Consider the following 114,929-nt stretch of genomic DNA (forward strand, 5'->3'; position numbering starts at 1 on the left):
GAAATACAAAACGCCCGATGCGGTGCATCGGGCGTTTTGAGGTCTGGAGGTTAGCCTGAAAGGTGTAAACCTATTTCAGGACTAGACACTGAGGATTGGCAGGTTCGTGCGGTTGCCGGGGTCCGCACTAGCGGGTGCTTCCCTAACCCCCGGCTCCTCTCCCCTCTTTGGAGAGAGGACCGCGTCAGACCATCACCCCCGATACTGCGCCACCACCTCGTTCACCGCCCGCTGGATGTCATTGCGCACATACCCTAACAGGGCGGCTTCGGCGGTATCCGGCTCGTAGCTGACGGTATTGCCACCCCCGGTGTAGAGCGCCACGTCTGGCAGCAGTGGATACTCCTGGTCCAGCGACGGCACCTCGGCGTCGTTGCCGACGGCGCGCAGGAAGGTCTCGAAGTATTCGGCGTAGCTGAGGCTCTCGTCCCCCACCAGATAGGCCTTGCCCGGCGCGAACTTGCCCTCGGCGTAACGGGTATAGGCTTCGAACATGTCGACGTTCAGCCCCGCCACCGCACCAACTACGAAGGGCGCATTGACGCTGCACACGCGGAAGTCCGGCGTGGACAGCGCACGTACGCCTTGATCCGACAGATGGCGCGACCGCACGTAGGGAATGCTCTCGATCAGTTCCGGCGCCACCTGGGGATAGCCGCACCGTGGCTTTCCTGGTCAGCGACCATGCCCGCTACCTGACCGGCGCAACCATCCCCCTGGACGGTGGCCAGGCGTACTGGGGCTGATGGATGGAACGAAAAAGGGGCGCTACCAAGCGCCCCTTTTTCCTTTGGCTCAGATCACCCGTGCCGGATGTTGCAGGCGCGGGCTGCCAAGCATCTCGCGGTAGGACGGCGGCTGCCGGCCTTCGGCTTCGCTGATGCCATAACCCTGCGCCAGCTCCGCCGTCACCAGGGTTTGCCCGGAGAGGCTGGAAAGCTGCGGGTCGTTCAGCAAGGCATGGATCACCCGGCCGTTGAACTCCGGGGTTTCCGCCACGGCCAGGAAGGCTTCGTACTGGTCAGCGCGTTCGGCCCCGGCAATGGCGGTGCGCTCTGTGCGTTGCGGCCCGAGCCATAGCGACACCGCACCCACGCCCGTGCCTTCCAGGTCCACCGCCATGTCCGCAGCGAACTTGTCCACACCCGCCTTCTGCGCGCCATAGGCCGGACCGTGCATGTAGCAGCCGGCGCCGTAGGACGAGACGAAGGCGATCAGACCGTGGCCGTTCTTCACCAGCAAGGGCGCCGCATGGTAGCTGGCGATGTAGGCCGAGCGCAGACCGACGTCGAGGATGTCCACCAGCTCCAGCGGCTTTTCCCAGAACGGACCGGGGTCGATCAGGTTTTCGTGGAGAAACGCGGCATTGTTCACCAGCAGATCGAGACGGCCTTGCTCCCGTTCGATACGGGCGAAAAGTTCACGCACTTGCTCGTCGTCCCGATGGTCGCAGGGCACGGCTATGCCCTGGCCGCCGGCACGGGTCACCGCTTCGGCGGTTTCCGCCAGACTGCCGGGCAGCAACTGGCCACGCAGGCGGCTAGCGCTTTCGGTACTGGAACGGCCGCTGAGGTAGACGGTCATGCCGGCGGCGCCGAGGGCAATGGCAATGCCCTTGCCGACGCCACGGCTGGCGCCGGTGACCAGGGCGATTTGAGGTTTGCTTGCGGTCATGGGTTTCTCCCGGATGGGTAGGGTGCGCCATGCGCACCAAAAGCCCCGCACGAATGTTTTCGGTGCGCACGGCGCACCCTACGGGGCGTAGTTGGCTTCACTCTTCCCGGACTCAGGAGGACAGGCCTTCGGCCTGTTTCGCGAATGAATTCGCTCCCACAGGTTCAGTGTCGGCGCTATGGATATGGCTGGCTGCCAGGAAGCCGAACACCATGGCCGGGCCGATGGTGGAGCCGGCGCCGGGATAGGTGCGGCCCATCATCGAAGCGGCGGTGTTGCCGATGGCATAGAGCCCGGCGATGGGGCTGCCATCTTCCCGCAGCACTCGGGCGTGCACATCGGTGAGCAGGCCGCCCTTGGTGCCGATGTCGCCGGCGTCCACCTTCACGGCGTAGTAAGGCGCCTGCAGCAGCGGTGCGAGGCAGGGGTTCGGCTGCGCGGTGGGGTCGCCGTAATAGCGATCGAACAGCGATTCGCCCTTGTGGAAATCTTCATCCCGGCCCGCTTCGGCCATGGGGTTGAAGCGTTCGACGGTGCGCAACAGCCCGGTCGGATCGACGCCGATCTGGCCGGCCAGTTCCACCAGGCTGTCGGCCTTGTGGAAGTAACCCTGCAAGTGCTTCGGCAGCCGGCTGTCGGGCATCGCGTAACCCGGTAACAGCGCACCGCAGGGGTACTTGCGGCGGAACTCGGCATCGAACACCAGCCAGCACGGCACACTGCGTGCGCCTTCGCTGTCGTGCTGGTACATCGCGTAGACGATGTCGGTGTAGGGGGCCGCCTCGTTGACGAAACGCTGGCCGGCGGAATCGACCATGATGCAGCCCGGCAAGGTGCGTTCGACAAACAGCGCGCGCTGTTTTTCCTCGCCCTCAACAAAGGTGGTCGGTGCCCACCAGCTGTGGTCCATCAACGCGGTAGCCGCGCCCAGGTCCTGGCCGGCGCGAATGGCGTCGCCGGTGTTATAGGGCGGCGTGGCGCTCCAGGTGCTGCGGGACGGCTGCGGATGATACTGGCCGCGCATGTCCTGGTTGCGCTCGAAACCACCAGCGCCGAGCACCACCCCACGGCGGGCACGGATCAGCAGGCGTCGGCCATCACGAGTCACTTCGGCGCCCAGCACCCGGCCGTCCTCCTCGATCAGGCGTTCGAGCCGGCAGTTGAGCCACAGCGGCACCTCGCGGTCCAGCAGGGAGCGGCGCAAGGCGGCGATAAGGGCGTTGCCGAGGGTCAGGAAGCGGTCGCGCTTCGAGCGCAGGCGCCCCGGCAGGTCGCGCCAGTAACGCCAAAGAATCTTCAGGGTCAGGCCGAACCAGCCGGGACCACGGCACAGCAGCACCTGCGCCTCCTTCATGGTCATGGTCATGCGGCCCATCATCAGGGTGCCGGGAGAAGGCTCACGCATGCGGGCGAACTCGTCCCCCAGCAGGCGGGCATCGAACGGCAGCGGGTCCATGGAGCGGTAGCCGGGCTTACCGCCGGGCACTTCCGGGTAGTAGTCGGAGTAGCGCGGCTGGGCTTCGAAACGCACACGTGAATTGGCCTCGAGATAACGCACCACCTGGTGCCCCTGCTCCACGTAGGCCTCGATACGACCGTCATCGATCTCGCCATGGGTCACGGCACGGATGTAGGCGATAGCTTCCTCCGCCGAATCCTCGCCGCCGAGGGCTTCGATGCGGTGGTTGCAGGGTATCCAGATACCGCCACCGGACACCGCCGAGGTACCGCCATAGCGGTCGCTTTTTTCCACCACCAGCACCGTCGAACCGAGGTCTCGAGCCCGGAGCGCAGCGGTCATGGCGCCGGCTCCCGACCCCACCACCAGTACGTCGTAACTCTCGTCCCACTTCAGGCTGTTCGCGCTCATCGGGTTACTCCCTTGTTGTTCTGTATGCGCAATCCAGCCGGATTCTCGACAGCCCTCCTCGCAGCAACATCGTCCGTTGGGACTAGCGGCAAGCACCTGATGCCGGGCCATTCCGCTTAGTCTTTTTGGACGATGTTGCGCCCTCTCGGTGACCACATAGTCAGCCCCGCCACACTCAACTCAATCTTGGGCCTGGCGGAACGAGCTGTGCCCAGACACGCCGAGAGCGACATCATGATAAGAACAAGAAAGGGGCATCCCCTTGCGCCGCTTCACTCCGCGATCCGCTTCGCCTGCTTGGGGCTGGCCCTCGGTCATGCCGGACAGAGCCATGCCCTGGCCTTCCAGCCTAACGAAGACCTGAAGATTTCCTGGGACACGACCCTCACCTACGCCCTCGCCTGGCGTACCGAGTCCCGCGATCACGCGTTGTCCAACGGCTTCCCTAACCCGGCCATCGCCAACATCGATGACGGCAACAACGCCTTCGACAAGGGCAGCCTGATCAACAACCGCGCCAGCTTCCTCACCGAGGCGAACTTCAACTGGCGTCAGGACTTCGGCCTGTTCATGCGTGCCAGCGGCTTCTACGACGACGTCTACAACCGCAGCAACGACAACGGTACCGGCACCTCCAACTGCCTCGCCGGCGGTGGCTGCTCCAAGGCCAACCACTTCCCCCACGACACCATCGACCAGCACGGCAAAGACGTGCGCATGCTCGATTCCTACGTCTACGGTGCCTGGGACATGGGCGGTCACGACCTCAACCTGCGCCTCGGCGACCAGGTTGTGAGCTGGGGTGAAAGCCTGTTCATCAGCAACGGCATCTCCTCTGCCATGAGCCCCGCCGACGGCACCAAGGCCAACACGCCGGGTGTCGAGATCAAGGAAATCTTCCTGCCGGTCGGCCAGCTCTTCGGCCAGATAAGCGTCACCGACAACCTCGGCCTGCAGGCTTACTACCAGTACGACTGGGACAAGACCGAAATCGACGGCGTCGGCAGCTACTTCTCGGTCACCGACCAGATGGACAAGGGCGGCTTCACCGACGCCTTCGGCCTGACCCGCCGGATCGACGACGAAAAGCCCAGCGACAGCGGCCAGTACGGCGTGGCCATGACCTACGTGGCCGAGTCGCTGAACAACACCGAGTTCGGCCTCTATTACATCCGCTTCCACGACAAGGCGCCGACCCTGGACTTCCTCACCAACTGGAACTCCGCCCAGTACCAGGTGCGCTACTTCGACAACATCGACCTCTACGGTGCGAGCTTCTCCACCGTGCTTGGCGAAACCAACGTCAGCGGTGAAGTGAGCTATCGCGATGGCCAGCCGGTGCTGGTGGATACCGGCCTGACACCCCACGCGGTGCGCGCCGAGACCCTGCAGGCGCAGGTGTCCTTCATCCATTCCTTCGGTGACCAGCCCTTTGCCGACAACACCACCCTGACTGGCGAGGTTGGCTACAACGAGGTGCTCAACAACGACCGCGCGCCCAGTTTCAACGTCTTCGTCCCGGACGGTTTCGGCGGTGCGGTGCCCATCACCACCAACAACACCGACGAGCTCTACAACGACAAGAGGGCATGGGGTTACACCCTCAACCTGTCGCTGGATTACCTGAACATCTTCGAAGGCTGGGACCTGACCATTCCGCTGATCTACAGCCAGTCCCTCGGTGGCGACTCCTCCATGGCCGGCAGCTTCGGGATGGGTGAAGGCGACGACCGCCTCGGCATCGGCACCACCTGGCGCTACCTCAACAACTTCGCCATCGAGGCCCGCTACAACGCCTTCCTCGGCGACGCCGGCGACACCCCGCTGGCCGACCGCGACAACTTCGGCCTCAGCGCCAAGTACAGCTTCTGATCCACCGCAGCAGGAGAGACGAGATGCAAGCGCACAACAAGAAACCGCTCCTCATCGCCCTCTTCGCCGCCAGCCTGGCCAGCACTCCTGTGCTGGCCAAGGTCAGCCCCGAAGAAGCCGCCCGACTTGGCAAGGACCTGACGCCCATGGGCGCCGAGATGGCCGGCAATGCCGATGGCAGCATTCCCGCATGGAGCGGCAAGTGGGTGGGCGTGCCAGCCCATGTGAAATTCGACGGTACCGGCAAAAAGCGCCCCGATCCCTATGCGGGCGAAAAACCGCTGTTCACCATCACCGCGGCCAACGTGGAGCAATACAAGGACAAGCTGTCCGACGGACAACTGGCCCTCTTCAAACGTTACCCGGACACCTACCGGATCGTGGTCTACCCCACCCACCGCGACTTCCGCTTCTCACCCGTGGTGGAAGCCAACATCAAGCAGAACGCGCTCAGCGCCGAACTGGTCAACGACGGCAACGGCGTGGCCAACGCCTTCGGCGGTTCGCCCTTCCCCATCCCGAAGAACGGCTACGAGCTGATGTGGAACCAGAACCTTCCGGCGCGAGCCTGGAAGGAAGAAGCCACCTACAACATGTCCCTGGTGCTGGCCAACAACAGCCGTGTGAACGAGAAGGTCGGCTACCAGATCCTCTCGCTCTGGGATGACCCCAGGGGCTCCGTCCAGGGCTTCGACGGCACCCAGGCGTGCGCGATGATCAGCACCCAGGAACCGGCTCGCAAGAAAGGCGAGATCATCCTCAGCTGCGACTTCACCGATCCGCTGGCCAAGCCGCGCCAGGCCTGGCAGTACCTGCCTGGCAACCGCCGCGTGCGTCGCGCGCCCACCATCGGCTACGACACGCCGTACGGTGCCGGCGGCTTCCGCGTGATGGACGAGGACCGCCTGTTCAACGGCGCCCCGGACCGTTATGACTGGAAGCTGGTGGGCAAGAAGGAGATGTACATCCCCTACAACAACTACGCCCTGGACGATCCGGACCTGCCCGCCAGTGAACTCACCAGCGCCACCGGCCACATCAACCCCGACTACGTGCGCTTCGAGCTGCACCGCGTCTGGGTGCTGGAAGCCACCCTCAAGCCGGGCAAGCGCCATGTCTACGGCAAGCGCGTGTTCTATCTCGACGAAGACAGCTGGGCCGCCGCGCTGGGCGACAACTACGACGGCAAGGGCCAGCTCTGGCGCACCAACACCCAGACCTCGGTGTACGCCTATGAGATCCAGGCCTTCCATGCCCGAGTGGCGGTGTACCAGGACCTGATCGCCGGTTCCTACCTGGTCGACCGCCTGGTCAACGGTCTGACCCCGGCAAAGCTGAACGACGCGGCCTTCGACGCCAGCTACTTCACCGCCGCCAACCTGCGCAAGCTCGGCAAATAAGCCGAGCGCCTCCCTGGCACCCTGCCGCGCAAGACGGCGGGGCCAGGGCTTCCCCGCAACCCTCACGGAAGCCATGCACATGTTCATGAGAAACCCTGCGCCTCTGTTGGGCGCCTTGCTCGTTGCCGGCATCGCCAGTACCCCCGCCCTGGCCAAGGTCAGCCCCGAAGAAGCCGCTCGTCTGGGCCAGGAACTGACCCCCACCGGAGCCGAGAAAGCCGGCAACGCCGACGGCAGTATTCCGGCCTGGAGCGGCAAGTGGCGCGGCGCCCCATCCCAGGTGCAATTTGGCGGCAGCGGCAACAAGCACCCCGATCCCTACGCGGGCGAACAACCGCTGTTCACCATCACCGCCGCGAACATGGCGCAGTATGCAGACCAGCTCTCCGACGGACAGAAGGCACTGTTCCAGCGCTATCCAAAGAGCTTCACGATGCCCGTCTACCCGAGCCACCGGGACTTCCGCTATGCCCAGTGGGTCGAGGACGCGATCAAGCAGAACGCCCTGAACGCCGAGCTGGTCAACGATGGCAACGGCGTGACCAGCGCCTATGGCGGCGCGCCCTTCCCCATTCCGCAGAACGGCTACGAGCTGATGTGGAACCACAACCTCCACACCGTGGCCTGGAAGGAAGACGCCACCTACAAGATGGCCCTGACCCTGGCCAACGGTAATCGCCAGTTCGAGTTGGTGAACTACAAGATCCTCTCGCCGTGGACTGATCCCGAGGGCAACGCCGGCGCCTTCAACGGCATCCAGGCGCACTTCATGATCACCACCATGGAACCCACCCGGAAACGGGGCGAGATCTTCCTCGGCAACGAGTTCACCGACCCGCTGGCCCAGCCGCGCCAGAGCTGGCAATACCTGCCCGGCAACCGTCGCGTGCGCCGTGCGCCCACTGTCGCCTACGACACCCCGTACGGCGCCGGCGGTTTCCGCGTGATGGACGAGGACCGCCTGTTCAACGGTGCCCCCGACCGCTACGACTGGAAACTGGTGGGCAAGAAAGAGCTGTACATCCCCTACAACAACTACCGGCTCGACGACCCGACGGTGAAGCTCGACCAGCTGCTGTCCACCAACGGTCACATCAATCCGGAATACATGCGCTACGAGAAGCACCGCGTCTGGGTGCTGGAAGCCACCCTCAAACCCGGCAAACGCCACGTCTACGGCAAGCGCGTGATGTACCTGGACGAAGACACCTGGGCTGCCGCCCTGGCCGACAACTACGACGGCAAGGGCCAACTCTGGCGCACCAACATGCAAGCCTCGATCTACGCCTATGAGCTGCAGGGCTTCCATGCCCGCGTCGCGGTCTATCACGACCTGATCGCCGGCTCCTACCTGGCCGACCGCCTGATCAACGACCAGGACGCGCCGAAGCTCAACGCCAGCGACTTCGACGCCAGTAACTTCACCGTCGCGAGCCTGCGCAAGCAGGGTCGCTGATCCCGGGCATGTCGGGAGGCGATTCCGCAATGGAGTCGCCACCCGGCAGCAGTTGCAACAGCACCCTCGAAAGCCTGTAACAAATCGACCCTAGGGTCAGCTTTTTCCAAACAGCCCCACCTCACGAGGAAACAACAATGAAAACGCTGTTGAGCGCCGGCATCTGCCTGGCCGCCCTTGGCCTGTCCGCGCAGGCCAGTGCCCTGAACATCCTCCTGACCAACGACGACGGCTGCCGCGCCCCCGGTATCGACGCCGTCTACCAGGCGCTGGTCGCCGCCGGCCACCAGGTGACCCTGGTCGGGCCGCAGAACGACAGCAGCGGCATCGGCGCCGCCAGCGTCGTGGTGCCCGGCCAAGCCGTCGCCATTACCCAGCTCGCCCAGGACAAGTACTGCGTCGGCGCCCCGGCGGGCTATACGCCGCCGGCTGGCAAGACCTCGGCCATCGGTACTCCGGTGGACGCGGTGAACGTGGGCCTCGACCTGCTGCTCAAGGACAATCGCCCGGACCTGGTGGTCTCCGGCACCAACTTCGGCGACAACGTCGGCCCGCTGACGCAGATGTCCGGCACCGTCAACGCAGCCGTCCGCGCCATGTTCAAGGGCGTGCCGGCAGTGGCCGTGTCCACCGCCATCGACCTGCAACTGATCGCCCAGAACCCGCAGGCCGGCTACCAGAAAACCCTCAACGCCATGGACGACACCGCGCGCTTCGCCGTTCGCGTGATCAACCGCGCGGCCGCCATCGGGGCCGAGGCGAAACGCATCTGCGACAAGAGCCGTGGCAAGGCCAAGCCTTACTGCGAGACCAACGTGATCGGCCTGCCGGGCAACACCGGTCTGAACATCAACTACCCGGCGCTGGAGTCGGGCGAAGTGACCGGCGTGACCTTCGCGCCGATCAGCGACTGGGGCAACGTGGTCTTCCAGCCGCAGCAGGGCGCTGACGGCGTGGTACGCGTGAACCTCGTCCCTCCGCCCGCCCCCACCGCCGAGCAGAAGCAGGGTGACTCCTACCAGCTGTCCCTCGGCAAGGCGGTGATCACCCCCATCGACGGCAACTACACCGCCTCGCCGCTGGTCCAGGCGCAGGCGAAGCTGATGCTGGGTGGAGTGAAGCCTTGAGGCTTGGTTGAGGAAAGAAGAAGCCCCGCTGATGCGGGGCTTTTTCATTTGCGGGATCGGCTTCTACGCTACGTCGAATCACCGGTGCGCGCGGCGCACCCTACGACTGCCTCCGACGCTCGATTCCGCCAACGGTAGGGTGTGCCATGCGCACCAACTAGAGCGCGTAGGGTGGATGTCGCTCTTCACATCCACCAGCGGAGTTCGGGTGAACCCCACGCCTTATGCGTCAGACCCCGTAGCCCCCATCCACCGCCAGTATTTGCCCGGTGGTGTAACCGGCGCGATTAGAAGCGAGGAAAGCCACCGCTTCGGCCACTTCCTCCGCCATGCCCCAGCGCTTGATGCAGAGCTTGCCCTGCACCGCGTCCTTCCACTGCTCGTCGAAGGTGCCGTCGGCCCAGAGGCGGTGGAAGATCCCGGCGTCGATCACGCCGATGGCCACGCTGTTGGCGCGGATGCCATGGCGGCCCTCTTCCTTGGCGATCCCCTGGATCAGCGATTCGATGGCCGCCTTGGGTGCCACGGACAACACGTCGCCCTCGGGCCAGCGGAACAGCCCGGCGGAGCTGATATGCACGATCGAGCCGCCACCCTGCTCGCGCATATGCGGCAACAGGCACAGCACCAGGTTGAGGAATCCATTGAGGTCGGCGTCGATCACCCGCTTCCACTGCGCAAGGTCGAGATCGCCGATGCGCGGCTGGCTGATGTCCGAACCGGAGGCGATCACCAGGGTATGAATGCGCCGGCCAGCGGTGAGCTGCTGCAACGTCGCGGCAACGCCCCCTTCATCGCCCAGGGTCAGTTGCACCGCCTCGGCACAACGACCGCGTTCCATCACCGCACCCACCACGGACTGCGCACGTTCGGCATTGCGGTGATAGGTGAGTACGACATCGCTGCCAGCTTCGGCCAGGCGCTCGCAGATCACCTGGCCCATGCCACCACTGCCGCCCACTACCAGGGCGACGCCGTCGGGGAATGCTTCACGAGTCATGGGGGTTCCTTGTTGGTTCGGAGATCGATTGGAGGCGGAACTCTTGTAGGGGCGAATTCATTCGCCAAGGGATGCGAAGCGTCCCCCGGGAACTACCAGGCCGATCCTGCGGACCGGTTGGCGAATGAATTCGCCCCTACAGGAATGTCGAGCGTCGAATCAGGCAAACACCGACGGCTGGTTGAGCACGCAACGAATCCCACCCGGCAACCCCATGCTGGCCACGCACTGGTTGCAGTGGGTGCAGGCGCTGCGCCAGGTCGAGCCTTCGTGCTGCAGGCGTTGCGGAAGGTGCGGGTCATTGAGCAGGGCGCGGCCGAGCGCGAGGAAATCGAAGCCTTCCTCCGCTGCCTTCACCATGCCTTCGCCGCTGGCCACGCCGCCGAGGTACACCAGCGGCATGCTCACGGCACGCCGCATCTGCCGGGCGAGTTCGAGGAAGTACAGCTCCTCGAATGGCAGGCTGGGGAAGCTGGCGCCACCGAACCATTTCATGGCGGTGCGCTGCAACGGGTTCTTCTCCAACGGCACCATCTGCGCCAGCGGGCTGTCGCCGCGGAAGAGGAACATCGGCGTGCGGCTGACCAGCCCGCCGCTCATGACGATGGCGTCCAGCCCCGCCTCTTCCAACAAGCGCGCGGCCTCGCAGGCTTCTTCGATCTGCAGGCCACCGGCAAAGCCATCGCTGAGATTGAGCTTGGCCAGAATGGGGAAATCGCGCCCCACCGCTCCACGCACGGCTGCCAGCACCTGCAGCGGCAGGCGCATGCGGTTCTCCAGTGCGCCGCCGTAGGAATCGCGGCGCTTGTTCAGGGCCGGCGAAATGAACTGGCTGAGCAGGTAGCCGTGCCCCATGTGAATTTCGATGGCATCGAAGCCCGCATCGCGGACCAGGCTGGCCGCTGCTGCGTACTCAGCAACGGTGCGACCGATGTCGGCGATGCCCATGGCACCGCCGAAGGGAATGCCGGAGAACAGGCCGTACTGGTTGATGCAGGCACTCGGGCCGCGAGGACGTGGAATGTTCAGCGGGCGGTTGCGGCTGAAGTAGCCGCAGTGGGCCAGCTGGGCGGAAATGGCGCCACCCTCGGCGTGCACGGCCGCCGTCAGGCGTTGCAGCTGCGGGAAGATGCCGGCGTGCATCCACATTTGGTCGGGGAAGGTCAGGCCGTCGGGCGAGACGCCACAATAGGCCACGGTGGTCAGGCCGACGCCGCCGCGAGCCATGCTCGCGTGATGGTTGATCAGGTCGTCGCCGGGAATTCCGCCGGGGCACATGCCCTCGAAGGTGGCCGTCTTGATCAGCCGATTGCGCAGCTGAAGTCCGGCCAGTCGAGCCGGTTGCAGCAAACTGTCGAGGTGCTGGTTCATGCCTGCTCCCGATCGAAGGGGACAAATTCGGCGACTTCCAGCTCGAAGCCGGACACCGCCTTGAAGTTCACCGGGAAGCTCAGCAGGCGCATCTTGCGAACGCCCACGTCCCGCAGGATCTGCGCACCAATCCCCAGCGTGCGCTGCGGAAAGCTCGGCGGTCGGGGCTTGTGCTCACCCTGCTGGAGTTGTTCGATCAGCGCGGCCGGCGTTTCCTGATGGGCCAGCAGGACCACGACGCCAGCACCCTCCTCCGCCACCTTTGCCAGTGAGCGGTCGAGGTTCCACTGCCCGGGGTGGCTGTCGAGCAGGTCCCGCAGGGTTTCCGCCGCCTGCACCCGTACCAGCGCTGGCCGGTCGCGGCGGACTTCGCCACGTACCAGGGCCAGGTGCAGTTGTCCCTCGTAGTCGTCCAGGTAAGTGATGACGCGGAACTCGCCGTGACGGGTCTGGATCGGATATTCGCCCGAACGACGAATGGTGCCTTCATGGAGAATGCGGTAGTGGATCAGGTCGGCCACGCTGCCCAGCGGCAGGCCGTGCCGTTGCGCGAAGTCGCGCAGGGCCTGGCCGCGCGCAGGTTCGCCGTCTTCGTCGAGAATGCTCACCAGCACGGCGGCGGGCATGAGACCGGCGAGACGCGCCAGGTCACACGCGGCCTCGACATGCCCGGCACGCTGCATCACGCCACCCGGCTGGGCACGCAGGGGGAAGATGTGGCCGGGCTGCACCAGGTCGATCGCGCTGCTCGCCGGGTCCACCGCGACCGCTACCGTGCGTGCGCGGTCGGCCGCGGAGATGCCGGTGGAAACCCCGGTGCGCGCCTCGATGGACAGGGTGAACCCCATGCCGTGACGGGCCCGCGAGTTGGGCACCATGAGTTCCAGGCCGAGGGCATTGCAACGTTCCTCGGTGAGCGCCAGGCAAATCAGCCCGCGTGCTTCGCGGGCCATGAAGTTGATGGCGGCGGCATCGGCCCGGCCGGCGGCGATCACCAGCGAGCCTTCGCCTTCGTCTTCGTCGGTCACCACCAGCATCGCGCCGCTGGCCATGGCCTCGATCAGTTGCTGCGGGCTGTCCATGGGCACTCCTTTCAGTTCAATGCGCGGCGCAGGTCGGCACAGGCGGATTCGAGCGCTGCCTGGGCCCGACTGACGAACGCGGACATGCTGATGAATCCGTGGATCATGCCTTCGCAACGCTCCAGACGGACCTGCACCCCAGCCTTTTGCAGGCGCTGGGCAAAGGCTTCGCCTTCATCGCGCAAGGGGTCGTATTCGGCGCTGATCAGGGTGGTGGGCGGCAGACCGGCCAGGTCCTCGGCGCGCACGGGGGATGCCAGGGCGTCGTCGACCAGTTCGGTGCGCGGCAGGTATTGGCTCCAGAACCAGCGCATCTGTTCGCGGGTGAGGAAGTAGCCCTCGGCAAAGGCTTGATGGGATGCGCTGTCGCAACGGGCATCGGTGGCCGGATAGAACAGGCACTGCCAGGCTATGCGCGGGCCCTTGCGAATGTGTGCCAGTCGGCTCACGGCAATGGCGAGGTTGCCCCCGGCACTGTCTCCGGCCAGGGCCAGGCGGCTGGCGTCGAAGCCCAGTTCACGAGCCCGTTCCACCAGGTCGCAGGTGGCGCGGTAGCAGTCGTGGGGAGCCGCGGGGAAGCGGCTTTCCGGCGCCAGGCGGTAGGCCACCGACACCACCACGGCGCTGCACAGCCGCGCGAGGGATCGGCAGAGGTTGTCGTGAGTCTCGAGGTTGCCGATGACGAAGCCACCGCCGTGGAAGAACACCAGCAGCGGCAGGTCGTTGCGATCCTCCGGGCGGTAGAGGCGCGCATCCAGCGCGCCGTCCGCGCCGGCGAGCTTGAGGTTACGCACCTCGAACAGGCGCTCACCGGGAATCGGCGGCATCAGGTTGTCGCAGAACTGCCGGTACTGCACGGGGTCGAGCTGGCTGTAGTCCGGTTGCGGCATGCCGCTGAATTGCTGGAGCACGGCGGCGATCTGGGGATCGAGGGACATGGTGGCGGTCCTTAGGCTTCGGCCATCTGGAAGACCGGGTTGGTCTCGTCGAGGATGCTGGTGAGGCGCCGTTCCAGCGCCGGTTTGAAATTCTTGTGGGGCAGCAGCCAGAAGCGTCCGGCCTCGATGCCGGCGAAGACTTCGCGAGCAAGGTCACGCGGGTCCATGCCTTGGCGAATGCTGCTGTCGAGGAGCGCGTCGAGCTGGCCGGTGGCAGCCCCAGCGACCCGGTTGGACGTCATGATGTCGCTGGCCACGGGTCCCGGGCAGAGCACCGCCACACCGACCTGGGACTGCAACACGGCCAGTTCGTAGTGGAGGGTTTCCGACAGCGCCACCACCGCCTGCTTGCTGACGGTGTAGGGACCGAGCATGGGGCTGCAGACCAGTCCGGCCAGGGACGCGGTGTTGACCACCTGTGCCGGGCGTTGCTGGGCGAGCAACAGCGGGACGAAGCTGCGGATGCCGTTGATCACGCCACCCAGGTTGATATCCAGCAGGCGCTGCCAGCGGCTGGCCTCGATCTCCCAACTGAAGCCGGTCTGCATGATGCCGGCATTGTTGAACAGCAGGTCGACGCCGCCGAAGCGTTCGACGGCGAGATCGCGCAAGGCATCCACCTGGGCCGCTTCGCCCACGTCGGCTACGCGGCTGACCACTTCGACACCCTGCTCCTGAAGCTGCGCGGTAAGGGCCGCCAGGCGCTGCGGGTCCACATCGCTCAGCACCAGACGCAGACCACGTGCGCCCCCTTCTTCCGCCAGGCCGCGACCTATGCCGCCGGCCGCACCGGTGATCACCGCCACCTGGCCCTGTTCGATTTGCATGGCTGACGCCCCTTGCTCTTGTTGTCGGAGCCAGTAGAGCCGCTTCGGCTGGCCAATCCATCGTCCGAGCGGACGAGGGCGTGACTTACTCGGCGACCTGCAGGACCTGCTTGCGCCGCACGCGGCCCTGCTGGAGGCGTTCGTGGGCACTGGCCACCTCGGCCAGCGGCAGCAGGTCGAGGGCTGGTGGGCGCACTCGGCCAGCGGCCAGCAGGCTGGCGATGCGTCCCAGCATTTCGCCGCTGGGCATGCGGCTGTAGGCCACTGCCGTGCGCAATCCACGCCGAGCCGCTTCGGCATGGTCGGGACCGGCATCGCCCGGTGCCAAGGTAAGGATGGCGACGAGAGCACCACCGGGGCGCAGCAGGTCGAGACCGTTCGGCAGACTGCCGCCCCCGATGCAGTCGAGCACCAGGTCCACACCTTCCGGCGCCCATTGCCCAAGTGCCTTGTGGATATCTTCGGATCGATAGTCGATGGCGAGCTCGGCACCCAGTACGCATGCCTGGCTGGCGTTGGCGGCGCTGCACGTGGTCGCGATCCGCGCCCCGGCACAGCGGGCGAACTGGATGGCGAAGCCGCCTACCGCGCTGCCGCCACCATGAATCAGGACGGTCTGGCCAGGACGCAGCGCGCCCTCTTCGAGCAGGCCGGTCCAGGCCGCCAGTGCCGGGGTCGGCACGGCCGCAGCAGCAGCGAAATTGAGGTTGTCCGGCATGGGTACCAGGGAATCGCGGGATACGCAGGCGTACTCGGCGTAGGCCCCCCATTTGCCGGCGCCGACATCGCTCTGGGCGAAGACCCGGCTACCGAGAGTCAGGTCGGCCACGCCCTCACCCAGTTCAGCGACGGTGCCAGCGAGGTCGAAGCCGAGAATGAAAGGGAAGCGATAGTCGAGGAAGCCGCCCAGGTAACCCTCGCGACACTTCCAGTCCGCCGGGTTGACCCCGGCGCAGACCACCCGCACCAGCACCTCACCGGGGCCGGGTCGGGGGCGTTCGACTTCCGTCAGTTGCAGTACCTCGGCTCCACCAAGGCGTTCGATGACCACTGCGCGCATGCGAGTCTCCGAGTCAGTTGTCTGGATAAGCGGCGGCCCTGCCAAGCAGGCTCGCCTGGAAGGGACAGAAAGCATGGGCGATGGCGTCCACCGCCCAGTCCGGGCAATCCGGGTCAAACCAGCGGTCCACCCAGGCCCAGTGATAGGGATGGCTGAGGTACTCCCCCAGCAGATCGTCGACCCGGGCGAATTCCTGTTGCCAGACATGGGTCCAGGGGCCCGGGGACGACACCCGCGCCAGTTGCCAGTTTCGAATGCCGGGCATGTACGCAGGCATGCGCAGCAGGTCCTGCTCCAGCGCGTCGCGTTGTTGCAGGGTTGCCTGCAGACGGACTCGCAGCAGCAGCGTGCGCCAGATGCCGCCCGTCATGGCCGGGGCCCTGAGCCCGCCGCCGATCCGCTGGTAGGCAACGCGCTGGGCGCCGGCAAGGCCGGGAATACGGCTGAGGATGTCGTCAAGGGAAGTGGGAGCCGAGTCGGCGAACAGCAGGTCGAGGGTGCAATCGGCGGCGCCCCAGCTACCGGGCAGGTTCGCGCCAAAGCCCAGATGCAGCAGGCCGGGCAATGCCTGGAGGCACTCGCGCAGGTGGTACTCGACGGCGGCCGGATCAGCGCCCTGGGCCAGCGTCAATTGCAGGGTCTCACTCCACATGGGGCGCCTCCAGGGAATTCCCGGCCGGGCCGAGTACGTGGCGACGACGCCCATCGCAGTCAGCCTCCACCAGGTCCCAGAAGGCCCGGACCTCGTCGCCCGCCGTGCTGCGCATGGCGTAGTAGGCCCAGACATCGGCCACCTGCCAGAGCAGCCAGAGCGTGTTGCTCTGCCCCGGCACCGCGACCGGTGGCGAGACCCAGCGCTGTTCCAGGGTCAGGCCGCGTGCCGCACAGGCCGGCAGGTAGAGACGTTCAAGCGCCTCCAGCACCGGCGCGAGCCGCGCAGGGGCCAGCGGTATTTCATCGAGTATGTGGATCACCCTCGGGCACTCCTGGTCGTGGCTTCCGCCCGCAGTAAAACCGCGACGCCGACCAGGGCCATCGTCCGATCAGACGATGCCGGGAAATGCTGGCTCCGCAGAATCCGTTCAGTGCATCCGCTGCGCCGGTCTGCCTGAGCCGCAAGCAGCCCTCGAGAACCCCGATGGGAGAACAAGAACATGAGTACCCTGCACCGAATCGAAGCCAAGCAACTGGAACCCCGCTTCGCGCGAGGCTGGCATTGCCTGGGACTGGCCGCGCAGTACCGCGACGGCAAGGCGCACCGCCTGGATGTGTTCGGCACCCGCCTGGTGGCCTTCGCCGGGGAAGACGGTCAGATCCGCATCCTTGACGGTTTCTGCCCGCACATGGGCGCGGACCTGAGCCAGGGCTGCGTCGAAGGCGACGCAATCCGCTGTCCCTTCCACGAATGGCGCTGGCGCGCCGACGGCGTGTGCGATGACATTCCCTACGCCAAGCGCATCCCCCCACGGGCGAAGATCAAATCCTGGCCGGTGTCGGAGCAGAACAATCTGCTGTTCGTCTGGAACGATCCGGAAGGCAATGGGCCGATCGAGGAGCAAGCGATCCCGCGCATCGACGCCTCCTTCAGCGATGAGTGGGCCGACTGGGAAGTGGCGGAACTGAAGATCGACACCAACTGCCGCGAGTTGATCGACAACATCTCCGACATGGCTCACTTCGACGCCGTGCACGGCACCGACCTCAACCACTTCAGCAACACCTTCGAGCGCCACATGGCGGTGCAGGTGATGCGCGGCTGCAGCGCGCGCCTGTCCGGCGACAGTGTGCTGACCACGGTGGCGACCTACTACGGCCCGGCCTACCAGATCACCGAAATGACCGGGGCCATGGACGGTGTGCCGATCCATTCGATCCTGCTCAACTGCCACGTCCCCATCGACCTGAACAGCTTCACCCTGCGCTACGGCGTACTGGTGAAGAAGGTGCCCGGCCTGACCGACGAGCAGAACCGCGAAATGGCCAAGGCCTATGTGCAGCAGGCCCAGAACGCCTTCTATGAAGACGTGGCCATCTGGCACAGCAAGACCCGTGTGGACAACCCGCTGCTGTGCGATGGCGACGGCCCGGTCTACCAGTTGCGCAAGTGGTACGACCAGTTCTACACCGACATCGCCGAGCTGCCCGCAAGCCTCGCCGAGCCACGCTCCTTCGTTGTACTGGACATCACCGAGACCGCCTGAGTCCGTTAGGGATCGATCGTTTCCCGATCAGTGGGAGACGATCAGCCTTGATGAACGGTCCCTATAGTCTGTAAGAAGCTCCCTACAAAAATAAAATGCGGTTCAGATATGGCACACAATCTCACGCTCGATGAGTTCAGCGGGATGCTCGGCAACCTCTATCAGGGACCGCTGGAAGACATTCCCTGGGCAACCTTTCTCAATCAGTTGAACCAGTACCTGCAGAGCAAGTACGTCACGTTCATCCTGCGGCCGCCGAGCGAGCATGCCGAGGGCCTGATGGTCAACACCACGGGCAGTTCGTCGGAAGTCACGGCGTCCTACAACAAGCATTTCTTCGCCCTGGACCCCTTCGTCGACCTGCCCAACCGACAAGTGGTGACCAACAGCGAGTTCCTTTCCCGCACGGATTGGGAAGAGTCGGAGTTCTTCAAGAGTTTCCTGGAGCCGGTGGGGGTATTCCATATCCTCGGCGCGGATATCCGCACCAGCGACGGCGCGCAATGCCGCATCCGCGTTAGCCGGGGCCGCGAGGACGCGGAGTTCACCGAAGACGACAAGGCGCTGGTGGCGCAGTTCATCCCGCACCTGGAACGCTCGATCAAGATCCACATGCAGCTCAACCGCATCGAGACCGAGCGCAACCTGTACGCCGGCGCGGTGGACCAGCTCGCCGTGGGCACCATCATCCTCGACGAGGACGGCAAGGTGCTGCAGACCAACCGCGTGGCCGAACGCCTGCTGCATGACAAGGACGGCCTCAAGCTGGTCAACGATGGCTTGCAGGTGGGCAACCCACGGGATACCCAGGAGTTTCGCCGCCTGGTGAAGCAGGCCCTGCAATCGCAGAAGAACAACCTGCCCTCGGTGGTGGAGGCCCTGCGCGTGCAACGGCCGTCCGGCAAGGCGGACCTCGGCATCATCGTGCGCTCGGTGCCGCTGTCGGCCTGGAACGAAGGCAAACAGTGCCCGTCGGTGGTGATCTTCATCAGCGACCCGGAGCAGGAATCCAGCGCGCCCCAGGAAATCGTCAAGGCGCTGTTCGACCTGACGCCCGCCGAAGCCCAGCTGGCCATGCTGCTGGCCAACGGCCTGACCCTGGACGAGGCGTCCGACGCCCTGGGGATCAGCCGCAACACTGCACGGGCGCACTTGCGCTCCACCTTCTCCAAGACCGGCGTGACCCGCCAGACCATGCTGGTGCGCTTGATCCTGCGCAGCGTGGCGACGCTGGGCTAAGCGGTCTGTCCGACGTCCTTCCGCAGGAGCGAGCTTGATCGCGAACACCCCTCGCGCGCGGCCGTTCGCCAGCAAGCTGGCTCCTACAGCGTCACCCGCAGCCCCTGCTCTCACCGCTGACAGGCGTAGGGTGGATGTCGCCTTTTACATCCACCAGCGGAGTCCAGATCAGCCGCGAACGGTGGGTCGATGAAGCGTGACCCACCCTACAAAAGCCCCGACTCAGCCCATGGCGTAGGGTGGATGTCGCCTTCTACATCCACCAGCGGAGTCCGGATCAGCCGCGAACGGTGGGTCGATGAAGCGTGACCCACCCTACAAAAGCCCCGACTCAGCCCATGGCGTAGGGTGGATGTCGCTTTTTACATCCACCAGCGGAGTCCGGATCAGCCGCGAACGGTGGGTCGGTGAAGCGTGACCCACCCTACAAAAGCCCCGACTCAGCCCATGGCGTAGGGTGGATGTCGCCTTCTACATCCACCAGCGGAGTCCGGGTGAACCACCCGGTGGGGCGCGACCCAGCCTCTGAATACCCTCCACGGCGCTCCTTTAGTCCATCCAGACGATGCCCTCGCCGCCGATGCGCGCGACCCTCTTGCGGAACCGCCACGGGAGCCCGCCATGCGCAGCCTGCCCACCATCCTCAAGACCGAACTGCGCGCCAGGAGCGACTGGTTCCAGATCGAAGCCCTGCACCTGGAATTCGCCAACGGCCAGCAGCGGGTTTACGAGCGTCTGCGGGGCTCCGGCTATGAATCGGTGCTCGTCGTGGCGCTGGCCGATCCACAGCACGTGCTGCTGGTGCGTGAGTACGCCGTCGGCGTGGAGCAGCGCGTGCTGGGCCTGCCCAAGGGCGGGGTCGAACCCGGGGAAACCACGCTGCAGGCGGCCAATCGCGAACTGATGGAGGAAGTCGGCCTGCGCGCCGGGTACCTCCGTGAACTGGGCGTGCTGACCCTGGCACCCGGACACCTGTGCCATAGCTGCCGCGTGGTGCTGGCCGAAGACCTGCAGCCTTGCGCTGCCATGGGTGACGAGCCGGAACCCCTGGAGGTCATGCAGGTTCCCCTGTCACAACTGCCGACCCTGGTGGCGTCGGGCGAGTTGCAGGAAGCACGCGCCATTGCCGCACTGTTCATGGCACTCAGCAGGTCGCCCCGAATCTAGTCCATTCGGACGAGGCGGCTTGTCGCAGCAGTTCCTAGTCTTGCTTCACAACAAGATGTCCCTCCATGCAGAGGAATGACCATGACAACAAGAAGAAAGCTGTGCCTCGCCGTCGTCATCTGCGCCTTCGGTGCTGCCTACGCTGCCGTGTTGACGCGCCCCCTGCCGCAGCCGCTGGCCGCGACCCAGTACTGTCCTCCCGCCTACCCCACCTGCATCATGCCGGTTGCCACCATAGGGTCGATGTTGCGCTGATCACTGTACTGCGGCACCCCGCGACCGGATGCCGCACAGCTGCCATGGATTAAACTGCTAGGTGCCCACGCCACGCGTGTTGCGGCTTGGCGCCCCATCACGGCTCATCTGATATGGTTTTTACCGGCTGATCTGAATCTGTTTTGCCGATCAGTGCATTCCTATAGTCCGTCTCGCCGTAACAGCCTGATGGGCACTGATCATGAGCGAGAGAATTCCAGCGCAGGTAATAGAGGTCACCCCCAGCCTGCCGCCGATTGCAAGCAAACCCCTTTCCGCCTCCAACGGACCTGTCCACACCCGTAGCTTCACCGGTTTCTATCGTGACCTGCGCCGCGTCGGCGCGGGTCTGCTGTGCCTGTTGTTCTTCGGCACGCTCTGGCTCGACTGGGGCGGTCGCCAAGCGGTGCTGTGGAGCCTGGAAGACAGCAAGTTCTATATCTTCGGCGCCACGTTCTGGCCCCAGGACTTCATCCTGTTGTCGGGGCTGCTGATCATCTGCGCCTTCGGCCTGTTCTTCATCACGGTGTTCGCCGGCCGCGTCTGGTGCGGCTACACCTGCCCGCAGAGCGTCTGGACCTGGATGTTCATGTGGTGCGAGCAGGTCACCGAAGGCGACCGCAACCAGCGCATGAAGCTCGCCGCCGCCTCCTGGAGCGCAAGCAAGTTGCTGCGCCGCTCCGCCAAGCACGGCCTATGGCTCGCCATCAGCCTGGCAACCGCCATCACCTTCGTCGGTTACTTCACGCCAGTGCGCGATCTGGTGGCAAACCTGGCCACCTGGGAAGTCGGCGGCACCGCGCTGTTCTGGGTGATCTTCTTCACCTTCGCCACCTATATAAATGCAGGCTGGATGCGCGAGCAGGTGTGCATCCACATGTGCCCCTACGCCCGCTTCCAGAGCGTGATGTTCGACAAGGACACGCTGATCGTTTCCTACGACGCCACCCGCGGCGAATCCCGTGGCCCGCGCAAGAAAGGTAGCGACCCGAAGGCCCAGGGCCTGGGGGACTGCATCGATTGCCAGATGTGCGTGCAGGTCTGCCCCACCGGCATCGACATTCGCGACGGCCTGCAGATCGCCTGTATCGGCTGCGCCGCCTGCATCGACGCCTGCGACTCGATCATGGATCGCATGGGTTATGCCCGCGGGCTGGTGGGCTACAGCTCGGAGCGTGCGCTGGAAGGTGGCAAGACCCACCTGCTGCGGCCACGACTGATTGGCTATGCCATTGCCCTGGTGCTGATGATCGTCGCCCTCTTCTGGCTGGGAGCCACTCGCCCGCAGCTGTCGGTGGACGTGATCAAGGACCGTGGCATGTTCCGCGAGAACGCCGCCGGCGAGATCGAGAACATCTACAACCTCAAGCTGATCAACAAGACCCAGCGGGAACAGCGCTACGTGGTGGAGCTGGAAGATGTCCCCGGCTTCCGCCTGCAGGGCGAGCACGAGGTCAGCATCGGCGCCGGCGAGATTCTTTCCCTGCCGGTTTCCGTGGCGCACACCGACGACAGCGGCCCGGCCGGTTCCCGCCCGCTGCGCTTCGTGGTGCGGAGCCTGGACGACCCGACGACCGAGGCCAGCGCCAACAGTACCTTCGTCAGCCCGAGGCGCTGACGCATGGCCCGGGATCATGGCGGCGCACGCGCCGAGCGCTTAGAGTTGGGCACCGCATTGCCGCTGCCCAACCAGGAAAAGATGAAGCGCTACGAGAAATTCGCCGACGAAATCGCCGAACTGATCCGCACCGGGGTGCTGGCCCCAGGGCAGAAGGTGCCTTCGGTGCGCCACGCCAGCCGCACCTACGGCGTGAGCGCTTCCACCGTGTTCCAGGCCTACTACCTGCTGGAGAGCCGCGGGCTGATCATGGCCCGTGCGCGCTCGGGCTACTTCGTCTGCGAGCATGTGCGCCGGCCGCTGCCGGAACCCCAGCCCGGACCGAGGGAAGCCGCGACCACCGAGGTGGACGTCAGCGAACTGGTGTTCTCGGTGCTCAGCTCCATCAAGGACCCGGACACCGTGCCTTTCGGCTCGGCTTTCCCCAGCCCGGAACTGTTCCCCCTGCCGCGCCTGGCCCGCTCCATGGCCCATGCGGTGCGGGAGATGGACCCGCGCTCGACGGTGGCCGACATGACGCCGGGCAACCATGCCCTGCGCCGGCAGATCGCCCTGCGCTACATGGTCGGTGGCCTGCCGCTGCCCATCGAGGAACTGGTGATCTGCAACGGCGCGCTGGAGGCGCTGAACCTCTGCCTGCAGGTGGTGGCCCGTCCCGGTGACCTCGTCGCCATCGAAGCGCCGGCCTTCTATGCCAGCCTCCAGGTACTCGAGCGGCTGAAACTGAAAGCAGTGGAAATCCCCGTGCACCCGCGCGATGGCATCGACCTGCAAGTACTGGAAGACAGCCTGGAGCGGCTACCGATCAAGGCCTGCTGGTTCATGAGCAACTTCCAGAATCCGCTGGGCGCCAGCCTTTCCGAAGACAAGAAACGCCAACTGGCGGCGATGCTGGCCAAGCACCAGGTGCCGATGATCGAGGACGACGTCTACGCCGAGCTGTACTTCGGCCAGCATGCACCCAAACCGGTCAAGGCCTTCGACACCGAAGGCCTGGTGATGCATTGCAGCTCCTTCTCCAAGAGCCTGGCGCCCGGCTACCGGGTGGGCTGGGTTTCAGGTGGACGCTTCGCTGGGCAGATCGAGCGGCTGAAGCTGATGACCAGCATCTCCGCATCGGTGCCGGCCCAAGCCGCGATCGCCGACTACCTGCAACATGGCGGCTATGACCGCCACCTGCGCAAATTGCGCTACGCCCTGGAAAGCCAGCGCAATGCGATGCTCGCAGCAGTGGCACGGCACTTCCCCGAAGAGACCCGCGTCAGCCGCCCGGAAGGGGGCTACTTCCTCTGGCTCGAATTCCCCGAGCAGGTGGACTCGCTACGCCTGTTCCAACTCGCCCTGGCCCAGGGCATCAGCATCGCGCCGGGGCCGATTTTTTCGGCAACACGGCGTTTCGGCCATTGCGCTCGCCTCAACTATGGCCATCCCTGGAGCAACTCCAGTGAACAGGCAATGGAAACTCTCGGCAGGATAATCCGGTCTCTCCTGGGTAACTCCTGATACTGCAAGTGCAGCTATCCGTCACATGAATGGGAAGCTCCAACAATGGAGCTTTCCCATTTGCTTGTTATACTCGGGACTGTTCCATATGGGCTCTTACAGAAATCAACATCTAATCCCGGAATATTCGCAGGGACTTTCCGTAGTACGCGGTTAAGTCCCCAGTAGTTGCGAGTAACGAACATTGTCCTACAAGAAGGTCGCATCGACGGCCTCTACCGGGTGACCGACGCCAAGGAGGCTGAAGCCTCTAGATCACTCGCTGCAGCTGAAGACCATTAATCAGAGAGATGGATTAACCACGTGACGAAAGACGAACTGCGCGCCGAACTCGAGCGCCAGGCGCAACGTTACAAGGATGTATACGGTGGCGAAGTAACCACCTACGCTGCGCAAAGGGACCCCGAGCGCAAGCCCTGGCGTAAGAAACCCAGCCTGCTCGACAAGAGCTTTGAAAGAGAGCTGGAAAAGATCGAGAAAGAGTTGCGAGAGGAACCCTGACAGATTGTCGCACCCCGCCCGCCGGGAGAATCGCTCGTATTGATTTGCGACAACTTCAGTAGGGAACCTCGGAAGCCGCTCGGCGTCAGGGACTGGGCGACGACCGGTTTTCTGGCATAATCGCGGCCCCTTCATGACCTCAGTCACAAAACCTTCATGTTCGATCTCTTCAGCGGGCTAGATGCCTGGCTGGTGCTGAGCCTCTGTCTCGCCCTGGCATTCGTCCTGACCTTCGAGTTCATCAACGGTTTCCATGACACCGCCAACGCGGTGGCCACAGTCATCTACACCAAGGCCATGTCGCCCTACCGGGCGGTGTTCCTTTCGGGAGTCTTCAACTTCCTCGGTGTGTTGCTGGGCGGCGTCGGCGTGGCCTATGCCATCGTCCACCTGCTGCCCGTGGAACTGCTGATCAATGTCAACACCGGCCATGGCCTGGCCATGGTGTTCAGCCTGCTCACCGCGGCCATCGCCTGGAACCTGGGCACCTGGTACTTCGGTATTCCGGCTTCCAGCTCCCACACCCTGATCGGTTCGATCCTCGGTGTCGGCCTGGCCAACGCCGTCCTGACCGACGTTCCTCTCGCCGAAGGCGTGAACTGGGGCAAGGCCATCGATATCGGCCTGTCGCTGATCTTCTCGCCGGCAGCCGGTTTCCTGGTCGCTGCCCTGGTGCTGCTCAGCCTGAAGTGGCTGTATCCGCTGTCGAAGATGCACAAGACGCCGGAAACCCGTAAGGAACTGGACGAGAAGAAGCACCCGCCCTTCTGGAACCGCCTGGTGCTGGTGCTTTCCGCCATGGCCGTGAGCTTCGTGCACGGTTCCAACGACGGCCAGAAAGGCATCGGCCTGATCATGCTGGTGCTGATCGGTATCGTGCCGGCCAAGTTCGTGCTGGACCTGAACAGCACCACTTACCAGATCGAGCGTACCCGCGACGCGGCGACCCACCTGAGCCAGTTCTACCAGCGTCATACCGACACCCTCGGCGAGATGCTGGCGCTAGGCAAGAGCAATGGCAGCGAGATGCCGCAGCTTTATCGCTGCGATCCCAAGCAGACCGAGCCGACCATCGCCGCCCTGCTCAACAGCCTCAACGGCGTGGCCAACTACCGTGACCTGAGTGACGAAACCCGCGTGGAAGTCCGCCGCTACCTGCTCTGCCTGGACGACACCGCGAAGAAGGTAGGCAAGCTCTCCGAACTGCCGGCCCGCGAAAAGGCCGACCTGGAGAAGCTGCGCAAGGACCTCACCGCCACCACCGAATATGCGCCGTTCTGGGTGATCCTGGCCGTGGCTCTGGCCCTTGGCATCGGCACCATGGTGGGTTGGAAGCGCGTGGTGCGGACCGTCGGCGAGAAGATCGGCAAGCACGGCATGACCTACGCACAGGGTATGAGCGCGCAGATCACCGCGGCCTGCGCCATTGGTCTCGCCAACGTCTACAGCCTGCCGGTGTCCACCACACACGTGCTGTCTTCCGGCGTCGCCGGCACCATGGTCGCCAACAAGAGCGGCCTGCAAGGTGGCACCGTGCGCAACATCCTGATGGCCTGGGTGCTCACCCTGCCGACCACGATCGTGTTGTCCGCCGCCCTCTTCTGGCTGGCCATCACCTTCATCGTCTGATTCGGACGAGCATGAAAAAGGGCGCCTTGTGGCGCCCTTTTTCATTTCTGTGGGAGCGAATTCATTCGCGAATGAATTCGCTCCCACAATCAGGTCCGTTCAACGGCGCTTGCTGCCACCCAACAACGATCCCATCAGGCCACGCACGAGTTGCCGGCCGAGCTGGTTGGCCGCCTGGCGCACCGCGGTCTTCATCGCCTGACTGGCGAAGGAGCCCAGCAACTCACCGGCAAGATCTCCCATACCAGGTGGGCTGGCCTGCGCCTTGCTGCCCTTCTGTGTCGGCTCTTCGGCGGGTGCCTGGGCCGCACGGGCGGTGAGCATTTCATAGGCGGACTCACGATCGATCGGCTTGTCGTAACGACCGGCCTGGGGCGAACTTCGCACAAGCGCGGCGCGTTCGCTGTCATTCAGTGGGCCGATGCGTGACTGAGGCGGTGCGATGGCTACACGCTGGACCATGGCCGGGGTGCCCTTCTCTTCCAGGGTCCCCACCAACGCCTCGCCGATGCCCAGCTCAGTGAGCACGCTCAATGCGTCGAACGCGGGATTCGGGCGGAAACCATCGGCCACTGCGCGCAGCGACTTCTGTTCCTTGGCGGTGAATGCGCGCAGGCCATGCTGGATGCGCAAACCGAGTTGCGCGAGTACGTCATCCGGCAGGTCGCTGGGAGATTGGGTGACGAAATACACGCCAACACCCTTGGAACGGATCAGCCGCACCACTTGCTCCAGGCGCTCCTGCAGGGCCTTCGGGGTACCGGCGAAGAGCAGGTGCGCTTCATCGAAGAACAGCGCCAGCACGGGTTTGTCGGCATCGCCACGCTCCGGCAATTGCTCGAAGAGTTCGGCCAGCAGCCAGAGCAGGAAGGTGGCATAGACCTTGGGCGCCTCATGGACGAGACGACTGGCGTCCAGCAGATGGATGCGCCCACGGCCGTCGCGGTCCGGCTGGAGGATGTCCTCCAGTTGCAGTGCCGGCTCGCCGAACAGCGCCTCGGCGCCCTGCTGTTCCAGGGTGGCCAGGCGTCGCAGGAGCGCCTGGGCGGAGGCGCCAGCGAACAGGGCCCGGTCCTCTCCCAGCAGTTCCGGGTGATCCTTGAGATGGTTGAGCAGCGCCTTGAGGTCCTTCAGGTCGAGCAGCAGCAGGCCTTCGCGGTCGGCGACCTGGAAGGCGGCATACAGCGCGGCCTGCTGGCTGTCGGTCAGCTCCAGCAGATTGCCCAGCAATAGCGGGCCCATCTCGCTGAGGGTGGTGCGTAGCGGATGGCCGGACTGCCCGGCAACATCCCATAGGGTTACCGGGTAAGCCTGGGGCCGATGACCAAGCCAGGGCATGGAGGCGATGCGCTCGGCCACCTTGCCCTGGGGATTACCCATTGCACCAAGGCCGCAGAGATCGCCTTTGATATCCGCCGCGAACACTGCCACACCGGCATCGCTGAAGACTTCGGCCAGGCGCTGCAGGGTCACCGTTTTACCGGTGCCGGTGGCGCCAGCGATCAGTCCGTGGCGATTGGCCAGCTTCATGGCCTGTGAGACGGCATTGCCCTGGGGGTCAGCGCCGAGAATCAGGGAGTTTTGATCGGGCATTTCGCCTTCCTCGGTTAAAGCTTTCATTGATTCCCGCCGATATATAAACCGACGTTTCTACTCAGTTTTTCAGCACTCACGTGCCATGAAGACTGGTGCCTGACCCAACCGGACGCAAGCAAACATGATCAAAAACCTCAGGTTCAGCCACAAGATTCTGCTCGCCGCCTCGCTGGTGGTCATTGCAGCCTTCTCGCTGTTCACCCTGTACAACGATTACTTGCAAAGGAATGCGCTCCGAGACGATCTGGAAAACTATCTGCAGGAAATGGGCGATGTCACCGCCAGCAATATCCAGAACTGGCTTTCGGGCCGGATTCTGCTGGTGGAAAGTGTGGCCGAATCCCTTGCAGCCAACCCTTCAGCCGATGCCGTACCTTCACTGCTGCAACAGCGGGCACTGAGCTCGACTTTCGCGTTCACCTACTTCGGCACGCAAGACGGGCAGTTCACCATGCGCCCGAATAGCGCCATGCCCGAGGGCTACGACCCGCGCACCCGCCCCTGGTACCAGGGCGCCAAGAGCGCCGGCGGCACCACCCTCACCGAACCCTACGTGGATGCGGCAACCGGTCAATTGATCATGACCATCGCCACGCCGGTGCAGTCCCTCGGCGTCGCGGGCGGCGACCTGAGCCTGCAGACACTGGTGCAGATCATCAATGCGCTGGACTTCGACGGCATGGGCTACGCCTTCCTGGTCAGCGCCGACGGCAAGGTCCTGGTGCATCCGAACAAGGACCTGGTGATGAAGAGCCTGCGGGACATCTATCCGCAGAACACGCCCGCCATCAGCACCGGCTTCAGCGAAGTCGAAGTGGACGGCACCACGCGCATCCTCACCTTCGCCCCGGTTAAAGGTCTGCCCTCGGTGAACTGGTACATCGGCGTCTCGGTGGACAAGGACAAGGCCTACAGCATGCTCAATGAGTTCCGCGCGTCGGCCATCATCGCCACCGTGATCGCCGTGGTGATCATCATGATCCTGCTCGGCATGCTGATCCGCGTGCTGATGCAACCCCTGCACATCATGGGTCGCGCCATGCAGGACATCGCCCAGGGTGAAGGCGACCTGACCCGCCGCCTGGCGATTCACACCCAGGATGAGTTCGGCGAGCTGGCCAGCGCCTTCAACCGTTTCCTCGAGCGTATCCACAGTTCGATCCGCGAAGTGTCTTCGGCCACGAATCAGGTCAATCAGGTCGCCAAACTGGTGCTCAACGCCTCCAACTCGTCCATGAGCAACTCCGACGAGCAGGCCAACCGCACCAACAGCGTCGCCGCCGCGATCAACGAGCTCGGCGCCGCCGCCCAGGAAATCGCCCGCAACGCCGCCGACGCCTCGAATCAGGCGTCCTCCGCGCGCACCCTCGCCGAAGATGGCCGCCAGGTGGTGGAGCGCACCATCTCCGCGATGAACGAGCTGTCCGGAAAGATTCGTGCCTCCTGCGGCAACATCGAGACGCTGAACAGCAAGACGGTGAACATCGGCCAGATCCTCGAAGTCATCAAAGGCATCTCCGAACAGACCAACCTGCTGGCGCTCAACGCCGCCATCGAAGCCGCCCGCGCCGGTGAAGCCGGTCGTGGCTTCGCCGTGGTGGCCGACGAGGTGCGCAACCTGGCCCATCGCACCCAGGAGTCGGCGCAGGAAATCCAGCAGATGATCGAGGAATTGCAGGTCGGTGCGCGCGAGGCGGTCACCACCATGACCGAGAGCCAGCGCTACAGCGAGCAGAGCGTGGAAATCGCCAACCAGGCCGGCGAGCGCCTGGGCAGCGTGACCCATCGCATCGGCGAGATCGACGGTATGAACCAGTCGGTGGCCACCGCCACCGAGGAACAGACCGCCGTGGTCGACTCGCTGAACATGGACATCACCGAGATCAACACCCTCAACCAGGAAGGCGTGGAAAACCTCCAGGCGACCCTGCGCGCCTGTGCCGACCTGGACCAGCAGGCCGCGCGCCTGCAGCAGCTGGTGGGGAGTTTCCGGATCTGACGCCGGACCGGAGCCAGAGAAAGAGACAGGCCTGCGTAGGGTGGACCACGCTTTTCCGGTCCACCAATCGTCGTTCGGCATGACGCCGATGGTGGATAAAAAGAGCGTTATCCACCCTACGGAACCAGGTCGACTCCCTGCCATTCCGGCGCCCCTCACCCCAGCCCTCTCCCAGAGGGAGCAGATCGTGCAGGATGGCGAGAGGGGAATCCCACTAGCACCAAAGCCAAGAAAGGCGCCCTAGGGCGCCTTCTTCGTTTCTTCCTCTTCCTGCGTCTTTCGCCACAACTCCGCCGCACCGGGGAACTCGGTGCCGTTCTCCTCGCTCAGCTCATCGGGGTCATAGCGTCGTACGCAGCCTTCGCCAAGGGTGGGCGGCGGGCTGGAGGTGGCTCGGTCACGCGGGTCAGCCATGGGGTAATCCTCAGACTTCCGGGGGTTGTTCAGGGTCATGCCGGGCAAAGCCTTTCACGGCAAGCAACACATCGCGACGACTGACCTGGCCGATCAGCACCCCTTCTTCGACGACTGGGAAACGCTGTCGCTTATCGCGCAGGAAACGCTGGCAGACATCGACGATGTCAGCGTCGGGAGAGACGGTCTCCAGTTGGGCGGACATGCATCCGCTGACACTGCCAATCGCAGCCTCGTCATGGGTGCAGGAAAGGATGCCGCGCAAGCAGTCGCCTTCCGAAAGCATGCCGATCAGATGGCCCTGGGAGTCCACCACGGGAGCACCGGATATCCGGTGCTCCAGCAGCCGCTCGATGGCGAGGAGAAGATCGGTGTCGGACCTGAAGGTCACCAGGTGGCGCGTCATGCAGTCGCGCACCTTGATCGACTTGAGCATGGGCGGGCTCCGCTTCCGGTTGACCGGAGCGGATGCCCGCCAAGGTCGTCAGTTGAACACGACGGTCTTGTTGTCGTGCACCAGCACCCGGTCTTCAAGGTGATAGCGTAGCCCACGGGACAGCACCATCTTTTCCACGTCCTTGCCGAAGCGAACCATGTCTTCGACGCTGTCGCGATGGGTCACGCGCACCACGTCCTGCTCGATGATCGGACCGGCGTCCAGCTCTTCGGTGACGTAGTGGCAGGTGGCGCCGATCAGCTTCACGCCCCTCAGCGATGCCTGATGGTAAGGCTTGGCGCCCACGAAGGACGGCAGGAAGCTGTGATGGATGTTGATCACCTGGTGGGCGTAACGCTGGCAGAGCTCCGGCGGGAGGATCTGCATATAGCGGGCAAGCACGACGGTATCGGCGTTGTGCTCTTCCACCAGGCGCGAAACCTCATCGAAGGCCGGCTGCTTGTTCTTCGGGTCCACCGGCACGTGGAAGTAAGGGATACCGTGCCATTCCACCATGCTGCGCAGGTCGTCGTGGTTGGCGATCACGCAGGGGATCTCGCAATCCAGTTCGCCGCTGTGCCAACGGTGCAGCAGGTCGGCCAGGCAGTGGGACTCGCGACTGGCCATCAGCACGACGCGCTTCTTCACCTCGGAGTCAGTCACCCGCCAGTCCATGGCGAACTCACGAGCGATGGGCGCGAACGCCTGGCGGAAACCATCCAGATCGAAAGGCAGGGAATCGGCACGGATTTCATGGCGCATGAAGAACCAGCCGCTCTGATTATCCGAATGATGGCTGGCCTCGGTAATCCAGCCGTTGTAGGTAGCCAGGAAGTTACTGACCTTGGCTACGATGCCGACGCCGTCCGGACAGGCAATCACCAGACGAAATGTGCGCATTTGGGAACACTCCAGAGACTTCACGAAGGCGGCCATTCTAGCCAGTACGCACAAAAACTTCAGTAACCACGTGGCTTCCAGCGGATTGCCCGCCATCGGGAAGAAAACCCAACGCACAACTAAGGGGCGAAAGCCGACATCGATATAGCGAGTGTACGAAGCGCAATTACGCACTTGAACGACCAGCGGACTAGTATGAAAGAAGAAGTCACCGACAATGCGTACAAAAGTTTTCCTGCTTATTTACTTGCAGATAATCGCTGTCTATTATTGATGACACTTCGCAATCGCAAGTCAACGTAGATTCCAACAAGGGACGCCGACATGTCGCTGATCAACGAATACCGGGCAACGGAAGAAGCCATCAAGGAGCTCCAGGAGCGCCTGAAGAACCTGTCCCAGGACGACAAGCTGAAAAAAGAACTTGAGTTCGAAGGCAAACTGCGCACCCTGATGGGCGAATATCAGAAATCCCTGCGCGACATCATTGCCCTGCTCGACCCCGATGCCCGCTCCGCCAAGGCTCCCCGCGCCGCCAAGGCCGCTGGTGGCGGCAGCAAGCGCGCCCGCAAGGTCAAGCAGTACAAGAACCCGAACACCGGTGAAGTCATCGAAACCAAAGGCGGCAACCACAAGACTCTGAAAGAGTGGAAAGCCAAGTGGGGCGCCGACGCCGTTGAAAGCTGGGCCACCATCCTGGGCTAAGCCTTCAGCAATAAAGAACGCCAGCATCTGCTGGCGTTTTTTATTGGCGCGAGTAAACCCCGGAAATACCCGGGGTATTTTCACAACTGATAGCGATTCCTCAGTTCCGTGGCATATCGACGCCACTCCAGCAACACCGCCTGTTGTGCGGGCTCGGCATTGAGCTGGAACTCATCCAGTGCCTTGAAAAAACTCTCCAGGGTATTAGGCGCCCCGTATTCCGGGCTATTCAGCCGATTCCTGCAAAACGCCTCCCATCGCGAGCGGTCGGAATCCGACAAAGTTTCAGGGAAGTTTCTGGCGCGGTAACGGAACAGCAACTCCGGCAGGCGCGGGTCGTCGAATGGCCAATTCTCGCGGGACAAACGTTGCGGATCGGCGCGCCGCACTTGTTCGCACAGTCGACGATCCCGGTCACCGAGGAATCCGTCATACAACTGCTGCTCCGGATCATCCACCGACGCGAATTCTTCTTCCGCGTAAATAACCGGCAACTTCTCTTGCCAGATGGCGGCCTGCGTGGCGAGCAACTCGGCACGACGCTGGCAGAGTTCCAGATCAACGCCGAGGCGCTGCCGATCAGCTTCGCGCAGCACCGCAAGGGGCGCGACTACCGGACAACGATTGATATGCAGCAACTTCAGCGGCACCGGCAGCTCACCTTCAGCCAGGTCATCGCGCCGGGTATAGAGGCGCTGGCGCAGGACTTCCGCATCCAGTTCGAGCAGCGGGCCCGGCTCCGACTGCAGGTCCAGCACGATCAGTGCATTGCGATTGCGCGGATGCCAGGCAAGGGGTAGCACCACCCCCAGGTAGTGACGTTCACCGGAAAAGCGCCCGGAGATGTGCACCAGAGGTTGCAGCAGGCGCACCTGCTCCTGGACCTTGTGCTTGCTACGCAGCTGATAGAGATAGTCGAACAGCTTCGGCTGACGCTCGCGCAGCAGGCGCGCCAGGGCGATGGTCGCGCGGACGTCGGAAAGCGCATCGTGGGCCTGGCCATGGTCGATGCCGTTGGCCGCAGTCAGCAGTTCCAGGCGCAAACTGACGCGCCCGTCCTGTTGCGGCCACTCGATGCCCTCCGGCCGCAGCGCGTATGCGGTGCGCACCAGGTCGATCAGGTCCCAGCGGCTGTTCCCGCCCTGCCATTCGCGGGCGTAAGGGTCATGGAAGTTTCGATAGAGGCTGTAGCGGGTGACTTCATCATCGAAGCGCAGGGAGTTGTAGCCGGCGCCACAGGTGCCCGGCAGGGCGAGCTCGGCATGTACGCGGTGCATGAATTCGGCCTCACCCAGTCCTTTCGCTTCCAGGGTACCGGGCAGGATCCCGGTGACCAGGCAGGCGGCCGGATGGGGCAGGATGTCGTCGCTGGGCTTGCAGTAGAGGTTGATCGGCTCGCCGATTTCGTTGAGCGCCTCGTCGGTCCGAATGCCGGCTACCTGCAGCGGACGGTCGCAGCGCGGGTTGATGCCGGTGGTTTCGTAGTCGTGCCAGAAAATGCTGGATGTCACGGCGTCCCCCTTTTTCATGAGCTGGGCAGTCTATCACCGGCGGGTAGGCGGCAACGGCGCTGAACAGACGGGGAAACTTCGCCATTGACCGCCTTGCTGGGTGGTTTGCGGCGTGCCTAGAATCGCCGCCACTGGACGACCGCCCCGCCAAGGACTGCCCCATGCCCGCGCCTTTCGCACTTCGCGCACGCACCCGCGCGCCATGCGCCCTGTCGAAAACTCCACATCTTTCACAGCATGCGGGCTGAGTCCTCGCCGCCAGGTTGCCTGGATACCGGCCGCTCGCTAGCATCGGGCTTTCCCCTTGGCGCCCAGCCGATGCCCGCAATCCGAGCCAGTTCCCCACCTGTCGATTCCCAGGCCCAACCGCTGGACACCCGCTACCAGGTGGAAACACCGGAAGGCATCGACCTGGTCCTGCGACCGGCCGGCCTGCTGCCACGTGCCCTTGCCTATGCCATCGACCTGGCCATCCGCGGCGCTATCATGCTGGTGCTGTTCATCGCCCTGGCCCTGCTCGGCCAGCTCGGTTTCGGTCTCGGCCTGATCCTCATGTTCCTGCTCAACTGGTGGTACATGGTGCTGTTCGAAGTGCTCAACCAGGGCCGCTCTCCCGGTAAACAGGTCATGGGCCTGCGGGTCGTGCATGACGATGGCACCCCCGTCGGCTGGTCGGCCTCGCTAGTGCGCAACCTGCTGCGCTTCGTCGACCTGCTGCCCTTCGCCTACACCCTGGGCGCCCTCAGCTGCCTCCTGCACCCTACCTTCAAGCGCCTGGGCGACATTGCCGCCGGCAGCCTGGTGGTCTATCGCGACGAGCAGACCCAACGTCCCGAACTGCCGGAGGCCGCGCCCGAGCGCGCCCCCTTCGACCTGACCCTCGCCGACCAGCGTGCCCTGCTGGGCTTCGCCGAACGCCAGTCCGACCTGTCGCCGGCCCGACGTGCAGAGCTCGCAGGCATCCTCGCCGCGCCGCTGAACGTATCGGCGGAACAGGCCCAGGCTCGCATCAACGGCATCGCCCGGGGCCTGCTGGGACCGAGTTCGCCATGAAACAGAATCTCTTCGAACGCCAGCACCAGACAGACTGGAAAGCCTTCGCCGACCTGCTTGACCGCCTCGAACGTGGCAAGGCCGATGCCCGTGCCTGCGAAAGCTTTTCCGCCGACTACCGACAGGTCTGCCAGCAACTGGCGCTGGCCCAGGAGCGCGGCTACAGCAGCCACCTGGTGGAGCATCTGCAACAGCTCGCGATGCGCGGCCACCAGCAGTTCTACCGCCACCGCAGCCACCTCGGCGCGCGCCTGCTGGGCTTCCTCCTGGGTGGATTCCCGCGTCTGGTGCGCAGCCAGTGGCGCAGCATCGCCGCCGCCAGCCTGCTGTTCTACGGCAGCCTGCTGTTGATGGGTCTGCTGGTACACAACTGGCCGGACCTGGTCTACAGCGTGCTGGATCCGGAGCAGGTGTCGTCGATGGAGTCCATGTACGACCCGGATGCGCGGCGTATCGGCCCCATGAGCGAGCGGGACTCGGGGGACGACTGGATGATGTTCGGCCACTACATCATGAACAACATCGGCATCGCTTTTCAGACCTATGCCGGCGGCCTGCTCTTCGGCGTTGGCAGCCTGTTCTTCCTGTTGTTCAACGGCCTGCACATCGGCGCTGTGGCTGGGCACCTGACCCAGGTCGGTTTCGGTGAAACCTTCTGGTCCTTCGTCATTGGCCATGGTGCCTTCGAACTCACCGCCATCGCCTTCGCCGGTGCCGCCGGGTTGCAACTGGGCTGGGCCCTGCTCGCTCCAGGCCGCCTGCCGCGTGGCGAAGCGCTGCGCCTAGCCGGCGCACGCAGCGTGCAACTGGTCGCTGGCGTGATACTGCTGCTGGTGATCGCAGCGTTCGTCGAGGCCTATTGGTCGTCGATGACCCTGGTGACGCCTCAGGTGAAGTACAGGGTGGGTGCGGGCCTCTGGCTGCTGGTCGCACTCTATTTCGGGCTGGTGGGCAGGAGGACTCATGCGCCTGACTGACGCCAGCGTCGCGATCCGCCCCCGCAGTGCCTGGGAGGCCATGGACCTCGGCGTACTGCTGGCGCGCCGTCACGCCGGCCTGCTGATGGCCAGCTGGGCGCTGGTAACCCTACCGGTGTTCGCTCTGCTCACGCTGGTCTGCTGGAACTACCCCGGACTGGCGGTCTTCCTCTTCTGGCTGCTGAAGCCCGCCTACGAACGACTGCCGCTGTACATCCTCTCCCGCGCCCTGTTCGGCGACACGCCGACCCTCGGCGAAGCACTGCGCGCGTATCCGCGACTACTGAAGCCGCAGTTGCTCGCCAGCCTCACCTGGCGGCGCCTCAGCACCACTCGCAGTTTCGACCTGCCGGTACTTCAGCTGGAAGGCCTTTCCGGACAGGCGCGCAGCCAGCGCCTGGTCGTGCTGGGGCAGCGCAACGCAGGCGGTGCCACCTGGCTGACGGTGATCGGCATCCACCTGGAATCCGCCCTCTGGTTTGGCCTCGTCACCCTGCTCTACCTGATGCTGCCTCAGCAGGTGGCGATCGACTGGGACTGGCAGAAGCTCCTGGAAATGGCCTCCGGCGAATGGCTCTGGCTGGAACACCTGTCCAACAGCCTCTACGTCCTGGTGCTGATGATCTGGGGGCCGGTGTACGTCGCCTGCGGCTTCACCCTGTACCTGAACCGCCGCACGTCCCTCGAAGGTTGGGACATCGAACTCCAGTTCCGTCGCATGCGTCAGCGCCTGACCGGCACTGCCTACGCGTTGCTGCTGGGGCTCGGCCTGCTGCTCAGCCAGCTGCCGCAACCGGCCATGGCGGACGACGCGCCGGCCCTTTGCCTGGCGCCCCAGGCCTTCCTCGAAGGCCCCGATGCCGAACGCCTCACCCACCAGGCGCTGACCGGCAAGACCGCAAAGGAACACATCAGTGCCCTGCTGGACAGCCCGCCCTTCCAAAACCGGGAAACCGTCACTCGCTGGCGCCTGGGCGAAGAAGCCGCTGACAAGGATCCCAAGCCCGAAGACGTCGAAGGCTGGGCCGAATTCATCCGCAACCTGTTCAAGCTGGCCGAGTACGCCAAGAGCCTGGACACCCTCGCCCTGGTCATCAAGGTGCTGCTCTGGGGTGCGCTGATCAGCCTCGTTGCGTTGCTGCTCTGGCGCTATCGTGACTGGATCAGCACCTTCGCCGGCCGCCTGGGTCTGCCCCAACGCCGCACGCGTGAAGCGCCTTCAGTGCTGTTCGGACTGGAGCTGGCGCCGGAGAGTCTGCCTGACGATGTCGCTGCGGAAGCCGAACGCCTCTGGGCCAGCCAGCCCCGCGAAGCCCTCGGCCTGCTCTACCGCGCCCTGCTGAGCCGCCTGCTGCATGACTTCCGCCTGCCACTCAGGCAATCCCATACCGAAGGTGAAGTGCTGCAACTGGTGCGCCGCCTGGACAACATCGAACTGGAAGGTTTCAGCCAGGCGCTCACCGGGCACTGGCAGAACCTCGCCTACGGCCACCGCCTGCCCGCCGCCGAATTGCGCCAGGGTCTCTGCGATGGCTGGCGTCGCCTGTTCGCCGCCGGAGCCGCAACATGAAACCGCGCCTGCGCTTTCTCATTGGCGCCGGCCTGGCCCTGCTGCTGGGCCTGTTGGCGATCCAGATCGGCGGGCGTTTGCAGCCCTATCAGGACACCGTCGAACACGGCCCGGCGCCCGAAGTGCTGGGCAATCCGTACCTCGCGGCCGAACACTTCCTGCGCAAACAGGGCCTGCAAGTGGCGCGGGCGGACGGTCTGGAAGTACTCGACAACCTGCCCAGCGCAGGCCACAGCCTGCTGCTGCTCGGCGGCCGCTCGCGCATGACGCCGCGCCAGGCCGATCGCCTGCTGGAGTGGACGAGCAAGGGCGGGCATCTGCTGTTCATCGCCGAGCGAATCTACGACGAAGACGACGGCAAGAGCGGCGATCTACTGGCGGACCGACTGGGCATCCAGCAGCACGAAGCCAAGGACCTGAAAGAAGATACGGCTACTGAACCCGAGACGCCTGACGACACTCACACCGACGAGCCGGCCGAGACTGCCGCCTCTTCCCAGGACGAACAGGAGCCCGCCGAGGAAGACCCCTTCCCGGAGTTGACCAAGCTCTATCTGGAAAATGAACAAGCGCCGGCCTACGCCAGCTTCGACCCCGAGTTCCACCTCTACGACAGCCAGAACCGCGCCCACGCCTGGGCCAACAGCGCCAAGGCCACGCACATGCTGCAACTGGACCACGGCGACGGCCTGGTCACCGTGCTCACCGACGGCTGGATCTGGCAGAACCGCGATATCGACGAGTACGACAACGCCTGGCTGCTCTGGTATCTCACCCAGGACAGCACCGTCACCCTGCTTTACCGCGCAGAACGCGACAGCCTGGCCACGCTGCTCGGGCAGAACTTCCCCGAAGCACTGGTGGCCCTGGCCCTGCTCATCGTCCTGCTGCTCTGGCACGTTGGCCAACGCCAGGGGCCGCTGCAGGCCCCGGCTAACCGTGCACGCCGGCAATTGGAAGAACACCTGCGCGGTAGCGCTGACTTCCTGCTTCGCCGCAGCGGCCAGGCCAGCCTGTTGCAAGGCCTGCAACGTGATATCCAGCGCCGCGCCCGCCATCGCCACCCCGGATTCGAACGACTGCCCGTGGCCGAGCAGTGGCAGGTGCTGGGCCGCCTGACCCGCCTGCCGCCCAGCGCAGTCAGCCAGGCCATGCGGCCGCTGCCCAAGCAACGGCTCACCGCCACCGACTTCACCCGCCAGGTCGCCCACCTGCAAACACTCAGGAATGCCCTATGAGCGAACAGATTTCCGACCCGTCGCAAACCGAAGCAGGCAGCGCTTCCGCCCCCTCGGCCGCCGTCCAGCGCCAGCGCGCCAGCCAGTTGGCCCAGGCGTTGCGCCTGGAACTGCAGAAGGCCGTGGTCGGCCAGGTCGCCGTGATCGACGACGTGCTCACCGCATTGCTGGCGGGCGGCCACGTGCTGGTGGAAGGCGTGCCGGGCCTCGGCAAGACGCTGCTGGTCCGCGCCCTGGCCCGCTGCTTCGGCGGCGAGTTCTCGCGCATCCAGTTCACCCCCGACCTGATGCCCAGCGACGTCACCGGTCATGCCGTGTATGACATGCAGAGCGAGCAGTTCAAGCTGCGCAAAGGCCCGGTGTTCACCAACCTGCTGCTGGCGGACGAAATCAACCGCGCCCCGGCCAAGACCCAGGCCGCGCTGCTGGAAGTGATGCAGGAGCGCCAGGTCACCCTGGAAGGCCGTGCCCTGCCGGTGCCGCAGCCTTTCCTGGTGCTGGCGACACAGAACCCCATCGAGCAGGAAGGCACTTATCCCCTACCGGAAGCCGAGCTGGACCGTTTCATGCTCAAGCTGCGCATGGATTATCCGGCCGCCGACGAAGAGCTCAGCCTGGTGCGCCAGGTCACCCGCTCGCCTCGCGCCGACATGCTCGAAGTGGCGCCGCTGCGCACGCTGCTGCAAGCCCGCGACGTCATGGCCTTGCAGAAGATCGCCAGTGATCTGCCGGTGGACGACCAGGTGCTCGACTATGCCGTGCGCCTGGCCCGCGCCACCCGCAGCTGGCCGGGCCTGGCCATGGGCGCCGGCCCACGTGCCTCCATTGCCCTGGTGCGCGGCGGCCGCGCTCGCGCCCTGTTGCGCGGTGGCGACTTCGTGCTGCCGGACGACATCAAGGGCTGTGCGCTGGCGGTACTGCGCCACCGCGTGCGCCTGTCGCCGGAATTGGATATCGAAGGCCTGTCAGTGGACCAGGTGCTCCAGCAACTCCTCGACCAGGTACCGGCGCCACGCCTATGAAGCCGTCCCGCGCACTGTTGGCGCTGGTGGCCACGCTCTTCGGCCTGGCCCTGCTGCTCGGCGCCCTACCGGCGCTGGGCGTTGGCCTGCCCGACCAGTTGGGCGTTCTCTGGTGGGGGCTGCTTTGCGCCCTCGTCCTCCTTTGCGTGGTGGATTTCGTCTGGCTGCGCCGCCTGCCGTCGCCGCAGCTGGAGCGCAAGCTCCCTGGCAACCTGGCGCTCGGACGCTGGAGCGATGTCCGACTGAGCCTCCATCACGGCTATGGACGCTCCCTGGAGATCGACCTGTTCGACCAGGTGCCAGCCGCCATGGAGTTCGAGCCGCTGCCCCAGCGTGTGGCGCTGCACCCCGGGGAGCACACCGACTTCGGTTATCGCGTGCGACCACTCAAGCGCGGTCACTTCCACTTCCCTGCCTGCGAAGTGCAACTGCCCAGTCCGCTGGGCCTGTGGCGGCACAAGCGCGTGCTCGACTTGCCCGGCGAAGCACGTGTCTACCCGGACTTCGCGCGCCTCTACGGTGCGCAGCTGAAGGCTGTGGACGACTGGCTAAGCCAGCTCGGCGTGCGTCAGCGCCCGCGCCGCGGCCTGGGCCTGGAATTCCACCAACTTCGGGAATTCCGCGACGGCGACACCTTGCGCCAGATCGACTGGAAAGCCACGGCCCGCAAGCGCACGCCCATCGCCCGCGAATACCAGGACGAGCGTGACCAGCAGATCGTTTTCCTGCTCGACTGCGGCCGACGCATGCGCAGCCAGGACGGTGATCTCTCGCACTTCGACCACGCCCTCAACGCCAGCCTGCTGCTCAGCTATGTGGCGCTGCGCCAGGGTGATGCGGTTGGTCTGTCGACCTTCGCCGCCGAACGCGACCGCTTCGTGGCGCCGGTGAAGGGGCCAGCGCAGCTGAATGTGCTGCTCAATGGCGTCTACGACCTGGACAGCACCCTGCGCCCAGCCGACTACAGCGCTGCCACGGACGCGCTGCTGGCACGCCAGCGTCGCCGCGCCCTGGTGGTCCTGGTGAGCAACCTGCGCGACGAGGACGACGCCGAACTGTTCAGCGCGGTGAAGCGCCTGGGTCGCCAGCACCGCCTGCTGGTGGTCAGCCTGCGTGAGGAAGTCCTCGACAACCTGCGCCATAACCCCGTCCAGGGCTTCGATGATGCGCTCGCCTATTGCGGTACGGTGAACTACCTGAACGCCCGCAACAGCCTGCATGAACGCCTGGCGGCCCACGGCGTCCCGGTGCTGGACGCCCGCCCCAGCGAGCTGGGACCTGAGTTGGTCAGCCGTTACCTGGCGTGGAAGAAGGCAGGGGCGCTGTAGAGGCCCTCTCCCCCAGCCCGCACCGGACCGTCCGAGCAGGCGCGCCTTCTGTGGGGGCGAATTCATTCGCGAAATGGAATGGCACCGCGTCCGCCGGCATCCCCCTCACCCCAGCCCTCTCCCGGAGGGAGAGGGAGCCGTCCGAGCGAGGTCCAATCACGGCACCATTCCTGTAGGGGCGAATTCATTCGCCAAGGATGACCGCAGGTCTCCCATGCTCCATCTCGCCCCCAAAGAAAAAGGCGAAGCACCTGGCTTCGCCTTTTTTCATTCCACTCGATCTCAGTGATGCTTGCGCGGCACCGACTTGAGCAGTTCGGTGGGGGGCATTTCGCAATTGATCTTGCGGCCCAGCAGTTCCTCGATCGGCGGCAGGGCGAAGGCATCGTCCTCGCCGGCGAAGCTGATGGAAGTGCCAGTGGCGCCCGCGCGGCCGGTACGGCCAATGCGGTGGACGTAGTCGTCCGGATCTTCCGGCAAGGTGAAGTTGATCACGTGGCTGATGCCGTCGATGTGGATGCCACGGCCGGCAACGTCGGTCGCCACCAGCACGCGAATCTTGCCTTCGCGGAAGCCTTCCAGGGTCTTGATGCGCTTGTGCTGGGGCACGTCGCCGGACATCTGGGCGGCGCTGATGCCGTCCTTGGTCAGGCGTTCCTCGATACGGCGAACCTCGTCCTTACGGTTAGCGAAGACCATGACGCGGGTCCAGTCGTTCTGGGCGATCAGGTTGTAGAGCAGCTTGTACTTGTCACTGCCAGCCACGGCATAGACGTGCTGTTCGACGGTCTCGCTGGCGACGTTCTCCGGCTCGATCTCGACGATGGCCGGGTCGACGGTCCACTGCTTGGCGAGGTTCATCACGTCTTCGGTGAAGGTGGCGGAGAACAGCAGGGTCTGGCGTTCGCCCTTGTGCGGGGTCTGGCGAATGATCTGGCGCACTTGCGGGATGAAGCCCATGTCCAGCATGCGGTCGGCTTCGTCCAGCACCATCACTTCGACCATGTCCAGGTGCACTTCGCCGCGCTGGTTGAAGTCCAGCAGACGGCCGGGGGTGGCGACCAGGATGTCGCAGAAGCGCGATTCCAGTTGCTTGAGCTGCTTGTCGAAGTCCATGCCGCCGACGAAGCTCATCACGGTCAGGCCGCTGTGCTTGGTCAGGGCCTGGGCATCCTTGGCGATCTGTACCACCAGCTCGCGGGTCGGCGCGATGATCAGCGCACGCGGCTCACCCATATAACGCTCTTTAGGCGGCGGGGTCTGCAGCAGCTGGGTGATGGTGGAAATCAGGAAGGCGGCGGTCTTGCCGGTGCCGGTCTGGGCGCGTCCGATTGCGTCCTTGCCCTTCAGGGTATGACCGAGGACCTGCGCCTGGATCGGGGTGCAATAGGGGAAACCCAGATCGTGGATGGCATGCATCAGACTCTGATCGAGGTTGAAGTCATGGAAGCGGGTTTTGCCTTCCTGAGGCTCCACCACGAAGTCTTCCAGCTTCCAGGTGCTCGCCGGAGCCGCGGCCTTGGCCGGACGCTCACGACGCGGTTTGTCGGATTTGGGCTTGTCGCTGCGGGGCTTTTTCTCGCCACGGGGAGCGCGTTCGCTGGAGCCTTCGGCCTTTTCGCCTGCTTCGCGAGGCGCTTTCTTCGGTTTGGCCGGACGCTCTTCCTTGTCGGTACGGGCGGGGGCTGGAGCGGTTGGGGTGGGGCCGGCCTGCGGCTCTTCACCCTTGCTGAAAATCTTCTTGAGTGCTTTGAGCACGGTGGTCTCGTCGATTGATTAAGGAATGAACGGCCGCCAGTGTAAAGCAAGATGCCCGCAGGGCGAAGAGCTGCGGGCATTCAAGGGCTTGACTTGGTTTAAGGAAGGGACTCCAGCAGCAGTCGGCGAACGTTGCCGCCCATGATCAGGGCGATATCAGCCTCGTTGAATCCGGCGTCCTTGAGGCCCTGGGTCAGTTGCGCAAGGCCGCTGGTGTCGAACGGCGTGTGCACTGCACCGTCGAAGTCGGAACCCAGCGCTACATGCTGCACGCCCACCTTGTCGGCGACATAGCGAATGGCCTTGACGATGGCTTTCACCGAGGTTTCGCAGACTGCAGTGTCCCAGTAGCCGATGCCGATCACCCCACCGGTAGCGGCAATGCGCTGGATATGCGCGTCGGTGAGGTTGCGGGTACCCGGGCAGGTGCCTTCGACACCAGTGTGGGACACCAGCACCGGACGCTCGGCCATATTCAACACGTCGTCGATCAGCGCGCGGGACGCATGGGCCAGGTCCACCAGCATCTTCTTCTCTTCCAGGCGAGCGATCACCCGGCGGCCGAAGGGGGTCAGGCCGCCCTTCTCCAGGCCATGGGCGGAACCACCGACCTCGTTATCGAAGAAATGGGTCAGTCCCATGATGCGGAAGCCCGCGTCGTACATGCGGTCGACGTTCTCGAGCTTGCCCTCCAAGGGGTGCAGGCCCTCGGTCGCCAGGATGGCGGCCACCTGGTTCGGGTCCTTCTCCCACGCCGCGAGGAACCGGGAGAAGTCTTCGCGGCTGCGCACCTGGGTCAACTTGCCCTGGCTGCCGGCAGCGGCCTCTTCCAGCTTCTTGCCTTGATAGAGGGCGCGCTCCAGCAGGCTGTGCCAAGTCGCGCGCGGCCAGCGTTGGGCCATGACCAGGAGTGTGATGTCGTCGGTGTCCGAACCGTTGCGCTCGTAGTTGAGGCCGCGCGGCGTCTTGGTGACGGTGGAGAACACCTGCAGGCCTACGTGGCCTTCGAGCAGGCGCGGCAGGTCGCTATGGCCGAAATCATGGCGTTCCAGCAGGTTGCGGTTCCACAACAGGGCATCGTCGTGCAGGTCGGCAACGAACAGGGTCTTGTGCAGTTTCTCGGCCTCGTCGGAGGCGTGATAAGGCGGCGGCGCAGCCACCGTATTCATTTCACGGTCGAGGAAACCCGGCAGGTAGAAGAAGATCCCCAGGCCAACGGCCACCAGCAAAAGCAAAGCGATCAGGAGTTTGCGCATGTCCAGCTTCCGGCTGTCTTGTAGTGAACGGACTCTAGCAAACAGGCGTTTGAAAGAAGCGGAAATGTAATGCAGGACCGAAATCAGCCGTTCAGCCGGTTACGCCCATCCTGCTTGGCCTGGTAAAGCGCGTTGTCGGCCCGCGAAATCATGCCCTGCAGACTGTCCGGGCGCTGCATTTCCGCCAGGCCGATGGAGATGGTCACGCCCGGCAATACGCCCAGCGGTGAATAGAAGGACGGGATCTGTTCCAGGCTGGTCCGCAGCCGCTCACCGATGGTGCGGGCCTCTTCGCAGCCCATCTCGGGCAGCAGGATGACGAATTCCTCGCCGCCATAGCGCGCCATGCTGTCCTTGGGCCGCAGCTGATTGCGCAGCGTGTGGGACACCAGGCAAAGCGCGTAATCGCCCGCCAGATGCCCATGGTGGTCGTTGTATGACTTGAAGTGGTCGACATCCAGCATGAGCATCGACATCGGCTGCTCGTTGAAGGAGCAGCGCGTGCTTTCGCGCTGGTAGATCTGTTCCAGCCAGCGCCGGTTGAAGAGCCCGGTCAGGGTGTCGATCTTCGCGTTCTGCTCGGTATCGAGAATGATCCGATTGCCCTGGCGCACACGGTCGCACAGCAGTTCCAGCAGGTTCTGCATCAATTGCGGCGACTGCTGGAACAGACTGACCAGCGATTGCCGGTGCAGGCGCAATGCGGTGGTGGGTTCCGCGGCGACCACGTAGGCCGAAGGATGGTCGTTGTCGATGAAGCTGATCTCGCCGGCACACTCGCCCGGTTCGATCGAACTGACGGGGTTATTGTCCAGGGAACCAAGGTAGACCTTCAGCCGCCCGCTCACGACGAGATAAAGGTACTGGTTGCGATTGAACGGACTCAGCACGATCTCGCCGGCGTCCAGGTCGCAGGCGCGGAACTCCTTGAGCAACAGCTCGAGGTTGTTCGCGGTGACGTTCTGGAACAGACGCAGTCGGCCCAACAGGGCCATGTCTTTTTGCCAGTGGACATGCTTCATGGCTGCAACGGCCTCGGATGGCAGTCGAAGCGGACGACACCGCTAACGATCCCTGTCTCAGTTGTTAACCCAGTGCGACAGTATTCCCGCACTTTTAGTCTGGCAATGCCCGCCAAAAGTTGGGCCGACGGGCGGCCTGATATCGGTAAGGAACGCGACAATTCCTGATGTTCGCCACAATTTCGCAACAGTTTTCTGGGCGCACGAAAAACGCCTCGTTAACAGCCCGGAGCGTGAGACGCGAAATCTGAATGGCGCAGTGACCAGAAGGCCGCCCTGAGGCGGCCTTCTGTGGGCAGTATAGATGGCCTCAAGCCATCAGGCGGAATTTCACCGAATAGCCCGCCATGCGGGCTTCCAGTTGCGCCCGCAAGGGCTCATCCAACCCCGGTGCGCGAATCTCGGCGACCTGCCCGTGGCGATCATCATTCACCACTTCCACCCGCACGCCCGGGGCGATGGCCCCCAGCACGCCTTCCAGCACGCGGCGGGTAGCGTCGAAGCGAAGCGCCGGCTTGAAGGTCTTGCCCACTGCGGTCACCGGAATCGCGTCGATGATCCAGACATCCTTGGGCACCGCGGCACGCTCGGGCACATGCTGCGCCGCGTGTGCCAGCAACTCGGCTTCGCTGGCAACTGCGCCGGGCTTGAGCTGCACATAGGCGACCGGCAACTCGCCGACCTTGTCGTCCGGCTTGCCGACGGCCGCGGCCATGGCGACGGCGGGATGTCGATGCAGGGCTTCCTCGATCATCTGCGGATCGATGTTGTGTCCACCGCGAATGATCAGGTCCTTGCTGCGGCCGGTCAGCCAGATGTAACCGTCGACATCCATGCGACCGAGATCGCCGGTGTTGAACCAATCGCCATCGACCCAGATGTCCTTGTTCTTGCTCGTCTGCAGATAGCCCTTGAACACGGTCACGCCACGCACGCAGAGGTTACCGATCTCATCGAGCGCGGCATCCCGCAGGTACTGGCCCTGTTCATCGAGCACCGCGATCTTCACCTGGCAATAGGGCATGCGCATACCGATGGAACCCGGCCGGCGCTCACCGTGGGCCGGATTGCCGCAGGTACCACAGGTGGCTTCGGTCAGTCCGTAGCCTTCGATCAGCCTGAGGCCGGTCTTGGCTTCGAATTGGCGAATCAGCTCCACCGGCATGGGCGCTGCGCCGCACAAGGCGTAGCGCAGGCTGGACAAGCCATGGCCCTCGCTGGGCACCTGCAACAGGCCAGCGTAGATGGTCGGCACGCCGCTGAAGAAGCTCACCCGATAACGTTCGATGACTTTCCAGAAGTTCTGGATCAGCCGCGTATTGCGATAGCCCTGGGGCGTGGCAATAAGGAACTCGGCACCCGCGAAGATCGGTGCGAGGCCGGTGACCATCACGCCATTCACGTGGAACAACGGCAGGCCGCACAGTGTGTTGTCGCCCTTCCCCAGGTTGATCGCGTAGGCGAGGATCATCGCCATGGCCACTTCGTTGCGGTGGCTGTGGGGTGCCAACTTGGGCGTACCGGTGGTACCGCCGGTGTGGAAGTAGGACGCGACGTCATCCGGTGCGATCACGCGGCCGCTTTGCAGGTGGTCGGCGGGGAAGCGGTCAAGCAACTCGTCGAAATCCAGTACGCCTTCCGGCAACGCACCACGCTGGGCCTTGATGGCACTGCGTTGCGGCTCGGGCAGCAGGTTGGCCAGGTCGACTGTGACGATGGCCTCCAGTTCCGGCAGGCGATCACGCAGGCTGGCGACCTTGCCCCAGAGGTCGGTACCGGGGAACGGCGCCAGGGTCACCAGCACCTTGGAGTCGGCCGCATGGATCAGCTCGGCGATGTGCTCCGGCTCCAGCAAGGGATTGATGGCATTAACCACCCCAGCCGCTTCCCCGCCCCAGATGGTGAAGTGCGTATGGGGCAGGTTCGGCAGGAGGAACGACACCGCCTTGCCCGGCCGCACGCCCAGATGGTGGAAGGCATTGGCGGCCTGGGTCACCCGCGCCAGCAGCTCCCCATAGGTCACCTCGACAGGTGTCTCCTCAGCGTCCCCCTGGAGCAGGAAGGTCATGGCGCGCTTGCTCGGGTTGCGTTCGGCGCTGCGGCGGATCAGCTCGTAGGTGCTGTCCGGCATGCCGCGTTGTTCCAGCGAAAGACGTTCGAGTTCTTCGATATCGCGCAGGTTGGCAATGGGCGGAGCTGAGGTCTGGGCCATGGTCACTTCTTGTACTGAAGGGTTGGAGATCAGCTGTGCAGCCGCTTCACCAGCCAGGTGCCGATGTCGCGGATCTGCTGCGGCAGTACTTCGTGGGCCATCGGATAGTCGCGCCACTCCACGGGAACACCGGCGGCGGCCAGGCGATCGTGGGCGGAGCGGCCCATCGCGGGCGGGACCACATCGTCGAAAGTGCCATGCAAGCAAAGGACCGGCAGTTGTCGTTTTGTATCCGACAGTGTCATGTCATCGCTGAAGGTCGGTGCGTAGGTGGAAAGCGCCAGCACGCCGCCCAACTCTTCCGCCCAGCGCAGGAAGGCGGCGTGCAGGACGACGGCGCCGCCCTGTGAGAAGCCGGCGAGGAAGATGCGGCGCGGCTCGATGCCACCGTCGACCTGCGCCTGCGCCAGGGCCATCACATGCTCCGCTGATTCCTCCAGTTGCGCCTGGTTGATGGCGCGTTCCGGACTCATCGCGAGGATGTCGTACCAGGAAGGCATGGCCCAGCCGCCATTGATGGTGACCGCGCGGGTCGGCGCCTGGGGCAGAACGAATCGGGTGGTGCCCAGCGCTTCCTGCAGGGCCTCGGCCACCGGCAGGAAGTCGTAGCGATCCGCGCCCAGGCCGTGAAGCCAGATGATGCAGGCATCGGCGCGATGTGGGGGCTCGAGAATCAGTGTGTCGCTCATGTGTGGCTCCGTTGTGGCGCATCTGCACAGTTGTGGGGCGATGCCATTCAAAGGGGTGGTTTGATAACTGAAAAAGATGTCGCACCGCTAAAACTTTACCTATTGACCTATCGGAATAGGCCTACTGGCACCTCGCTGGTACGCCCTTTGCTAACGAGCACCAGACTGAAATTTGCGCCGGGGCTCGGTAACACTTGCCCTGGCGTGCAACGGGTTGGGTCGCAACTCAGGTTGCTACCTTGCAGGCGATCACCTGGTGCCATTCGTGGTGCAAGGGTGGCGCAATCCGTCTCCAGCCCATTTGACCAATGGGCGAGGAAAGGTCTGGTGGCGAGCGGAGCAGCGCCAACTAGACTCCTTCCTTAGGTCTGACACCCCGGTTGACCTTTTCCAGTGCATGAAAGGTTGAACCTGCCTCACGAGGGTACGGCGGTGGGACCGAGACTCCAACACCAATAAAAGCAACTGGAGGTTTTGATGAAGATGGTGAAATCCACCCTGGCCGTGCTGACCGCGGCAACCGTTCTCGGTGTCAGCGGTTTCGCGCAAGCGGGCGCCACCCTGGACGCGGTGAAGAAAAAAGGCTTCGTACAATGCGGCATCAGCGACGGCCTCCCGGGCTTCTCGTATGCCGATGGCAAGGGCAACTACAAAGGCATCGACGTTGACGTTTGCCGTGCTGTTGCCGCTGCCGTGTTCGGCGATGCCAGCAAGGTCAAGTACAGCCCGCTGACCGCCAAGGAACGTTTCACCGCGCTGCAGTCCGGCGAAGTCGACGTCCTTTCGCGTAATAGCACCTGGACCAGCTCCCGTGACGCAGCCATGGGCCTGAACTTCACCGGCGTGACCTACTACGACGGTCAAGGCTTCCTGGTGAACAAGAAGCTCGGCGTTTCCAGCGCCAAGGAACTCGATGGCGCCACCGTCTGCATCCAGGCCGGTACCACCACCGAGCTGAACCTGTCCGACTACTTCCGCGCCAACAACCTGAAATACACCCCCATCACCTACGACACCTCCGACGAGAGCGCCAAATCGCTCGAGTCCGGTCGTTGCGACGTGCTGACCTCGGACCAGTCCCAGCTCTATGCACAGCGCATCAAGCTGGCTGCCCCGGACGAGTACGTGGTACTGCCGGAAGTCATCTCCAAGGAGCCCCTCGGCCCGGCCGTACGCCAGGGTGACGAGGAGTGGTTCGACATCGTGCGCTGGTCGCTGTTCGCGATGCTGAACGCCGAGGAACTGGGCATCGACTCGAAGAACGTCGAAGAAACCGCCAAGTCCACCAAGAACCCCGACATTGCCCGTCTGCTGGGTACTGAAGGCGAGTTCGGCAAGGACCTGAAGCTGCCGAAGGACTGGGCGGTGCAAATCGTCAAGCAGGTCGGTAACTACAGTGAAATCTTCGATCGCAACATCGGTGCCGGTAGCGACCTGAAGATCGACCGCGGCATCAACGCCCTGTGGAACAAGGGCGGTCTGCAGTACGCACCGCCGGTGCGCTGACCGTCTCCCGGCGGCCACATGAAGTGGCTGCCGGGTTCGAGTTCCGTTTCAACGCGAACCCTGGCCGCCGTCCCCCATCCGGCCGGCCAGTGGTTCCCAGAGGGCTGTCATGCAAAAACCTGCCAACGCCCCGCGTGCCCCGAAAGGTTCGATCTGGACCGATCCCAAGGCACGCGCGTGGCTATTCCAGATCATCGCCGTCGTCGCAGTCGTGGCACTGGGCTGGTACCTGTTCCAGAACACCCAGCACAACCTGCAACAGCGCGGCATCCTGTCCGGCTTCGATTTCCTCGAGCAAAGTGCCGGCTTCGGGATCTCCCAACACCTGATCGATTACAACGAAAGCCACAGCTACGGCCGCGTCTTCGTCATCGGTCTGCTCAACACCCTGCTGGTTTCGGCTATCGGCATCGTCTTCGCCACCATCCTCGGCTTCATCCTGGGCGTAGCGCGCCTGTCGCCGAACTGGCTGGTACGCAAGCTGGCGACCGTCTACATCGAAACCTTCCGCAACATCCCGCCACTGCTACAGATCTTCTTCTGGTATTTCGCGGTGATGCTGCCCATGCCGGGGCCGCGCCAGAGCATGGCCATCGGCGAGCACTTCTTCCTCAACAACCGCGGCCTGTACATGCCGGCGCCGACCATCGCCGAAGGCTTCTGGCCGTTCCTGGTCAGCCTGGGACTGGTGCTGGTGGCAATCATTGCGATGGCCCGCTGGGCGAAAGCCAAGCGTGAATCCACCGGTCAACGCTTCCCGGTGCTGCTCGGCGCCCTGGCGCTGCTGGTGGTGATTCCGGGCCTGGTGTCCCTGGTATTCGGCGCGCCCTTCCAGTGGAGCATGCCGGTGCTGCAGGGCTTCAACTTCCGCGGCGGCTGGGTGGTGATTCCGGAACTGATCGCCCTGACTCTGGCGCTGACCGTGTACACCGCGGCGTTCATCGCCGAGAACGTGCGCTCCGGCATCCAGGCGGTCAGCCACGGCCAGACCGAGGCCGCGCGTTCTCTGGGCCTGCCCGCTGCCAAGACCCTGCGTCTGGTGATCATTCCGCAAGCCCTGCGCGTGATCATCCCGCCGCTCACCAGCCAGTACCTGAACCTGACCAAGAACTCGTCCCTGGCGGCCGGCATCGGCTACCCGGACATGGTCTCGCTGTTCGCCGGTACGGTGCTGAACCAGACCGGCCAGGCGATCGAGGTGATCACCATCACCATGAGCGTCTACCTGGCCATCAGCATCAGCATTTCCCTGCTGATGAACTGGTACAACAAGCGCATTGCGCTAGTCGAGCGGTGAGGTCCGAACCATGACGACACACGTATTCAAGCCCGACCAGCCGCCACCCCGGATGAGCGTCGGCGTACTGGGATGGCTGCGCGCCAACCTGTTTTCCAACTGGTTCAACACCCTGTTGACCCTGTTCGCCATCTACCTGGTCTGGCTGATCCTGCCGCCGCTGATCAAGTGGGCCTTCCTCCAGGCCGACTGGAGCGGCACCACCCGTGCCGACTGCAGCAGCGAAGGCGCGTGCTGGGTGTTCATCAAGATGCGCTTCTCGCAGTTCATGTACGGTTTCTATCCCGAAGAACTGCGCTGGCGAGTGGACCTGGCGGTGTGGGTCGCGATCATCGGCGCTGCGCCGCTGTTCATCCCGCGCTTCCAGCAGAAGGCCAAGTACGGCCTGGCATTCCTGGTGATCTACCCGATCGTCGCCTACTGGCTGCTGCACGGCGGCTTCCTCGGCATGTCCACCGTCTCCACCAGCCAATGGGGCGGCCTGATGCTGACCCTGGTGATCGCTGCCGTGGGCATCGTCGGTGCGCTGCCGCTGGGCATCCTGCTGGCCCTGGGACGACGTTCGAACATGCCGGCGATCAAGGTCATCTGCGTGACCTTCATCGAGTTCTGGCGCGGCGTGCCGCTGATCACCGTGCTGTTCATGTCCTCGGTAATGTTGCCGCTGTTCCTGCCTGAAGGCCTGTCGTTCGACAAGCTGCTGCGGGCGCTGATCGGCGTGATCATGTTCCAGTCGGCCTACATCGCTGAAGTGGTGCGTGGCGGCCTGCAGGCCATCCCCAAGGGCCAGTACGAAGCCGCTGCGGCAATGGGACTGGGCTACTGGCGGATGATGGGCCTGGTGATCCTGCCGCAAGCCCTGAAGCTGGTGATCCCCGGCATCGTCAACACCTTCATCGCGCTGTTCAAGGACACCAGCCTGGTGATCATCATCGGCCTGTTCGACCTGCTCAACAGCATCAAGCAAGCCACCACCGACCCCGCCTGGCTGGGTATGGCCACCGAAGGCTACGTCTTCGCCGCCCTGGTGTTCTGGATCTTCTGTTTCGGCATGTCCCGCTACTCCATGAGCCTGGAGCGCAAGCTGGACACCAGCCACAAGCGTTAGGAGTCATCCCATGACTGAAGCAAGCAAGAAAACCGCCGGCGAGCCGATCATCCGACTGCAGGGCGTGAACAAGTGGTACGGCCAGTTCCATGTGCTGAAGGACATCAACCTCGACGTGCAGCAGGGCGAGCGCATCGTCCTCTGCGGCCCGTCCGGTTCCGGCAAATCGACCACCATCCGCTGCATCAACCGCCTGGAAGAACACCAGCAGGGCCGCATCGTCGTCGACGGCACCGAGCTGACCAACGACCTCAAGCACATCGAGGCGATCCGCAGCGAAGTGGGCATGGTGTTCCAGCACTTCAACCTGTTCCCGCACCTCACCGTGCTGCAGAACTGCACCCTGGCGCCCATGTGGGTTCGCAAGATGCCCAAGCGCCAGGCCGAGGAAGTCGCCATGCATTACCTGGAGCGCGTGCGCATTCCGGAGCAGGCGCACAAGTTCCCGGGGCAGCTTTCCGGTGGCCAGCAACAGCGTGTGGCCATCGCCCGCGCGCTGTGCATGAAGCCGAAGATCATGCTGTTCGACGAGCCCACCTCGGCACTCGACCCGGAGATGGTGAAGGAAGTGCTCGACACCATGATCGGCCTGGCCCATGACGGCATGACCATGCTCTGCGTGACCCACGAAATGGGCTTCGCCCGCACCGTGGCCAACCGGGTGATCTTCATGGACAAAGGCGAGATCGTGGAACAGAACGAGCCCAACGCGTTCTTCGACAACCCGCAGAACGAGCGGACCAAGCTGTTCCTCGGGCAGATCCTGCACTGAGGATTGGACGCTGAATGAAAAAGGGAGCCTTCGGGCTCCCTTTTTTTGTTGGCGCATGGATACCCATTGTGGGAGCGCATTCATTCGCGAAAGGATTGGCGCCAAGCCAGCCCGAAACAACCCTCTCCCCCGGCCCCTCTCCCGCAGGCGGGAGAGGGGTGACTCTCAGCCCACCTTCGGCGCCCGCATAACCCTGCAGGGGCGATTTCAATCGCCAAGCAGGGCGCAGCCCTGCCCGTCTTTGTAGGAGCGAATTCATTCGCGAAGAGACCGGCGCCGAACCGACCGGAATCCCCTCTCCCCCGGCCCCGCTCCCGCCGGCGGGAGAGGGGTGACTCTCAGCCCACCTTCGGCGCCCGCATAACCCTGTAGGGGCGATTTCAATCGCCAAGCAGGGCGCAGCCCTGCCCGTCTTTGTAGGAGCGAATTCATCCGCGAAGAGACCGGCGCCGAACCAACCGGAATCTACCCTCCCCCCAACCCTCTCCCGCAAGCGGGAGAGGGGGCAGTTCGTGCAGCGCTCTGACTGCTTTCGTCCAGACAAAAAAGCCGCGCAATTGCGCGGCTTTTCCCAACGGCAGGGCTTACTCGCCGTAGATATCGAAGTCGAAGTACTTGGCCTGGATTGCCTGGTACTTGCCGTTCGCACGCAGGGTCTTGATGGCACTGTTGAATTTCTCGCGCAGTTCGTTATCGCCCTTGCGCACGGCGATCCCGGCGCCTTCACCGAAGTACTTCGGATCGTTCAGCACCGGGCCAACGAACTCGTAGCCCTTGCCGTTATCGGTCTTGAGGAAGCCTTCGTTGAGCGGGAAGACGTCGGCCAGCGCGCCGTCCAGACGACCGGACAGCACGTCCAGGTAGATCTCGTTCTGGGTGCTATAACGCACGATCTTGATGCCCTTGGGCTCCAGGACCTCGGTGGCGAAGCGGTCGGTGGTGGTGGAGCGCTGGGTACCGATGGTCTTGCCCACCAGGCTCTTGAATTCCGGGTCGACCAGGTTGCCCTTCTTCATCACCAGGCGCGCTGGGCTGTAGTAGTACTTGCCGGTGAAGTCGACGGACTTCTTGCGCTCATCGGTGATGGTCATGGAGGACAGCACAGCGTCCACCTTCTTCACCTTCAGGGACGGGATCAGGCCATCGAACTCCTGCTCGATCCACTGGCACTTCACCTTCATTTCTTCGCACATGGCATTGCCGATGTCGTAGTCGAAACCGGCAATCTGCCCTTCCGGGGTCTTGAACGCGAAGGGTGGATAAGCAGCCTCGATGCCGATGCGCAGAGGCTTGTCAGCGGCGAAAACGCTGGAGGCCAGCAGGCTCAGGGCAAGGCTGCCCAGCAGAACGAGTTTCTTCATGGTGCGACTCCCGCATTACGGATGGAGGCCCGCCGCATGGCAGGGCGAGCCGGTTCGGAATGGATTTGCGAGGCAGAAGCAGATGCCGCCAGGGCTGGCCGGCATGGGAATGGAATGGGTAGCTGGCTGGGGATCATGATGGACGCCGCTAACTTGTACTTGTGAGTCCATACTGGACTCAAATGTACACACCGTCAATGACCCATGAAAAAACCCGGCAATGCCGGGCTTTGTAGGGGCGAATTCATTCGCCAAGCGGGCCGAAGGTCCGCCCTTCAGGTGCCCATTGGGCTGCTGCGCAGCCCTTGGCGAATAAATTCGCCCCTACAGAAAGTTTTCCCCAATCGGTTCATTCCCAGCGCTCGGCAGCAGCCTTGTCGCTGCACCGCCCTTCCACCCAGCGTGGGCCTTCGGCGGTGTCTTCCTTCTTCCAGAACGGCGCGCGGGTCTTGAGGAAGTCCATGATGAAGTTGCAGGCGTCGAACGCCGCCTGGCGATGGGCGCTGGCAGTACCGACGAAGACGATGGGTTCGCCCGGTTCCAGGCGCCCGATGCGATGGAGGATATCCACGTTGAGCAGCGGCCAGCGTTCTCGCGCTTCCACCGCGATCTTCTCCAAGGCCTTCTCGGTCATGCCTGGATAATGTTCGAGGAACATGCCGGCCACATCCTGGCCGTCATTGAAGTCGCGCACATAGCCGACGAAGCCGACCACCGCGCCAATACCCACATTGGCCGCATGCAGCGCATTGAGTTCAACACCAGGATCGAAAGCGGTTTCCTGCACGCGAATGGCCATCTCAGCCTCCGGTCACGGTGGGGAAGAAGGCGACTTCGTCACCGTCGCTGAGGGCTTCGTCCAGGCTGCACAGCTCCTGGTTGCGGGCGCACATCAGGTTCTGTTCGGCGAGAACCTCCCAGACGCCGCCACGGGCCAGCAGATGCCGGCGCAGATCATCCAGCTTCGCGAACGCCGGGTCACAGTTGAGCTGCTCGCCTTCGATGCCGAGCGCTTCACGGTAACGGGCGAAATACTGCACGCGAATCATCATTACTCCCCGGCCTGGTAATGGCCGCTCTTGCCGCCCAGCTTTTCCAGCAGGCGTACGTTTTCAATGGTCATGCCGCGATCGACCGCCTTGCACATGTCATAGATCGTCAGGGCGGCCACGCTGGCGGCGGTCAGCGCTTCCATTTCCACGCCGGTCTGCCCGGCCAGTTTGCAGCGGGCGACAATATGCACGCAGTCGTCCCCTTCCGCTGCCAGCTCCACCTTGACGCTGGTGAGCATCAACGGGTGACACAACGGAATGAGATCGGAGGTCTTTTTCGCCGCCTGGATGCCGGCAATGCGCGCCACGGCGAACACGTCGCCCTTGGGGTGGCCGCCGGACTGGATCATGGCGAGGGTTTCCGGGCGCATGCGCACGCGGGCTTCGGCCGTCGCTTCACGGGATGTCACCGCCTTGTCGGTGACGTCGACCATGCTGGCGCGACCCTGGGCATCGAGATGGGTAAGCACTGCGAGTCTCCTTGGACAGGAGACAGATTGTATACAGAAATCCCCGCCGGGCGGCAGCTGCCGCCCGGCGGGAGTCGAGGGTCACATATGCGCTTCGGCGTACTCGGCCAGCACGGAGCGCGGCACGCCCTGGAGGGTGATGTGCACGCCGTGGGGGAAGTCCTTGAAGCGTTCGGTCAGGTAGGTCAGGCCCGAGCTGGGGGCGGAAAGGTAAGGGGTGTCGATCTGCGCCAGGTTGCCCAGGCAGATCACCTTGGAGCCAGTACCGGCACGCGTGATGATGGTTTTCATCTGGTGCGGCGTCAGGTTCTGGCACTCGTCGATGATGATCAGGCTCTGCTGGAAGCTGCGGCCGCGGATGTAGTTCAGGGATTTGAACTGCAGCGGCACCTTGCTGAGGATGTAATCCACGCTGCCGTGGGTGTTCTCGTCGTCCATGTGCAGGGCTTCGAGGTTGTCGGTGATCGCACCCAGCCAGGGCTCCATCTTCTCCGCCTCGGTACCGGGCAGGAAGCCGATTTCCTGGTCCAGGCCCTGCACGCTGCGGGTGGCGATGATGCGCCGGTAGCGCTTGCTGACCATGGTCTGCTCGATTGCTGCGGCCAGCGCCAGGATGGTCTTGCCCGATCCCGCCGCACCGCTGAGGTTGACCAGGTGGATATCCGGGTCCAGCAGCGCGTAGAGCGCCAGCGCCTGGTACACATCGCGCGGACGCAGGCCCCAGGCTTCCTGATGCAGCAACGGCTCCTGATGCAGATCGAGGATCAGCAGTTCATCAGCCTTGATGCCCTTGATCCAGCCCACGAAACCTTGCTCGTCGACGATGAACTCGTTGACGTGCACGGCTGGAAGGTTGTCGGTGAGCTGCACGCGATGCCAGGTACGTCCATGGTCCTGACGCGTCTCCACCTTGCTCACGCGATCCCAGAACGACCCGGGCATGTCGTGGTAGCCACGGGACAGCAGGGAGACATCATCCACCAACTGGTCGGTGTGGTAGTCCTCCGAATCGATCCCGCAGGCGCGCGCCTTCAGGCGCATGTTGATGTCCTTGGTCACCAGCACCACGGACATGCCCGGCCTGCGGCTCTTCAGCTCCACCAGCTGGTTGATGATCTTGTTGTCGTTGAGGTCTTCAGGCAGCCAGGTGATGGGGGCTGCGCGTTTGCTCATGAGAATCGAGAGGAAGCCGCAAGGGCCGCTTTTCTCTCGCTGGATGGGTACTCCGTGCTCCACTTCCTCGGGGGTTGCGCCACTGAGGATCTTGTCGATGTTACGGATGGCCTGCCTGCATTCAGCGGCAACGCCCTGCTTGCCAGTCTTCAGCTTGTCCAATTCCTCCAGCACGGTCATCGGAATGGCCACGTGGTGTTCCTGGAAGTTGAACAAGGCGTTGGGATCGTGGATCAGGACGTTGGTGTCGAGCGCGTACAAGGTTGGAGCGGTAGGGCGGGAGCGTCCGTGGTCATCCATACTCGGTCACCTTCTTATAGGGCCAGGCGACGGAATGCCAGGGAGGCTCTCCGCCGCGGAGGGCCGCCGACCTCCCCGCTCCGGGTCATGCCGGTTAGGGGATGGAGCCAACAAGGTGAGGGCCGATGGCCGCCACCTGTCTGCAGGGTTCGGCGGTCTGATTTGTTAATACTCCATTCCGGATGACAGAAAAAAGAACTTTTTGGCCTGTACGCGTTTTTTTTTCAGTACGACAAAAAGACCTTGGCGCGTAGGAAATCACCCGTTAAATTCGAAAGTCCCCTCCCCCGAAATTCCCCGACTTTTCCCGCTTGGGATCATTCCGGCTGCCGTATCCAACCTGCCTATCGGCGGGATAGGTGGAGCCAACCGACGCAAATCCCTAGAATCGCCCCGTTCCCGAAGGAGACGATTCGATGCTGTTGGTGATTTCCCCTGCCAAGACCCTGGACTACGAGACCCCGCCGGTCACTTCGCGCTTTACCCAGCCGGAGTTCCTGGACCATGCCCAGGAGCTGATCCAGCAACTGCGCGAACTCAGCCCCGCGCAGATCGCCGAGCTGATGCACCTGTCCGACAAACTCGCCGGTCTCAACGTCGCGCGCTATGGCAGCTGGCATCCGGATTTCACCCCGGCCAATGCCAAGCAGGCCCTGCTGGCCTTCAAGGGCGACGTGTACACGGGCCTCAACGCCGAAGACTTCGCTGAAGCCGACTTCGACTTCGCGCAGCAGCACCTGCGCATGCTCTCCGGCCTCTATGGCCTGCTGCGACCGCTGGACCTGATGCAGCCCTACCGCCTGGAAATGGGCACCAAGCTGGCCAATGCCCGCGGCAAGGATCTTTATGCCTTCTGGGGCGAGCGCATCAGTGGCTGGCTGAATGAAGCCCTGGCGGCCCAGGGTGACGACATCCTGCTCAACCTCGCCTCCAACGAGTACTTCAGCTCGGTGAAGCGCAAGGCCCTGAACGCCCGCATCATCGATACCGAGTTCAAGGACCTGAAGAACGGCCAGTACAAGATCATCAGCTTCTACGCCAAGAAGGCCCGCGGCCTGATGGCCCGCTATGTGATCAAGGAGCGCCTGCAGGACCCTGAAGGCCTGAAGGACTTCAACTACCAGGGCTACCGCTACGCGGCGGAGCATTCCAAGCCGGACAGCCTGGTGTTCCTGCGCGACGAGCCGCAGGACTAACCCCACGAACCCCGCCGCCCGGCGGGGTTTTCGTTTGTGCCGCGCGCATTCGTAGGGTGCGCCATGCGCACCGCTCCCCTTCCCTCGCAGCGCAAGATCCGCTGGTGCGCACAGCGCACCCTACCTCCCCGCGATGCCATTCAATGGCCATCGCAAGTTCAATATCACTTCAAGATCATATAGCTGGCACAAGTTCGTCTTTGATGCTGGCGAACTTGTTTTTTTGATAGTGGCCAACTTGCCTCCCGATAGTGGCCAAGTTGCAAAATGCAATCACCAAAAAACTTGCAAACTGCCTGATTGAACTTTTCCAACGCGCGCCAACTCTGAGAATGCCACGACCTTGACACGGGGCGTAGTCAAAAAACTGCAATAAGTAAAATCTGGGACGAACGGTAGGAACTATCCGAAAAGACGGACACTCATACCCCCGTGACTTAATTCTTCACACCATATTTCGGTGTGATCTCAAACTGCCTTTACCAACTATCGGCGCGCAGCCGAGGGGTAGTTTTTATCTGGCGAAAGCCAAATAGGTTAATTAAGGAGAAGCGCAACAAACTCGACCTACTGGACAAAACCAACGAGCCAGAGCCTTTGAGGCGATCAGCTCAGGACTCTACCCGGGCAAGCAATGCGACATGCCCAGTTCAGGCGCCCTAACTTTGGCGTCCGGTACTACTCATGCCTGTGCACTTTAAAGTTGCAACCGCGACATAAAGGTGCAAACGGAAGTGACACTAACGTCACATATTAAACAGCGTGCTTAAAGGACGAGGTGAATACGATGCGAATCAGCATCTTCGGTTTGGGCTATGTTGGTGCAGTATGCGCCGGCTGCCTCTCGGCTCGTGGTCATGAAGTTGTCGGTGTCGACGTTTCGCAGACCAAGATTGACCTGATCAACAATGGCAAATCGCCCATTGTCGAACCGGGTCTGGAAGAACTTCTACAGCAAGGCGTGAAGACTGGCCGCCTGCGCGGCACTACCGATGTCGCCGGTGCCGTTCGCGAAACCCAGGTGTCCTTCATCTGCGTCGGTACCCCGAGCAAGAAGAATGGCGACCTGTCGCTCGACTACATCGAAGGCGTCTGCCGCGAAATCGGCTTCGCCCTGCGCGACAAGGCCGAACGCCACACCGTGGTAGTCCGCAGCACCGTGCTCCCGGGCACCGTGAAGAACGTCGTGATCCCGATCATCGAAGACTGCTCCGGCAAGAAGGCCGGCGTGGACTTCGGCGTCGCGGTGAACCCCGAGTTCCTCCGCGAAAGCACCGCGATCAAGGACTACGACTACCCGCCCATGACCGTCATCGGCGAATTGGACAAAGCCGCTGGCGACGTCCTGGAAACCCTGTACCGCGAACTCGACGCCCCGATCATCCGCAAGGACATCGAAGTGGCCGAGATGATCAAGTACACCTGCAACGTGTGGCACGCGGCCAAGGTCACCTTCGCCAACGAGATCGGCAACATCGCCAAGGCGGTCGGCGTCGATGGTCGTGAGGTGATGGACGTGGTCTGCCAGGACAACAAGCTCAACCTGTCCAAGTACTACATGCGCCCGGGCTTCGCCTTCGGCGGTTCCTGCCTGCCCAAGGACGTGCGTGCGCTGAACTACCGCGCCACCTCGCTGGACGTGGAATCCCCGCTGATCGGTTCGCTGATGCGCAGCAACTCCTGCCAGGTGCAGAAGGCGTTCGACATCATCTCCGGCCACGACAAGCGCAAGGTCGCCCTGCTCGGCCTGTCCTTCAAGGCAGGCACTGACGACCTGCGTGAAAGCCCGCTGGTGGAGCTGGCCGAGATGCTGATCGGCAAGGGTTACGACCTCAGCATCTACGACCGCAACGTCGAGTACGCCCGCGTCCACGGTGCCAACAAGGACTACATCGAGTCGAAGATCCCCCACGTGTCCTCGCTGCTGGACAGCAACTTCGACGCGGTGGTCGACAAGGCGGACATCATCGTCCTGGGCAACCGTGACGAGCTGTTCGCCCCGCTGGCCCAGAAAGCGCCGGCCGGCAAGCAGGTGATCGACCTGGTGGGCTTCATGCCCAAGGGCTCCCAAGGCAACGCCGAGGGAATCTGCTGGTAAAGCGCCCTGCCCCCCTCCCCAACGGGAAGGGGGGCATCCGCCAAACGAGCCCAGGACGACTCTATGGACAAGATCAAGCATGGTCTGCTCGAAGCCTCGGGCTGGCTGTTCTACCTCATTGCACTGATGCTGCTGGCACTGGCACTGCCCAGGTCCGTTTTCGACCCCGACTCCAAGCATTTCCTGCTGCTGATCGGGGCTGTGGGCATCTGGCGCTATTCCATGGGCGCCCTGCACTTCGTGCGCGGCACGCTGTTCCTCTACTTCGTGTATCCCTGGTACAAGCGGCGCCTGGCCAAGCTCGGCAACGCGGCAGACCCGTCCCACGTGTTCCTGCTGGTGACGAGCTTCCGCATCGAGGCCCTGACCACCGCCATGGTCTACCGCTCGGTGATCGAGGAAGCCATTGCCTGCGGCTACCCGACCACTGTCGTCTGCTCCATCGTCGAGCTGTCCGATGAGCTGCTGGTGAAGAACCTCTGGACCAAGCTCGCACCGCCTTCGCGGGTCAAGCTGGACTTCGTGCGCATTCCCGGTACCGGCAAGCGCGATGGCCTGGCCTACGGATTCCGCGCCATCTCCCGGCAACTGCCGGATGCCAACGCGGTCGTGGCGGTCATCGACGGCGACACCGTGCTGGCCGAAGGCGTGGTCAAGAAGACCGTGCCCTGGTTCAAGCTCTTCCCGAATGTCGGCGGCCTGACCACCAACGAGTTCTGCGAAGTGCGCGGCAGCTACATCATGAGCGAGTGGCACAAGCTGCGATTCGCCCAGCGCCACCTCAACATGTGCTCGATGGCCCTCTCCAAGCGCGTGCTGACCATGACCGGGCGGATGTCGGTGTTCCGCGCCAGCGTGGTGACCGATCCGGACTTCATCGCCGACGTGGAAAGCGACCACCTGGACCACTGGCGCCTGGGTCGTTTCCAGTTCCTCACCGGTGACGACAAGTCCAGCTGGTACAGCCTGATGCGCCTGGGCTACGACACCTTCTACGTTCCGGATGCCGCGATCAACACGGTCGAGCACCCGCCGGAGAAGAGCTTCATCAAGGCCAGCCGCAAGCTGATGTTCCGCTGGTACGGCAACAACCTCCGGCAGAACTCCCGCGCCCTGGCGCTCGGTCCGCGTCGCCTCGGCTGGTTCACCACCGTGGTGCTGGCCGACCAGCGCGCCTCGATGTGGACCTGCCTGCTGGGCTTGGCCGTGGCCATCATCGCCAGCCTGAAGTACAGCATCGCCTACCTGCTGGTGTACCTCCTGTGGATCGGCCTTACCCGCTTCGTCCTGACCCTGCTGCTCAGCATTACCGGGCACCGGATCGGACCGGCTTACCCCTTGATCCTCTATTACAACCAGATCGTCGGAGCGCTGGTGAAGATCTACGTCTTCTTCCGCCTCGACCAGCAGTCCTGGACCCGCCAGAACACCAAGCTCAACCGTGACCTCGCGAGCTTCTCGCGCTGGTTCAACACCTGGTCCTCACGCGCCATGACCTTCTCCGCAACCAGCGTATTCGTCGCCACGCTGCTGGCGATCGTGTGAGCACAAGGAACCTGACAGGAATCGAAGCCATGAATACAGCCGTCAATCTCAATGTGGTGCATGAATCCGAAGCCCAGCGCCAACACGCGCGGGTGAAAATCCCCGGCAAGATCCGCTATATCGCCCGTGGCGAACGCTTCGAAGCGTCGCTGCTGGACGTCTCCGCCGGCGGTTTCGCCTTCACCGCCGGACGCGCCAACTCCAGCATCGGCGACCACCACAAAGGCCGCCTGATGTTCCAGATCGACGGCCTCAGCCTGGGCCTGGACGTAGAGTTCCAGGTGCGCGCCGTGGACACCCGCAGCGAGCGCGTCGGCTGTGTCTTCCATGGCCTTCAGCCGCGTGACATCGCCACCCTGCGCTACCTCATCAGCTCGCACCTCTCGGGCGAACTGGTCAGCGCCGGCGACCTGCTCAGCACCCTGCAGCGCGAGAACTTCACCAAGCCGCGCAAAGGCGGCGCGGGCGGCGGCATGGGCCCCCTGGCGCGTCTCAAGGCGGTCGGCCTCAGTGCCGGCATCTTCGTCGTCGGTGTCGGTGCCTTTGCCTACATCCTCAATTCGCTGTACGGCCTGTACTTCGTCACCCATGCCGATTCGGCCATGGTCGCAGTGCCTTCCATGCAGGTCACCATGCCCCGCGAAGGCACGGTGCAGAGCCTGGTGAGCGCCGACGCCAGCGTGGAGAAAGGCGCCCCCATCGCGTCCTTCAACGCCACCATGCTGGAGATGCTCAAGGGTCACCTGACCGACGACCAGCTCACTCCGAAAAACGTCGAAGAACTGTTCGGCAAGCAGATGAAGGGCACCCTCACCAGCCCCTGCAACTGCAAGATCGCCCGCCAGCTCGTGGCCGACGGCCAGTTCGCCAGCAAGGGCGACGTGATCTTCGAACTGGTGCCCCAGGACACCCAGGCCACCATCCAGGCGCGCTTCCCCTTCCGCCACATCGGCCAGGCCAAACCGGGTGCCCGCGTCACCTTCCAGGTGGCCGGAGAAGACCAGGCGCGCCACGGCAAGATCCTCAGCAGCAGCCTGCATGACGGCAACATGTCCGCCGACATCCGCGCCACCATCCAGCCCGACGAGCCGCTGCCCAGCACCTTCGCCGGTCAGCCGGTGGAAGTCAGCATCGATCGTGGCCCGTCCCTCGACTGGCTGATCGACCGCGCCCTGGCCGCGGGCTTCTGAGGAGGGCTCGACCATGGCCCATCACTCCACTCCCCTCCTGCTGCTGGCCGCGGCCGTCGCCCTGGCCGGCTGTGCCGGCCTGCCGGACGAACGCCTCGCCCGCGAAGCCCTGAAACGCGGCGACAGCTCCACCGCCGAGCAGAACTACCGCCAGCTGGCCGACCTCGGTTATGCCGACGCCGCGGTCGGCCTGGCCGACCTGCAGGTGGCCAGCGGAGACCCGGAGCAACTGCAGAAGGCCGAGCAGACCTATCGCCAGGCCATCGACCAGTCGCCCCGTGCCAAGGCCCGCCTGGGCAAGCTGCTGGCACGAAAGACCCAGCTGAGCCAGGCCGAACGCCGGGAAACCGCGCAACTCCTGGAGGAGTCCTTCGAAGCCGGTGAAGAAAGCAGCCTGCTGCCGCTGGTGATGCTCTACCTGCAATACCCGCAGGACTTCCCCTCGGTGAACGTTCCGGCGCGCATCGCCAAATGGCGCGCCGAGGGCCACACGCAGGCGGAGCTGGCGCAGATCCTCTTCTATCGCACCCAGGGTTCCTACGATCAGCACCTCACCGAGATCGAGCAGATCTGTACCCGCAATCTGGCGTTGACCGACGTCTGCTACGTCGAACTGGCCACCGTCTACCAGAAGCAAGGCAATGCCGACGCAAGGCAGAAACTGCTGGAGCAACTGATGGCCGGCTACCGCGCCGGGCGTATTCCCGCCCAGCGCGTGGAGTCGGTCGCCCTGGTCCTGGCCGACGCCGACATCGGCAAGCCCGAAGAAGGCAAGGCCAAGGAACTGCTCGAAGCGCTGGTACCCGCTTACCCCGCCGCCTGGGTGAGCCTGGCCAAACTGATCTACGAGTACCCGGAACAGGGCGATACCGAGCAGTTGCTGGACTACCTGGAGAAAGGCCGTGCCGCCTCCCAGCCCCGCGCCGAGCTGCTGCAAGGCCGCCTCTACTACGAAGGCAAGCTGGTACCGCAGGACCCGAAGAAGGCCGAGGAGCACCTGCTCAAGGCTGCCCCCACCGAACCCACCGCGCACTACCTGCTGGGCCAGATCTACCTGCGTGGCTATCTGGGGGACATCGATCCGGACAAGGCACTGGACCATCTGCTCCGCGCCGCCCGCAGCGGCCAGGTCAATGCCGACTTCGCTCTTGGCCAGATGTACGCCCAGGGCAAGGGCATCCAGCGCAACCTGGTCAACGCGTTCGTTTTCAGCCAGCTGGCCTTGCCCAAGAACACGCCCCAGGCCATCGAGCTGGCGCAAAGCGTCCAGCAGCAGTTGCCGCCGGCGGAACGCCCTCGCGCCGAACAACTGCTGCGTGAAGAGCGCGCTGCGCGGGGCGCCGCAGCGCCCGACACCCAGATGAGCAGCCTATGAATCCCCCTCCGCAGCTCCCGGTAGGTTGGGCAGAGCGCAGCGAAGCCCAACAGCGAAGTACGGCCCGCGGAACAAGAGAGATGAGAAACGCATGAACAAGAATCCCTGGATCAAGGCTGGCCTTGGTCTGTCCCTGCTGGCCGCAAGCATCGCCCACGCCGCAGAGACCCACGACAAGAACTTCGGACTGGACGTGAAGATCACCGCCCAATCCGAAGACGATCGCGACCTCGGCACCCGCGACGGCGGTGACGTAAACGGCATCGGTCTCGACCTGCGTCCCTGGGTCTACGGCGAGCGCGGCGAATGGAGCGCCTTCGCCATGGGCCAGGCGGTCACCGCCACCGATATCGTCGAAACCGACACCCTGGAATCCAACGACATCGAAGCCGATGCCGCCCAGAGCAACAACGGGCGCGAACCGGACAAGAGCTACCTCGCCATGCGCGAGTTCTGGGTCGATTACGGCGGCCTCACCGCCTACCCCGGCGAGCACTTGCGCTTCGGTCGCCAGCGTGTACGCAGTGAAGAAGGCACCTGGTGGGATACCAACATCGAAGCCCTGCGCTGGAGCTTCGACACCACCCTGCTGCGCGCCCACGCCGGCGTCGCCGAGCGCTTCAGCGACTACCGCACCGACATCGACGAACTGGCGCCGGAAGACGAGGACCGCCAGCACTTCTTCGGCGACATTTCCACCCAGTGGCAACCAGGTCACTGGGTCGGCGCCAAGCTGCACCACAGTCGCGACAACGGTGACCTGCCCAACGTTGGCGAGGAGGTGGATGAACTCGACAAGCGCACTACCGGCGACCTGACCTGGTTGGGTCTGGAAGCCGACGGTGGCTTCTTCGACCGCCGCTCCACACTGCCGCTGAACTACTGGGCGCAGGCCACCTGGCTGACCGGCGACGTGGACGAACTGCAGCAGTCGACCGTCGGCAACCAGACCATCGCCAACGGCAGCCGCAATGTCGATGTCGACGCCTGGGCAGTGGACCTCGGCCTGCGCTGGAACATCGATGACCAATGGAAAGTCGGCGGCGCCTACGCCCGTGGCAGCGGCGGCGGCGACGACGACAGCTCCGAGCAGTTCCGCCAGACCGGCCTGGAGAGCAACCGCTCCAACTTCACCGGCACCGAGGCGCGCATGCACCGCTTCGGCGAAGCCTTCCGGGGCGAGCTGAGCAACCTCCAGGTGGCCACTGCCTTCACCTCCTGGCAGATGGGCGAGGACTACGACGCGAGCGTCGTCTACCACCGTTTCTGGCGCGTGGACGACAACCAGGACGTGGGCCAGAGCGGAATCATCGCGCCCCTGGAAGACGGCGAGAAAGACATCGGCCAGGAGATGGACCTGGTGGTCACCCGCTACTTCAAGCAGGGCCTCCTGCCGGCCTCGATGGCCGAGCACCTGGACGAGCGCTCTGCCCTCGTGCGCTTCCGTGGCGGCGTCTTCAAGCCAGGCGATGCCTATGCCAGTGGCACCGACTCGCTCATGCATCGCGCCTTCGTCGACTTCATCTGGCGCTTCTGATGGACATCCGGCGCAAGGGAGGAACAGTCATGAAACGTGGCATGGGAACCACGCTGCTGGCAGGCGGCGTCGTGCTCGGTGCCCTGCAGTTCGCCGCGCCCTGGGTCCAGGGCGCAGAGCTGACCCAGGAACTGAAGCCGATCAAGAACTACACGGTGTCCACTGCGCCGGCGGAGCAACTGCATCTGGAAACCCCCAAGGCGCCAGACCTGTCCGGCTACACCGCCGCCGCAGTGGACGCGAAGATCGATCGCACCACCCGCGGCAAGGTGGCAGTCAGGCGCATGCTCCAGCAGGACTCGCTGAAGGACTTCATTGGCGGTGACGAGCGCCTGCGCGAGTGGGTGAAACGCCAGCAGAGCATGCCCCAGGCGATCTTCGTCGAAGGTGGCTACGTGACCCCGGCGGACCTGGCCAAGGCGCTGCCCGACAGCCAGTTCAGCGAAACCGAGCCCGGCGTGTACCTCGCCCGCCTGCCGATCGTGGTGGCCCAGGGTGCGAGCCTGCAGATCGGCAAGGAGACCCGGGAATTCCGCCTGTCCCAGGAGCGCGGCGCGTTCCTGGTCAACGACGGCAAGCTGTTCATCACCGGCACCCAGCTCACCGCCTGGAACGAAAAGAACAAGTCCCCGGCCTGGTTCCAGAAGCCCGAGGAGTTCCGTCCGTTCCTGGTGTCCTGGGGTGGCAGCGAGCTGTACATCGTCGGTAGCAAGGTCACCAGCCTCGGCTACAACAACTCCAAGTCCTACGGCGTCTCCATCACCCAGTACACGCCCGGCCAGGCCAAGAGCCTGAAACGCCCTGCGCCCACCGGCTGGCTGCTGGATTCCGAGTTCGTCGACCACTGGTACGGCTTCTACTGCTTCGAAGCGGAGAACGTGGTCATCAAGGGCAATACCTACCGCGACAACATCGTCTACGGCATCGACCCGCACGACCGCTCGAACGGTCTGATCATCGCCCACAACACCGTCTTCGGGACCAAGAAGAAGCACGGCATCATCATTTCCCGTGAGGTGGACGACAGCTGGATCATCAATAACAAGAGCTACGACAACAAGCTCTCCGGCATCGTGATCGACCGTAACTCGGTGAACAATCTCGTGGCCTGGAACGAGGTGTACCAGAACCACTCCGACGGCATCACCATCTACGAAAGCTCCAACAACCTGCTCTGGGGCAACAAGATCCTCAGCAACCAGCGCCACGGCATCCGCGTGCGCAACAGCGTGAACATCCGCCTGTACGAGAACCTCTCCGCGGCCAACGGCCTGACTGGCGTGTATGGCCACATCAAGGACCTCTCCAACACCGACCGCAACATCAAGCTCGACCCCTTCGACACCAAGGTCTCGCTGATCCTGGTCGGCGGAAAGCTCGCAGGCAACGGCTCCAGCCCCCTGTCCATCGATTCGCCCTTGTCGGTCGAGTTGTACCGCGTCGAACTGCTCGCCCCGAGCAAGTCCACCGGTATCAGCTTCGCCGGCATCCTCGGCGAAAAGCAGGACGAAATCCTCGACCTGATGGTGCGCCGCAAGCAAGCCGTGCTGATCGACCCCGTCGAAACCCAGGCCGAACTCCAGGATTGAGGTACCCGATCATGCCCAGAATTTCCCGCAAATGGTTCACCCCTTCGGCCCTGGCAGCCGCGCTGCTGGCATCCGCCCAGGGTGCGCACGCCGCGCCCGAGTTCAGCGTGCAGCGCACGGGGCCACTCTGCGCCGCGGCGCAGAATCCGGCCAACTACAACACCAAGTACCTGAGCTTCTTCACCACCCTGGTGCAGGGTCAGGGCGACTGGCTGTTCCGGACCCAATACGACCTGCGTACCGATTTCGGTACCACGCCCTTCGGCTGGAGCCAGCTGAAGCGCCTGCGCGATGCGCTCAAGGCCAAGGGGGTCGAGCTGATGGTGGTCTACCAGCCCACCCGGGGCCTGGTGAACCGCGAGAAGCTCACGCCCGAAGAGAAGGCCCACTTCAACTACGAGCTGGCGAAGAAGAACTACCTGGCTGCCGTCGACCATTTCCGCAAGGCCGGCATCTGGGTCACCGACCTGTCGCCACTCTTCGATGAGAAGGGCGTCGGCACCGACTACTACTTCAAGGCCGACCACCACTGGACACCGGCCGGCGCCGACCGCACCGCCAAGCTTGTCGCCGAGACGCTGAACCAGATTCCCGGCTTCAGCGACATTCCGAAGAAGGACTACCAGAGCAAGGTGGTGGGCCTGCTGCCCAAGGCCGGTACCCTGCACAAGACTGCCGCCCAGTTCTGCGGCAACGGCTATGCCACCCAGTACGTCGACCGCTACGAAACCGAGGCGGCGGGCGATGGCGGCGACAGCCTGTTCGGCGACGAATCCAACCCCAAGGTGACCCTGGTAGGCACCAGTAACAGCGGTCCGGCCTACAACTTCGCCGGTTTCCTGCAGCAGCACACCGGTGCCGAAGTGCTCAACATGGCGGTCAGTGGCGGCGGTTTCGAAAGCGCCCTGATGCAGTACATGAGCAGCCCGGAATTCCATCAGAACCCGCCCAAGGTCCTGGTCTGGGAATTCGCCACCCACTACGACATGGCCGAAGCGAGCTTCTACCGCCAGGCCGTGCCCATGGTGAACAACGGCTGCGAAGGCCGGCCGGCGGTGCTGAAGAACAAGGTCAAGCTCAAGCCTGGCGCCAACGAGGTGCTGGTCAATGGCAAGGACGCGCCACTGCGTGACCTGCGCGGCGGCGATTACCAGGTGGACCTGCGCCTCAGCGATCCGTCCATTCACGACCTCAAGACCACCATCTGGTACCTCAACGGCCGCCGCGAGAACTTCAAGCTGGAACAGAGCGACCGCATCGATACCGGTGGTCACTACGCCTTCGAGCTGCGCAACGAGCCCGGCTGGGCCGACCTGAACATGCTCGCCCTGGAAATCCACAGCCCCGAGCAGATGCCCCAGGACCTCAGTGTCGAGGTCAGCGTCTGCGCACGTCCCGGCAATGGCGGGAACAACCTCACGGCCAAGGCCGAGTGAGGAAGGAGGTACCCATGACTACCCGACCCTGGCTGATCGCTCCGCTGCTCGCAGGCATCCTGCTCGCCGCACAGGGCCACGCCGCAGACCTGGTGCCGCCCAGGGGCTACTACGCCCCTGTGGATATCGACGCCAAGTCCGCCGGAACCTGCAAGGCGCCTCCCGCGCCCTACACCGCCAAGCTGGAATTCCGCAGCAAGTACGAGGGCTCCGACAAGGCCCGCGCCACCCTCAACCCGAACGCGGAAAAGGCCTTTCGCGAGAAGACCGCCGACATCACCGAGATGGAGCGCGGCGTCAGCAAGATGGTCATGGAGTACATGCGCAAGGGTCAGCGCACCCAGCTCGAATGTTCCCTGCAATGGCTGGGCAGCTGGGCCCAGGCCAATGCGCTGCTGAGCCCGCAGTACAACCACACCGGCAAGTCGATGCGCAAATGGGCACTGGGCAGCATGGCCTCGGCCTACCTGCGCCTGAAGTTCTCCGAATCGCAGCCGCTGGCGCCCTACCGCGCCCAGACCCAGGTGATCGAATCCTGGTTCTCGCGCCTGGCCGACCAGGTCGTCCACGACTGGAGCGACCTGCCGCTGAAGCAGATCAACAACCACTCCTACTGGGCCGCCTGGTCGGTGATGGCCACTGCTGTGGCGACCAACCGCGAGGACCTCTTCGACTGGTCGGTGGCGCAATACCGCGTGGCAGCCGGCCAGGTGGACCAGGATGGCTTCCTGCCCAACGAACTCAAGCGCAAGCAACGCGCCCTCGCCTACCACAACTACAGCCTGCCGCCGCTGGCGATGATCGCGGCGTTCGCCCAGGCCAACGACGTGGACCTGCGCGAAGCGAACGACAGTGCCCTGCGCCGCCTCGGCGAGAACGTGATCGCCGGTGTGGATGACCAGGACGCCTTCGATGAGAAGACCGGTGACGACCAGGACATGAGCGAGCTGAAGAAGCACGACAAGTTCTCCTGGCTCGAGCCCTGGTGCTCTCTCTATTCGTGCTCGGCCAAGACCCTCGCATGGAAGGACGAGATGGGCCCCTACAAGACCTTCCGCCTCGGCGGGGATGTGACCCAGGTGTTCCATCCGAAGAAGGAGGGTGGAAGCTAAACCCACGCTCGGACAGCCCCCTCTCCCCCTGGGAGAGGGTTGGGGTGAGGGTGGACGGCTCCGCGTGGAGCTCAACATCCCTCATCCGAACGCGGCCCGCCCCGGCCCCTCTCCCAAAGGGAGAGGGGAGCAAAACGCCCCCGCCCTCGCAGGCGGGACTGATATCAAACGTTTAATGGAGAGACTCGGATGGTCTTTTCTTCCAACGTGTTCCTGTTCCTGTTCCTGCCGATCTTCCTCGGCTTGTACTACCTGGTCGGGACACGCTATCGAAACCTGCTGTTGCTGGTCGCCAGCTACATCTTCTACGCCTGGTGGCGCATCGACTTCCTGGCGCTGTTCGCCGCCGTGACGGTCTTCAACTACTGGATCGGCCTGCGCATCGGTGCGGCTGGAGTGCGCACGAAAACGGCACAGAAATGGCTGCTCCTTGGTGTAGTGGTGGACCTTTGCGTCCTCGGCTACTTCAAGTACGCCAACTTCGGCGTCGACAGCCTCAACGCGATCATCTCGTCCTTCGGCATGGAGCCCTTCGTGCTCACGCACATCCTGCTGCCGATCGGGATCTCGTTCTACGTCTTCGAATCCATCAGCTACATCATCGACGTGTACCGCGGCGACACCCCGGCCACGCGCAACCTGGTGGACTTCGCGGCCTTCGTGGCGATCTTCCCGCACCTGATCGCCGGCCCGGTGCTGCGCTTCAAGGACCTGGTGGACCAGTTCAATCACCGTACCCACACGGTGGACAAGTTCGCCGAGGGCTGCACGCGCTTCATGCAGGGCTTCATCAAGAAGGTCTTCATCGCCGACAGCATCGCGCCCATCGCCGACCACTGCTTCGCCCTCTCCGATCCCACCACGGGCGACGCCTGGCTCGGTGCGCTGGCCTACACCGCGCAGCTGTACTTCGACTTCTCCGGCTACAGCGACATGGCCATCGGCCTCGGCCTGATGATGGGCTTCCGCTTCATGGAGAACTTCAACCAGCCCTACATCAGCCAGTCCATCACCGAGTTCTGGCGGCGCTGGCACATCAGCCTCTCCACCTGGCTGCGCGACTACCTGTACATCAGCCTGGGCGGTAACCGTGGCACCACCTTCCAGACCTACCGCAACCTGTTCCTCACCATGTTGCTGGGTGGCCTGTGGCACGGCGCCAACTTCACCTACATCATCTGGGGCGCCTGGCACGGTGCCTGGCTGGCCATCGAACGCGCCCTGGGCGTGAACGCCGCGCCACGAGCGATCAACCCGCTGAAATGGGTCTTCACCTTCCTGCTGGTGGTAATCGGCTGGGTGATCTTCCGTGCCGAAAACCTGGACGTTGCCTGGCGCATGTACGCCGCCATGTTCAGCTTCGGTGACTGGCAGCTTTCCGAGCTCAACCGCGCCCAGCTCACCAGCCTGCAGATCGCCACCCTGCTGCTGGCCTACGTGGTGCTGGTCATCTGCGGTATCCGCCAGTTCTACGCCCAGCCGCTGGCTGGCGCACCGAAGGCCAAGGCTCGTGAAGAAGACGGCATCGCCATCAACGCCGATGGCAGCGCCGCCCTGCCCCGCGCCCGCGTACAGATCGGCGCCCTGGCCTTCCACGCCGCGGTGCTCCTGCTGTTCGCCGCCTCGGTGCTGAAGCTCTCGGCGCAGAGCTTCTCCCCCTTCCTGTACTTCCAGTTCTGAGTGGAACCGACCATGAACAGAACCCTGAACCTGCTCTACATCGTGCTCTTCTGCGGCCTGCTGCTGGCGCTGAGCCTGTGGTCCATGCGCTCGATCCTCGGCTTCTCCGTGGCCAAGGAAACCAGCGTGCTGGACGGCAAGCTGGCCCTGGCCTTCGAGAAACGCTACGACGAGGAATTCCCGGTCAAGCAACTGGGCACCAACCTCTGGGCCCTGATGGACTACAAGCTGTTCGGCGAAGGCCGTCAGGGCGTGGTCATCGGCCAGGACGGCTGGCTCTACTCGGACGAGGAATTCGACCCGGTGGCCGACGGCGCCCGCCACGTGCGCGACAACCTGGCGCTGATCGGGGGCGTGCGTGACGAACTGGCGCGGCGCAACGTGGAACTGGTGCTGGCGATAGTTCCGTCCAAGTCGCGGCTCTACCCGGAGCATGTCGGCGAAGCCACGCCCACCGCCTTGCGCCAGGACCTCTACCAGCGCTTCCGCGGCGTCGCGCGCAAGGCCGGGATCATCGCCCCGGACCTGCTCGCCACCCTCGAGGAAGCGAAGAACCAGGGCCAGGTCTTCCTGCGCACCGACACCCACTGGAGCCCGCTGGGCGCCGAAGTCGTGGCCGGTCGCCTGGGCCAGGTCGTAGGCAAGACCATCGACCTGCGCGGCACGCCGCAGCAGTACGTCACCGAGGTGGTGGGGAATGAGGACTACAAGGGCGACCTGACCCGCTTCCTGCCGCTGGACCCGCTGTTCGAAAACCTGATGCCGGCCCCGGACCAGTTGCAGAAGCGCGCCACCCGCAGCGAAGGCGAAGAAGCCGCTGGCGATGACGCCCTGTTTGCCGAGAACGACGTGCCCGTGGTGCTGGTCGGCACCAGCTACAGCGCCAACGACCGCTGGAACTTCGCCGGTGCCCTGCGCCAGTCCCTGCAACGCGACCTGGTGAACCACGCCGAGGACGGCAATGGGCCGATCCTGCCGATGCTCAAGTACCTCAGGAGCGACGAGCTGAAGGATGCCCCGCCGCAGCTGGTGATCTGGGAGTTCCCGGAACGCTACCTGCCGATGCTGAGCGACCTGTCCGAGTTCGATCCCGAATGGGTCGCCAGCCTGCGCAAGGGTGCGGGTTCCGACGAACGCCTGGCTTCGCGCTCGGGCAACTGAATCCCCCTTTCGAGGGGAAATCCGGGCCGTACGCGGCCCGATCAAGAGAGAAGATGGAGGTACACCTCATGAATCGACAGAACAACCGCAGCTGGACGTCTTATGCCTGCGCCCTGGCACTCGGCATCGGTGCCCTGCACGCTCAGGCCGACGAGGGTGGCCTGTACGGGCCAAAGGCTCCCAAGGGGTCCGCCTTCGTCCGCGCCTACAACGCCGCCAGCAATGAGCTCAGCGTCAATGTCGGCAACACCGCGCTGACTGACGTACCGCCGCTCGGCTCCAGCGACTTCAAGTTCCTCCCGGCCGGCAACTACAGCGCCCAGGTCGGCAGCAGCAACCTCTCGGTGAAACTCGAGGCCGACCGCTACTACACCCTGGTCAACCAGACCGGCAAGGGCCCGCAGCTGGTGGAAGAACCGCCTTTCCGCAACAAGCAGAAAGCCTTGCTGCGCGTGCAGAACCTGTCCGACGCCAAGCTCACCCTGAAGACCGCCGACGGCAAGACCCCGGTCGTCGCCGACGTGGCCCCGCAAGGTCGCGGCGAGCGCGAGATCAACCCGGTGAAAGTCGGCCTCGCCCTGTTCGACGGCGACAAGAAGGTCAGCGACCTCAAGCCCGTCTCCCTGCAGCGCGGCGAAGTGGTGTGCCTCTACATCACCGGCAACGGCGGCAAGCTCTCCCCGGTGTGGATCAAGCGCCCGGCGGAATCCTGAGCGGTACAGCAGAAATAACCGGCGTGGGCTGAACCCCGCCGGTACCTACCCGCCCCGCAGAGGGTGGGAAAAGAAAGAAATGTGATTTGTGGAAGCAGCGCCTACAACCCATGACTGAGTTAGGAGAAACACCCATGATTCCCGTGATCCTCTCTGGCGGTAGCGGCTCTCGCCTCTGGCCTCTTTCGCGCAAACAGTATCCCAAGCAGTTCCTCGCCCTCGCCGGCGACCAGACCCTGTTCCAACAGACCCTGCAGCGCCTCTGCTTCGAGGGCATGCAGCCGGCCGTTCTGGTGGCCAACCAGGATCACCGTTTCATCGTCCAGGAGCAGCTCGAGGCCATCGGCCTGCAACCCCAGTCCATGCTGCTGGAACCCTTCGGCCGCAACACTGCGCCGGCCGTGGCCATCGCCGCCATGCAACTGGTCGCCGAAGGCCGCGACGAGCTGATGCTGGTGCTCCCCGCCGACCATGTGCTGCGCGATCAGGAGGCCTTCCAGCAAGCCCTGGCGCTGGCCAGCAGCGCCGCCGAAAAAGGCGAGATGGTGCTCTTCGGCGTCCCCGCCGAGCGTCCGGAAACCGGTTACGGCTACATCCGCAGCCAGGTCGACAGCGCCCTGCCGGAAGGCATCAGCCGCGTGGCGCAGTTCGTCGAGAAGCCGAACGAAGCCAAGGCCCGCGAGTACGTGGAATCCGGCGACTACTTCTGGAACAGCGGCATGTTCCTGTTCCGCGCCAGCCGCTTCCTGGAAGAGCTCAAGCAACACGACGTGGACATCTACGACACCTGCCTGCTGGCTCTTGAGCGCAGCAAGCGCGACGGCATCGCGGTGAGCATCGACTCGGCCACCTTCGCCTGCTGCCCGGACAACTCCATCGACTACGCGGTAATGGAAAAGACCGCCCGCGCCTGCGTCGTACCGCTTTCCGCCGGCTGGAACGACGTGGGTAGCTGGAGCTCCATCTGGGAAGTGCACGAGAAGGACAAGGACGGCAACGTCACCAAGGGCGACGTGGTGGTGCAGGACAGCCACAACTGCCTGGTGCATGGCAACGGCAAGCTGGTCTCGGTGATCGGCCTGGACGACGTGGTGGTGGTCGAGACCAAGGACGCCATGATGATTGCCCACAAGGACCGCGTGCAGGACGTGAAGAAGCTGGTCAACAAGCTCGACGCCGACGGCCGCAGCGAAACCCAGAACCATTGCGCCGTGTACCGTCCCTGGGGCTCGTACGACTCGGTGGACATGGGCGGCCGCTTCCAGGTCAAGCACATCACCGTGAAGCCCGGCGCGCAGCTTTCGCTGCAGATGCACCACCACCGCGCCGAGCACTGGATCGTGGTCTCTGGCACTGCCCAGGTGACCTGCGACGACAAGGTGTTCCTGCTGACCGAAAACCAGTCCACCTACATCCCGATCGCCTCGGTGCACCGTCTGGCCAACCCCGGCAAGATCCCGCTGGAAATCATCGAGGTACAGTCCGGCAGCTACCTGGGCGAGGACGACATCGAGCGTCTGGACGACGTCTACGGCCGCGCCCCGCAGTCCGCGACCGTGCACAGCATCGCCCGCTGACCGGTGGGAGCCAGCTTGCTGGCGAAGGGGCAACCTTTCGCCAGCAAGCTCGCGCCTACGTCGCCCTCGGCGGCCATGGGCACTCTTGCTAGCATGGAAGGCCTCAAGGAGGTCCTTCCATGCTCATTGGCGCTGTTCTCTTTCTCACCTGGCTGATCCTGCTGGTGCGTTACCCGGCCAAGGCCCTGTCGCTGTCCCTGGCGGCCGTGCTCGGCGTTGCGCTGATCGCCGTTTGGGTGCTCTGGGAAGAACGTGGCGCGGAACGCCGCTTCGCCCGCCTCGATATCCAGCTCACCTACACCCCGCAGAGCTGCCCCGCCGACCGCCCTCTGGCGATCCGGGTCCATAACGGCGGCAAGGCCGTACTGCGCGATTTCGCCTGGCAGGTCCAGGCTTTCCGCCCCGGCGACACCATCAACCTCGCCCAACCCAGCTACGACCATCCGCGCTACCTCGGCCCTTCCGAACTGCAGCCCGGAGCCGAGTGGCAGGACTGCCTGGCCCTGCCGCCCATTCGCCAGGGTTATCGCGCACAATCCCTGGAGTTTCGCGCCGCCAATCTGCGTGGCAAATTCGTCGACTGAACCAAGAGCCCCCTCTCCCCCGGCCCCTCTCCCGCAAGCGGGAGAGGGGAGACAAGCAATCCGAGCAAACCTCGACGGTGGCACGGACGGCTCCCTCTCCCTTCAGGGAGAGGGCTGGGGAGAGGGGAAAACCGGATGCCCTCAGCAAAGGACTCGAAATGCCCTCCCCCACCGCCCTCATCACCGGTTGCTCCAGCGGCATCGGCCGCGCCCTGGCCGACGCCTTCAAGGCCAGCGGCTACACCGTCTGGGCCACTGCCCGAAAGCCGCAGGACCTGGCCGCGCTGGAAGCCGCCGGCTTCATCGCCGTCGAGCTGGACGTGAACGACCAGTCCGCCGTAGCGGCCCTCGCCGAGCGACTGGAACAGGAGGAAGGCGGCCTCGATGTACTGGTGAACAACGCAGGTTTCGGCGCCATGGGGCCGCTGCTGGACGGCGGCGTCGATGCCTTGCGCAAGCAGTTCGACACCAACGTCTTCGCCCTGGTGGATTTAACCCGCGCCTGCTTCCCGCTGCTGCGCAAACGCCGCGGCCTGGTGGTGAATATCGGCAGCGTATCGGGCGTGCTGGTCACCCCCTTCGCCGGAGCCTACTGCGCGTCCAAGGCCGCGGTGCACGCGCTTTCCGAAGCCCTGCGCCTGGAACTGTCGCCCTTCGGCATCGAGCTGATGGAGGTGCAGCCTGGTGCCATCGCATCCAGCTTCGGCGCCAGCGCCACTCGTGAAGCGGAAGCCCTGATCGCCGAAGATTCGCCCTGGTGGCCGGTACGTGAAGGCATCCGCGCCCGCGCCCGTGCCTCCCAGGACAAGCCCACCTCGGCTGCGGACTTCGCCCGCACCCTGCTCGCTGCCGTACAACGCAATCCGCGCCCGACGCTGGTGCGCATCGGCAATGGCAGCCGCGCCCTGCCGCTGCTGGCGCGCTGGGTGCCGAGATCGTTGCTGGACCGAGTGCTGAAGAAACGCTTCGGGCTAGGCGTGGAGTTGTGACGCCCCCGTAGGTTGGCGCCGAGCACAGCGCGGCCCAACGCGATCTACGTTCATGTCCGATCAGCTAGAGTTATCCCCACCTTGGTCCCGAGGAACCACCATGTCCCTACCCATGCGCTACGCCGTCGGCGGCGTGGCCCTGGCCATCGTCCTGAACCTGTTGTTTCGCAGCTTCGTGAAAGTCGGCGGCATCTTCGCCACGCTGCTGATCGCTGCCGCCACTGCCGCCCTGCTGGCGCTCGCGTTCCGCCTCATCCAGCGCCGCGTCCCCGAACCCGGTGAGCGCTGGCGCATCGTGTTCACCTACGGCGGCCTGCTCGGACTGCTATACCTAGGACTGCTGGCGATGATGACGCTGCAGGACACGCCCAGCCCCATGGGCGTCCTGCTGTTCCTGGTCCATTACCTCTGCTATCCGGTGATGGCCGCATTGCTGCTGTCGGAGCGGGTATTCACGAAAGTCCGCTGATGGCCAACAAGGATGTCCACCATGAACTACCGCCCCTTGCGCGTGCCGGCTGATAGCGATCGGCTCGCCGCTTTCGACGCTTCCTACATCACCTCTCACATCTGGCGCATCGAGGCCGATGGCCTGGCCATGCGGCTGGTCGAGGAAAAACTCGCCGAGCCCTTCCACAAGGCCTATGACGCCGCCGGGTTTCCTGATGATGTGGCCGATGCCGATTTCGCCCTTGCGGCAGAAGCCCGCGACGGCAGCCTCGCTGGTTTCGCCTGCGTGCGCCTGGTGCCGTGGAATCGCAGCGCCGAACTGAGCGCGCTGTTCGTTGCGCCTGCGCACCAGGGCCAGGGCATCGGCCGAGCGCTGCTGGAAGGGGCAATGGCCTATGCCCGCAGCCAGGCGATGCGCTGCCTGTGGCTGGAAACCCAGACGAGCAATCACCCTGCCATCGGCTTCTACCAACGCGCCGGCTTCACCTTCTGCGGACTGAACACCATGCTCTATGACCCGACAGAAGTGGCGGCCGAAGAAGTCGCCCTTTACCTGAGCCATCCGCTCAACGGCTGATCGATGGAACCGTCGCCCATCGTTCACCACTAAGCAGAAGGTGTGCGAGGAGTTGGCGATGGACTACCTGAACCTGCTGCAATGGCCGGCGATGCTGGTGACCGTACTGGCCGCCTGGCTGATCGGTTCCAATCTGGACTCAAGGCGCAATGCCGGTTTCTGGGTGTTCAGCGCAAGCAATGCGTTATGGGTCGCCTGGGGGTTGTACGCCCACGCCTATGCACTGATCGTGCTGCAGTTCTGCCTCGCGGCCATGAACATGCGCGGGGTGAAGAAGACCGGGAGCGACTAGATGCTCCCTTCCCGCTCGATGACCAGGACGCGGGCGGCACCGACGGGATGGGCGACATGTTCGCAGCCCGCCTCGGCGAAGAAGATATCCCCGGTCCGCAGCAACACCCGTCGTTCCTCGCCCTCCTCGCGATAACGCATCTCCACCTCGCCATCGAGTACCACGAAGACTTCCGGGCCGTCGTTGACGTGCCAGACGTAGGGCTGGTCGGTCCAGTGCAAGCGCACCGTGGTGCCGTCCATGTTGGCGATACCCAACGCGCCCCACGCCCTCTCCGCAGTGAACTCGCAGCTGCGCACCACTCGCCCGGCGCTCATGCACGCCCCGACGCCGCAGCGGCAGGCGTGGACGGCCTGGGCTTGCGGAACACCAGTACGTTGCCGGCCATCACCAGGCCCAGGCCGAACAGCGCCGGCAAGGTCCACTGGTAGCCTTCGACGAAGGCCGAGATGTTCAGCGCCACCACTGGGAACAGCACAGTGCAGTAGGCGGCACGTTCCGGGCCCATGCGTCCCACGAGGGTCAGGTAGGCGGTGAAGCCGATCACCGAGCCGGGAATCGCCAGGTAGAGCAACGAGCCGATGTAGCGCGTGTTCCACTCCATGCCGAAGGGCGTACCGCTGGCCAGGCACCAGGCGGCCAGCATCAGCGCACCGTAGAGCATGCCCCAGGCATTGGTGGTCAGCGGTTTGAGGCCGGCCTTCTGTTGCAGGCTGGAGAGCATGTTGCCGGCGGAGAAGCACAGGGTTCCGAGCAGGGCCAACCCCAGCCCGATGAAGGTTTCACGGCTGGCGCTGTGGTGCGACAGCTCCGGCCAGAACAGCAGGCCCAACCCCAGCAGGCCAAGGCCGCCGCCACCGAGGACGTTGGAGGCGATGCGCTGGCCGAAGAAGATCCGCGCGTTGAGGGCGTTCCACAGGGTGGCGGTGGAGAACACCACGGCGATCAAGCCGCTGGGTATCCACTGACTGGCGGTGTAGAAGCACATGAAGTTGACGCAGAACAGGCACAAGCCCTGGGCCAGGCAAATCATCTGCGCGCGGCCATCGAGCTTCTGCAGGCGCCGGCTGATCAGCAACAGGGCGAAGAGTATGGCGGCGGCCAGGGCGAAGCGGTAGGCGATGGAGGCTGGAATGGCGACGCTGCCCATCTGCAGCTTGATGGCGATCCAGGTGGTGCCCCAGATCAGGACGGTGAGCAGGTACAGGGACAGGTTCATCGCAGCGACTCCGGTTTTGATGGAACCAGTCTCCGTCCGCCACCTGCTTCCGGCTTGCACAAACTTGCGCTTATCTCGTCGGAGACCTGCCCGTCGGTTTACGCGCGCGCTAGGATGAACCCCATTCGCATACCGGCCGCTTCGTCCATGTCGCTACTCGAAGAGAATCAGGTCTTTCAGTCCCTCAGCAGTTCGCCCAATGCTCGCCTGGAGCATTGCGCGGAGCTTGGCGACGGCCTGGGCGCGGCACTCTGGAACAATCACCACGATGCGCGGGATTACCAGGGGCCGAAGTTCCACACCCTGTCCTGCTACCTTGAGGGCGGCACCGGCACCTACCGCCGCGAGCGCCCGGATACCAAGGGCGCCCCGGGCAAACTGTGCATCCTGCCGGCCGGGCATGAATCTTCATGGGTGATCAACGGCGAGATCCGCCTGGCGCATCTGTACTTCAGCGCGGAGCATTTCGCCCAGGCAGCTGTGACGCTGCTGGACCGTGAGCCCCGCGAACTACAGCTGCGAGAACGCACCTTCCTTGATGACCCGCTGCAGGCGCAGAACTTCCACCAGTTGATCCGCCTCGATTGGGACGAACCCAGCGAGCGCCTGCGTGCCACTAGCCTGGCGCACGAGATGATCCATCACAGTCTGCTGACCCAGGTGGGAATGCGTGAAGGATTGCGCTTGAAGGGGGGATTGGCGCCGGCCTTGCGCAAGCGCCTGGTGGACTACATCGAGACCCGCCTGGCCGAGCCCATCAGCCTGGGCGAGCTGGCGACCTTCTCGGCGCTGTCGGAGTATCACTTCGCGCGGATGTTCCGCGAGAGCTTCGGTATGCCCCCTCACCAGTACGTGCTGGCGCGCCGCCTGGAGCGGGCGCGCAAGCTACTGCGCGAGACCGAACTGCCTTTGGGAGAGATCGCCCTGGCCTGCGGCTTCGCCAGCGCCAGCCACTTCAGCAATCGCTTCCGCGCGACGGTTGGCGGCACGCCAGGGGCCTTCAGGTCGGCGTTTCGCTGATCAGAAAACCAGGTCGGACAGTCGCCAGACTTCGAATGCGGGAGTTTCGTAGGGATGGGCCTTCTTCAGTGCCTTGACCGCCTCATGGATGAGCTCATCGGCCACCACCATCTCCACTTTCCATTCGGCCACATGCTCGACGGTGCCGGACTGGCCCAGATAGGGGTTGCTCCCCTCCAGCGGACGGAACTGTCCCTGGCCGAGCGCTTGCCAGCAACAGCTGTCATAGGCGCCAATGCGCCCGCCGCCTGCGGCGAAGATGGACTTTTTCACAGGTTCCAGATGGCTCTCCGGAACGTAGAAGCACAGCTTGTACATCAGATTCTCCGCATGAGTCGGATGGCTGGATCATGCCCGGTAACGATGCCGCGAATGGTGGCACTTTGATTCCATCCATTGCCGAGGCGCCGTTCACATACCGAGATTTGGACTCATGACGCGCTGAAGCGTTCTGCCTGCCGACAGCGCGCATCGCAATAAATGCGACACCCTACTCACCATTCCAGAAGCGCTGCCAGCGTTGCGCCAAACCGACCGTCGGCGGGCTGTGGCTGCCGTCGCAATAAGGCAGGCGCATGGACTGGCCGCAGCGGCAAAGCAGCAGGCGTTGTTCGCGTCGTGCGGTCAGGAGCAGGCCCTCGGCGCAGCCGGCGGGGCAATCGGGCAGTTGCGCGGAGCGGCCGCAACGGCAGAGCAGGCAGCTGTCGCCCGGCAGGAGGAGGCGGACTTCGGGGAGCGGGATTTCCGGCATGGCGGGCCCTGAGTAAACATCCACGTTCGCAGACCTGGACTTGCTTTTGGCCCCCTGGAAGGAGGCAAGGTCGACCTCTGTGTCGGAGGTAGGGTCCTGCACTGGCTCCACCGTAGGGTGCGCCATGCGCACCAGTGATCGATGCGTCTGGGCTAGCCCGGCAGCCGGTGCGCACGGCGCACCCTACCCACTCGGCTCCATCGCCATCCTGGTCACTTGAACCGTAACAGGCCACATGACCACGTTCCAGGAACGTGGTTTCTCAAGTTCGAATGAAAAAGGCGGGAGAAGAGTGCCTTCTCCCGCCTTTCGCTGTCGATGTCCGAGTGGGCCAAAAAAGGCCCTCTCTCGCCCTTCTGGACCAGGCCGGAGCGGCCGGTTAAAGCCCTCTCCCGCCCTTCGGGCACCCTCTCCCTGAAGGGAGAGGGTCATCAGATGGCCTGCGGCTTTGGATATCCCGAGTTGGCTGGAACCACCCTCTCCCGCCCTTCGGGCACCCTCTCCCAGAGGGAGAGGGTCATCAGATGGCCTTCGGCCTGCTCTTAGTCCACCCAGACGCGGGCGTTGCGGAACATGCGCATCCAACCGCCGTCTTCCTGCCACTCGTCCGGGCGCCAGGAGTTCTGCACGGCCCGGAATACGCGCTCCGGGTGCGGCATCATGATGGTCACGCGGCCGTCGCGGCTGGTGAGGCCGGTGATGCCACGGGGCGACCCGTTCGGGTTGGCCGGGTAGGTCTCGGTGACCTTGCCGTGGGTGTCGACGAAGCGCATGGACACGCAACCGGACAGGTCGGCTTCCAGCAGCGCCTCTTCGCTCTCGAACTCGGCATGACCTTCGCCGTGGGCGATGGCGATCGGCATGCGCGAACCCGCCATGCCACGCAGGAAGATCGAGGACGACTCCTGCACCTGGACCATGGCCACACGCGCTTCGAACTGCTCCGAGCGGTTGCGCACGAAGTGCGGCCAGAACTCGGTGCCGGGGATCAGCTCGTGCAGGTTGGACATCATCTGGCAACCGTTGCACACGCCCAGGGCGAAGCTGTCCTTGCGCTCGAAGAACGACTGGAAGCCGTCGCGGGCACGGGTGTTGAACAGGATCGACTTGGCCCAACCCTCGCCGGCGCCGAGTACGTCGCCGTAGGAGAAGCCACCGCAGGCCACCAGGCCCTTGAAGTCTTCCAGGCTGACGCGGCCAGCGAGGATGTCACTCATGTGCACGTCGATGGCAGCGAAGCCGGCGCGGTCGAAGGCGGCGGCCATTTCCACCTGGCCGTTGACGCCCTGCTCGCGGAGGATCGCCACCTGCGGACGCACACCCTTCCTGATGTAGGGCGCGGAGATGTCCTGGTTGACGTCAAAGCTGAGTTTGACCGACAGGCCGGGGGTGTCTTCTTCCAGCAGCGCGTCGAATTCCTGGTCGGCGCAGTTGGCGTTGTCGCGCAGGCGCTGGATGCGATAGCTGGTCTCGGACCACTGGCGCTGCAGCATACGGCGCTCACCGCCGAACACGGCTTCGCCGTTGAAGCTGATGGCGACGTTGGCGCCGTTGAACGGCTGGCCGATGACGGCAACGCAATCTCCGAGGCCGGCGGCGCTGAACTGGGCCAGTACTTCCGGCGTGGCGTCCTGGCGAACCTGGATGACCGCACCCAGTTCTTCGTTAAACAGCACAGCCGCCAGACCTTCACGGTTGTCCGCCAGGGCGTCGAGGTAGAGGTCCAGGCCACAGTGGCCGGCGAAGGCCATTTCCAGCACGGTGGCCAGCAAGCCACCGTCGGAACGGTCGTGATAGGCCAGCAGGTGGCCATCGGCATTCAGGCCCTGGATCACGGCGAAGAAGGCTTTCAGATCTTCGGCGTCGTCGACGTCCGGTACCTGCTGGCCGAGCTTGCTGTAGACCTGAGCGAGGATGGAGGCGCCTATGCGGTTCTGGCCGCGGCCGAGGTCCACGAGGATCAGGTCGGTTTCGCCCTTGTCCAGGCGCAGTTGCGGGGTCAGGGTCTGGCGCACATCGCTGACCGGCGCGAAGCCGGTGACGATCAGCGACAGCGGCGAGGTAACGGACTTGTCCGCGCCCTCATCCTGCCAGCGGGTCTTCATGGACATGGAGTCCTTGCCCACCGGGATGGTGATGCCCAGCGCCGGGCACAGTTCCATGCCGACGGCCTTGACGGTGTCGTACAGACGGGCGTCTTCACCCGGGTGGCCAGCGGCGGCCATCCAGTTGGCGGAGAGCTTGATGTCGCCCAGCTTCTCGATCTTCGAGGCAGCCAGGTTGGTGATGGTTTCGCCAATGGCCATACGGCCGGAGGCCGGGGCGTTCAGCAGGGCCAGCGGAGTGCGCTCGCCCATCGCCATGGCTTCGCCGGTGTAGACGTCGAAGCTGGTGGCGGTGACGGCGCAATCGGCTACCGGGACCTGCCACGGGCCGACCATCTGGTCGCGGGCAACCAGGCCGGTGATAGTGCGGTCGCCGATGGTGATCAGGAAGTTCTTGCTGGCCACGGCCGGGTGATGCAGGACACGGCTGACGGCTTCGTCGATGTCCAGTTCGGCGGCGGCGAAGTCATCGCCCAGCTCGGCTTCGCGGCTGACCGAACGGTGCATGCGCGGCGGCTTGCCGAGCAGGACTTCGAGCGGCATGTCTACCGGATTGTTGCCGAAGTGGCTGTCAGCTACGGTCAGGTGAGGCTCTTCGATAGCCTCGCCAACCACGGCGAACGGGCAGCGCTCGCGCTCGCAGATGGCCTTGAAGCGCTCGAAGTCAGCGGCGTCCACGGAGAGCACGTAGCGCTCCTGGGATTCGTTGCACCAGATTTCCAGCGGGCTCATGCCCGGCTCGTCGTTGGGCACGGCGCGCAGTTCGAAGCGACCGCCACGGCCGCCGTCGTTGATCAGTTCGGGCAGGGCATTGGAAATACCGCCGGCACCCACGTCGTGGATGAACTTGATGGGGTTGTCCGAACCCATCTGCCAGCAACGGTCGATCACTTCCTGGCAGCGACGTTCCATTTCCGGGTTGTCGCGCTGCACGGAGGCGAAGTCCAGGTCGGCGGAGCTGGCGCCGGTAGCCATGGAAGATGCGGCACCGCCGCCCAGGCCGATGAGCATGGCCGGGCCGCCGAGGACGATCAGCTTGGCGCCGATGGAAATCTCGCCCTTCTGCACGTGCTCTTCGCGGATGTTGCCCATGCCGCCGGCGAGCATGATCGGCTTGTGATAGCCGCGCACTTCTTCACCGTGGGGGGTGTCGATGGCCTGCTCGAAGGTACGGAAGTAGCCGGTCAGGGCCGGACGGCCGAACTCGTTGTTGAACGCGGCGCCGCCCAGCGGGCCTTCGATCATGATGTCCAGCGGGGTGACAATGCGCTCGGGCTTGCCATAGGGCTTTTCCCAGGGCTGCTCGAAACCGGGGATCTGCAGGTTGGAAACGGTGAAACCGGTCAGGCCAGCCTTGGGCTTGGCGCCACGGCCAGTCGCGCCTTCGTCGCGGATCTCACCACCGGAACCGGTGGAGGCGCCGGGGAACGGGGCGATGGCGGTCGGGTGGTTGTGGGTTTCCACCTTCATCAGGATGTGCACGGGCTCCTGGGTAGCACCGTACTGACGGGTCGCCGGGTCCGGGAAGAAACGGCCGGCGGTGGAACCCACGATCACCGAAGCGTTGTCCTTGTACGCGGACAGCACGCCCTCACGGTGCATCTCGTAGGTGTTCTTGATCATGCCGAACAGGCTCTTCTCCTGCGCCTGGCCGTCGATGTCCCAGCTGGCGTTGAAGATCTTGTGGCGGCAATGCTCGGAGTTCGCCTGGGCGAACATCATCAATTCGACGTCGTGGGGGTTGCGGCCCAGGTCGCTGAAGCTCTTCACCAGGTAATCGATTTCGTCTTCGGCCAGGGCCAGGCCCAGTTCGACGTTGGCCTTTTCCAGCGCGGCGCGGCCGCCACCGAGGATATCCACGGCAGTCAGCGGCTTGGGCTGGGCATGGCTGAACAGGCTGGAAGCCTCTTCCGCGCCGGCCAGCACCAGCTGGGTCATGCGGTCGTGCAGGCTGCTGGCGATGAGCTGCGCGTCGGCGTCGCTGAACTCGCCTGCCACGTAGTAGGCAATAGCGCGTTCCAGACGTTCGATCTTGGCCAGGCCGCAGTTACGGGCAATGTCGGTGGCCTTGCTCGACCAGGGCGAGATGGTGCCGAAGCGCGGCACTACCAGGAACAGGCGGCCGCTGGGCTCCTGAACCGGGACGCTCGGGCCGTACTTGAGCAGGCGAGCCAGGACTTGCTCTTCCTCCCCGCTGAGTACGCCAATCACTTCGGCGAAGTGGGTGAACTCGGCATAGAGTCCGCTGACGGCGGGGACCTTCTGGGTCAGTTGCTCGAGCAGTTTGCCGTGGCGAAAAGCGGAAAGGGCGGGAGCACCGCGCAGGATCAACATCTTCGGGACAGCCTCTGGGGAAGGGGTGTGCTTGGAGGCCGTGCATTCTAGCGCAAAGTGCCGCTATCCGGCACCTCTGAAGGTGCCTCGCGTCGCCTGACAGCTAGCAGAGAAGATGCCCTCTGTCGAGATATGGCGCCCGCCAGGCTTTGCGTATACTCCGTGGATGCTAAATCACCACGTGTTCGGCACACGTCGGGCGTTCTGGGCCCTGGCTACCGGATTCTTCCTGATGCTCGTCGGCTGCAAACAGCCCACCACCCTCGAGCGCGTTCAGGAGGAGGGTGTGCTACGCGTGATCACACGCAACAGCCCCGCCACCTATTTCGAAGATCGCAACGGCGAAACCGGTTTCGAGTACGAACTGGTCAAGCGTTTTGCCGACGATCTGGGCGTCGAACTCAAGATCGAAACCGCTGACAAGCTGGACGATCTCTACTTCCGCCTGGGCCAGGCCAACGGCCCGGTGCTGGCCGCCGCGGGCCTGGTGGCCAGCGACGCGCGCAAGGACGATGTGCGTTTCTCTCATTCCTACCTGGATGTCACCCCCCAGGTCATCTACCGCAATGGCGAACGCCGCCCCACCCGCCCCGAAGACCTGGTAGGCCGCCGCATCCTGGTCCTCAAGGGCAGCAGCCATGCCGAGCAACTGGCGACATTGAAAGCCACCCTGCCGGGGCTGAAGTACGAGGAATCCGACGAAGTCGAAGTGGTCGACCTGCTGCGCATGGTCGACGAAGGGCAGATCGACCTGACCCTGGTGGATTCCAACGAGCTGGCGATGAACCAGGTCTACTTCCCCAACGTGCGCGTGGCCTTCGACCTCGGCGACGCCACCAGCCTGGCCTGGGCCATGGCGCCGGGCGAGGACGACAGCCTCTACAACGAGGTCAACGCTTTCCTCGACAAGGCCCGCAAGGACGGCACCCTGCAGCGCCTGAAAGATCGCTACTACGGCCATGTAGACGTACTCGGCTACGTTGGCGCCTACACCTTCGCCAAGCACTTGCAGCAGCGCCTGCCCAAGTACGAGCAGCACTTCCGCGTGGCTTCGCAGAAGAACGACGTGGACTGGCGCCTGCTGGCGGCCATCGGCTACCAGGAATCCCTCTGGCAGCCCACCGCCACCTCCAAGACCGGTGTGCGCGGCCTGATGATGCTGACTGAGGGCACCGCCAAGGCCATGGGCGTATCCAACCGCCTGAACGCCCAGCAGAGCATCCATGGCGGCGGCAAGTACTTCACCATGATCAAGGACGGTCTCTCCGACGACCTCAAGGAGCCGGACCGTACCTGGTTCGCCCTGGCCGCCTACAACATCGGCATCGCCCACCTGGGTGACGCCCGCAAGCTGGCCGAAGCCGAGGGCCTGAACCCGAACAAGTGGCTGGACGTGAAGAAGATGCTGCCGCGCCTGTCGCAGAAGCAGTGGTACCGCAAGACCCGCTATGGTTATGCCCGTGGCGGCGAGACGGTGCACTTCGTGCAAAACATCCGCCGCTACTACGACATCCTCACCTGGGTGACCCAGCCGCAGATGGAAGGCAGCCAGTTGGCCGAAAACGCCAGCCACCTGCCCGGTATCAACAAGACCCGCCCACCGGAAGACCAGCAGGACGAAAAGCTCTGAGCTGTTGTTCCAGACATGAAAAAGCCCGCATTGAAGCGGGCTTTTTCATGTCTGGCAATCACCAGCCGGATGGCAGCAGGTTGAGCGCGCTACAGATGGCATAAGCGGCGCTGGCCAGGTAGATCATCACAATGAACACCTGGATCAGCGGATGGGCGATCCAGCCACACTGCCAGGCCGGTTGCAGATCCCCGTGGCGACGAGCAGATCGCAGCATGAGGATCGGCATGATGGACAGGATCACGCCACTGAAGGCACCGGCGAAGTACAGCGCGTTAACGAAGCCCACCATGCCGCTGTAGGCCAGCAGGAAAGGTGGTACGCACACGATTCCGAGCACCAGAAGACGGGTCTTCGGCTGATTTTCCGGACCGAGCTTGTGAAACTTGTCGAAGATGTTGGTCAGAAAGCTGCCACCCAACCCCCAGTAGGAGGTCAGCATGGCGCAGAGGGCGAACGTGTTGGCGGTGTAGAACGCCCACTGTCCCAGCGCCTGGCCCCACGCCAGCGTGGCGACTTCAGTCTGGTTTTCCAGCCCGTTCAGGGAAATCACTGACATGGGCACGATCGCCAGCAGGCAGAAGGTCACCAGCATGCCGGTGATCACCGCCTTGGGCAGTTGCGACGGTGCATGGCTGAATCCACGGGCCATCTCCGGGACGATGTACTGCGCGGAGAAGCAGAACACCGCGATGTTGAACACCGGCACCATGTAGATCCAGTCACCTTCCAGCAGGCGGGCAACGTCGGTGTTCTCGTTGACCAAGGTGGCGACCACCAGCACCACGATCATGCTGACCATGCCGATGCTGATGAACTTTTCACCCTTGCCGATCGCGCCCAGGCCGAGATAGAGCACCAGCGCCGCCGGCAGGAAGAACAGCAGGCTGCCCAGCGCCGGACTGATACCGAAGAAGGCGCTGAGGATCTTGCCGCTGCCGCTCATATAGGCGATCAGCGCACCGATGCTGTTGACCGCAACCGAAAGAAAAATGGCCCAGGCACCGAACGAACCCACGTAGCGCTGTGCGAGTCCACTCAGCTGGTTGTGGGTACGGGTCCGCAGCGCGGTTTCCGACACATAAAGCATGGAAATGGTGGTGAACACGCCCGCCACCGCGAGCCACAGCAACAAGGGCATGAAGCCGGCCTTGCGGCTGGCATAGGCCATGGAGAGCACGCCAGCCCCGATGTTGGTGCCTACGATCATGGCGACGGCTTCAAGGAAGCTCAGCCGATGGACTGCCAGTCCCGACGCATCGACTGGCTCCGCCCCAACCTGATCCTGGTACGACTGGACCCTGGTTTCACTCATAACAGCACCCTCAACAACACATTCATGTTTTCAGGAGGACCCTGACCTGAAGCTGCCATGGCCTTTCCGTCAAACGGTGAAACGGGCACTGCGGGACAACGGGATTGCGGGCGCCTCCTGGCGGTGGCCCCTATCGGAGCCTTCCCCAGCGACTCGTGAACGAGACGCTCTGGGCCGCCCATTTTGGACGGCCGCGCACCTTAGCACAGGAGAATTCAGGGTCTAGCGGCAATTGGCCCGACCTTGGTCGAATAGCCTGTCGGAAGCGTCCGAGTCAGACGTCCTTGCGCGCGGCTCGACGGGCCTGGAAGAAGGCGGAAAGCATCTCGCTGCACGCCTGCGCCAACACTCCGCCCTCCACCAGCACCCGGTGATTGAGGAATTCCTGGTTGAAGAACTGGCCACGGCTGACCACCACGCCCGCCTTGGGCTCGGTGGCACCGTAGACGACGCGGGTAATCCGCGAATGGACGATGAGCCCGGCGCACATGCTGCAGGGCTCGAGCGTGACGTAGAGGGTGCTTCCCACCAGGCGATAGTTCTCCAGGCGGCTGGCGGCGTCGCGCACCGCCACCATCTCGGCATGGGCACTGGGGTCGTGGCCGGAGATCGGGCAATTGAAACCGCGCCCGACGATCTCGCCATCCTTGACCAGTACCGCGCCTACCGGCACTTCCCCCAAGGCCGCGCCCTGCTGGGCCAGGGAGAGGGCTTCACGCATGAAATGTTCGTCGCGGCTGCGGTCGATGATCTGGGGCTGGCGCATGGCGGGTTCAGACAACCTCGATGGCGGCCATCAGACCGGTTTCCATATGGTCGATGACGTGGCAGTGGAACATCCAGACACCCGGGTTCTCCGCCACCAGCGCGATGCGCGCGGTCTCGTTCTTGCCCAGCAGGTAGGTGTCGGTGAAGTACGGAATGATCGACTTGCGGTCCGAGTCCAGCACCTTGAACGCCATGCCGTGCAGGTGGATGGGGTGCAGGTACTGGGCCATATTGCGCAGCTCGAAGATGTAGTGGCCATCCTTCTTCAACCGGGCAATGGGGCGGTCCGCGCAGGTCTTGTCGTTGATGTCCCAGGCCTTGCCGTTGATCTGCCAGTAGTTGCTCGGACGTCCGGCGGCGCTGGCCAGGGTCGCGGCCCACTCGAAGTTGAAACGCAGCACCTGGGCCTTCTCCAGGTCGGGCTCGGGTACCGGGTTGTCCGGCAGCGGCGCCGGCCAGTCACCGGGCGCCTCGCTGCTGGCCACGCTCTTCAGCGTCGCCAGGCGCAATGGACCATTGCGCAGTGGCACCTCGGTGCCTTCGGCCGGCACCTTGATCGCCAGTTCGATGCGCATGCCCGGTCCCAGCCAGTACTCCTTACCGAGGTCGCGCGGTTTCACCGGGTGACCATCGAGGGAATAGATGCGCGCTTCGCCACCCGGCAGGTTGAGCCGGTAGGTGACGGTGTTGTCCAGGTTCAGGATGCGCAGGCGCACCACTTGCCCCGCGGGCAGTTCAATGGTCGGCAGCGACTTGCCGTTGATGGTGCTCAGGCGGCCACGGGTGCCTTCACGGGCGGCCTCGCGGGGGACGCTGAAGGCAGTGAAGGCGCCTTCCTGATCCACGTGCCAGGTCTTCAGGCTGAGCACTTTCTCGTGCTTGAAGCCGGAAGGCTCACGCTCTTCGACGATCAGTGGACCGACCAGGCCGCGCCCCAGCTGATGGGCGCTGGACAGGTGCGGGTGGTACCAGAAACTGCCCGCATCGTCGGTCTTGAAACGGTAGTCGAAGTATTCGCCGGGCAGCACCGGCAACTGCGAAACGTAGGGAACACCATCCATTTCCAGGGGCACACGGATGCCGTGCCAATGGATGGTGGTGGGTTCGTCGAGCTTGTTGATGAAGCGCACCCGCAGCCAGTCCCCCTGGCGCGAGCGCAGCTCGACACCCGGCGCCTGACCACCATAGGCCCAGGCAGGCGTGGTGTGGCCTGGAACCAGCTCGAGATCCAGCTGCGCGGCGATCAGCTCGTAGTCGTGGGTCTTGGCATCCAGGGTGCGGCCCAGCCAATAGCGAGCGCCACCGGCACCAAGACCGACAATGCCGAGGCCGGCAAGGCCGCCGAGAATCTGTCTGCGAGTGAAGGTCATGGGGGTCAGGCTCCTCTGGGGAAGAACGGGGCTGTCCCATCGGCTAATCGAACCAGCCTCTGTCGGGCCGGCTTTGGGGCGCACAAGATACACCCAGGGGCTGTGAAAGATAAGTAAAAGCATCTGCATCGGCCGCGACCGATGGGCGCAGCAGCCGGTCCGCGCCAGGTCTAGGCTGAATGTGAGGTCCGACTCTCTACAGAGGAACGTCTCCGTGCATCCCACCCGCCGCCAAGTGATGCAACTCGGTCTCGGCGGTCTGGTGCTATTGAACTGGCCGCGTTTCGGCCAGGCCGATACCACCAGGACCTGCCGCCTCAGCCCGGCGCAGACCGCCGGCCCCTTCTACCTGGAAGATGCGCTATTGCGCCAGGACATCACGGACGGCAAACCAGGCACAGCTTTGCGACTGCAGTTCGAGGTGCTGCAGCTCGACAGCTGTCGCCCATTGGGCGATGCCGCCCTGGAGATCTGGCACTGCGATGCGCACGGCGCCTATTCGGGCGTGGGGAGCGACGCGGCGAGCCGCTTTCTGCGTGGCGTACAGATCACCGACGACGACGGTCGCGCGGAGTTTCACAGCATCCTCCCTGGCTACTACCCCGGCAGAACCAACCATGTGCACCTGAAGGTGCATCTGAGCGAGCGGGATATCCACACCGGGCAGCTGTACTTCCCCGAATCGGTCATCCGCCCGGCGATGGCGAAACCGCCCTACTCCCACCCCGACCAGGAGTGGACATCGCTGGAGCAGGACTATGTCTTCCGCCGCCAGGACGGCGAACAGTCGGTCGCGGAGCTGGTGGAAGATGGCGACGGATTCATTGCGCGACTGACGCTGGTGGTCGATACCCACGCCAACGTCTGACAACTGAATCTGACCCGTAGGGTGCGCCATGCGCACCAGGAATTGCGTGCAGGAAAAGCGGTGCGCGCAGCGCACCCTACGTCCAGCCCTTCCCCCCCAGAGGCCGCCCCAAAACAAAACCGGCCAGGCTTTGAGGCCTGGCCGGTTCCGTTTCGCTAGCGCTTGCGCACTCGCGTCATTCCCACTCGATGGTCGCCGGCGGTTTGCTCGACACGTCGTAGGTGACGCGGGAGATGCCTTCGATCTCGTTGATGATGCGGTTGGAGACGGTCTCCAGCAGCTCATAGGGCAGGTGCGCCCAGCGAGCGGTCATGAAGTCGATGGTTTCCACTGCGCGCAGGGCCACGACCCAAGCGTAGCGACGGCCATCGCCGACCACGCCAACGGATTTCACCGGCTGGAACACCACGAAGGCCTGGCTGGTCTTCTGGTACCAGTCCGCCTTGTGCAGCTCTTCGATGAAGATGTGGTCGGCACGACGCAGCAGGTCGGCGTATTCCTTCTTCACTTCGCCGAGGATGCGCACGCCCAGGCCCGGGCCGGGGAACGGGTGGCGGTAGACCATGCTGTAGGGCAGGCCCAGTTCCAGACCGATCTTGCGCACTTCATCCTTGAACAGCTCGCGCAGCGGCTCGACCAGTTCGAACTGCATGTCTTCCGGCAGGCCACCGACGTTGTGGTGGGACTTGATCACGTGGGCCTTGCCGGTCTTGGCGCCGGCCGACTCGATCACGTCGGGGTAGATGGTGCCCTGGGCGAGGAACTTGATGCCCTGCAGCTTGGTGGCTTCTTCATCGAACACTTCGATGAAGGTGCGGCCGATGATCTTGCGCTTCTCTTCCGGGTCGGCGACGCCGGCCAGGCGAGAGAGGAACTTCTCTTCAGCGTTGGCGCGAACCACGCGTACACCCATGTTCTCGGCGAACATGGCCATCACGTGATCACCCTCGTGCAGGCGCAGCAGGCCGTTGTCGACGAAGACGCAGGTCAGCTGGTCGCCAATGGCGCGGTGCAGCAGCGCCGCTACCACGGAGGAGTCCACGCCGCCGGACAGGCCCAGCAGCACCTTGGACGAGCCCACCTGGGCACGGACGGTGGCGATGGCATCTTCGACGATGTTGGACGGGGTCCAGAGAGCGGCACAGCCGCAGATATCCAGCACGAAGCGGGAAAGGATACGGCCGCCCTGCTTGGTGTGGGTCACTTCCGGGTGGAACTGCACGCCGTAGTAGGCACGGTGATCGTCAGCCATGGCGGCGATCGGGCAGCTCGGGGTGCTGGCCAGGATGTGGAAGCCGGACGGCATGTCGGTGACCTTGTCACCGTGGCTCATCCAGACGTCGAGACCGAGTACGCCGTCGTCATCGATATGGTCTTCGATGCCGTCCAGCAGGCGGGCCTTGCCGACCACGTCGACACGGGCGTAACCGAATTCGCGCAGGTCGGAACCCTGCACCTTGCCACCCAGTTGCTCGGCCATGGTCTGCATGCCGTAGCAGATGCCGAACAGCGGCACGTTCAGGTCGAACACGGCCTGCGGCGCACGCGGGCTGTTGGCTTCGTGCACCGATTCGGGGCCGCCGGCGAGGATGACGCCGCGCGGCGCGAAGGCGCGAATCGCCTCGTTGCTCATGTCGAACGGGTGGATTTCGCAGTACACGCCGATCTCGCGCACACGACGGGCGATCAGCTGGGTGTACTGGGAACCGAAGTCGAGGATCAGGATCCGGTGGGCGTGAATGTCTTGGGACATGGCCATCTCTCGTTACGGAATTCACAAACGACACGGGGCTGAATCAGACAGCCCCGTGACGCACTAGCTTTAAGTCAGCCTCAACCAACGCGGTAGTTCGGGGCTTCCTTGGTGATCTGTACGTCGTGGACGTGGGACTCGGCCATGCCGGCGCCGGTGATGCGGACGAACTGCGGCTTGGTACGCATTTCCTCGACGGTGGAGCAACCGGTGTAGCCCATGGAGGCACGCAGGCCGCCCATCAGCTGGTGGACGATGGCGGTCAGGGTGCCCTTGTACGGAACGCGGCCCTCGATGCCTTCCGGAACCAGCTTCTCGGCGCCTGCCGAGGAGTCCTGGAAGTAACGGTCAGAGGAGCCCTGGGACTGCGCCATGGCGCCCAGCGAGCCCATGCCGCGATAGGCCTTGTAGGAACGGCCCTGGAACAGTTCGACCTCGCCCGGTGCCTCTTCGGTACCGGCGAACATGGAGCCCATCATCACGCAGGAAGCACCCGCCACGATGGCCTTGGACAGGTCACCGGAGAAGCGGATGCCGCCGTCGGCGATCAGCGGAATGCCGGAGCCGGCCAGAGCGGCGGCGACGTTGGCGATGGCGGAAATCTGCGGTACGCCGACACCGGCAACGATACGGGTGGTGCAGATGGAGCCCGGGCCGATACCGACCTTGACCGCGTCAGCGCCAGCCTCGGCCAGGGCCTTGGCGGCGTCGCCGGTGGCGATGTTGCCGCCGATCACCTGTACGTGCGGGTAAGTGTCCTTGACCCAGCGCACGCGCTCGATCACACCCTTGGAGTGGCCGTGGGCGGTGTCCACCACCACCACGTCGACACCCGCGGCAACCAGTGCGGAAACGCGCTCGCCGGTGTCAGCGCCGGTGCCTACGGCAGCGCCTACGCGCAGGCGGCCCAGGTCGTCCTTGGAAGCCAGCGGATAGGTCTTGGCCTTCTCGATATCGCGGAAGGTCACCAGGCCGCGCAGATAGAAGTTCTCGTCGACCACCAGCATCTTCTCGATGCGGTTTTCGTAGAGCTTGACCTTCATCTCTTCCAGCGGGGTGCCTTCGCGGGCGGTAACCAGCTTGTTCTTCGGCGTCATGATGGCGGCGACGGTGTCACCGACATTCGGTTTGAAGCGCAGGTCGCGGCCGGTCACGATGCCGACCAGCTCGCCCTCTTCCACCACCGGGAAGCCGGAGAAGCCGTATTCGCGGGCGATCTGCAGCAGCTCGATGATCTTGGTGGAGGGGGTTACGGTCACCGGGTCACGGACAATTGCGGTCTCGTGGCGCTTGACCTTGCGCACCTCGGAAGCCTGCTGCTCGATGGTCATGTTCTTGTGGATGATGCCGATGCCGCCTTCCTGAGCCATGGCGATGGCCAGACGCGCTTCGGTCACGGTATCCATCGCGGCGGAAACCAGCGGGATGTTCAATTCGATGCCGCGGGTCAGGCGGGTCTTGAGGCTGACATCCTTCGGCAGAATCTCGGAATATCCCGGAATCAGGAGAACGTCGTCGAAGGTCAGGGCTTCTTGGCTGATGCGCAGCATGGCGGGGGCTCCCAGGCGGGAAAATTGGAAGCGCGCCATTATAACGAGGCCACGGCCTCCACTCAACGCAGCCGATGGGCTGTAGAGCGTTTCCCGCAAAAAAACATGCCAAGCCGATCAGTGGTCGTCATCCGTCCGTTCGCACCTGGCGCACGGCGAACCCCAGTCGATCGCTGAAAGCGTCGAGAAATGCTGGGGTGAAGCGGGTTTCGCCCCAGCCGTTGAAGATGAATCCCAGGTTGGAGAAACCGCAGGGCTGGAGGAAGAGGAAACCGTTGATGTCATCCTCGAAGCCGCATTCGGGGCAACTGAAATTGTCCGTCTGCCCCGGCCACCACTCCTCCAGGCTCTCGAACAGCGGCTCTCCCACTTCCTGGCGGCACTTCGGACAACCCGCTTCGTTGAGGAAATTGCGGGTAGGTGTGTAGATGCAGCGCTTGTCCACCAGTTCGAGGCCGTTCACCGACTGGCCAAATGGCAAGCGCTCGGGATTCTCCACCACCTCGCGCGCGCCAGCGGCGATGGCGTAAGCCATGCGATTGCCACGCAGGCCACAGGTGCTCGGCAGTGCCTCGACTACCTCGCGCCGTGCCAGCCAGCGCAGCATGCGCCCCGCCAGGGCCTGATGGCCGGGCACAGTGGAAATCTGCGGCACGATGATCAACTGACTCGATTCCATCGCGGGTCTCCTGCTTGGGTGGAAAGGGCGCGCAGCTTAAACGTCATCCCTCACTCGTCAACTATGGCGCATGGCGACAAAGCCATTATCATTTCCACCCATGCTCAAAGACCCCTTCCAACGGCTCGGCCTCGATCGCGAGGTGCTGACCGTCAGCCAGCTCAACCAGCGCGCCCGCCATTTACTGGAGGACGTGTTTCCGCAGGTCTGGGTGGAAGGCGAGATCTCCAACCTCGCCCGTCCCGCTTCCGGCCATCTCTACTTCACCCTCAAGGACGCCCAGGCCCAGGTTCGCTGCGCCCTGTTCCGACAGAACGCCCAGCGCGTGCGCCAGGCCCTGCGCGATGGCCTGGCCGTGCGCGTGCGCGGCAAGGTTTCGCTGTTCGAAGGGCGTGGCGACTACCAGCTGATCGCCGATACGGTCGAGCCAGCCGGCGATGGCGCCCTGCGCCTGGCCTTCGAGGCGTTGAAGGAGAAGCTCGCCGCCGAAGGCTTGTTCGCCACCGAACGCAAACGCCCGCTGCCCGCTCACCCGCAACGCATCGGCATCATCAGTTCGCCCACAGGCGCCGTGATCCGCGACATCATCAGCGTGTTCCGCCGTCGTGCGCCGCAGGTGCAGCTGACCCTGATCCCCACGGCCGTCCAGGGCCGCGAAGCCACCGCGCAGATCGTTCGCGCCCTGGCGCTAGCCGATACGCAGGGCTTCGATGCGCTGATACTCGCCCGGGGCGGCGGTTCCCTGGAGGACCTCTGGTGCTTCAACGAAGAAGCCGTGGCGCGCGCCGTGGCCGCCTGCCAGACGCCCATCGTCAGCGCCGTGGGCCATGAAACGGACGTTTCCATCAGCGACTTCGTTGCCGATGTACGCGCCCCTACCCCATCGGCCGCTGCCGAACTGCTGGCGCCCGACGCAAGCGAGCTGCAGCAGCGCCTCGATGGCCTGCACCGCCGCCTCGTCCTGCGCCTGCGGGAACAGCTGACCCGTGAGCGCCTGCGCCTGGACGGCCTGTTCCGACGCCTGCGTCACCCCGGCGAACGCTTGCGCCAGCAAGCCCAGCGCCTGGACGACCTGGACATGCGCCTGCGCCGCGCCTTCGAGCGAAGGCAGCAGATTCGCCACGAGCAACTGGCGCGCCTGGATACCCGCCTCGCTGCACAGCATCCGGGGCGCAGCCTGGCGCTCCTGCGACAGAAGCTCGACAGCCTCGCCGAGCGCCTGCCCCGCGCCGCCCGCGATGCCCTCAAGGACCGTCGCCAGCGCCTCGACGCCCTCGCCCAGACCCTGCACGTGGTCAGCCCCCTGGCCACACTCGGGCGCGGCTACAGCATCCTGCTCGACGAGCGCGGCCAGGCCGTCCGCGCCGCCAGCCAGACCCGCCCCGGCCAGCGCCTGAAGGCCCGACTCGGTGAAGGCGAGCTGGACGTGCGGGTTGAAGACAACCACCTCACCCCCGTGAACCTCTCCCTGCTGGATTGATAATGCGCCTGCTTGCCGCCCTGCTCTTCTGCCTTGCCCTCCCCGCCCATGCCGAAGGCTTCATCACGCGCCTGCTGAACAAGCCGGTACCGGGTGGCGTGGCGGTGGTCCAACTGGGCAACGGCGCCCAGACCCCCACCGCGCGTTACCAGGGCAAACCCGTGCTGGTGGTGAAGGAAGACGGCCGCGACTGGATCGCCATCGTCGGCATTCCGCTGGGTACCAAGGCCGGCCAGCAGCTGCTCGAGGTCAGCGACGGACGCAAGCTGGCTTTCGCCGTTGGCCCTCGCACCTATCGTGAACAGCACATCAAACTGGCCAATACACGGCAGGTGAACCCGCTGCCGGAAGACCTCAAGCGCATCGACCGCGAACTGGCCGAGCAGACCACCGCCTACCGCCGCTTCAGTCCCGGCTCGCCGAGCAACCTGCTGTTCGACAAGCCGGTGAACGGCCCGCTTTCCAGCCCCTTCGGCCTGCGCCGCTTCTTCAATGGCGAGGAGCGCAACCCGCACTCCGGCCTGGACTTCGCGGTGGGTGCCGGCACGCCGATCAAGGCGCCGGCAGCGGGCAAGGTGATCCTGATCGGCAACTACTTCTTCAATGGCAAGACGGTGTTCGTCGACCATGGCCAGGGCCTGATCAGCATGTTCTGTCACATGTCGAAGGTAGAGGTGAAACTCGGCCAGCAACTGCCCCGCGGCGGTGTGGTCGGCCGCGTCGGCGCCACCGGCCGCGCCACCGGTCCGCACATGCACTGGAATGTCAGCTTGAATGACGTACGGGTGGACCCGGCTATCTTCATCGGTGCCTACAAGCCCTGAGGGACATCCGCGCTTACAGCCTGGGTTTGGACCAGCGGGGCCTATTTGTTATGGTCCGGCGCTTCCCGGGGCCCGCCCCGCTCACCGGATAGATAAAGGGAGCAGCCCATGCAAGAAGAAGCCACCCAGTGGCTGATGTGGCTACGGCAGCACAACGAACTGCACACCGTCGTCTCCACCAGCGCCCTCATCCTGCTGGCCTGGGTTTCCAACTGGATAGTCCGCCGCATTCTCCTGCGCGGCCTGTTCCGCATTACCGGCGCCCATATACAGGACCACGGCCTGATCAAGCGCCTGGCCAACGTGGTGCCCGCCCTGGTACTGGCGTTCGGCGTCAAGATCGTACCGAACCTGCCCACCGCGCTGGTGGAAGTGATCACCAACGTCTGCACCGCCTTCATCATCCTCACCATTGCCCTGGCCCTGAGCGCCGCGCTGAACATCGTCAGCAGCCTCTACCAGCGCCGCAAGGACGCCCACCTGCGGCCCATCAAGGGCTATGTGCAGGTGCTGAAGATCGCCATCTTCGCCATCGCCACCATCCTGATGATCGCCAGCCTGATCGACCGCTCGCCGCTGATCCTGCTCTCCGGCCTGGGTGCCATGGCGGCGGTGTTGCTATTGATCTTCCAGGACACCCTGCTTTCCCTGGTGGCCAGCGTGCAGATCACCTCCAGCGACATCATCCGTGTCGGCGACTGGGTGGAGATGCCGCAGCTCAATGCCGACGGCGACGTCATCGACATCGCCCTGCATACGGTGAAAGTGCAAAACTGGGACAAGACCATCACCACCATCCCCACCAAGCGCTTCATCACCGACTCGTTCAAGAACTGGCGGGGCATGCAGGAATCCGGCGGCCGGCGGATCAAGCGCTGCCTGTACCTGGACCAGAACAGCGTGCATTTCCTCAGCGCGGATGACATCGACCGCCTGCACCGCTTCCGCCTGCTGGACGGTTACCTGAAAGCCAAGGAAAGCGAGTTGCTCAGCTGGAACAGCCAGTTGGATGAATCCCTTCGCCTGCCTATCAACAGCCGCCAGTTGACCAACATCGGCACCTTCCGCGCCTACGTCGAGCACTACCTGCGGGAGAACCTGGACATCCGCAAGGACATGACCCTGATTGTGCGGCAGTTGGCCCCCACCGCCGACGGTCTGCCGCTGGAGCTTTACTGCTTCACCAATACCACCGCCTGGGCGAGTTACGAGTCCATCCAGTCCGACATCTTCGACCATCTGCTGGCGATTCTTCCCGAGTTCGGCCTGCGGGTGTTCCAGCACCCCAGCGGCGCGGACATGCGCACACTTCGTCTGCCAAACGCCGAGTGACCGCGCACTGCCCGCGGATTGCCCGGCACGGGGCTTTTCGCGGGCGAGCTGCTCCACCCGAAAAAAGCAGCGCAATCATCTCTAGAAAACTTCAGCAATCGCGCAATAAATTCCTCCCTTGCAAATTCTTGCGCTCTTTTTCACCGTTTTTTTAACAATGCTTGCCATATTCACGCACGATGAATAGGGTTAGCCCCTATGAAAACCGCACACACCCTCATCCTTCTGCGTCAACACGCCTGCCTGCGATTGGTCAGCCCACGACTGCGTGGCTGAATCCCACCTCCGCCGCACCCGCCGACTTCAATGCCTGGCCGACCACCATACGGCCCGCAGTAAAAAGGATTTGCCCCATGAGCATGCTGAAAGACCCGTCCCGCAAATATCGCGCCTTCCCCGCCATCAATCTGCCGGACCGCACCTGGCCGTCGAAGACCATCACCGAAGTGCCGATCTGGTGCAGCTCCGACCTGCGTGACGGCAACCAGTCGCTGATCGAGCCGATGGATGCGCAGAAGAAGATGCGCTTCTTCAAGACCCTGGTGAAGGTGGGCCTGAAGGAAATCGAGGTGGCTTTCCCCTCTGCCTCGGATACCGACTTCAACTTCGTTCGCGAACTGATCGAAGGCGGGCACATTCCGGATGACGTGACCATTCAGGTGCTGACCCAGGCACGTGAAGACCTGATCACCCGTACCTTTGAGTCGCTGAAGGGCGCGAAGAAGGCCATCGTCCACGTCTACAACGCCACCGCGCCATCCTTCCGCCGCATCGTCTTCAACCAGGACAAGGCCGGTGTGATCGAGATCGCCACCAGCGCCGCCAAGCTGATCAAGAAGCTGGCCGCCGAGCAGCCAGGCACCGACTGGACCTTCCAGTACTCGCCGGAAATCTTCAGCTCCACCGAGCTGGATTTCGCCGTGGAAGTCTGCGATGCGGTAATCGACGTCTGGCAACCGACTCCCGCGAAGAAGATCATCCTCAACCTGCCGGCCACCGTCGAATGCGCAACCCCTAACGTGTACGCCGACCAGATCGAATGGTTCGGGCGTCATGTCAGCCGCCGCGACTCGGTCATCATCAGCCTGCATACCCACAACGACCGTGGCACTGGCGTCGCCGCCACCGAACTGGGCCTGATGGCCGGTGCCGACCGCGTCGAAGGCTGCCTGTTCGGAAACGGCGAGCGCACCGGCAACGTCGACCTGGTGACCCTCGCGCTGAACATGTACACCCAGGGCCTGCACCCGCAGCTGGACTTCTCCGACATCGATGCCGTGCGCAAGGTCGTCGAAGAATGCAACCAACTGCCCGTCCACCCGCGCCACCCCTATGTGGGCGACCTGGTGCATACCGCATTCTCCGGTTCCCACCAGGACGCGATCCGCAAGGGCTTCACCCAGCAGAAGGAAGACGGCGTCTGGGAAGTGCCCTACCTGCCGATCGACCCGGCCGACATCGGCCGCAGCTACGAAGCGGTGATCCGTGTGAACAGCCAGTCCGGCAAGGGCGGCATCACCTTCCTGCTGGAGCAGGAATACGGCATCAGCCTGCCGCGCCGCATGCAGATCGAATTCAGCCAGGTGGTACAGAAGGAAACCGATCGCCTGGGCCTGGAAATGACCGCCGAGCAGATCTACAAGCTGCTGGACGCCGAGTACCTGCAGGCCGCTACCCCATTCACCCTGAAGGGCCATCGCCTGCAGGAAGAGAATGGCACCAGCGCCGTGGATATCGAAGTCCAGGTCAATGGCGAGACCCAGCACCTGCGCGGCATGGGCAAGGGCCCGCTGGAAGCCCTGGTGGCCAGCCTGCCGGTGAAGGTGGAGATCATGGACTACTCCGAGCACGCCATCGGCGCCGGCACCAACGCCAAGGCTGCGGCCTACATCGAGCTGCGCGTTAACGGCGGCCGTGCGCTGCACGGTATCGGCATCGACGAGAACATCACCACTGCGAGCTTCCGTGCCGTGTTCAGCGCCCTCAACCGCGCCCTGAGCCAGGCCGAGGCCGAAGCGGCCTGAAGCCGATAGCGCCATAAAAAACCCCGCCAATCGGCGGGGTTTTCTTTTGTGGGGAAAATGCCGGTGCGCACAGCGCACCCTACGCAGAAGCCTCGCTGGTAGGGTGCGCCGTGCGCACCGCCATCCGGGCCAGTTCGGCTAACCCTGCTGCTGCCAGTGGCATTTGCCCCAGGCGCACATGGAATCCAGCACCGGTTTCAGGCTGATGCCATGTTCGGTCAACCTGTATTCCACCCTTGGCGGCACCTCGGCATACACGGTGCGCGAGACGATACCGTCGCGCTCAAGCTCCCGCAGCTGCTGGGTCAGCATCTTTTCGGTGATGCCCGGCACCAGCCGCTTGAGTTCGGAGAAGCGTCGCGACTCGGGGATCAGGTGGTAGACCAGCAGCGACTTCCATTTGCCGCCGATCACCGCCAGGGTGACCTCCACTGGCGTGTTGTAGACCTTCTCTCCTGCCACGAGCAGGTTGCCCCCGGCAGGTATTGGCTTGTGCTCGCTCATGGATTTCCCCGACTCAAAGGTGCAGGTCGAAGGCGTCTGCGTCGCGCATCGCCGGGAAGCGTTCGCGGTAGGCCGCCAGTTGCGAAGCGGACAGGCTCGCGATGAACACGCCATCGGCATCGGCGGCGTCCAGTAGGTGCTCGCCCTGGAAATCCAGCACCTGGCTGTCGCCACTGTAACCATGGCCCTTGCCGTCAGTGCCGACGCGGTTCACCGCAGCCACGTAGCAAAGATTCTCGATGGCCCGTGCCGGCAGCAGGCGATTCCAGTGATGGCGGCGGGCAGCCGGCCAGTTGGCGGTGTACAGGAGCAGGTCGGTATCGTTGGGATCGCGACTCCACACCGGGAAGCGCAGGTCGTAGCAGATCAGCGGACGCACCCGCCAGCCCTTGAGCTCGAACAGCGCCTGGGTCTCGCCCGGCGTGTAGTGCTTGTGCTCGCCCGCCATGCGGAACAGGTGGCGCTTGTCGTAATGCAGAATCTCGCCATCCGGACGCACCCAGAGCAGGCGGTTGCGATGGCTGCCATCGGCGGCCTGGATGATCACGCTGCCGGTAATCACCGCATCCAGGCGCCGCGCCTGCTCACGCAGCCAAACGTGCGTCGGACCTTCTTCGGGCTCGGCGAGGGCTGCCGAGTCCATGGAAAATCCGGTGGTGAACATCTCCGGCAGGACGATCAGGTCCGCCCCTTTCGCTTGCTCGAGCAGGGTTTCGAAGTGCGCCAGGTTGGCGGCGCGGTCGTGCCAGGCCAGGGTGGTCTGCACCAGGGCCAGCTTGAGGTCAGGCAGGGAGGTCAGATCGCGCATAGCTTTTCCGCCGCCTGGCGCAGCGTCTCCTCACGTTTGGCGAAGCAGAACCGTACCAGGCGCAGGTCTTTCGGCGCTTGCTGGTAGAACACCGAAACCGGAATGGCGGCGACGCCGTGCTCGCGGGTCAGCCATTCGGACATGGCCACGTCGTCCAGGTCGTTGCGAATGGCGCTGTAGTCCACCAGCTGGAAGTAGGTGCCGGCGGCGCGGGTGAAACGGAAGCGCGAACCGGCCAGCAGGTCGCAGAACAGGTCGCGCTTGGCTTGATAGAAGGCCGGAAGCTCAGCCAGGTGCTCCGGGTGCGCAGCCATGAAATCGGCCAATGCCCATTGCAAAGGAGTGACGCCGCAGAAGTTCACGTACTGGTGGACCTTGCGCAACTCGGCAGACAGCGCAGGCGGTGCCACCACGTAGCCCGTCTTCCAACCGGTGACGTGATAGGTCTTGCCGAACGAGCTGACCACGAAGGAGCGGGTGTAGAGCTCGTCATGGGCGAGCACGCTGACGTGACCAACGCCGTCGAACACCAGGTGCTCATAGACCTCGTCCGATACCAGGTAGATATCGCGGTCGCGAATCAGCTCGGCCAACTGGTCCAGTTCAGCGCGGGAGATCAGCGCACCACTGGGGTTGTGCGGGCTGTTGAGGATGATCATGCGGGTGCGCGGGCTGAGCGCATCGCGCATACGCTGCCAGTCGATGGAAAAGCCCGGCAGTGCCAGGGGCACGTGCACGCAGCGGCCGCCAGCGAGTTCCACCGACGGCTCATAGCTGTCGTAGCAGGGGTCGAGGACGATCACTTCGTCGCCTGCGCGGACCACCGCCTGGATGGCGCAGAAGATCGCTTCAGTAGCGCCGGGGGTGACGGTCACCTCGCTGTCGGCGCTGACCTGGCGACCATAGAAGGTGGCGACCTTGGCGGCCACCTGCTCGCGCAGGGCCGGCAGGCCGGTCATGGGCGCGTACTGGTTATGTCCGCTGGCGATGTGCCGGCCGACCGCGTCGCACAGGGCAGCAGGCGCGGGGAAATCCGGGAAGCCCTGGGACAGGTTGATGGCGCCGACTTCAGCGGCGAGCTGGGACATGCGGGTGAAGATGGTGGTGCCGACGTTGGGCAACTTGCTGGCGATCATTTCTTCAGGCTGCTGGCGACTGGGAAGTGTGGGTCATAGCTTAAGGCCTGAGCCATTCCACGACCACAGGAAGCGCCGGTAGGAGCGAGCTCTGCTCGCGAAGCAGTGTGCCTGCCCGATTCGCGAGCAGAGCTCGCTCCTACGAAAGACGAATTCCACCCAAAGTAAGTCCCTGGAAAGAAAAAGGACGCCCGAAGGCGCCCTTTTTCGTTCCGGCGAATCAGCGCTTCTTGTCTCGGCGCTTCTTCTCGGCCTTCTTGTGGTGCGACATGAGGCGGCGCTTCTTGTTCACCTGACGCTCGGTCAAGGTGTTCTTCTTGCCCTCGAAGGGGTTCTCGCCGCCCTTGTACTCGATACGGATCGGCGTACCGACCAGCTTGAGCACACGCCGGTAGGTGTTTTCCAAGTAGCGCGAGTAGGACTTCGGCACCGACTCCACCTGGTTGCCGTGGATCACGATCAGCGGCGGGTTGGCACCACCGAGGTGCGCGTAACGCAGCTTGATGCGGCGACCGTTGACCAGCGGGGGCTGGTGCTCCTGCACCGCGTCCTCGAGGATCTGGGTCAGGCGGCTGGTCGGCCAACGAGTGATGGCCGAGCGGAACGAGTCCTGCACGGACTTGTACAGGTGCCCGACGCCAGTGCCGTGCAGCGCGGAAATGAAGTGGATGTCGGCGAAATCGACGAAGAACAGCCGGCGCTCCAGCTCGGTCTTCACGTAGTCGCGCTCGCTCGGCTCCATGCCGTCCCACTTGTTCAGGGCGATGACCAGCGCGCGGCCGGTTTCCAGCACGAAGCCCAGCAGGTTGAGGTCGTGCTCGACCACGCCTTCTCGGGCATCCATCACGAAGACCACCACGTTGGCGTCCTGGATGGCCTGCAGGGTTTTCACCACCGAGAACTTTTCCACAGCCTCGAAGATCTTGCCCCGACGGCGTACGCCCGCGGTGTCGATGAGGGTGTACTTCTCTTCGTTGCGCTCGAAGGGAATGTAGATACTGTCGCGGGTGGTCCCGGCCTGGTCGTACACGATCACCCGCTCTTCGCCGAGCATGCGGTTGACCAGGGTGGACTTGCCGACGTTGGGGCGACCGATGATGGCGATCTTGATGCCATCCTTCTCGCTCGGGCCCGGGATGCGCTTGGCTTCCTCGCCTTCCGCGACCACTTCGGCCTCGGCGGCTTCCTCTTCATCGGCCTGGTCGTCACGGGGGAACACGCCCAGCGCTTCTTGCAGCATCTGGCTGATGCCACGGCCATGGGCAGCGGCAATCGGCAGCGCGTCACCCAGGCCCAGGGGGCTGAACTCGGCACGGGCGATATCCGGATCGACGGTATCGACCTTGTTCGCCACCAGGAAGCTGCGCTTGTTCCGCTTGCGCAGGTGCTCGGCAATCATCTGGTCGGCGGCGGTCATGCCGGCGCGGGAGTCGACCATGAAGAGCACGGCATCGGCTTCCTCGATGGCCTGCAGCGACTGCTCGGCCATTTTTGCGTCGATGCCTTCCTCGTCGCCGGAGATACCCCCGGTGTCGATGACGATATAGGTGCGACCCTGCCACTTCGCCTCGCCGTACTGGCGGTCACGGGTGAGACCTGCGTATTCCGCGACGATCGCGTTACGGGTCTTGGTCAGGCGGTTGAACAGGGTGGACTTGCCGACGTTTGGCCGACCCACCAGGGCGATTACGGGAACCATGAGGCTCTCCATTCGTTATTTCATAAAACACAAAGGCCGCTGCCGTTCGACGGCAGCGGCCGGGTATCAAGCTTCAGCTTAGCGGATGGTCAGGCCGACCAGCTTTCCGCCGTTGCCGTAGGCATACATCCACTCGCCGACCACCAGCGGACGGGCACGCAGGCCGTCGCCGTCGATCTTCGTGCGGCCGACGAAGTGACCATCCACCTGGCTCAGCAGGTGCAGGTAGCCTTCGAAGTCACCGACCGCCACATAGCTGGAAAACACTTCCGGCGCGGACAGCTGGCGACGGGCCAGGGAATCATTGCTCCAGAGGGCGGAGGCGGAACGCTCATCCACGCCTTCCACGGTGCCATTGGCCAGGCTCACGTAGACGTTACCGAAGCCCTGGGCGACACCGGCGTAGCTGGACGCCTCACGCTGCCAGAGCACACGGCCGCTTTCCAGGTCCAGCGCCGCAACGCGACCCTGGTAGGTGGCCATGTAGAGGGTACCGCCGGAGAGCAGCAGGCCGCCGTCGATGTCCACGACGCGATCCAGCTCGGAGCGGCCCTGGGGCACGGCCACGCGCTGTTCCCAGACCGGAATGCCGCGCTTGATATCCAGCGCGAGCACCTTGCCGGTGGAAAGGCCGGCCACGGCCAGGTTGTTGGTCACGATGGGCGCGCCGGTACCACGCAGGGTCAGCACGGCCGGGGTGTTCTCGTAGATCCAGAGCTGGTTGCCGGTGGCGGCGTCGAAACCGAACAGGGTGTCGTTCTGGGTCTGCACGACCACCACGTCACCGTTGTTGGCCGCCGGAGCCAGCACTTCGCCGTTGACGCGCGCACGCCACTTTTCTTCACCGTTGGTGGCGTCCAGGGCAACGATTTCGCCCTTCAGGGTGCCGACCATCACCAGGCCGTAACCAACGCCAACGGCGCCGGAAACCGGCAGCTCGAGATCCTGTTTCCAGATCACGTCGCCATTGAAGCGATTGAGCGCCATGACCTCGCCGTTCACATCGGAGGCGTAGATGCTGTCGCCATCGACGGCGGGCACCAACAGGTTGTAGGTCTCGCCCTGGCCATCGCCGATCGAACGGCTCCAGCCCTTGTCCAGCGTCACTTCTTCAGTGATGTCGGGCAGTTCGGCCGGCGGCAGTTCCTTCTTGCTGTTGCTGCTGCAGCCCACGGCCAGAACGGCGAGGGCCAGCACTGCGGCATTCTTCCAACGCATCACGTCACGCGTCCCCTTTTGCCAGGTCGTCGAGCTTCATCTGCAGGCCACCCACGGCGGCGTCTTCAGGCAGTGCGGCCTTGGCTTTCAGGTAGGCGGCATGCGCATCGTCGGTGCGACCCAGCTGAACCAGCAGGTCGCCCTTGAGTTCTTCGCGGCTGGCAGCGAAGGCCTTGTCGGCATCGCCATCCAGCAGTTTGAGGGCTTCATCGGCCTTGTTCTGGGCAGCCAGAACACGGGCCAGACGCTGGCGCGCCAGTTCGCCCAGGGTTGCGTCGGCAGGCTTGTCGAGCACGGACTTGAGTTCGGCGGCGGCGTCATCCAGCTTGCCGGCCTCGACCGCGACCTTGGCCACGAACAGGCTGCCGTACTGGGCGTAGTGGGTACCGCCGAAGTCGCTCTTCAGTTTGCCGGCGAGCTCGGCGACCTTCGCCGAATCGGGGGTGCCGCTCGGATTCAGAGCGGTTTCCAGCAGTTGCTGGTAAACGATAGAGGCACCCTGGGCCTGATTGGATTCGTACTTCTGCCAGGCCTGCCAACCAAAGACCACCGCCAGCGCCAATGCGCCGCCAGTGAGCATGGGTTTGCCGTTGCGCTGCCACCAATCCCTGAATTGCGCAATCTGTTCTTCTTCAGTCTGCATGCTTAACCCCGTACTCCTGATCTTTGTTTGCTCAAGCCTGCTTCAGGCAGGCTGCGAGATGCTCGGCCAGAGCATCCCAGGCAATGCTTTGTTGTTCGCTGTCGTCGCGAAGCGGCTTGCAACCTACCACGCGCTTGGCCAGTTCGTCGTCCCCCAGGATCAACGCGTAGCGAGCACCGCTCTTGTCGGCTTTCTTGAACTGGCTCTTGAAGCTGCCGGCACCGGCGTTGACCAGCAGGCGCAGGCCCGGAACGGCGTCGCGCAGCTGCTCGGAAAGACCAAGTGCAGCCAACTCGGCGGTTTCGCCGAAGGCGCAGATATAAACGTCGGCCGGGCTGTTCAGCTCGTCCGGCACCAGGCCGAGGGTTTCCAGCAGCAGCACGAGACGCTCGACGCCCATGGCATAACCCACGCCCGGGGTCGGCTTGCCGCCGAACTGGGAGACCAGGCCGTCGTAACGGCCGCCGGCACAGACGGTGCCCTGGGAGCCCAGCTTGTCGGTCACCCACTCGAAGACGGTGCGGCTGTAGTAGTCCAGACCGCGTACCAACTTCTGATTGATTTCATAGCGAATGCCCACGGAATCCAGTCGCGCCTTGAGGGCTTCGAAATGGACCAGAGACTCTTCGTCGAGGTAGTCGTGCAGGGTCGGCGCATCCACCAGCAGGGCCTGGGTCCCACCGTCCTTGCTATCGAGAATACGCAGGGGATTGGTGGTCAGACGGCGCTGGCTGTCTTCATCCAGCAGGTCGTAACGTTCCTGCAGGTAAGCCACCAGGGCATCGCGGTAGCGAGCACGGGCCTCGCTGGAACCCAGGCTGTTCAGCTGCAGGGTCACGGCGTCAGACAGGCCGAGCTTCTTCCACAGGCGCCAGGTGAGCACGATCAGCTCGGCGTCGATGTCCGGGCCGGGCAGGTTGAAGACTTCCACACCCATCTGGTGGAACTGGCGATAGCGGCCTTTCTGCGGCTTCTCGTAACGGAACATGGGGCCGGCGTACCACAGCTTCTGCACCTGACCGCCACCAGTGAGGCCATGCTCGAGCACGGCGCGCACGCAGCCCGCGGTGCCTTCCGGACGCATGGTCAGCGACTCTTCGTTGCGATCGAGGAAGGTGTACATCTCCTTGTCGACCACATCGGTGCCTTCGCCGATGCCGCGCGCGAACAGCTCGGTGAACTCGAGGATCGGCAGACGGATTTCCTTGTAACCGTAGGAGTCCAGCAGGTCCGCTACGGTGTTTTCCAGATAACGCCAGGCGGGCGTCTGCTCCGGCAGGATGTCGTTCATGCCACGAATGGCTTGCAGGGTCTTGCTCACGTCGATTCCTTGTTTCAGCTACGGGCGATCAGCGCCGCGTCAGCTTCGGCCTTTGCAGCCGCCTTCTCGCGGATGAGCCGTTCCAGCTCGTCCACCAGGTTGTCGTTGTTCAGCTTCTGCGCCGGCTTGCCGTCGATGTAGACCAGATTGTTCGGGGTGCCGCCGGTGAGGCCGATATGGGCCTCCTTGGCTTCGCCCGGACCGTTGACCACACAACCGATGACGGCCACGTCCAACGGCACCAGAAGGTCTTCGAGACGGCCTTCCAGCTCGTTCATGGTCTTGACCACATCGAAGTTCTGCCGCGAGCAGCTCGGGCAGGCGATGAAGTTGATGCCACGGGAACGCAGGTGCAGGGACTTGAGGATGTCGAAGCCGACCTTGACCTCTTCCACCGGATCCGCCGCCAGGGAGATGCGGATGGTGTCGCCGATACCCTCGGCAAGCAGCATGCCCAGGCCCACTGCGGATTTCACGGTACCGGAACGCAGGCCACCGGCTTCGGTGATGCCCAGGTGCAGGGGCTGCACGATCTGCTTGGCCAGCAGGCGATAGGCTTCGACGGCCATGAACACGTCGGATGCCTTCACGCTGACCTTGAAGTCCTGGAAGTCCAGCTTGTCGAGATGCTCCACATGGCGCAGCGCAGACTCCACCAGAGCCTGCGGGGTGGGCTCGCCGTACTTCTTCTGCAGGTCCTTCTCCAGCGAACCGGCGTTGACGCCGATGCGGATCGGGATGCCCTTGTCGCGTGCGGCATCGACCACCGCCCTGACGCGATCTTCGCGACCGATGTTGCCCGGGTTGATGCGCAGGCAGTCGACACCCAGCTCGGCAACGCGCAGAGCGATCTTGTAATCGAAGTGAATGTCCGCCACCAGCGGCACCTGGACCTGTTGCTTGATGCGGCCGAAAGCCTCGGCGGCGTCCATGTCCGGCACGGAAATACGGACGATATCGACGCCGGCATCCACCAGGCGCTGGATCTGCCCCACGGTAGCAGCGACGTCGCAGGTATCAGTGTTGGTCATGCTCTGTACGGCGATAGGCGCATCACCGCCCACCGGAACCGAGCCAACCCAGATTTTCCGCGAGACGCGGCGTTTGATCGGTGATTCGCAATGCATGACTTATTGCCCCAACTTCAGGCGCGCGGTCTCGCCGCGGACGTAAGGCGCCACGTCGACCGACTGGCCGTTGTAGCTGAGCTGGGCGCCACGGGCGAAACCGAGGCGAACTTCCAGCGGTGCCTTGCCGGCCAGCTCCAGGCTGTCACCGGTACGTTTGAGGCCGCTGACCAGCACCTTGCCGTCGGCGTCGGTGACCTGGGTCCAGCAATTGGCAGTGAACTGGATACGCACCACACCCTGGCCCTGCTGCGCGACCACGGGGGCCAGCGCGGGAGCTGCAGGGGCTGCGGGAGCCGGGGTTGCCGCAGCGGCAGCGGGTGCCTCGGGCTGGGCAGCGACCGGCGCAGTGGGAGCGACTGCAGGAGTGGACGGCTGCGCGACGACCGGAGCGCTCGGAGCAGCGGCGACTGTCGGTACCTGGGTCTGCGCCGGCACGGCAGGAGCGACAGGTGCGGTCTCGCCGGCCGGGGCAACCGGTGCGGTAGCTTCGGCAGCCGGCTGTTCAGGCTGGGCAGCGGTTTCCGGCGATACCTGGGCAGGTGCGAGCACCTGGCTTTCCTGGGCCTCGGCTACCGCCTGGTCTTCGGGTTCGTCGAGCGGGTGGATCTGGGTAGTGCCGTCGGCACTTTCCACTTCCACATGCTCCATGTTCACGCTGGCTGCTTCTTCGCTGTTGCGGCTGGAATGCTCCTGCCACCAGAAGAAGCCTACCGCGCCCAGAGCAACCAGGATGATGAAGCTGACGACACGCAGCACGCTCTGGGAAAGGCGGACCGGCTCTTCGATACGCCCCAGGCTGTGCACGTTGCTGCCCGTGGCATCGGTTCCGGTGAAGTGGTCGAACTCGGCGACCAGTGCAGCCTGGTCCATACCCATGAACTTGGCGTACGCGCGCACGTAACCACGGGCAAAGGTGTGCCCTGGCAACTGGTCGAAATCACCGGCCTCGAGCTGGCGCACGGCATGCTCGGTCAGGTTCAGGTGACGGGCGACCTCACCCAGGCTCAGATCCTTGCTCACACGGGCCTGACGCAGGGTTTCACCTGGGTTGGCGCGGGTCGCCGCTACAGCTTCGGGATGCGACGCTTTCATCATTGCTCCGACAGGTATTGCTGATATTCCGGCGTGCCGGGATAAAGTCGTTTGAGTTGCAGACCGAGGCTGGCGGCCTGGTCGCGGTCTTCGAAAATGGTCGCCAGACGCGCACCAAGCAGCAGGCTGCGAGCATTCTGCTGGGCGATCTGCGAGTAGCGCTCGTAAAAGTCGCGGGCCGGTACGTACGCTTTCTCATCGAAAGCCAACTGGGACATTTCCAGCAATGCCAGGGGCTGCTGCCGGTTCAGGCGCAACGCCTTGTCGAAATGCTGCTTGGCCAGGACCGGGTTGTTCATCTTCAGGGCGGTCAGGCCGAGGTTCTCGAACACCCGCGAGCGCTCCGGATAGAGGTTGTCTTCGGCGGCCTGCTGGAAGCGTTCGTAGGCATCCTTGTAGCGCCCCTGCTCGTACAGGAAGGTGCCGTAGTTGTTGAGGATGCGCGAATCGTTGCGGGAAGACAGGGCCTTGCGGTAGTGCTGGTCGGCGAGATCCGGTTCCATCTCGGTCTGGAACACCAGCGCCAGGGCCGCGTTGCCATCGGCGTTGGACGGATCCATCTCCAGGGCTTTCTTCAGCGGGACCTTGGCACGTTCGGTCGCGCCCTGCTTGAGGTAGCCGATGCCCAGGTTGATATAGGCATCGCGTGCTGCATCACGGCCCGCGTCGGTCTTCATCGGGTCGACCTGACCAGTCGACACGCAGGCCGCGAGCAGTACTGAGGAGACGAGGAGCAGCGCAGCGCGCAGGGTCATGGGTTGTCCTTCTCTAGTTCCGGTTCGCGGCGTTACTGGACGCCTCCGCTTCGGCGTTCAGCTGGCGCACGGCGATGTAGCGCTCGCTGCGACGGGTTCGGTCCATGACCTGGCCGACCAGCTGGCCGCAGGCTGCATCGATGTCTTCGCCACGAGTGGTGCGGACGGTGACATTGTGCCCGGCCTTGTGCAACAGGTCCTGGAAGCGGCGGATCGCATTATTGCTCGGCCGCTCGTAACCCGAGTGCGGGAAGGGATTGAACGGAATCAGGTTGATCTTGCAGGGGAAGTCCTTGAGCAACTCGATCATCTGGGTAGCATGTTCGGGCTGGTCGTTGACGTCCTTGAGCAGGGTGTACTCGACGGTCAGCACACGCTTCTCGCCCAGGCGGGAGATGTAGCGGCGGCAGGAGTCGAGCACCACGGCCAGGGGATACTTCTTGTTGATCGGCACCAACTGGTTGCGCAGCGGGTCATTCGGCGCGTGCAGCGACAGCGCGAGGGAAACGTCGATCACCTCGCCCAGCTTGTCGATCATCGGCGCCACGCCCGAGGTGGACAGGGTCACCTTGCGTTTGGAGATGCCATAACCGAGGTCGTCCATCATGATGTTCATGGCGGCGACCACGTTGTCGAAATTCAGCAGCGGTTCGCCCATGCCCATCATCACCACGTTGGTGATGGCACGGTCGATCTTCGCGGGGATGGTCCCGAAGGACTTGTTCGCGATCCACACCTGGCCGATTACCTCGGCGGCGGTGAGGTCGCTATTGAAACCTTGCTTGCCCGTGGAGCAGAAACTGCAGTCCAGAGCGCAACCGGCCTGGGACGAGACACACAAGGTGCCACGGCCGCCTTGCGGGATGTACACGGTTTCGACGCAGCTACCGGAGGCCACACGGACCACCCACTTGCGGGTGCCATCGCTGGAGATGTCCTGGCTGACCACTTCCGGGCCGCGAATCTCGGCAGAGGCCTTGAGCTTGTCGCGCAAGGCCTTGCCGATATTGCTCATGGCGTCGAAATCATCGACGCCAAAGTGGTGAATCCACTTCATCACCTGACCGGCGCGGAAGCGTTTTTCCCCGATGGACTCGAAGAAGCTTTCCAGTTGCGGCTGGGTCAGACCCAGCAGGTTCACTTTACCGGTCGATTCAGTCATGGCTTCACCCTCTCTCATTCGCGATTAGCGAATGCGAGCGCACACCTCGGTGGCGGCGAAGAAGTAGGAGATTTCGCGAGCAGCGGAAGCCTCGGAATCCGAACCGTGTACGGCGTTCTCGTCGATGGAGACGGCGTAGTCGGCGCGGATGGTGCCGGCGTCAGCTTTCTTCGGATCGGTGGCGCCCATCAGCTCACGGTTCTTGGCAACGGCGTTCTCGCCTTCCAGAACTTGAACGACTACCGGGCCGGAGGTCATGAAGGAGACCAGGTCCTTGAAGAAAGGACGCTCTTTGTGCTCGGCGTAGAAACCGCCAGCTTCGCGCTCGGACAGTTGGACCATCTTGGCGGCAACAACGCGCAGGCCGGCTTTTTCGAAGCGGGTGATGATCTCGCCTACGACGTTCTTGGCAACAGCGTCCGGCTTGATGATGGAGAGAGTACGTTCGACAGCCATGGAAAAACTCCAGAAACAAGGATTAAAGCGAAAAATTAAACCCGCGAATTATACGCGGGTTAGGGGGAAATGCGTAGGGCCGGAGCCCAGGGGCGGAAGTCGCTCAGTCGGCTTCTTCGATCCAGGCGGCCTGCACGGCCTCCAGAACCTTCTCGCCACCACGATGCGGATCGTCGGAGAACTCCGGCAAGGCCAGGATCCAGTTGTGCAGATCGACGAAGTTCACGTAACGCGGGTCGACATCCGGCTTGGTTTCAGCGAGCTGGATGGCGATTTCGAGTACGTCAGTCCATTTCAGGCTCATGCTCAGTGACCCTCGGAAACCTGGTTGATGGTGTATTTCGGGATTTCCACCACCAGGTCTTCATCGGCCACCAATGCCTGGCAGGACAGGCGGGAATTTGGCTCCAGGCCCCACGCCTTGTCCAGCATGTCGTCTTCCAGTTCGTCGGAAGATTCCATGGAGTTGAAACCCTCACGCACCACCACGTGGCAGGTGGTGCAGGCACAGGACTTCTCGCACGCGTGCTCGATGTCGATGCCGCTACGCAGAGCGGCATTCAGGATGCTTTCGCCCGGCTGCGCCTCGATCACGGCACCCTCGGGGCAATGCTCGGCGTGGGGCAGGAAGATGATCTGCGGCATTTCTGGTTCAATCCTCGATTTCGTTGAGTCGGCGGCCGGACAGCGCAGCCTTGACGGCGGCATCCATACGACGCGCAGCAAAGGCATCGGTCACCTGGGACAGGCGCTTGATCTGGGCCTCGATGGCGACGACATCACTGCCGATCGCCAACTCGCTCAGGGTCTGCATGCTGTCGAGGATGGCGGCGCGCTCGGTATCGTCCAGCAGGCGCTCCCCATCGACGTCCAGCGCAGCCTGGACAGCTTCCAGCAGGCGCTCGGCCTCGACCTGCTGCTCGCGCAGGGCACGGGCGTTCTTGTCTTCGCCGGCGTATTCGAAGGAGTCCTTCAGCATGCGAGAGATCTCGCCATCGGTCAGGCCATAGGATGGCTTCACCTGGATACTCGCCTCGACGCCGGAAGCCAGTTCGCGGGCGGTCACACCCAGCAGGCCGTCGGCATCCACCTGGAAGGTCACACGAATCTTCGCCGCCCCCGCCACCATCGGCGGAATGCCGCGCAACTCGAAGCGCGCCAGGGAACGGCAATCCTTGATCAGCTCGCGCTCACCCTGGAGCACGTGGATCATCATGGCCGTCTGGCCATCCTTGTAGGTGGTGAAGTCCTGAGCGCGAGCCACTGGAATCGTGGTGTTGCGCGGAATCACCTTCTCCATCAGCCCGCCCATGGTTTCCAGGCCGAGCGACAGCGGAATCACGTCGAGCAACAGCAGCTCTTCGCCGCGCTTGTTGCCCGCCAGGGTATCGGCCTGCACGGCAGCACCAATGGCCACGACCTGATCAGGATCGATATCGGTCAGCGGCTGGCGGCCGAACATCTCCGCCGCTGCCTCGCGAACGCGCGGCACGCGGGTGGAACCGCCGACCATGACAACGGCTTCGACCTCATCCAGTTCGATGCCGGCATCCCGCACGGCGCGACGACAGGCCTTGAGGCTGCGGGCGACCATGGGCTCGATCAGGGCGTCGAACTGTGCGCGAGTGAGCACGCCGCGCCAATCGCCATGGACCAGCTCGACGCTGTCGGCATCGGTCAGGGCTTCCTTCGCATCGCAGGCAGTACGCAACAGGCTGCGCTGTGCGCCGGGATCGAGATCAGCGGAAAGACCAGCCTGCTCGACTATCCAGCCAGCAAGCGCATGATCGAAATCATCACCGCCCAGTGCGCTGTCGCCGCCGGTGGCCATGACTTCGAAGACACCACGAGACAGGCGCAGGATGGAGATATCGAAGGTGCCGCCGCCCAGGTCGTAGATAGCGACTACGCCTTCGGCCTGCTTGTCCAGGCCATAGGCCACGGCAGCTGCGGTAGGCTCGTTGAGCAGACGCAACACGTTGAGCCCGGCCAGGCGCGCAGCGTCCTTGGTGGCCTGGCGCTGAGCCTCATCGAAATAGGCCGGGACCGTGATCACCGCGCCCACCAGCTCACCACCGAGGGTCTGCTCGGCACGCTGACGCAAGGCCTTGAGAATATCGGCCGAGACTTCCACCGGGCTCTTGGCACCCTGGACGGTCTCGATGAAGGGCATGTGCGATTCGCCACCTACGAAGCGATAGGGCAGTTGCTCGCCCAATTGCTTGACGTCTTCCAGTCCACGCCCCATGAAGCGCTTGACGGAAATAATGGTGTTGAACGGATCACTGGCGGCAGCCTGCTTGGCGCTGCGGCCAACTTCGACGCGATCGGCGTGATAGCGGACTGCAGAAGGCAGGATGACCTGTC

At 64.0% G+C, this 114,929-nt stretch carries 101 protein-coding genes (1 of these 101 running past the window's edge); 49 read left to right on the forward strand and 52 right to left on the reverse strand.

Going from position 1 to position 114,929, the window contains the following annotated elements; all coding sequences use genetic code 11:
* Positions 1-192: 192 nt before the first annotated feature.
* The 3 genes from MnOB_RS04550 to MnOB_RS04560 all read right to left on the reverse strand — a co-directional run bounded on the left by MnOB_RS04550 (position 193) and on the right by MnOB_RS04560 (position 3,544).
* Entirely contained in the window at positions 193-645 is a 453-nt protein-coding gene (locus MnOB_RS04550; RefSeq protein ID WP_199824471.1) for a hypothetical protein, read from the reverse strand.
* Positions 646-795: 150 nt separating this feature from the next.
* Complete coding sequence (locus tag MnOB_RS04555) at positions 796-1,674, reverse strand: SDR family NAD(P)-dependent oxidoreductase (protein WP_077522463.1); 879 nt, start codon at positions 1,672-1,674, stop codon at positions 796-798.
* 112 nt (positions 1,675-1,786) lie between these two features.
* Positions 1,787-3,544, reverse strand: a complete 1,758-nt coding sequence (locus MnOB_RS04560) for an FAD-dependent oxidoreductase (RefSeq protein WP_077522465.1) — start codon at positions 3,542-3,544, stop codon at positions 1,787-1,789.
* 234 nt (positions 3,545-3,778) lie between these two features.
* Here MnOB_RS04560 and MnOB_RS04565 point away from each other — a divergent pair, with 234 nt between their 5' ends.
* The 4 genes from MnOB_RS04565 to surE all read left to right on the forward strand — a co-directional run bounded on the left by MnOB_RS04565 (position 3,779) and on the right by surE (position 9,399).
* Positions 3,779-5,416, forward strand: coding sequence for a DUF1302 domain-containing protein (locus tag MnOB_RS04565; protein ID WP_077522467.1), 1,638 nt, complete (start codon positions 3,779-3,781; stop codon positions 5,414-5,416).
* A gap of 23 nt (positions 5,417-5,439) precedes the next feature.
* Positions 5,440-6,816, forward strand: coding sequence for a DUF1329 domain-containing protein (locus tag MnOB_RS04570; protein WP_077522468.1), 1,377 nt, complete (start codon positions 5,440-5,442; stop codon positions 6,814-6,816).
* Positions 6,817-6,895: 79 nt separating this feature from the next.
* Positions 6,896-8,272: a DUF1329 domain-containing protein gene (locus tag MnOB_RS04575; RefSeq protein ID WP_077522470.1), complete on the forward strand. Its 1,377-nt coding sequence runs from the start codon at positions 6,896-6,898 to the stop codon at positions 8,270-8,272.
* 137 nt (positions 8,273-8,409) lie between these two features.
* On the forward strand, positions 8,410-9,399 hold the full coding sequence (gene surE / locus MnOB_RS04580) for a 5'/3'-nucleotidase SurE (RefSeq protein WP_077522472.1): 990 nt from the start codon (positions 8,410-8,412) through the stop codon (positions 9,397-9,399).
* A 229-nt stretch (positions 9,400-9,628) separates the two neighbouring features.
* Here surE and MnOB_RS04585 read toward each other — a convergent pair whose 3' ends face one another.
* From MnOB_RS04585 to MnOB_RS04620, 8 genes are all read right to left on the reverse strand, one after another.
* Positions 9,629-10,399 carry an SDR family NAD(P)-dependent oxidoreductase gene (locus MnOB_RS04585; protein WP_077522474.1) on the reverse strand — a complete coding sequence of 257 codons (771 nt, stop codon included), beginning with the start codon at positions 10,397-10,399 and terminating at the stop codon, positions 9,629-9,631.
* Between the two features lie 159 nt (positions 10,400-10,558).
* On the reverse strand, positions 10,559-11,770 hold the full coding sequence (locus tag MnOB_RS04590) for an NADH:flavin oxidoreductase (RefSeq protein WP_077522476.1): 1,212 nt from the start codon (positions 11,768-11,770) through the stop codon (positions 10,559-10,561).
* Positions 11,767-12,852: a 3,4-dihydroxy-2-butanone-4-phosphate synthase gene (gene ribB, locus MnOB_RS04595; RefSeq protein ID WP_077522478.1), complete on the reverse strand. Its 1,086-nt coding sequence runs from the start codon at positions 12,850-12,852 to the stop codon at positions 11,767-11,769. The genes MnOB_RS04590 and ribB overlap by 4 nt, the downstream gene beginning before the upstream one ends.
* Positions 12,853-12,863: 11 nt before the next feature.
* Positions 12,864-13,790, reverse strand: coding sequence for an alpha/beta hydrolase (locus MnOB_RS04600; protein WP_077522480.1), 927 nt, complete (start codon positions 13,788-13,790; stop codon positions 12,864-12,866).
* An 11-nt stretch (positions 13,791-13,801) separates the two neighbouring features.
* Positions 13,802-14,617 (reverse strand): SDR family NAD(P)-dependent oxidoreductase, encoded by an 816-nt coding sequence (locus MnOB_RS04605; protein WP_077522482.1) that lies wholly within the window; start codon positions 14,615-14,617, stop codon positions 13,802-13,804.
* Positions 14,618-14,702: 85 nt separating this feature from the next.
* Positions 14,703-15,677 carry an NADP-dependent oxidoreductase gene (locus MnOB_RS04610; protein ID WP_077522484.1) on the reverse strand — a complete coding sequence of 325 codons (975 nt, stop codon included), beginning with the start codon at positions 15,675-15,677 and terminating at the stop codon, positions 14,703-14,705.
* A 13-nt stretch (positions 15,678-15,690) separates the two neighbouring features.
* A complete protein-coding gene (locus MnOB_RS04615; RefSeq protein WP_077522486.1) occupies positions 15,691-16,329 on the reverse strand; it encodes a Dabb family protein in 639 nt (212 codons plus the stop codon).
* A complete protein-coding gene (locus tag MnOB_RS04620; protein ID WP_077522488.1) occupies positions 16,319-16,651 on the reverse strand; it encodes a hypothetical protein in 333 nt (110 codons plus the stop codon). Before MnOB_RS04620 ends, MnOB_RS04615 begins: the two co-directional genes overlap by 11 nt.
* 180 nt (positions 16,652-16,831) lie before the next feature.
* On the opposite strand from MnOB_RS04620, the gene MnOB_RS04625 reads away from it, so the two are divergent.
* The 8 genes from MnOB_RS04625 to MnOB_RS04655 all read left to right on the forward strand — a co-directional run bounded on the left by MnOB_RS04625 (position 16,832) and on the right by MnOB_RS04655 (position 25,790).
* Entirely contained in the window at positions 16,832-17,878 is a 1,047-nt protein-coding gene (locus tag MnOB_RS04625) for a 3-ketosteroid-9-alpha-monooxygenase, oxygenase component (protein WP_077522490.1), read from the forward strand.
* Positions 17,879-17,986: 108 nt separating this feature from the next.
* Positions 17,987-19,117: a LuxR C-terminal-related transcriptional regulator gene (locus tag MnOB_RS04630; RefSeq protein WP_077522492.1), complete on the forward strand. Its 1,131-nt coding sequence runs from the start codon at positions 17,987-17,989 to the stop codon at positions 19,115-19,117.
* Between the two features lie 621 nt (positions 19,118-19,738).
* The gene (gene nudE, locus MnOB_RS04635) at positions 19,739-20,284 is read left to right on the forward strand and encodes an ADP compounds hydrolase NudE (RefSeq protein WP_077522494.1); all 546 of its coding nucleotides are present in this window, start codon (positions 19,739-19,741) and stop codon (positions 20,282-20,284) included.
* Between the two features lie 81 nt (positions 20,285-20,365).
* Complete coding sequence (locus tag MnOB_RS28760; protein WP_158713768.1) at positions 20,366-20,539, forward strand: hypothetical protein; 174 nt, start codon at positions 20,366-20,368, stop codon at positions 20,537-20,539.
* A gap of 202 nt (positions 20,540-20,741) precedes the next feature.
* Positions 20,742-22,157, forward strand: coding sequence for a cytochrome c oxidase accessory protein CcoG (gene ccoG, locus MnOB_RS04640; protein WP_077522496.1), 1,416 nt, complete (start codon positions 20,742-20,744; stop codon positions 22,155-22,157).
* 81 nt (positions 22,158-22,238) lie between these two features.
* On the forward strand, positions 22,239-23,660 hold the full coding sequence (gene mapR / locus MnOB_RS04645) for a GntR family transcriptional regulator MpaR (RefSeq protein WP_077522728.1): 1,422 nt from the start codon (positions 22,239-22,241) through the stop codon (positions 23,658-23,660).
* A gap of 303 nt (positions 23,661-23,963) precedes the next feature.
* Positions 23,964-24,161, forward strand: coding sequence for a hypothetical protein (locus MnOB_RS04650; RefSeq protein WP_077522498.1), 198 nt, complete (start codon positions 23,964-23,966; stop codon positions 24,159-24,161).
* 156 nt (positions 24,162-24,317) lie between these two features.
* Complete coding sequence (locus tag MnOB_RS04655) at positions 24,318-25,790, forward strand: inorganic phosphate transporter (protein ID WP_077522500.1); 1,473 nt, start codon at positions 24,318-24,320, stop codon at positions 25,788-25,790.
* Between the two features lie 99 nt (positions 25,791-25,889).
* Here MnOB_RS04655 and MnOB_RS04660 read toward each other — a convergent pair whose 3' ends face one another.
* On the reverse strand, positions 25,890-27,383 hold the full coding sequence (locus MnOB_RS04660; protein WP_077522502.1) for a helicase HerA-like domain-containing protein: 1,494 nt from the start codon (positions 27,381-27,383) through the stop codon (positions 25,890-25,892).
* A gap of 124 nt (positions 27,384-27,507) precedes the next feature.
* Here MnOB_RS04660 and MnOB_RS29770 point away from each other — a divergent pair, with 124 nt between their 5' ends.
* Complete coding sequence (locus tag MnOB_RS29770) at positions 27,508-29,385, forward strand: methyl-accepting chemotaxis protein (RefSeq protein ID WP_077522504.1); 1,878 nt, start codon at positions 27,508-27,510, stop codon at positions 29,383-29,385.
* 240 nt (positions 29,386-29,625) lie between these two features.
* Here MnOB_RS29770 and MnOB_RS28990 read toward each other — a convergent pair whose 3' ends face one another.
* From MnOB_RS28990 to purU, 3 genes are read right to left on the reverse strand one after another with little or no spacing between them, the layout of a single operon-like run.
* A complete protein-coding gene (locus MnOB_RS28990; protein WP_199824473.1) occupies positions 29,626-29,799 on the reverse strand; it encodes a hypothetical protein in 174 nt (57 codons plus the stop codon).
* A gap of 10 nt (positions 29,800-29,809) precedes the next feature.
* Entirely contained in the window at positions 29,810-30,235 is a 426-nt protein-coding gene (locus MnOB_RS04670; RefSeq protein WP_077522506.1) for a CBS domain-containing protein, read from the reverse strand.
* A gap of 48 nt (positions 30,236-30,283) precedes the next feature.
* Complete coding sequence (gene purU / locus MnOB_RS04675) at positions 30,284-31,135, reverse strand: formyltetrahydrofolate deformylase (RefSeq protein ID WP_077522508.1); 852 nt, start codon at positions 31,133-31,135, stop codon at positions 30,284-30,286.
* Between the two features lie 324 nt (positions 31,136-31,459).
* On the opposite strand from purU, the gene mvaT reads away from it, so the two are divergent.
* Positions 31,460-31,840: a histone-like nucleoid-structuring protein MvaT gene (gene mvaT / locus MnOB_RS04680; RefSeq protein WP_077522510.1), complete on the forward strand. Its 381-nt coding sequence runs from the start codon at positions 31,460-31,462 to the stop codon at positions 31,838-31,840.
* A gap of 80 nt (positions 31,841-31,920) precedes the next feature.
* Here the strand turns inward: mvaT and sbcB are convergent, their stop codons facing one another.
* Complete coding sequence (gene sbcB / locus MnOB_RS04685) at positions 31,921-33,351, reverse strand: exodeoxyribonuclease I (RefSeq protein ID WP_077522730.1); 1,431 nt, start codon at positions 33,349-33,351, stop codon at positions 31,921-31,923.
* 318 nt (positions 33,352-33,669) lie between these two features.
* Between sbcB and MnOB_RS04690 the strand changes: the two genes are divergently transcribed.
* From MnOB_RS04690 to MnOB_RS04715, 6 genes are read left to right on the forward strand one after another with little or no spacing between them, the layout of a single operon-like run.
* Positions 33,670-34,404: an RDD family protein gene (locus MnOB_RS04690; protein WP_077522512.1), complete on the forward strand. Its 735-nt coding sequence runs from the start codon at positions 33,670-33,672 to the stop codon at positions 34,402-34,404.
* Positions 34,401-35,381 (forward strand): stage II sporulation protein M, encoded by a 981-nt coding sequence (locus MnOB_RS04695; protein ID WP_077522732.1) that lies wholly within the window; start codon positions 34,401-34,403, stop codon positions 35,379-35,381. Before MnOB_RS04690 ends, MnOB_RS04695 begins: the two co-directional genes overlap by 4 nt.
* A complete protein-coding gene (locus MnOB_RS04700) occupies positions 35,368-36,951 on the forward strand; it encodes a DUF4129 domain-containing protein (protein WP_077522514.1) in 1,584 nt (527 codons plus the stop codon). The genes MnOB_RS04695 and MnOB_RS04700 overlap by 14 nt, the downstream gene beginning before the upstream one ends.
* A complete protein-coding gene (locus MnOB_RS04705) occupies positions 36,948-38,189 on the forward strand; it encodes a DUF4350 domain-containing protein (RefSeq protein ID WP_077522516.1) in 1,242 nt (413 codons plus the stop codon). The genes MnOB_RS04700 and MnOB_RS04705 overlap by 4 nt, the downstream gene beginning before the upstream one ends.
* The gene (locus MnOB_RS04710; RefSeq protein WP_077522518.1) at positions 38,186-39,211 is read left to right on the forward strand and encodes an AAA family ATPase; all 1,026 of its coding nucleotides are present in this window, start codon (positions 38,186-38,188) and stop codon (positions 39,209-39,211) included. Before MnOB_RS04705 ends, MnOB_RS04710 begins: the two co-directional genes overlap by 4 nt.
* The gene (locus MnOB_RS04715) at positions 39,208-40,539 is read left to right on the forward strand and encodes a DUF58 domain-containing protein (protein WP_077522520.1); all 1,332 of its coding nucleotides are present in this window, start codon (positions 39,208-39,210) and stop codon (positions 40,537-40,539) included. The genes MnOB_RS04710 and MnOB_RS04715 overlap by 4 nt, the downstream gene beginning before the upstream one ends.
* Positions 40,540-40,821: 282 nt before the next feature.
* Here the strand turns inward: MnOB_RS04715 and rhlB are convergent, their stop codons facing one another.
* The 5 genes from rhlB to MnOB_RS04740 all read right to left on the reverse strand — a co-directional run bounded on the left by rhlB (position 40,822) and on the right by MnOB_RS04740 (position 47,476).
* Positions 40,822-42,297: an ATP-dependent RNA helicase RhlB gene (gene rhlB / locus MnOB_RS04720; RefSeq protein ID WP_077522522.1), complete on the reverse strand. Its 1,476-nt coding sequence runs from the start codon at positions 42,295-42,297 to the stop codon at positions 40,822-40,824.
* Positions 42,298-42,395: 98 nt separating this feature from the next.
* A complete protein-coding gene (locus MnOB_RS04725; RefSeq protein ID WP_077522524.1) occupies positions 42,396-43,553 on the reverse strand; it encodes a dipeptidase in 1,158 nt (385 codons plus the stop codon).
* A gap of 83 nt (positions 43,554-43,636) precedes the next feature.
* Positions 43,637-44,575: a GGDEF domain-containing protein gene (locus MnOB_RS04730; protein WP_077522526.1), complete on the reverse strand. Its 939-nt coding sequence runs from the start codon at positions 44,573-44,575 to the stop codon at positions 43,637-43,639.
* A 310-nt stretch (positions 44,576-44,885) separates the two neighbouring features.
* Complete coding sequence (locus MnOB_RS04735; protein ID WP_077522528.1) at positions 44,886-46,787, reverse strand: acyl-CoA synthetase; 1,902 nt, start codon at positions 46,785-46,787, stop codon at positions 44,886-44,888.
* A gap of 29 nt (positions 46,788-46,816) precedes the next feature.
* Positions 46,817-47,476, reverse strand: coding sequence for an alpha/beta hydrolase (locus MnOB_RS04740; protein ID WP_077522530.1), 660 nt, complete (start codon positions 47,474-47,476; stop codon positions 46,817-46,819).
* Between the two features lie 477 nt (positions 47,477-47,953).
* Between MnOB_RS04740 and MnOB_RS04745 the strand changes: the two genes are divergently transcribed.
* The 4 genes from MnOB_RS04745 (at position 47,954) to MnOB_RS04760 (ending at position 52,159) form a co-directional block, all read left to right on the forward strand.
* Positions 47,954-48,982, forward strand: coding sequence for an amino acid ABC transporter substrate-binding protein (locus MnOB_RS04745; protein ID WP_077522532.1), 1,029 nt, complete (start codon positions 47,954-47,956; stop codon positions 48,980-48,982).
* A gap of 109 nt (positions 48,983-49,091) precedes the next feature.
* Positions 49,092-50,279 (forward strand): amino acid ABC transporter permease, encoded by a 1,188-nt coding sequence (locus tag MnOB_RS04750; RefSeq protein WP_077522534.1) that lies wholly within the window; start codon positions 49,092-49,094, stop codon positions 50,277-50,279.
* 10 nt (positions 50,280-50,289) lie between these two features.
* Positions 50,290-51,387, forward strand: a complete 1,098-nt coding sequence (locus MnOB_RS04755) for an amino acid ABC transporter permease (protein WP_077522536.1) — start codon at positions 50,290-50,292, stop codon at positions 51,385-51,387.
* Between the two features lie 10 nt (positions 51,388-51,397).
* Positions 51,398-52,159 carry an amino acid ABC transporter ATP-binding protein gene (locus tag MnOB_RS04760; RefSeq protein ID WP_077522538.1) on the forward strand — a complete coding sequence of 254 codons (762 nt, stop codon included), beginning with the start codon at positions 51,398-51,400 and terminating at the stop codon, positions 52,157-52,159.
* 584 nt (positions 52,160-52,743) lie between these two features.
* Here the strand turns inward: MnOB_RS04760 and MnOB_RS04765 are convergent.
* The 5 genes from MnOB_RS04765 to MnOB_RS04785 form a co-directional block, all read right to left on the reverse strand.
* On the reverse strand, positions 52,744-53,520 hold the full coding sequence (locus MnOB_RS04765; RefSeq protein ID WP_077522540.1) for an ABC transporter substrate-binding protein: 777 nt from the start codon (positions 53,518-53,520) through the stop codon (positions 52,744-52,746).
* 349 nt (positions 53,521-53,869) lie between these two features.
* Positions 53,870-54,319, reverse strand: coding sequence for a molybdopterin synthase catalytic subunit MoaE (gene moaE, locus MnOB_RS04770; protein WP_077522542.1), 450 nt, complete (start codon positions 54,317-54,319; stop codon positions 53,870-53,872).
* Position 54,320: 1 nt separating this feature from the next.
* Positions 54,321-54,569, reverse strand: coding sequence for a MoaD/ThiS family protein (locus tag MnOB_RS04775; protein ID WP_077522545.1), 249 nt, complete (start codon positions 54,567-54,569; stop codon positions 54,321-54,323).
* A 2-nt stretch (positions 54,570-54,571) separates the two neighbouring features.
* Positions 54,572-55,042 (reverse strand): cyclic pyranopterin monophosphate synthase MoaC, encoded by a 471-nt coding sequence (gene moaC, locus MnOB_RS04780; RefSeq protein ID WP_077522547.1) that lies wholly within the window; start codon positions 55,040-55,042, stop codon positions 54,572-54,574.
* Between the two features lie 81 nt (positions 55,043-55,123).
* Positions 55,124-56,515 carry a PhoH family protein gene (locus tag MnOB_RS04785; RefSeq protein WP_077522549.1) on the reverse strand — a complete coding sequence of 464 codons (1,392 nt, stop codon included), beginning with the start codon at positions 56,513-56,515 and terminating at the stop codon, positions 55,124-55,126.
* Between the two features lie 416 nt (positions 56,516-56,931).
* On the opposite strand from MnOB_RS04785, the gene yaaA reads away from it, so the two are divergent.
* From yaaA to MnOB_RS04875, 18 genes are all read left to right on the forward strand, one after another.
* Positions 56,932-57,711 (forward strand): peroxide stress protein YaaA, encoded by a 780-nt coding sequence (yaaA, locus tag MnOB_RS04790; RefSeq protein ID WP_077522551.1) that lies wholly within the window; start codon positions 56,932-56,934, stop codon positions 57,709-57,711.
* Positions 57,712-58,498: 787 nt separating this feature from the next.
* Entirely contained in the window at positions 58,499-59,809 is a 1,311-nt protein-coding gene (gene algD / locus MnOB_RS04795; RefSeq protein WP_077522553.1) for a GDP-mannose 6-dehydrogenase, read from the forward strand.
* 63 nt (positions 59,810-59,872) lie between these two features.
* Positions 59,873-61,354, forward strand: coding sequence for a mannuronan synthase (alg8, locus tag MnOB_RS04800; protein WP_077522555.1), 1,482 nt, complete (start codon positions 59,873-59,875; stop codon positions 61,352-61,354).
* 29 nt (positions 61,355-61,383) lie between these two features.
* Positions 61,384-62,544: an alginate biosynthesis protein Alg44 gene (locus MnOB_RS04805; protein ID WP_077522557.1), complete on the forward strand. Its 1,161-nt coding sequence runs from the start codon at positions 61,384-61,386 to the stop codon at positions 62,542-62,544.
* A 13-nt stretch (positions 62,545-62,557) separates the two neighbouring features.
* A complete protein-coding gene (algK, locus tag MnOB_RS04810; RefSeq protein ID WP_077522559.1) occupies positions 62,558-63,919 on the forward strand; it encodes an alginate biosynthesis TPR repeat lipoprotein AlgK in 1,362 nt (453 codons plus the stop codon).
* A 91-nt stretch (positions 63,920-64,010) separates the two neighbouring features.
* Positions 64,011-65,456, forward strand: a complete 1,446-nt coding sequence (locus MnOB_RS04815; protein WP_077522561.1) for an alginate export family protein — start codon at positions 64,011-64,013, stop codon at positions 65,454-65,456.
* Positions 65,457-65,485: 29 nt separating this feature from the next.
* Positions 65,486-67,045 carry a mannuronan 5-epimerase AlgG gene (gene algG, locus MnOB_RS04820; protein ID WP_107504028.1) on the forward strand — a complete coding sequence of 520 codons (1,560 nt, stop codon included), beginning with the start codon at positions 65,486-65,488 and terminating at the stop codon, positions 67,043-67,045.
* An 11-nt stretch (positions 67,046-67,056) separates the two neighbouring features.
* A complete protein-coding gene (locus MnOB_RS04825; protein ID WP_077522563.1) occupies positions 67,057-68,481 on the forward strand; it encodes an alginate O-acetyltransferase in 1,425 nt (474 codons plus the stop codon).
* 14 nt (positions 68,482-68,495) lie between these two features.
* On the forward strand, positions 68,496-69,593 hold the full coding sequence (locus tag MnOB_RS04830) for a mannuronate-specific alginate lyase (protein WP_077522565.1): 1,098 nt from the start codon (positions 68,496-68,498) through the stop codon (positions 69,591-69,593).
* A gap of 189 nt (positions 69,594-69,782) precedes the next feature.
* The gene (locus MnOB_RS04835) at positions 69,783-71,273 is read left to right on the forward strand and encodes an MBOAT family O-acyltransferase (RefSeq protein WP_077522567.1); all 1,491 of its coding nucleotides are present in this window, start codon (positions 69,783-69,785) and stop codon (positions 71,271-71,273) included.
* 12 nt (positions 71,274-71,285) lie between these two features.
* Positions 71,286-72,434, forward strand: coding sequence for an alginate O-acetyltransferase (locus MnOB_RS04840; RefSeq protein ID WP_077522569.1), 1,149 nt, complete (start codon positions 71,286-71,288; stop codon positions 72,432-72,434).
* 68 nt (positions 72,435-72,502) lie between these two features.
* Positions 72,503-73,147, forward strand: a complete 645-nt coding sequence (locus MnOB_RS04845; RefSeq protein ID WP_077522571.1) for an alginate O-acetyltransferase AlgF — start codon at positions 72,503-72,505, stop codon at positions 73,145-73,147.
* A 134-nt stretch (positions 73,148-73,281) separates the two neighbouring features.
* Complete coding sequence (locus MnOB_RS04850) at positions 73,282-74,724, forward strand: mannose-1-phosphate guanylyltransferase/mannose-6-phosphate isomerase (RefSeq protein ID WP_077522573.1); 1,443 nt, start codon at positions 73,282-73,284, stop codon at positions 74,722-74,724.
* A gap of 119 nt (positions 74,725-74,843) precedes the next feature.
* Entirely contained in the window at positions 74,844-75,308 is a 465-nt protein-coding gene (locus MnOB_RS04855) for a multidrug transporter (protein WP_077522575.1), read from the forward strand.
* A gap of 158 nt (positions 75,309-75,466) precedes the next feature.
* Positions 75,467-76,297 (forward strand): SDR family oxidoreductase, encoded by an 831-nt coding sequence (locus tag MnOB_RS04860; protein ID WP_077522577.1) that lies wholly within the window; start codon positions 75,467-75,469, stop codon positions 76,295-76,297.
* Positions 76,298-76,397: 100 nt separating this feature from the next.
* Positions 76,398-76,766 (forward strand): hypothetical protein, encoded by a 369-nt coding sequence (locus tag MnOB_RS04865; protein WP_077522579.1) that lies wholly within the window; start codon positions 76,398-76,400, stop codon positions 76,764-76,766.
* Between the two features lie 21 nt (positions 76,767-76,787).
* Positions 76,788-77,324, forward strand: a complete 537-nt coding sequence (locus MnOB_RS04870) for a GNAT family N-acetyltransferase (protein ID WP_158713769.1) — start codon at positions 76,788-76,790, stop codon at positions 77,322-77,324.
* Between the two features lie 58 nt (positions 77,325-77,382).
* Positions 77,383-77,616: a hypothetical protein gene (locus tag MnOB_RS04875; RefSeq protein WP_077522583.1), complete on the forward strand. Its 234-nt coding sequence runs from the start codon at positions 77,383-77,385 to the stop codon at positions 77,614-77,616.
* On the opposite strand, the gene MnOB_RS04880 is transcribed toward MnOB_RS04875, so the two are convergent.
* Positions 77,613-77,933, reverse strand: coding sequence for a cupin domain-containing protein (locus MnOB_RS04880; RefSeq protein WP_077522585.1), 321 nt, complete (start codon positions 77,931-77,933; stop codon positions 77,613-77,615). The two genes, MnOB_RS04875 and MnOB_RS04880, sit on opposite strands and share 4 nt — an antisense overlap.
* Positions 77,930-78,835, reverse strand: coding sequence for a DMT family transporter (locus MnOB_RS04885; protein ID WP_077522587.1), 906 nt, complete (start codon positions 78,833-78,835; stop codon positions 77,930-77,932). Before MnOB_RS04885 ends, MnOB_RS04880 begins: the two co-directional genes overlap by 4 nt.
* A gap of 147 nt (positions 78,836-78,982) precedes the next feature.
* On the opposite strand from MnOB_RS04885, the gene MnOB_RS04890 reads away from it, so the two are divergent.
* Positions 78,983-79,855, forward strand: a complete 873-nt coding sequence (locus MnOB_RS04890; protein WP_077522589.1) for a helix-turn-helix domain-containing protein — start codon at positions 78,983-78,985, stop codon at positions 79,853-79,855.
* On the opposite strand, the gene MnOB_RS04895 is transcribed toward MnOB_RS04890, so the two are convergent.
* The 3 genes from MnOB_RS04895 to purL all read right to left on the reverse strand — a co-directional run bounded on the left by MnOB_RS04895 (position 79,856) and on the right by purL (position 85,045).
* Complete coding sequence (locus MnOB_RS04895; RefSeq protein ID WP_077522591.1) at positions 79,856-80,173, reverse strand: YqfO family protein; 318 nt, start codon at positions 80,171-80,173, stop codon at positions 79,856-79,858.
* Positions 80,174-80,345: 172 nt separating this feature from the next.
* Positions 80,346-80,606, reverse strand: coding sequence for a CDGSH iron-sulfur domain-containing protein (locus MnOB_RS04900; RefSeq protein WP_077522593.1), 261 nt, complete (start codon positions 80,604-80,606; stop codon positions 80,346-80,348).
* A gap of 542 nt (positions 80,607-81,148) precedes the next feature.
* Positions 81,149-85,045 (reverse strand): phosphoribosylformylglycinamidine synthase, encoded by a 3,897-nt coding sequence (gene purL, locus MnOB_RS04905; protein WP_077522595.1) that lies wholly within the window; start codon positions 85,043-85,045, stop codon positions 81,149-81,151.
* A gap of 166 nt (positions 85,046-85,211) precedes the next feature.
* On the opposite strand from purL, the gene mltF reads away from it, so the two are divergent.
* Complete coding sequence (mltF, locus tag MnOB_RS04910) at positions 85,212-86,675, forward strand: membrane-bound lytic murein transglycosylase MltF (protein WP_077522597.1); 1,464 nt, start codon at positions 85,212-85,214, stop codon at positions 86,673-86,675.
* A gap of 58 nt (positions 86,676-86,733) precedes the next feature.
* On the opposite strand, the gene MnOB_RS04915 is transcribed toward mltF, so the two are convergent.
* From MnOB_RS04915 to MnOB_RS04925, 3 genes are all read right to left on the reverse strand, one after another.
* Complete coding sequence (locus MnOB_RS04915; protein WP_077522599.1) at positions 86,734-87,990, reverse strand: aromatic amino acid transport family protein; 1,257 nt, start codon at positions 87,988-87,990, stop codon at positions 86,734-86,736.
* 274 nt (positions 87,991-88,264) lie between these two features.
* Positions 88,265-88,756: a tRNA adenosine(34) deaminase TadA gene (gene tadA, locus MnOB_RS04920; RefSeq protein WP_077522601.1), complete on the reverse strand. Its 492-nt coding sequence runs from the start codon at positions 88,754-88,756 to the stop codon at positions 88,265-88,267.
* Positions 88,757-88,763: 7 nt separating this feature from the next.
* Positions 88,764-90,128: a multicopper oxidase family protein gene (locus tag MnOB_RS04925; RefSeq protein WP_077522603.1), complete on the reverse strand. Its 1,365-nt coding sequence runs from the start codon at positions 90,126-90,128 to the stop codon at positions 88,764-88,766.
* Positions 90,129-90,342: 214 nt separating this feature from the next.
* Here MnOB_RS04925 and MnOB_RS04930 point away from each other — a divergent pair, with 214 nt between their 5' ends.
* Positions 90,343-90,996 (forward strand): intradiol ring-cleavage dioxygenase, encoded by a 654-nt coding sequence (locus MnOB_RS04930; RefSeq protein WP_077522605.1) that lies wholly within the window; start codon positions 90,343-90,345, stop codon positions 90,994-90,996.
* Positions 90,997-91,171: 175 nt separating this feature from the next.
* Here MnOB_RS04930 and guaA read toward each other — a convergent pair whose 3' ends face one another.
* The 3 genes from guaA to MnOB_RS04945 all read right to left on the reverse strand — a co-directional run bounded on the left by guaA (position 91,172) and on the right by MnOB_RS04945 (position 94,978).
* Entirely contained in the window at positions 91,172-92,749 is a 1,578-nt protein-coding gene (gene guaA, locus MnOB_RS04935; RefSeq protein WP_077522607.1) for a glutamine-hydrolyzing GMP synthase, read from the reverse strand.
* An 80-nt stretch (positions 92,750-92,829) separates the two neighbouring features.
* Positions 92,830-94,299 (reverse strand): IMP dehydrogenase, encoded by a 1,470-nt coding sequence (gene guaB, locus MnOB_RS04940; protein WP_077522736.1) that lies wholly within the window; start codon positions 94,297-94,299, stop codon positions 92,830-92,832.
* Positions 94,300-94,426: 127 nt separating this feature from the next.
* Positions 94,427-94,978 (reverse strand): sugar ABC transporter ATPase, encoded by a 552-nt coding sequence (locus MnOB_RS04945; RefSeq protein ID WP_077522609.1) that lies wholly within the window; start codon positions 94,976-94,978, stop codon positions 94,427-94,429.
* 100 nt (positions 94,979-95,078) lie between these two features.
* Between MnOB_RS04945 and xseA the strand changes: the two genes are divergently transcribed.
* The 4 genes from xseA (at position 95,079) to leuA (ending at position 100,638) form a co-directional block, all read left to right on the forward strand.
* The gene (xseA, locus tag MnOB_RS04950) at positions 95,079-96,458 is read left to right on the forward strand and encodes an exodeoxyribonuclease VII large subunit (protein ID WP_077522611.1); all 1,380 of its coding nucleotides are present in this window, start codon (positions 95,079-95,081) and stop codon (positions 96,456-96,458) included.
* Positions 96,459-96,460: 2 nt separating this feature from the next.
* Positions 96,461-97,282 carry a peptidoglycan DD-metalloendopeptidase family protein gene (locus MnOB_RS04955; RefSeq protein ID WP_077522613.1) on the forward strand — a complete coding sequence of 274 codons (822 nt, stop codon included), beginning with the start codon at positions 96,461-96,463 and terminating at the stop codon, positions 97,280-97,282.
* Between the two features lie 108 nt (positions 97,283-97,390).
* A complete protein-coding gene (locus tag MnOB_RS04960) occupies positions 97,391-98,614 on the forward strand; it encodes a mechanosensitive ion channel family protein (RefSeq protein ID WP_077522615.1) in 1,224 nt (407 codons plus the stop codon).
* Positions 98,615-98,967: 353 nt separating this feature from the next.
* Positions 98,968-100,638, forward strand: coding sequence for a 2-isopropylmalate synthase (leuA, locus tag MnOB_RS04965; protein ID WP_077522618.1), 1,671 nt, complete (start codon positions 98,968-98,970; stop codon positions 100,636-100,638).
* Positions 100,639-100,776: 138 nt separating this feature from the next.
* Here leuA and MnOB_RS04970 read toward each other — a convergent pair whose 3' ends face one another.
* The 15 genes from MnOB_RS04970 to hscA all read right to left on the reverse strand — a co-directional run.
* Positions 100,777-101,142: a winged helix-turn-helix transcriptional regulator gene (locus tag MnOB_RS04970; RefSeq protein WP_077522620.1), complete on the reverse strand. Its 366-nt coding sequence runs from the start codon at positions 101,140-101,142 to the stop codon at positions 100,777-100,779.
* 13 nt (positions 101,143-101,155) lie between these two features.
* Positions 101,156-101,950, reverse strand: coding sequence for an amidohydrolase (locus MnOB_RS04975; protein ID WP_077522622.1), 795 nt, complete (start codon positions 101,948-101,950; stop codon positions 101,156-101,158).
* Positions 101,938-103,086 (reverse strand): pyridoxal phosphate-dependent aminotransferase, encoded by a 1,149-nt coding sequence (locus MnOB_RS04980; RefSeq protein WP_077522624.1) that lies wholly within the window; start codon positions 103,084-103,086, stop codon positions 101,938-101,940. Before MnOB_RS04980 ends, MnOB_RS04975 begins: the two co-directional genes overlap by 13 nt.
* 220 nt (positions 103,087-103,306) lie before the next feature.
* A complete protein-coding gene (gene der / locus MnOB_RS04985; protein WP_077522626.1) occupies positions 103,307-104,785 on the reverse strand; it encodes a ribosome biogenesis GTPase Der in 1,479 nt (492 codons plus the stop codon).
* A gap of 78 nt (positions 104,786-104,863) precedes the next feature.
* Positions 104,864-106,006 (reverse strand): outer membrane protein assembly factor BamB, encoded by a 1,143-nt coding sequence (bamB, locus tag MnOB_RS04990; protein ID WP_199824475.1) that lies wholly within the window; start codon positions 106,004-106,006, stop codon positions 104,864-104,866.
* Between the two features lies 1 nt (position 106,007).
* Entirely contained in the window at positions 106,008-106,646 is a 639-nt protein-coding gene (locus MnOB_RS04995; RefSeq protein WP_077522628.1) for a YfgM family protein, read from the reverse strand.
* A 31-nt stretch (positions 106,647-106,677) separates the two neighbouring features.
* The gene (gene hisS / locus MnOB_RS05000; protein ID WP_077522630.1) at positions 106,678-107,967 is read right to left on the reverse strand and encodes a histidine--tRNA ligase; all 1,290 of its coding nucleotides are present in this window, start codon (positions 107,965-107,967) and stop codon (positions 106,678-106,680) included.
* A gap of 14 nt (positions 107,968-107,981) precedes the next feature.
* On the reverse strand, positions 107,982-109,094 hold the full coding sequence (gene ispG, locus MnOB_RS05005) for a flavodoxin-dependent (E)-4-hydroxy-3-methylbut-2-enyl-diphosphate synthase (protein ID WP_077522632.1): 1,113 nt from the start codon (positions 109,092-109,094) through the stop codon (positions 107,982-107,984).
* A gap of 3 nt (positions 109,095-109,097) precedes the next feature.
* Positions 109,098-110,192 carry a RodZ domain-containing protein gene (locus tag MnOB_RS05010; RefSeq protein WP_077522635.1) on the reverse strand — a complete coding sequence of 365 codons (1,095 nt, stop codon included), beginning with the start codon at positions 110,190-110,192 and terminating at the stop codon, positions 109,098-109,100.
* On the reverse strand, positions 110,189-110,944 hold the full coding sequence (gene pilW / locus MnOB_RS05015; RefSeq protein WP_077522638.1) for a type IV pilus biogenesis/stability protein PilW: 756 nt from the start codon (positions 110,942-110,944) through the stop codon (positions 110,189-110,191). The genes MnOB_RS05010 and pilW overlap by 4 nt, the downstream gene beginning before the upstream one ends.
* A gap of 13 nt (positions 110,945-110,957) precedes the next feature.
* Positions 110,958-112,106: a dual-specificity RNA methyltransferase RlmN gene (rlmN, locus tag MnOB_RS05020; RefSeq protein WP_077522640.1), complete on the reverse strand. Its 1,149-nt coding sequence runs from the start codon at positions 112,104-112,106 to the stop codon at positions 110,958-110,960.
* Positions 112,107-112,130: 24 nt separating this feature from the next.
* Positions 112,131-112,562 (reverse strand): nucleoside-diphosphate kinase, encoded by a 432-nt coding sequence (ndk, locus tag MnOB_RS05025; RefSeq protein ID WP_077522642.1) that lies wholly within the window; start codon positions 112,560-112,562, stop codon positions 112,131-112,133.
* Positions 112,563-112,665: 103 nt separating this feature from the next.
* A complete protein-coding gene (iscX, locus tag MnOB_RS05030; protein ID WP_077522644.1) occupies positions 112,666-112,866 on the reverse strand; it encodes a Fe-S cluster assembly protein IscX in 201 nt (66 codons plus the stop codon).
* A gap of 2 nt (positions 112,867-112,868) precedes the next feature.
* Positions 112,869-113,207, reverse strand: a complete 339-nt coding sequence (fdx, locus tag MnOB_RS05035) for an ISC system 2Fe-2S type ferredoxin (RefSeq protein WP_077522646.1) — start codon at positions 113,205-113,207, stop codon at positions 112,869-112,871.
* Positions 113,208-113,214: 7 nt separating this feature from the next.
* Positions 113,215-114,929, reverse strand: the 3' portion of a protein-coding gene (gene hscA / locus MnOB_RS05040) for a Fe-S protein assembly chaperone HscA (protein WP_077522648.1). The gene runs 145 nt beyond the window's last position; 1,715 of the gene's 1,860 nt are visible here — the last part of the coding sequence; its start codon lies off the right edge, out of view; its stop codon occupies positions 113,215-113,217.

The sequence above is a fragment of the Metapseudomonas resinovorans genome, from assembly GCF_002003485.1.
In the GTDB taxonomy this organism is placed as follows: domain Bacteria; phylum Pseudomonadota; class Gammaproteobacteria; order Pseudomonadales; family Pseudomonadaceae; genus Metapseudomonas; species Metapseudomonas resinovorans_D.

Excerpts from the sequence above, each read along its gene's own strand:
- MnOB_RS04555 (WP_077522463.1), bottom strand. The coding sequence starts at position 1,674 with ATGACCGCAAGCAAACCTCAAATCGCCCTGGTCACCGGCGCCAGCCGT.
- MnOB_RS04560 (WP_077522465.1), bottom strand. The coding sequence starts at position 3,544 with ATGAGCGCGAACAGCCTGAAGTGGGACGAGAGTTACGACGTACTGGTG.
- MnOB_RS04565 (WP_077522467.1), top strand. The coding sequence starts at position 3,779 with ATGATAAGAACAAGAAAGGGGCATCCCCTTGCGCCGCTTCACTCCGCG.
- MnOB_RS04570 (WP_077522468.1), top strand. The coding sequence starts at position 5,440 with ATGCAAGCGCACAACAAGAAACCGCTCCTCATCGCCCTCTTCGCCGCC.
- MnOB_RS04575 (WP_077522470.1), top strand. The coding sequence starts at position 6,896 with ATGTTCATGAGAAACCCTGCGCCTCTGTTGGGCGCCTTGCTCGTTGCC.
- surE (WP_077522472.1), top strand. The coding sequence starts at position 8,410 with ATGAAAACGCTGTTGAGCGCCGGCATCTGCCTGGCCGCCCTTGGCCTG.
- MnOB_RS04585 (WP_077522474.1), bottom strand. The coding sequence starts at position 10,399 with ATGACTCGTGAAGCATTCCCCGACGGCGTCGCCCTGGTAGTGGGCGGC.
- MnOB_RS04590 (WP_077522476.1), bottom strand. The coding sequence starts at position 11,770 with ATGAACCAGCACCTCGACAGTTTGCTGCAACCGGCTCGACTGGCCGGA.
- ribB (WP_077522478.1), bottom strand. The coding sequence starts at position 12,852 with ATGGACAGCCCGCAGCAACTGATCGAGGCCATGGCCAGCGGCGCGATG.
- MnOB_RS04600 (WP_077522480.1), bottom strand. The coding sequence starts at position 13,790 with ATGTCCCTCGATCCCCAGATCGCCGCCGTGCTCCAGCAATTCAGCGGC.
- MnOB_RS04605 (WP_077522482.1), bottom strand. The coding sequence starts at position 14,617 with ATGCAAATCGAACAGGGCCAGGTGGCGGTGATCACCGGTGCGGCCGGC.
- MnOB_RS04610 (WP_077522484.1), bottom strand. The coding sequence starts at position 15,677 with ATGCGCGCAGTGGTCATCGAACGCCTTGGTGGAGCCGAGGTACTGCAA.
- MnOB_RS04615 (WP_077522486.1), bottom strand. The coding sequence starts at position 16,329 with ATGTGGAGTGAGACCCTGCAATTGACGCTGGCCCAGGGCGCTGATCCG.
- MnOB_RS04625 (WP_077522490.1), top strand. The coding sequence starts at position 16,832 with ATGAGTACCCTGCACCGAATCGAAGCCAAGCAACTGGAACCCCGCTTC.
- MnOB_RS04630 (WP_077522492.1), top strand. The coding sequence starts at position 17,987 with ATGGCACACAATCTCACGCTCGATGAGTTCAGCGGGATGCTCGGCAAC.
- nudE (WP_077522494.1), top strand. The coding sequence starts at position 19,739 with ATGCGCAGCCTGCCCACCATCCTCAAGACCGAACTGCGCGCCAGGAGC.
- MnOB_RS28760 (WP_158713768.1), top strand. The coding sequence starts at position 20,366 with ATGACAACAAGAAGAAAGCTGTGCCTCGCCGTCGTCATCTGCGCCTTC.
- ccoG (WP_077522496.1), top strand. The coding sequence starts at position 20,742 with ATGAGCGAGAGAATTCCAGCGCAGGTAATAGAGGTCACCCCCAGCCTG.
- mapR (WP_077522728.1), top strand. The coding sequence starts at position 22,239 with ATGAAGCGCTACGAGAAATTCGCCGACGAAATCGCCGAACTGATCCGC.
- MnOB_RS04655 (WP_077522500.1), top strand. The coding sequence starts at position 24,318 with ATGTTCGATCTCTTCAGCGGGCTAGATGCCTGGCTGGTGCTGAGCCTC.
- MnOB_RS04660 (WP_077522502.1), bottom strand. The coding sequence starts at position 27,383 with ATGCCCGATCAAAACTCCCTGATTCTCGGCGCTGACCCCCAGGGCAAT.
- MnOB_RS29770 (WP_077522504.1), top strand. The coding sequence starts at position 27,508 with ATGATCAAAAACCTCAGGTTCAGCCACAAGATTCTGCTCGCCGCCTCG.
- MnOB_RS28990 (WP_199824473.1), bottom strand. The coding sequence starts at position 29,799 with ATGGCTGACCCGCGTGACCGAGCCACCTCCAGCCCGCCGCCCACCCTT.
- MnOB_RS04670 (WP_077522506.1), bottom strand. The coding sequence starts at position 30,235 with ATGCTCAAGTCGATCAAGGTGCGCGACTGCATGACGCGCCACCTGGTG.
- purU (WP_077522508.1), bottom strand. The coding sequence starts at position 31,135 with ATGCGCACATTTCGTCTGGTGATTGCCTGTCCGGACGGCGTCGGCATC.
- mvaT (WP_077522510.1), top strand. The coding sequence starts at position 31,460 with ATGTCGCTGATCAACGAATACCGGGCAACGGAAGAAGCCATCAAGGAG.
- MnOB_RS04690 (WP_077522512.1), top strand. The coding sequence starts at position 33,670 with ATGCCCGCAATCCGAGCCAGTTCCCCACCTGTCGATTCCCAGGCCCAA.
- MnOB_RS04695 (WP_077522732.1), top strand. The coding sequence starts at position 34,401 with ATGAAACAGAATCTCTTCGAACGCCAGCACCAGACAGACTGGAAAGCC.
- MnOB_RS04700 (WP_077522514.1), top strand. The coding sequence starts at position 35,368 with ATGCGCCTGACTGACGCCAGCGTCGCGATCCGCCCCCGCAGTGCCTGG.
- MnOB_RS04705 (WP_077522516.1), top strand. The coding sequence starts at position 36,948 with ATGAAACCGCGCCTGCGCTTTCTCATTGGCGCCGGCCTGGCCCTGCTG.
- MnOB_RS04710 (WP_077522518.1), top strand. The coding sequence starts at position 38,186 with ATGAGCGAACAGATTTCCGACCCGTCGCAAACCGAAGCAGGCAGCGCT.
- MnOB_RS04715 (WP_077522520.1), top strand. The coding sequence starts at position 39,208 with ATGAAGCCGTCCCGCGCACTGTTGGCGCTGGTGGCCACGCTCTTCGGC.
- MnOB_RS04725 (WP_077522524.1), bottom strand. The coding sequence starts at position 43,553 with ATGCGCAAACTCCTGATCGCTTTGCTTTTGCTGGTGGCCGTTGGCCTG.
- MnOB_RS04730 (WP_077522526.1), bottom strand. The coding sequence starts at position 44,575 with ATGAAGCATGTCCACTGGCAAAAAGACATGGCCCTGTTGGGCCGACTG.
- MnOB_RS04735 (WP_077522528.1), bottom strand. The coding sequence starts at position 46,787 with ATGGCCCAGACCTCAGCTCCGCCCATTGCCAACCTGCGCGATATCGAA.
- MnOB_RS04740 (WP_077522530.1), bottom strand. The coding sequence starts at position 47,476 with ATGAGCGACACACTGATTCTCGAGCCCCCACATCGCGCCGATGCCTGC.
- MnOB_RS04745 (WP_077522532.1), top strand. The coding sequence starts at position 47,954 with ATGAAGATGGTGAAATCCACCCTGGCCGTGCTGACCGCGGCAACCGTT.
- MnOB_RS04750 (WP_077522534.1), top strand. The coding sequence starts at position 49,092 with ATGCAAAAACCTGCCAACGCCCCGCGTGCCCCGAAAGGTTCGATCTGG.
- MnOB_RS04755 (WP_077522536.1), top strand. The coding sequence starts at position 50,290 with ATGACGACACACGTATTCAAGCCCGACCAGCCGCCACCCCGGATGAGC.
- MnOB_RS04760 (WP_077522538.1), top strand. The coding sequence starts at position 51,398 with ATGACTGAAGCAAGCAAGAAAACCGCCGGCGAGCCGATCATCCGACTG.
- MnOB_RS04765 (WP_077522540.1), bottom strand. The coding sequence starts at position 53,520 with ATGAAGAAACTCGTTCTGCTGGGCAGCCTTGCCCTGAGCCTGCTGGCC.
- moaE (WP_077522542.1), bottom strand. The coding sequence starts at position 54,319 with ATGGCCATTCGCGTGCAGGAAACCGCTTTCGATCCTGGTGTTGAACTC.
- MnOB_RS04775 (WP_077522545.1), bottom strand. The coding sequence starts at position 54,569 with ATGATTCGCGTGCAGTATTTCGCCCGTTACCGTGAAGCGCTCGGCATC.
- MnOB_RS04785 (WP_077522549.1), bottom strand. The coding sequence starts at position 56,515 with ATGGATGACCACGGACGCTCCCGCCCTACCGCTCCAACCTTGTACGCG.
- yaaA (WP_077522551.1), top strand. The coding sequence starts at position 56,932 with ATGCTGTTGGTGATTTCCCCTGCCAAGACCCTGGACTACGAGACCCCG.
- algD (WP_077522553.1), top strand. The coding sequence starts at position 58,499 with ATGCGAATCAGCATCTTCGGTTTGGGCTATGTTGGTGCAGTATGCGCC.
- alg8 (WP_077522555.1), top strand. The coding sequence starts at position 59,873 with ATGGACAAGATCAAGCATGGTCTGCTCGAAGCCTCGGGCTGGCTGTTC.
- MnOB_RS04805 (WP_077522557.1), top strand. The coding sequence starts at position 61,384 with ATGAATACAGCCGTCAATCTCAATGTGGTGCATGAATCCGAAGCCCAG.
- algK (WP_077522559.1), top strand. The coding sequence starts at position 62,558 with ATGGCCCATCACTCCACTCCCCTCCTGCTGCTGGCCGCGGCCGTCGCC.
- MnOB_RS04815 (WP_077522561.1), top strand. The coding sequence starts at position 64,011 with ATGAACAAGAATCCCTGGATCAAGGCTGGCCTTGGTCTGTCCCTGCTG.
- algG (WP_107504028.1), top strand. The coding sequence starts at position 65,486 with ATGAAACGTGGCATGGGAACCACGCTGCTGGCAGGCGGCGTCGTGCTC.
- MnOB_RS04825 (WP_077522563.1), top strand. The coding sequence starts at position 67,057 with ATGCCCAGAATTTCCCGCAAATGGTTCACCCCTTCGGCCCTGGCAGCC.
- MnOB_RS04830 (WP_077522565.1), top strand. The coding sequence starts at position 68,496 with ATGACTACCCGACCCTGGCTGATCGCTCCGCTGCTCGCAGGCATCCTG.
- MnOB_RS04835 (WP_077522567.1), top strand. The coding sequence starts at position 69,783 with ATGGTCTTTTCTTCCAACGTGTTCCTGTTCCTGTTCCTGCCGATCTTC.
- MnOB_RS04840 (WP_077522569.1), top strand. The coding sequence starts at position 71,286 with ATGAACAGAACCCTGAACCTGCTCTACATCGTGCTCTTCTGCGGCCTG.
- MnOB_RS04845 (WP_077522571.1), top strand. The coding sequence starts at position 72,503 with ATGAATCGACAGAACAACCGCAGCTGGACGTCTTATGCCTGCGCCCTG.
- MnOB_RS04850 (WP_077522573.1), top strand. The coding sequence starts at position 73,282 with ATGATTCCCGTGATCCTCTCTGGCGGTAGCGGCTCTCGCCTCTGGCCT.
- MnOB_RS04855 (WP_077522575.1), top strand. The coding sequence starts at position 74,844 with ATGCTCATTGGCGCTGTTCTCTTTCTCACCTGGCTGATCCTGCTGGTG.
- MnOB_RS04860 (WP_077522577.1), top strand. The coding sequence starts at position 75,467 with ATGCCCTCCCCCACCGCCCTCATCACCGGTTGCTCCAGCGGCATCGGC.
- MnOB_RS04865 (WP_077522579.1), top strand. The coding sequence starts at position 76,398 with ATGTCCCTACCCATGCGCTACGCCGTCGGCGGCGTGGCCCTGGCCATC.
- MnOB_RS04870 (WP_158713769.1), top strand. The coding sequence starts at position 76,788 with ATGAACTACCGCCCCTTGCGCGTGCCGGCTGATAGCGATCGGCTCGCC.
- MnOB_RS04875 (WP_077522583.1), top strand. The coding sequence starts at position 77,383 with ATGGACTACCTGAACCTGCTGCAATGGCCGGCGATGCTGGTGACCGTA.
- MnOB_RS04880 (WP_077522585.1), bottom strand. The coding sequence starts at position 77,933 with ATGAGCGCCGGGCGAGTGGTGCGCAGCTGCGAGTTCACTGCGGAGAGG.
- MnOB_RS04885 (WP_077522587.1), bottom strand. The coding sequence starts at position 78,835 with ATGAACCTGTCCCTGTACCTGCTCACCGTCCTGATCTGGGGCACCACC.
- MnOB_RS04890 (WP_077522589.1), top strand. The coding sequence starts at position 78,983 with ATGTCGCTACTCGAAGAGAATCAGGTCTTTCAGTCCCTCAGCAGTTCG.
- MnOB_RS04895 (WP_077522591.1), bottom strand. The coding sequence starts at position 80,173 with ATGTACAAGCTGTGCTTCTACGTTCCGGAGAGCCATCTGGAACCTGTG.
- MnOB_RS04900 (WP_077522593.1), bottom strand. The coding sequence starts at position 80,606 with ATGCCGGAAATCCCGCTCCCCGAAGTCCGCCTCCTCCTGCCGGGCGAC.
- purL (WP_077522595.1), bottom strand. The coding sequence starts at position 85,045 with ATGTTGATCCTGCGCGGTGCTCCCGCCCTTTCCGCTTTTCGCCACGGC.
- mltF (WP_077522597.1), top strand. The coding sequence starts at position 85,212 with ATGCTAAATCACCACGTGTTCGGCACACGTCGGGCGTTCTGGGCCCTG.
- MnOB_RS04915 (WP_077522599.1), bottom strand. The coding sequence starts at position 87,990 with ATGAGTGAAACCAGGGTCCAGTCGTACCAGGATCAGGTTGGGGCGGAG.
- tadA (WP_077522601.1), bottom strand. The coding sequence starts at position 88,756 with ATGCGCCAGCCCCAGATCATCGACCGCAGCCGCGACGAACATTTCATG.
- MnOB_RS04925 (WP_077522603.1), bottom strand. The coding sequence starts at position 90,128 with ATGACCTTCACTCGCAGACAGATTCTCGGCGGCCTTGCCGGCCTCGGC.
- guaA (WP_077522607.1), bottom strand. The coding sequence starts at position 92,749 with ATGTCCCAAGACATTCACGCCCACCGGATCCTGATCCTCGACTTCGGT.
- guaB (WP_077522736.1), bottom strand. The coding sequence starts at position 94,299 with ATGCTGCGCATCAGCCAAGAAGCCCTGACCTTCGACGACGTTCTCCTG.
- MnOB_RS04945 (WP_077522609.1), bottom strand. The coding sequence starts at position 94,978 with ATGGAATCGAGTCAGTTGATCATCGTGCCGCAGATTTCCACTGTGCCC.
- xseA (WP_077522611.1), top strand. The coding sequence starts at position 95,079 with ATGCTCAAAGACCCCTTCCAACGGCTCGGCCTCGATCGCGAGGTGCTG.
- MnOB_RS04955 (WP_077522613.1), top strand. The coding sequence starts at position 96,461 with ATGCGCCTGCTTGCCGCCCTGCTCTTCTGCCTTGCCCTCCCCGCCCAT.
- MnOB_RS04960 (WP_077522615.1), top strand. The coding sequence starts at position 97,391 with ATGCAAGAAGAAGCCACCCAGTGGCTGATGTGGCTACGGCAGCACAAC.
- leuA (WP_077522618.1), top strand. The coding sequence starts at position 98,968 with ATGAGCATGCTGAAAGACCCGTCCCGCAAATATCGCGCCTTCCCCGCC.
- MnOB_RS04970 (WP_077522620.1), bottom strand. The coding sequence starts at position 101,142 with ATGAGCGAGCACAAGCCAATACCTGCCGGGGGCAACCTGCTCGTGGCA.
- MnOB_RS04975 (WP_077522622.1), bottom strand. The coding sequence starts at position 101,950 with ATGCGCGATCTGACCTCCCTGCCTGACCTCAAGCTGGCCCTGGTGCAG.
- MnOB_RS04980 (WP_077522624.1), bottom strand. The coding sequence starts at position 103,086 with ATGATCGCCAGCAAGTTGCCCAACGTCGGCACCACCATCTTCACCCGC.
- der (WP_077522626.1), bottom strand. The coding sequence starts at position 104,785 with ATGGTTCCCGTAATCGCCCTGGTGGGTCGGCCAAACGTCGGCAAGTCC.
- MnOB_RS04995 (WP_077522628.1), bottom strand. The coding sequence starts at position 106,646 with ATGCAGACTGAAGAAGAACAGATTGCGCAATTCAGGGATTGGTGGCAG.
- ispG (WP_077522632.1), bottom strand. The coding sequence starts at position 109,094 with ATGCATTGCGAATCACCGATCAAACGCCGCGTCTCGCGGAAAATCTGG.
- MnOB_RS05010 (WP_077522635.1), bottom strand. The coding sequence starts at position 110,192 with ATGATGAAAGCGTCGCATCCCGAAGCTGTAGCGGCGACCCGCGCCAAC.
- pilW (WP_077522638.1), bottom strand. The coding sequence starts at position 110,944 with ATGACCCTGCGCGCTGCGCTGCTCCTCGTCTCCTCAGTACTGCTCGCG.
- rlmN (WP_077522640.1), bottom strand. The coding sequence starts at position 112,106 with ATGACTGAATCGACCGGTAAAGTGAACCTGCTGGGTCTGACCCAGCCG.
- ndk (WP_077522642.1), bottom strand. The coding sequence starts at position 112,562 with ATGGCTGTCGAACGTACTCTCTCCATCATCAAGCCGGACGCTGTTGCC.
- iscX (WP_077522644.1), bottom strand. The coding sequence starts at position 112,866 with ATGAGCCTGAAATGGACTGACGTACTCGAAATCGCCATCCAGCTCGCT.
- fdx (WP_077522646.1), bottom strand. The coding sequence starts at position 113,207 with ATGCCGCAGATCATCTTCCTGCCCCACGCCGAGCATTGCCCCGAGGGT.